The 113,158-nt window shown below is 69.1% G+C and carries 100 protein-coding genes, 1 tRNA gene and 3 pseudogenes (2 of these 104 only partly in view); 64 read left to right on the top strand and 40 right to left on the bottom strand.

The window, feature by feature from the left end; translation table 11 throughout:
• Positions 1-337 (top strand): annotated as a pseudogene (locus MMSR116_RS17135) (SDR family oxidoreductase) (it extends 658 nt beyond the left edge of the window).
• A 106-nt stretch (positions 338-443) separates the two neighbouring features.
• Positions 444-1,229: a sigma-70 family RNA polymerase sigma factor gene (locus MMSR116_RS17130; RefSeq protein ID WP_010686612.1), complete on the top strand. Its 786-nt coding sequence runs from the start codon at positions 444-446 to the stop codon at positions 1,227-1,229.
• A gap of 210 nt (positions 1,230-1,439) precedes the next feature.
• On the opposite strand, the gene MMSR116_RS17125 is transcribed toward MMSR116_RS17130, so the two are convergent.
• The 3 genes from MMSR116_RS17125 to MMSR116_RS17115 form a co-directional block, all read right to left on the bottom strand.
• Complete coding sequence (locus MMSR116_RS17125) at positions 1,440-1,688, bottom strand: hypothetical protein (RefSeq protein WP_039894525.1); 249 nt, start codon at positions 1,686-1,688, stop codon at positions 1,440-1,442.
• Positions 1,689-1,743: 55 nt separating this feature from the next.
• Complete coding sequence (locus MMSR116_RS17120; RefSeq protein WP_010686614.1) at positions 1,744-2,049, bottom strand: hypothetical protein; 306 nt, start codon at positions 2,047-2,049, stop codon at positions 1,744-1,746.
• A gap of 73 nt (positions 2,050-2,122) precedes the next feature.
• Positions 2,123-2,680 (bottom strand): metallophosphoesterase, encoded by a 558-nt coding sequence (locus tag MMSR116_RS17115; protein WP_010686615.1) that lies wholly within the window; start codon positions 2,678-2,680, stop codon positions 2,123-2,125.
• 272 nt (positions 2,681-2,952) lie between these two features.
• Between MMSR116_RS17115 and MMSR116_RS17110 the strand changes: the two genes are divergently transcribed.
• The 7 genes from MMSR116_RS17110 to MMSR116_RS31385 all read left to right on the top strand — a co-directional run bounded on the left by MMSR116_RS17110 (position 2,953) and on the right by MMSR116_RS31385 (position 6,407).
• Positions 2,953-3,612 (top strand): DNA-3-methyladenine glycosylase family protein, encoded by a 660-nt coding sequence (locus MMSR116_RS17110; RefSeq protein ID WP_010686616.1) that lies wholly within the window; start codon positions 2,953-2,955, stop codon positions 3,610-3,612.
• A 37-nt stretch (positions 3,613-3,649) separates the two neighbouring features.
• Positions 3,650-3,725, top strand: a tRNA-Ile gene (locus tag MMSR116_RS17105).
• A gap of 273 nt (positions 3,726-3,998) precedes the next feature.
• The gene (locus MMSR116_RS17100) at positions 3,999-4,691 is read left to right on the top strand and encodes a phosphatase PAP2 family protein (RefSeq protein WP_010686617.1); all 693 of its coding nucleotides are present in this window, start codon (positions 3,999-4,001) and stop codon (positions 4,689-4,691) included.
• Positions 4,692-5,093: 402 nt separating this feature from the next.
• Positions 5,094-5,363, top strand: coding sequence for a DUF6894 family protein (locus MMSR116_RS17095; RefSeq protein WP_010686618.1), 270 nt, complete (start codon positions 5,094-5,096; stop codon positions 5,361-5,363).
• Positions 5,364-5,482: 119 nt separating this feature from the next.
• On the top strand, positions 5,483-5,797 hold the full coding sequence (locus tag MMSR116_RS17090; RefSeq protein WP_010686619.1) for a hypothetical protein: 315 nt from the start codon (positions 5,483-5,485) through the stop codon (positions 5,795-5,797).
• A 116-nt stretch (positions 5,798-5,913) separates the two neighbouring features.
• Complete coding sequence (locus MMSR116_RS17085; RefSeq protein WP_010686620.1) at positions 5,914-6,126, top strand: TOBE domain-containing protein; 213 nt, start codon at positions 5,914-5,916, stop codon at positions 6,124-6,126.
• A 140-nt stretch (positions 6,127-6,266) separates the two neighbouring features.
• Entirely contained in the window at positions 6,267-6,407 is a 141-nt protein-coding gene (locus MMSR116_RS31385) for a hypothetical protein (RefSeq protein ID WP_010686621.1), read from the top strand.
• Between the two features lie 11 nt (positions 6,408-6,418).
• Here the strand turns inward: MMSR116_RS31385 and MMSR116_RS17080 are convergent, their stop codons facing one another.
• The 5 genes from MMSR116_RS17080 to MMSR116_RS17060 form a co-directional block, all read right to left on the bottom strand.
• Positions 6,419-9,664 (bottom strand): efflux RND transporter permease subunit, encoded by a 3,246-nt coding sequence (locus tag MMSR116_RS17080; protein WP_010686622.1) that lies wholly within the window; start codon positions 9,662-9,664, stop codon positions 6,419-6,421.
• Between the two features lie 10 nt (positions 9,665-9,674).
• Entirely contained in the window at positions 9,675-11,015 is a 1,341-nt protein-coding gene (locus tag MMSR116_RS17075) for an efflux RND transporter periplasmic adaptor subunit (RefSeq protein WP_010686623.1), read from the bottom strand.
• 120 nt (positions 11,016-11,135) lie between these two features.
• Positions 11,136-11,456 carry a hypothetical protein gene (locus MMSR116_RS17070; protein WP_244625476.1) on the bottom strand — a complete coding sequence of 107 codons (321 nt, stop codon included), beginning with the start codon at positions 11,454-11,456 and terminating at the stop codon, positions 11,136-11,138.
• 122 nt (positions 11,457-11,578) lie between these two features.
• Positions 11,579-12,613, bottom strand: a complete 1,035-nt coding sequence (locus tag MMSR116_RS17065) for an AraC family transcriptional regulator (protein ID WP_010686625.1) — start codon at positions 12,611-12,613, stop codon at positions 11,579-11,581.
• A 326-nt stretch (positions 12,614-12,939) separates the two neighbouring features.
• Entirely contained in the window at positions 12,940-13,119 is a 180-nt protein-coding gene (locus MMSR116_RS17060; protein ID WP_010686626.1) for a hypothetical protein, read from the bottom strand.
• Between the two features lie 40 nt (positions 13,120-13,159).
• Here MMSR116_RS17060 and MMSR116_RS17055 point away from each other — a divergent pair, with 40 nt between their 5' ends.
• The 6 genes from MMSR116_RS17055 to MMSR116_RS17030 all read left to right on the top strand — a co-directional run bounded on the left by MMSR116_RS17055 (position 13,160) and on the right by MMSR116_RS17030 (position 16,449).
• The gene (locus MMSR116_RS17055; RefSeq protein ID WP_158168902.1) at positions 13,160-13,798 is read left to right on the top strand and encodes a hypothetical protein; all 639 of its coding nucleotides are present in this window, start codon (positions 13,160-13,162) and stop codon (positions 13,796-13,798) included.
• Positions 13,795-14,037, top strand: a complete 243-nt coding sequence (locus MMSR116_RS17050; RefSeq protein WP_010686628.1) for a hypothetical protein — start codon at positions 13,795-13,797, stop codon at positions 14,035-14,037. The genes MMSR116_RS17055 and MMSR116_RS17050 overlap by 4 nt, the downstream gene beginning before the upstream one ends.
• A 95-nt stretch (positions 14,038-14,132) precedes the next feature.
• On the top strand, positions 14,133-14,495 hold the full coding sequence (locus MMSR116_RS17045) for a hypothetical protein (protein WP_010686629.1): 363 nt from the start codon (positions 14,133-14,135) through the stop codon (positions 14,493-14,495).
• An 88-nt stretch (positions 14,496-14,583) separates the two neighbouring features.
• Positions 14,584-14,784, top strand: a complete 201-nt coding sequence (locus MMSR116_RS17040) for a hypothetical protein (RefSeq protein ID WP_010686630.1) — start codon at positions 14,584-14,586, stop codon at positions 14,782-14,784.
• A 322-nt stretch (positions 14,785-15,106) separates the two neighbouring features.
• Positions 15,107-15,370 (top strand): hypothetical protein, encoded by a 264-nt coding sequence (locus tag MMSR116_RS17035; protein ID WP_010686631.1) that lies wholly within the window; start codon positions 15,107-15,109, stop codon positions 15,368-15,370.
• Between the two features lie 665 nt (positions 15,371-16,035).
• Positions 16,036-16,449: a hypothetical protein gene (locus tag MMSR116_RS17030; protein WP_158168900.1), complete on the top strand. Its 414-nt coding sequence runs from the start codon at positions 16,036-16,038 to the stop codon at positions 16,447-16,449.
• 541 nt (positions 16,450-16,990) lie between these two features.
• Here the strand turns inward: MMSR116_RS17030 and MMSR116_RS17025 are convergent.
• The 8 genes from MMSR116_RS17025 to MMSR116_RS16995 all read right to left on the bottom strand — a co-directional run bounded on the left by MMSR116_RS17025 (position 16,991) and on the right by MMSR116_RS16995 (position 21,874).
• Positions 16,991-17,320 (bottom strand): hypothetical protein, encoded by a 330-nt coding sequence (locus MMSR116_RS17025; protein ID WP_010686633.1) that lies wholly within the window; start codon positions 17,318-17,320, stop codon positions 16,991-16,993.
• 248 nt (positions 17,321-17,568) lie between these two features.
• Positions 17,569-17,841 (bottom strand): DUF1488 family protein, encoded by a 273-nt coding sequence (locus MMSR116_RS17020; protein WP_106428331.1) that lies wholly within the window; start codon positions 17,839-17,841, stop codon positions 17,569-17,571.
• A gap of 166 nt (positions 17,842-18,007) precedes the next feature.
• Complete coding sequence (locus MMSR116_RS17015; protein WP_244625475.1) at positions 18,008-18,295, bottom strand: hypothetical protein; 288 nt, start codon at positions 18,293-18,295, stop codon at positions 18,008-18,010.
• A gap of 357 nt (positions 18,296-18,652) precedes the next feature.
• Positions 18,653-18,826 carry a hypothetical protein gene (locus MMSR116_RS31380; protein WP_010686636.1) on the bottom strand — a complete coding sequence of 58 codons (174 nt, stop codon included), beginning with the start codon at positions 18,824-18,826 and terminating at the stop codon, positions 18,653-18,655.
• A gap of 94 nt (positions 18,827-18,920) precedes the next feature.
• Positions 18,921-19,418 (bottom strand): DUF2721 domain-containing protein, encoded by a 498-nt coding sequence (locus MMSR116_RS17010; protein ID WP_010686637.1) that lies wholly within the window; start codon positions 19,416-19,418, stop codon positions 18,921-18,923.
• A 105-nt stretch (positions 19,419-19,523) separates the two neighbouring features.
• The gene (locus MMSR116_RS17005; protein ID WP_010686638.1) at positions 19,524-19,676 is read right to left on the bottom strand and encodes a hypothetical protein; all 153 of its coding nucleotides are present in this window, start codon (positions 19,674-19,676) and stop codon (positions 19,524-19,526) included.
• A gap of 40 nt (positions 19,677-19,716) precedes the next feature.
• The gene (locus MMSR116_RS17000; RefSeq protein ID WP_010686639.1) at positions 19,717-20,055 is read right to left on the bottom strand and encodes a hypothetical protein; all 339 of its coding nucleotides are present in this window, start codon (positions 20,053-20,055) and stop codon (positions 19,717-19,719) included.
• A 184-nt stretch (positions 20,056-20,239) separates the two neighbouring features.
• The gene (locus MMSR116_RS16995) at positions 20,240-21,874 is read right to left on the bottom strand and encodes an adenylate/guanylate cyclase domain-containing protein (protein ID WP_010686640.1); all 1,635 of its coding nucleotides are present in this window, start codon (positions 21,872-21,874) and stop codon (positions 20,240-20,242) included.
• 656 nt (positions 21,875-22,530) lie between these two features.
• Between MMSR116_RS16995 and MMSR116_RS16990 the strand changes: the two genes are divergently transcribed.
• On the top strand, positions 22,531-23,367 hold the full coding sequence (locus tag MMSR116_RS16990; protein ID WP_010687567.1) for an outer membrane protein: 837 nt from the start codon (positions 22,531-22,533) through the stop codon (positions 23,365-23,367).
• A gap of 514 nt (positions 23,368-23,881) precedes the next feature.
• Here the strand turns inward: MMSR116_RS16990 and MMSR116_RS16985 are convergent.
• The gene (locus MMSR116_RS16985) at positions 23,882-26,245 is read right to left on the bottom strand and encodes a caspase family protein (protein WP_010686643.1); all 2,364 of its coding nucleotides are present in this window, start codon (positions 26,243-26,245) and stop codon (positions 23,882-23,884) included.
• A gap of 696 nt (positions 26,246-26,941) precedes the next feature.
• Positions 26,942-27,991, bottom strand: a complete 1,050-nt coding sequence (gene selD / locus MMSR116_RS16980; RefSeq protein WP_010686645.1) for a selenide, water dikinase SelD — start codon at positions 27,989-27,991, stop codon at positions 26,942-26,944.
• Positions 27,992-28,394: 403 nt separating this feature from the next.
• On the opposite strand from selD, the gene MMSR116_RS16975 reads away from it, so the two are divergent.
• From MMSR116_RS16975 to MMSR116_RS16960, 4 genes are all read left to right on the top strand, one after another.
• Positions 28,395-29,282, top strand: coding sequence for a putative selenate ABC transporter substrate-binding protein (locus MMSR116_RS16975; RefSeq protein ID WP_010686646.1), 888 nt, complete (start codon positions 28,395-28,397; stop codon positions 29,280-29,282).
• A gap of 13 nt (positions 29,283-29,295) precedes the next feature.
• Positions 29,296-29,976: an ATP-binding cassette domain-containing protein gene (locus tag MMSR116_RS16970; protein ID WP_010686647.1), complete on the top strand. Its 681-nt coding sequence runs from the start codon at positions 29,296-29,298 to the stop codon at positions 29,974-29,976.
• Positions 29,973-31,544: a PhnE/PtxC family ABC transporter permease gene (locus MMSR116_RS16965; protein WP_010686648.1), complete on the top strand. Its 1,572-nt coding sequence runs from the start codon at positions 29,973-29,975 to the stop codon at positions 31,542-31,544. The genes MMSR116_RS16970 and MMSR116_RS16965 overlap by 4 nt, the downstream gene beginning before the upstream one ends.
• A gap of 234 nt (positions 31,545-31,778) precedes the next feature.
• Positions 31,779-32,024 carry a hypothetical protein gene (locus MMSR116_RS16960; protein WP_010686649.1) on the top strand — a complete coding sequence of 82 codons (246 nt, stop codon included), beginning with the start codon at positions 31,779-31,781 and terminating at the stop codon, positions 32,022-32,024.
• Positions 32,025-32,176: 152 nt separating this feature from the next.
• Here MMSR116_RS16960 and bhcR read toward each other — a convergent pair whose 3' ends face one another.
• Entirely contained in the window at positions 32,177-33,016 is an 840-nt protein-coding gene (gene bhcR / locus MMSR116_RS16955) for an HTH-type transcriptional regulator BhcR (protein ID WP_010686650.1), read from the bottom strand.
• 188 nt (positions 33,017-33,204) lie between these two features.
• Between bhcR and bhcA the strand changes: the two genes are divergently transcribed.
• From bhcA to bhcD, 4 genes are all read left to right on the top strand, one after another.
• Positions 33,205-34,395 carry an L-aspartate--glyoxylate aminotransferase BhcA gene (gene bhcA, locus MMSR116_RS16950; RefSeq protein WP_010686651.1) on the top strand — a complete coding sequence of 397 codons (1,191 nt, stop codon included), beginning with the start codon at positions 33,205-33,207 and terminating at the stop codon, positions 34,393-34,395.
• A 23-nt stretch (positions 34,396-34,418) separates the two neighbouring features.
• Entirely contained in the window at positions 34,419-35,366 is a 948-nt protein-coding gene (gene bhcB, locus MMSR116_RS16945; protein WP_039894556.1) for a beta-hydroxyaspartate dehydratase BhcB, read from the top strand.
• Positions 35,367-35,385: 19 nt separating this feature from the next.
• Positions 35,386-36,543: a 3-hydroxy-D-aspartate aldolase BhcC gene (gene bhcC, locus MMSR116_RS16940; RefSeq protein WP_432419912.1), complete on the top strand. Its 1,158-nt coding sequence runs from the start codon at positions 35,386-35,388 to the stop codon at positions 36,541-36,543.
• A gap of 145 nt (positions 36,544-36,688) precedes the next feature.
• Positions 36,689-37,654, top strand: coding sequence for an iminosuccinate reductase BhcD (gene bhcD, locus MMSR116_RS16935; protein WP_010686654.1), 966 nt, complete (start codon positions 36,689-36,691; stop codon positions 37,652-37,654).
• Positions 37,655-37,943: 289 nt separating this feature from the next.
• On the opposite strand, the gene MMSR116_RS16930 is transcribed toward bhcD, so the two are convergent.
• The gene (locus tag MMSR116_RS16930) at positions 37,944-39,302 is read right to left on the bottom strand and encodes an 8-oxoguanine deaminase (RefSeq protein WP_010686655.1); all 1,359 of its coding nucleotides are present in this window, start codon (positions 39,300-39,302) and stop codon (positions 37,944-37,946) included.
• Between the two features lie 440 nt (positions 39,303-39,742).
• Between MMSR116_RS16930 and MMSR116_RS16925 the strand changes: the two genes are divergently transcribed.
• The 6 genes from MMSR116_RS16925 (at position 39,743) to MMSR116_RS16900 (ending at position 47,934) form a co-directional block, all read left to right on the top strand.
• Complete coding sequence (locus MMSR116_RS16925) at positions 39,743-41,134, top strand: nucleobase:cation symporter-2 family protein (RefSeq protein WP_010686656.1); 1,392 nt, start codon at positions 39,743-39,745, stop codon at positions 41,132-41,134.
• Positions 41,135-41,145: 11 nt separating this feature from the next.
• Complete coding sequence (locus MMSR116_RS16920) at positions 41,146-43,983, top strand: xanthine dehydrogenase family protein molybdopterin-binding subunit (RefSeq protein ID WP_010686657.1); 2,838 nt, start codon at positions 41,146-41,148, stop codon at positions 43,981-43,983.
• Positions 43,980-44,525, top strand: a complete 546-nt coding sequence (locus MMSR116_RS16915) for a (2Fe-2S)-binding protein (protein WP_010686658.1) — start codon at positions 43,980-43,982, stop codon at positions 44,523-44,525. Before MMSR116_RS16920 ends, MMSR116_RS16915 begins: the two co-directional genes overlap by 4 nt.
• A gap of 8 nt (positions 44,526-44,533) precedes the next feature.
• Positions 44,534-45,862 (top strand): c-type cytochrome, encoded by a 1,329-nt coding sequence (locus MMSR116_RS16910; protein WP_010686659.1) that lies wholly within the window; start codon positions 44,534-44,536, stop codon positions 45,860-45,862.
• A gap of 25 nt (positions 45,863-45,887) precedes the next feature.
• Positions 45,888-46,904, top strand: coding sequence for a hypothetical protein (locus MMSR116_RS16905; RefSeq protein ID WP_010686660.1), 1,017 nt, complete (start codon positions 45,888-45,890; stop codon positions 46,902-46,904).
• 100 nt (positions 46,905-47,004) lie between these two features.
• Positions 47,005-47,934 (top strand): LysR family transcriptional regulator, encoded by a 930-nt coding sequence (locus MMSR116_RS16900; protein WP_010686661.1) that lies wholly within the window; start codon positions 47,005-47,007, stop codon positions 47,932-47,934.
• A gap of 10 nt (positions 47,935-47,944) precedes the next feature.
• Here the strand turns inward: MMSR116_RS16900 and uraD are convergent, their stop codons facing one another.
• Positions 47,945-48,454, bottom strand: coding sequence for a 2-oxo-4-hydroxy-4-carboxy-5-ureidoimidazoline decarboxylase (uraD, locus tag MMSR116_RS16895; protein ID WP_010686662.1), 510 nt, complete (start codon positions 48,452-48,454; stop codon positions 47,945-47,947).
• A gap of 82 nt (positions 48,455-48,536) precedes the next feature.
• On the bottom strand, positions 48,537-49,775 hold the full coding sequence (locus MMSR116_RS16890; protein ID WP_010686663.1) for a urate hydroxylase PuuD: 1,239 nt from the start codon (positions 49,773-49,775) through the stop codon (positions 48,537-48,539).
• A 277-nt stretch (positions 49,776-50,052) separates the two neighbouring features.
• Between MMSR116_RS16890 and uraH the strand changes: the two genes are divergently transcribed.
• Positions 50,053-50,406, top strand: coding sequence for a hydroxyisourate hydrolase (gene uraH, locus MMSR116_RS16885; protein WP_010686664.1), 354 nt, complete (start codon positions 50,053-50,055; stop codon positions 50,404-50,406).
• 9 nt (positions 50,407-50,415) lie between these two features.
• Here the strand turns inward: uraH and MMSR116_RS16880 are convergent, their stop codons facing one another.
• The 9 genes from MMSR116_RS16880 to MMSR116_RS16840 all read right to left on the bottom strand — a co-directional run bounded on the left by MMSR116_RS16880 (position 50,416) and on the right by MMSR116_RS16840 (position 61,213).
• Positions 50,416-50,832, bottom strand: coding sequence for a response regulator (locus MMSR116_RS16880; RefSeq protein ID WP_010686665.1), 417 nt, complete (start codon positions 50,830-50,832; stop codon positions 50,416-50,418).
• A gap of 73 nt (positions 50,833-50,905) precedes the next feature.
• Positions 50,906-51,592, bottom strand: a complete 687-nt coding sequence (locus tag MMSR116_RS16875) for a GAF domain-containing protein (protein ID WP_010686666.1) — start codon at positions 51,590-51,592, stop codon at positions 50,906-50,908.
• 36 nt (positions 51,593-51,628) lie between these two features.
• The gene (locus MMSR116_RS16870) at positions 51,629-52,546 is read right to left on the bottom strand and encodes a sensor histidine kinase (RefSeq protein ID WP_244625474.1); all 918 of its coding nucleotides are present in this window, start codon (positions 52,544-52,546) and stop codon (positions 51,629-51,631) included.
• Positions 52,547-52,660: 114 nt separating this feature from the next.
• The gene (locus tag MMSR116_RS16865) at positions 52,661-54,163 is read right to left on the bottom strand and encodes an ATPase domain-containing protein (protein WP_010686668.1); all 1,503 of its coding nucleotides are present in this window, start codon (positions 54,161-54,163) and stop codon (positions 52,661-52,663) included.
• A 360-nt stretch (positions 54,164-54,523) separates the two neighbouring features.
• Entirely contained in the window at positions 54,524-55,492 is a 969-nt protein-coding gene (locus MMSR116_RS16860) for a zinc-binding dehydrogenase (RefSeq protein ID WP_039894560.1), read from the bottom strand.
• A 512-nt stretch (positions 55,493-56,004) separates the two neighbouring features.
• Positions 56,005-56,868, bottom strand: coding sequence for an amidohydrolase family protein (locus tag MMSR116_RS16855; RefSeq protein ID WP_010686670.1), 864 nt, complete (start codon positions 56,866-56,868; stop codon positions 56,005-56,007).
• A 4-nt stretch (positions 56,869-56,872) separates the two neighbouring features.
• Complete coding sequence (locus MMSR116_RS16850; protein WP_010686671.1) at positions 56,873-58,801, bottom strand: TRAP transporter large permease subunit; 1,929 nt, start codon at positions 58,799-58,801, stop codon at positions 56,873-56,875.
• Positions 58,802-58,805: 4 nt separating this feature from the next.
• A complete protein-coding gene (locus MMSR116_RS16845) occupies positions 58,806-59,807 on the bottom strand; it encodes a TRAP transporter substrate-binding protein (RefSeq protein WP_010686672.1) in 1,002 nt (333 codons plus the stop codon).
• A gap of 380 nt (positions 59,808-60,187) precedes the next feature.
• Complete coding sequence (locus MMSR116_RS16840; RefSeq protein ID WP_010686673.1) at positions 60,188-61,213, bottom strand: AraC family transcriptional regulator; 1,026 nt, start codon at positions 61,211-61,213, stop codon at positions 60,188-60,190.
• 373 nt (positions 61,214-61,586) lie between these two features.
• On the opposite strand from MMSR116_RS16840, the gene MMSR116_RS16835 reads away from it, so the two are divergent.
• The 5 genes from MMSR116_RS16835 (at position 61,587) to MMSR116_RS16815 (ending at position 66,205) form a co-directional block, all read left to right on the top strand.
• The gene (locus MMSR116_RS16835; protein WP_010686675.1) at positions 61,587-62,525 is read left to right on the top strand and encodes a 3-keto-5-aminohexanoate cleavage protein; all 939 of its coding nucleotides are present in this window, start codon (positions 61,587-61,589) and stop codon (positions 62,523-62,525) included.
• Between the two features lie 89 nt (positions 62,526-62,614).
• Positions 62,615-63,964 (top strand): MFS transporter, encoded by a 1,350-nt coding sequence (locus tag MMSR116_RS16830; RefSeq protein ID WP_010686676.1) that lies wholly within the window; start codon positions 62,615-62,617, stop codon positions 63,962-63,964.
• Between the two features lie 67 nt (positions 63,965-64,031).
• On the top strand, positions 64,032-64,820 hold the full coding sequence (locus tag MMSR116_RS16825) for an SDR family oxidoreductase (protein ID WP_010686677.1): 789 nt from the start codon (positions 64,032-64,034) through the stop codon (positions 64,818-64,820).
• A gap of 59 nt (positions 64,821-64,879) precedes the next feature.
• Positions 64,880-65,539: a CoA transferase subunit A gene (locus MMSR116_RS16820; RefSeq protein ID WP_010686678.1), complete on the top strand. Its 660-nt coding sequence runs from the start codon at positions 64,880-64,882 to the stop codon at positions 65,537-65,539.
• A gap of 15 nt (positions 65,540-65,554) precedes the next feature.
• Positions 65,555-66,205 carry a 3-oxoacid CoA-transferase subunit B gene (locus MMSR116_RS16815; RefSeq protein ID WP_010686679.1) on the top strand — a complete coding sequence of 217 codons (651 nt, stop codon included), beginning with the start codon at positions 65,555-65,557 and terminating at the stop codon, positions 66,203-66,205.
• A 226-nt stretch (positions 66,206-66,431) separates the two neighbouring features.
• Here MMSR116_RS16815 and MMSR116_RS16810 read toward each other — a convergent pair whose 3' ends face one another.
• A complete protein-coding gene (locus MMSR116_RS16810; protein ID WP_158168898.1) occupies positions 66,432-67,442 on the bottom strand; it encodes an ABC transporter substrate-binding protein in 1,011 nt (336 codons plus the stop codon).
• 798 nt (positions 67,443-68,240) lie between these two features.
• Between MMSR116_RS16810 and MMSR116_RS16805 the strand changes: the two genes are divergently transcribed.
• The 4 genes from MMSR116_RS16805 to MMSR116_RS16790 all read left to right on the top strand — a co-directional run bounded on the left by MMSR116_RS16805 (position 68,241) and on the right by MMSR116_RS16790 (position 75,328).
• Positions 68,241-71,825: a PAS domain S-box protein gene (locus tag MMSR116_RS16805; protein WP_010686681.1), complete on the top strand. Its 3,585-nt coding sequence runs from the start codon at positions 68,241-68,243 to the stop codon at positions 71,823-71,825.
• Positions 71,826-72,072: 247 nt separating this feature from the next.
• Positions 72,073-72,348, top strand: coding sequence for a DUF2934 domain-containing protein (locus MMSR116_RS32400; RefSeq protein ID WP_010686682.1), 276 nt, complete (start codon positions 72,073-72,075; stop codon positions 72,346-72,348).
• A gap of 48 nt (positions 72,349-72,396) precedes the next feature.
• Positions 72,397-72,600 carry a CsbD family protein gene (locus MMSR116_RS16795; protein ID WP_010686683.1) on the top strand — a complete coding sequence of 68 codons (204 nt, stop codon included), beginning with the start codon at positions 72,397-72,399 and terminating at the stop codon, positions 72,598-72,600.
• A 184-nt stretch (positions 72,601-72,784) separates the two neighbouring features.
• Complete coding sequence (locus MMSR116_RS16790; protein WP_010686684.1) at positions 72,785-75,328, top strand: HWE histidine kinase domain-containing protein; 2,544 nt, start codon at positions 72,785-72,787, stop codon at positions 75,326-75,328.
• A 15-nt stretch (positions 75,329-75,343) separates the two neighbouring features.
• On the opposite strand, the gene MMSR116_RS16785 is transcribed toward MMSR116_RS16790, so the two are convergent.
• On the bottom strand, positions 75,344-75,766 hold the full coding sequence (locus MMSR116_RS16785) for a DUF2852 domain-containing protein (protein ID WP_010686685.1): 423 nt from the start codon (positions 75,764-75,766) through the stop codon (positions 75,344-75,346).
• 101 nt (positions 75,767-75,867) lie between these two features.
• Entirely contained in the window at positions 75,868-76,038 is a 171-nt protein-coding gene (locus MMSR116_RS16780; RefSeq protein ID WP_010686686.1) for a hypothetical protein, read from the bottom strand.
• 519 nt (positions 76,039-76,557) lie between these two features.
• Between MMSR116_RS16780 and MMSR116_RS16775 the strand changes: the two genes are divergently transcribed.
• The 9 genes from MMSR116_RS16775 (at position 76,558) to MMSR116_RS16735 (ending at position 85,298) form a co-directional block, all read left to right on the top strand.
• Positions 76,558-77,556 carry a helix-turn-helix domain-containing protein gene (locus MMSR116_RS16775; RefSeq protein WP_039894539.1) on the top strand — a complete coding sequence of 333 codons (999 nt, stop codon included), beginning with the start codon at positions 76,558-76,560 and terminating at the stop codon, positions 77,554-77,556.
• A gap of 790 nt (positions 77,557-78,346) precedes the next feature.
• Entirely contained in the window at positions 78,347-79,285 is a 939-nt protein-coding gene (locus tag MMSR116_RS16770; protein ID WP_010686688.1) for a pirin family protein, read from the top strand.
• Between the two features lie 155 nt (positions 79,286-79,440).
• Complete coding sequence (locus tag MMSR116_RS16765) at positions 79,441-79,581, top strand: hypothetical protein (RefSeq protein ID WP_158168896.1); 141 nt, start codon at positions 79,441-79,443, stop codon at positions 79,579-79,581.
• Complete coding sequence (locus MMSR116_RS16760; protein ID WP_010686689.1) at positions 79,568-80,347, top strand: HpcH/HpaI aldolase family protein; 780 nt, start codon at positions 79,568-79,570, stop codon at positions 80,345-80,347. The genes MMSR116_RS16765 and MMSR116_RS16760 overlap by 14 nt, the downstream gene beginning before the upstream one ends.
• 438 nt (positions 80,348-80,785) lie before the next feature.
• Positions 80,786-81,916 carry an ABC transporter substrate-binding protein gene (locus MMSR116_RS16755; RefSeq protein ID WP_244625473.1) on the top strand — a complete coding sequence of 377 codons (1,131 nt, stop codon included), beginning with the start codon at positions 80,786-80,788 and terminating at the stop codon, positions 81,914-81,916.
• A gap of 5 nt (positions 81,917-81,921) precedes the next feature.
• Positions 81,922-82,791: a branched-chain amino acid ABC transporter permease gene (locus MMSR116_RS16750; RefSeq protein WP_010686691.1), complete on the top strand. Its 870-nt coding sequence runs from the start codon at positions 81,922-81,924 to the stop codon at positions 82,789-82,791.
• The gene (locus tag MMSR116_RS16745) at positions 82,791-83,828 is read left to right on the top strand and encodes a branched-chain amino acid ABC transporter permease (RefSeq protein ID WP_010686692.1); all 1,038 of its coding nucleotides are present in this window, start codon (positions 82,791-82,793) and stop codon (positions 83,826-83,828) included. Before MMSR116_RS16750 ends, MMSR116_RS16745 begins: the two co-directional genes overlap by 1 nt.
• Positions 83,829-83,835: 7 nt before the next feature.
• Positions 83,836-84,597 (top strand): ABC transporter ATP-binding protein, encoded by a 762-nt coding sequence (locus tag MMSR116_RS16740; RefSeq protein WP_010686693.1) that lies wholly within the window; start codon positions 83,836-83,838, stop codon positions 84,595-84,597.
• Positions 84,594-85,298: an ABC transporter ATP-binding protein gene (locus MMSR116_RS16735; protein ID WP_010686694.1), complete on the top strand. Its 705-nt coding sequence runs from the start codon at positions 84,594-84,596 to the stop codon at positions 85,296-85,298. Before MMSR116_RS16740 ends, MMSR116_RS16735 begins: the two co-directional genes overlap by 4 nt.
• Positions 85,299-85,671: 373 nt before the next feature.
• Here the strand turns inward: MMSR116_RS16735 and MMSR116_RS16730 are convergent, their stop codons facing one another.
• Positions 85,672-86,103 (bottom strand): YybH family protein, encoded by a 432-nt coding sequence (locus MMSR116_RS16730; RefSeq protein ID WP_106428332.1) that lies wholly within the window; start codon positions 86,101-86,103, stop codon positions 85,672-85,674.
• A 198-nt stretch (positions 86,104-86,301) separates the two neighbouring features.
• Between MMSR116_RS16730 and MMSR116_RS31925 the strand changes: the two are divergent.
• The 7 genes and pseudogenes from MMSR116_RS31925 to MMSR116_RS16705 all read left to right on the top strand — a co-directional run.
• Positions 86,302-86,595: pseudogene (locus tag MMSR116_RS31925) on the top strand (recombinase family protein); the annotation flags it as partial.
• A gap of 157 nt (positions 86,596-86,752) precedes the next feature.
• Positions 86,753-86,836: pseudogene (locus MMSR116_RS31920) on the top strand (hypothetical protein); the annotation flags it as partial.
• A 45-nt stretch (positions 86,837-86,881) separates the two neighbouring features.
• Positions 86,882-87,517 (top strand): hypothetical protein, encoded by a 636-nt coding sequence (locus tag MMSR116_RS31915; RefSeq protein ID WP_010686697.1) that lies wholly within the window; start codon positions 86,882-86,884, stop codon positions 87,515-87,517.
• Between the two features lie 226 nt (positions 87,518-87,743).
• On the top strand, positions 87,744-91,250 hold the full coding sequence (locus tag MMSR116_RS16720) for a protein NO VEIN domain-containing protein (RefSeq protein WP_010686698.1): 3,507 nt from the start codon (positions 87,744-87,746) through the stop codon (positions 91,248-91,250).
• A gap of 18 nt (positions 91,251-91,268) precedes the next feature.
• Positions 91,269-91,841, top strand: coding sequence for a hypothetical protein (locus MMSR116_RS16715; protein ID WP_051072296.1), 573 nt, complete (start codon positions 91,269-91,271; stop codon positions 91,839-91,841).
• A 22-nt stretch (positions 91,842-91,863) separates the two neighbouring features.
• Positions 91,864-94,758, top strand: a complete 2,895-nt coding sequence (locus tag MMSR116_RS16710; RefSeq protein ID WP_010686700.1) for a DUF1156 domain-containing protein — start codon at positions 91,864-91,866, stop codon at positions 94,756-94,758.
• Positions 94,758-95,696 (top strand): hypothetical protein, encoded by a 939-nt coding sequence (locus tag MMSR116_RS16705; RefSeq protein WP_158168894.1) that lies wholly within the window; start codon positions 94,758-94,760, stop codon positions 95,694-95,696. The genes MMSR116_RS16710 and MMSR116_RS16705 overlap by 1 nt, the downstream gene beginning before the upstream one ends.
• Positions 95,697-95,774: 78 nt before the next feature.
• Here the strand turns inward: MMSR116_RS16705 and MMSR116_RS16700 are convergent, their stop codons facing one another.
• From MMSR116_RS16700 to MMSR116_RS16685, 4 genes are all read right to left on the bottom strand, one after another.
• The gene (locus tag MMSR116_RS16700; RefSeq protein ID WP_010681965.1) at positions 95,775-97,034 is read right to left on the bottom strand and encodes an adenylate/guanylate cyclase domain-containing protein; all 1,260 of its coding nucleotides are present in this window, start codon (positions 97,032-97,034) and stop codon (positions 95,775-95,777) included.
• Positions 97,035-97,114: 80 nt separating this feature from the next.
• Complete coding sequence (gene rpoD / locus MMSR116_RS16695) at positions 97,115-99,094, bottom strand: RNA polymerase sigma factor RpoD (protein ID WP_010681966.1); 1,980 nt, start codon at positions 99,092-99,094, stop codon at positions 97,115-97,117.
• 199 nt (positions 99,095-99,293) lie between these two features.
• Positions 99,294-101,183: a DNA primase gene (gene dnaG / locus MMSR116_RS16690; RefSeq protein ID WP_010681967.1), complete on the bottom strand. Its 1,890-nt coding sequence runs from the start codon at positions 101,181-101,183 to the stop codon at positions 99,294-99,296.
• A gap of 110 nt (positions 101,184-101,293) precedes the next feature.
• Entirely contained in the window at positions 101,294-101,755 is a 462-nt protein-coding gene (locus tag MMSR116_RS16685; RefSeq protein ID WP_010681968.1) for a GatB/YqeY domain-containing protein, read from the bottom strand.
• 192 nt (positions 101,756-101,947) lie between these two features.
• Between MMSR116_RS16685 and carA the strand changes: the two genes are divergently transcribed.
• The 8 genes from carA (at position 101,948) to MMSR116_RS16645 (ending at position 112,062) form a co-directional block, all read left to right on the top strand.
• Positions 101,948-103,180 (top strand): glutamine-hydrolyzing carbamoyl-phosphate synthase small subunit, encoded by a 1,233-nt coding sequence (carA, locus tag MMSR116_RS16680; protein WP_010681969.1) that lies wholly within the window; start codon positions 101,948-101,950, stop codon positions 103,178-103,180.
• Positions 103,181-103,455: 275 nt separating this feature from the next.
• On the top strand, positions 103,456-103,833 hold the full coding sequence (locus MMSR116_RS16675; protein ID WP_010681970.1) for a hypothetical protein: 378 nt from the start codon (positions 103,456-103,458) through the stop codon (positions 103,831-103,833).
• 171 nt (positions 103,834-104,004) lie between these two features.
• Positions 104,005-107,478 (top strand): carbamoyl-phosphate synthase large subunit, encoded by a 3,474-nt coding sequence (gene carB / locus MMSR116_RS16670; protein WP_010681971.1) that lies wholly within the window; start codon positions 104,005-104,007, stop codon positions 107,476-107,478.
• A 90-nt stretch (positions 107,479-107,568) separates the two neighbouring features.
• Positions 107,569-108,045, top strand: coding sequence for a transcription elongation factor GreA (greA, locus tag MMSR116_RS16665; protein WP_170861838.1), 477 nt, complete (start codon positions 107,569-107,571; stop codon positions 108,043-108,045).
• A 3-nt stretch (positions 108,046-108,048) separates the two neighbouring features.
• Positions 108,049-108,549, top strand: a complete 501-nt coding sequence (locus tag MMSR116_RS16660) for a hypothetical protein (RefSeq protein WP_010681973.1) — start codon at positions 108,049-108,051, stop codon at positions 108,547-108,549.
• Positions 108,550-108,870: 321 nt separating this feature from the next.
• A complete protein-coding gene (locus MMSR116_RS16655) occupies positions 108,871-109,920 on the top strand; it encodes a mitochondrial fission ELM1 family protein (RefSeq protein ID WP_010681974.1) in 1,050 nt (349 codons plus the stop codon).
• 14 nt (positions 109,921-109,934) lie between these two features.
• Positions 109,935-110,915, top strand: a complete 981-nt coding sequence (gene trxB / locus MMSR116_RS16650) for a thioredoxin-disulfide reductase (protein ID WP_010681975.1) — start codon at positions 109,935-109,937, stop codon at positions 110,913-110,915.
• A gap of 256 nt (positions 110,916-111,171) precedes the next feature.
• Entirely contained in the window at positions 111,172-112,062 is an 891-nt protein-coding gene (locus tag MMSR116_RS16645; protein ID WP_010681976.1) for a LysR family transcriptional regulator, read from the top strand.
• Positions 112,063-112,230: 168 nt separating this feature from the next.
• Here MMSR116_RS16645 and msrP read toward each other — a convergent pair whose 3' ends face one another.
• Positions 112,231-113,158 carry the 3' portion of a protein-methionine-sulfoxide reductase catalytic subunit MsrP gene (msrP, locus tag MMSR116_RS16640; RefSeq protein ID WP_010681977.1) on the bottom strand. The gene runs 23 nt beyond the window's last position, so the window shows 928 of its 951 coding nt (coding positions 24-951); its start codon lies beyond the right edge, outside the window; it ends in the stop codon at positions 112,231-112,233.

Raw genomic sequence — 113,158 nt, 5'->3', positions numbered from 1 at the left:
CCTATCTCCGCCTCGTGCGGCACCCGCGGGACGAGGTCGCGGTGGGCTGGCCGGCCCGCCTCGCGCAGGTGGGCTACGCGCTGGCCCCGTACCCGACCGAGCATCTCATGGGCCTGGGATTCCGGCTCGCCCTCGACCGGGCCGATCCGGGCCCGCGCACCCACGGCGCNCCCTGCGCGATCCGGTCGCGCGGGGGACGGGGACGGACGGGGGCTGGCGCGCGCGCAAGGGCGTGCCGTCCGCCGGGACCCTGAGTGCGGGCCTCGCCGCCGCCGCGGCCGGCGCGGCCGTGCTCGCGGGGGTCGCGGCGGCGCGGCGATACGGCACCCGGGGCTGAGGCGCCTTCCGCGATAGGGCTAACCCATGTTGCGGCATGGGGGTTCGGGGCGGGCGACAACCGGTGCCATGGGGCCACCGGCCCGCCCGCCGACGACCGGACCTGCATGCCCGCCACAGAAGGCCCATCCCTCCTCGATCCCGCCGAGACCTTGGCCGATGACTTCGCCGAAGACCTCGCGGAGGAGTCCGGCGAGGACGGCCGGCACGGCCTGCCGGAGGCGGTGCGCGCCCATCTCGGGACGCTGCTCGGCCGTGCCTACGAGCAGATCGGCCCGGCGCCCGGGACCGCCGCGGAGCGCTTCGCCGAGCTGCTGGCCCGCCTCGACGTCGCCCTGGTGCAGGCCGAGGGCGAGCGGGACGCGACCTTCCGGGCGGGCCTGCTGGAGGTGGTGCCGGCCCTGCACCGGTTCGCCGTCTCGCTGACCCGCGACCCGGCGGCGGCCGACGACCTCGTGCAGGACACGCTGCTGCGCGGCTGGCGCGGGCGGGGCGGCTTCACCCCCGGGACCAACCTGGAGGCGTGGCTGTTCACGATCCTGCGCAACGTGTTCTACAGCCAGCACCGCAAGCACGGCCGCGAGGTCGCCGACACCGACGGCAACCATGCCGAGCGGCTCACCAGCATCCCCGAGCAGGGCGGCCACCTCGACCTGCAGGACGTGCGCGCCGCCCTCGACCGGCTCGCCCCGGTGATGCGGGAGGCGCTCGTCCTCGTGGCGATCGAGAACCTGAGCTACGAGGAGGCCGCGGCTGTGATGAACTGCCGTATCGGCACCGTGAAGAGCCGCGTCTGGCGCGCCCGCGAGCAGCTCGCCCGCATGCTCGGCTACAGCGGATCCGAGATCGGCAACGACGGCGTCATGCTCTCGGTGACCGGGGCCACGGCCTGAGCAGGAGCGATTTTCCACGTCGGAGAGGCAAAATCGGCATTTCTATACCGGTATTCCGGGCCGAATTTGACTTAGGTGAAAGCGCCCAGGCTGCTCCCGGGCGACATACGGGCGGGTTGGGTCGATCCGTCGGCTCGGCTCGGCTCCCGTCGGTGTGACATCCCCCCGATCCACCGGCGGGAGCCCCTTTCGGAGGCATAGACCGCGGGTTCAGCGCGAGGCGCCGCCCTTCCGGTCGGCGTCGAGCTGGCGCAGCAGTTCCGCCAGCCGCGGGTCCAGAGCCTCGTCGATCACCGGATCGTACAGCGCCCGCAAGGTCTGGCCGAGGCGCAGGCGCGTCGGCCCGTCGAGGACCGGACCGCCCGCGACCGGCACCACCCGCAGGGGCGTCGGTGTGCCGCCGTGATTCGCTCGGGCTGCAGGTCTCGGGGCGGCGCGCTGGTGTTCGGGCTGAGGCATGCCCCTTACATCGGCCGGCGCCCGCGCGACGGCAACCACCCGGACGCGCCGCACGTCACGCGTCGTCCTCGGGGGCGAACACCTCGCCCTCCTCGGCCAGCACGGTGTCGGCCTCGTCGCGGGCCAGTTGATCACCGGGCCCGTCGGCGGGATCGGACCGGCCCGCGGCCCGTGCCACGCCGCGCTCCCAGCCGGGCGACAGGACCTCGCCCCGGGCAGCGAGGATCTGGCCGGCCCGGCGGCAGACCCGGTCCCAGTCCGCCGGCTGCATCGCCGGGAAGGCGGTCCCGAGGCCGAGGTCGGTCCCGGCCTGCGCCGCGGCCTCGGCCCATCCGGGTTGTGGAGAGGAGGGGTCGGTCATGGTCGTGCGGCCTCCGGACATGTGGGCGGTGACATAGGGCGTGCAGCCCTCCCTGCAGCCCTTTCTGTAGCCCTTAGCGCAGCCCGTGCGCGGCGATCTCCTCCGGGACCAGGCCGGCCGCGTCCTGTCGCGCCAGGATGGCGTCGAGCGGGATCGGGCGGCCGCCCCAGGCATCGACGCCGACATCGCAGGAGCGGGTGGTGTCGGGGAGCCGGCCGTGGCTGTGCCCGTAGAGGTGGCGCGTCTCCCGCCACAGGCCCGGCCAGGCGCGATGCGCGTAGTGCGACAGGAACAGGCGGTGCGCCCGCCCCGCGGCATCCGCGACCGAGAGGCGGAGACTCTCCACCGGGGGCTCCGCCCAGGGCAGGTCCAGCACGCGGTTGGAGTCATGATTGCCCCGGACCAGATGCTTCGCGCCGTTCAGCCGGGCGAAGATGGCCGCGCAATGGGCGCGACTCGCATGCGCGGCGAAGTCGCCGAGGTGCCAGACGACGTCTTCCGGGCCGACCACGGCGTTCCAGCCGGCCACCAGCGCCTCGTCGTGGGCCGCGACGTCGCCGTACCGGTCCGCGCGGTGGCGCAGGATGTGCGGGTCGCCGAAATGCGTGTCCGCGGTGAAGAAGGTCGCCATGTCGCCGAGACTCGCCCCCGGGCTTGCATCCGCACGAGACCGCCGCGGCAGGCCGCGCGGTTCCGAACCGAGGTGGTCCCACCCGCGTCCCGAGCAAGGCCGCGCGGCATCCTGACCCCGGACCGCGCCCCGGGGCCCGCGCTATGATCCGTCGCCGACGGGGCTCTGCGGGTCGGGAGTCGCGTCGGGACCGCCCTCGGGGGAACGCCGCTAACCTCCCGGATCCCAGGAACCCCGCCGGACGAATCCCACGTCGGACAGGCTTCACGGCGATGCTCGATCCCGCAATCTACGCGCATCTTCTGGACGCGGCCGGCGCGCACCCGGTCCTGCGGGCCGCCCTCGTCGAGGCCGGCCCGATCGTGATCGCGCCGCCGGCGAGCGGCCCCGTCGCCGACCGGCTGTTCGTCGAGGTGGTCAACCAGCAGTTGTCCACCCGGGCCGCCGCGGCGATCTGGACGCGGATCGAGGCCGCGGCCGCGACGGCCGCCACCACTCCCCGCGGCCTGTTCGAGACCGGCGACGCGGATCTGCTGCGGGCCTGCGGCATCTCGGGAAACAAGATCCGCGCTCTCCAGGCCATCGTCGCCGCGGAGGCGGCGGGCCTGCTCGGGCCTGACCTCGCCGGGCTGCCGCACCGGGAGCGCGCGGCGCGCCTGTGCGGCATCCGCGGCGTCGGTCCCTGGACCGCCGACATGGTCGGCATCTTCCACTTCCACGATCCGGACATCTGGCCGGAGGGGGACGTGGCGGCGGTGGGCTGCCTGCGCCGGCTCACCGGCCGGACGGACACGAACGCCGTGGCGGGCGTCTTCGCGCCGTACCGGTCGATCCTGGCGCGCTACCTCTGGCACATCAAGGACCGGCCCGCGGCGATGGCCGAGCCCGCGCCCCCGAGCCGGAGCCCGGACGGGGCGGCGGAAACCGGGTGACGGGCGGGCGGGGATCGGCTATCGGTCGGCGCCTCCCGGGCCCGTAGCTCAATGGTTAGAGCCGGCCGCTCATAACGGTCTGGTTGCAGGTTCGAGTCCTGCCGGGCCCACCACCCGATCCTGCCGGGACTCGGAACGTGGTCCAGCGCCGATCGCGGCGCCGTCTATCGGATCCGCAGGTACAATTCTAATCAACAGACGGCCACTCGCGTCACGATAAAGTGATGCTCTACAGACGATACCCCGGCCGGAACTCACAACAGAGGTAGTCAGTCAGGACTTGCTGGACGGAAGAGATAGATACGCAATATCCACTGACGGCAGACACGTTGTCGCGGCGCCGCGTTTCGCCTACCGTGCTTTGATCCTGACCTAAGGATCCGTCGATGCACGTCTTTTCGAGTCTTGACGATTATATGCTGCATCTCACGGGCGCCATTGCCGGCCGCCACGCGTTCTTCGACAAGTTCGTCGTCAAGTTCCTCGATCTCGAGAGCATCAGGCTCCTGCCTCTGATCATCGTTTTGATCTATCTCTGGTATCGCGGCGACGAGAAAGTTTCCGCCCGGACGACGGCGTTCGAAGCCGCGGGCGGCATGTTCCTGGCCGTCGTGGTTTCGCGTCTGGTCCAGAATCTCTCCCCGTTGCGGCTCCGCCCCCTGCACGGCGGCGATCCTGCCTTCGTGGCTCCGATCGGAACGAACATGGGGACGCTCGAACACTGGAGTTCCTTCCCGAGCGATCACGCCGCGCTCAGCTTTGCCCTGTCGACGGCGCTCTGGCTTCTCGCCTGGCCGCTCGGGGCGCTCGCCTACGCTTGGTCGGTGCTGGTCGTCTGCCTTCCGCGCATCTACGCGGGCTATCACTACGCGAGCGATGTTTTGGGCGGGGCCCTGATCGGCGTCGTCGTGGCCGTGTGCGTGCGGCGGCTGCTTCCCAGCAAGGCCGCCGCGGCCCGGGCGAGCAACGTGGCCGCCCATTATCCTGGACTCTTCAATGCGGGATTGTTCATCCTGGCCTATTTCTTCGCGACCATGTTCCATGATGTCCGGGCGGCAGCCCACGGCTTGTTCCAATAGGCCCGGGACGCCCTGTTTCCGGAGCGGGCATGCTGAGGCGGGACGTCGGCCCCGCACCCGCGACGCGACATGCCATAGCGACGAACTGGCCCTGCGGTGATGATCGGCAGTCGTCCGAACTCTCGTTCTCGTCGCCGGCAGATCAGCGGGACGCATCCAGATGCCCACGGCAGATCGCGGATGCGTGCGGCGTCGATCTGGTGCCGCCGGTGGTTCGCGTGCGTGCAGAACGCCGGCAGGTCATCTGCTCCCGTCCATCCCCCGATCTTCGGCGCTGCACTGATCGCGGTAGCCTCCGGACCGCGGTCCGGACGGAAAGCCTGTAACGTAGGTTGGAATTGATGGAGAACCGGCGCACCGACCGTGGGTTGGCCTGATGAGAGCACCGCACGGAGGGGTGGATTGCCCCGCTTCTTCTTCGACATCCACGACGGCCAGTTCCTGCCCGACACCGATGGGACCGAGTGCGCGGATCTGGATGCGGCGCGCCGGGAGGCGATGATCAGCCTGCCGGAGATCGCGCGCTGGATCATCCCCCGCGACGGCGACAACCAGGCCTTCACCGTGCTGGTCCGCGACGAGGGTGGAACGGTCGTCTACACCGCGACCCTGACCTTCGCGGGCCTGAGGCTCGACGGCGCGGCCGTCGCCGAACCCAGTCCGGCCGGGTAGCGGCCGCGGAGACCGGCCGCCGCGCGCCTCGACTGAGCGCCTCGAACAGGAAGCCGCCGCCGGGGTTGCCTCGTTGTCGCCCCCGAGAGGCGGCACGAGGAGCACGCGAGGGCACGCAGATGAAGACGTGGATACCGATCTTGGCCGCCGGCCTCCTGGCAACGGGCTCGCTGGCAACTGACTCCGCGGCGCTGGCCGCCGAGGGAACCCGCCCGGCCGGCGGCGATGCCGCGCACGGCGCCCGCATGCAGGGGTCGCCGAACGCGGCCGGCTATACCGGGACGAGCGACACGACCGGCTCGACCAAGGCTGGGGCCCCGGGCCCGGAGATGCCGAACCAGGACGGCCGAATGAAGGGGCCGCCCAACGCGGCCGGGTTCCAGCAGGGCGGCGGCGCCAGCGGCGGAGCGTCCGGCGCCGCGGGCAGCCGCTGATCCCGACGCGAGGCCGGCGCCCGCTTGAACCTGCGCGCCGGCCTTGCCAGAGGCCGAGGCGCTTGAGCCGATAGGCCCATCCGGCAGCCGCGACGGCTGCGCCACGAGGACGATCCATGAAGCACGGTGCCCGCAACGACATCCCCGCCACGGTGACGGCGATCAAGCGTGGGGACGTGATGGCCCAGGTCGAGGTGGAACTCGTCGGCACCACCTATCGCATGGCGTCGGTGATGACGCTCGACTCGCTGGAAGCGCTGCGGCTCAAGGAGGGCGATACCGTCCACGTGCTCGCGAAGGCGGTGAACGTGCTGCTCGTGAAGCCGTAGCGGCGGCACGGGATTCGCACGGGCGGCTCCGCGGGGCCCGCCCTCCGCCTTGGCGGATCGGTCATCCAGCCGTCATCGGGCTGGCCTAGGGCGGCGCCTCCCGCCCGAGCCACCCGATGCACTGACTGGACAGCGCCCCCATGGATTGGTTTGACCCGCCCGAAGACGCCTCCCCGTCGGCGGCCGACGCGAGCCGGATGCGGCTCTACATCGCCGCGAGTCTGTTCGGCATCGGGGCCCTCGGCATGGTCGGGGGCTTCCTGCACATCCTCCCCGCCTGAGGGCGGCCCCGTCAGGCTGCACGATCCGCCACCGGCTCAGGGAATCCGGCGCTCCGGTGGCCGGCCGCCGGACTGGCCCGGCCGAAGCGCGCGTAGAGCGCCGGCAGCACCAGCAGAGTCAGCAGGGTCGCGCTGATCAGGCCGCCGATCACCACGGTGGCGAGCGGCCGCTGGACCTCCGCGCCCGTGCCGGTGGCGAGCGCCATCGGCACGAAGCCCAGGGAGGCGACCAGGGCGGTCATCGCCACGGGCCGCAGCCGGGTGAGGGCGCCCTCCCGGATCGCGTCCCGCAGCGGCCGGCCTTCGGCCACCAGCTGCTTGATGAAGGTCAGCATCACGAGGCCGTTGAGCACCGCCACGCCCGAGAGGGCGATGAAGCCGACCGCTGCCGGCACCGACAGCGGCATCCCGCGCAGCCACAGGGCCGCGATGCCGCCGGTGAGGGCTAGCGGGACCGCGCTGAACACGAGGAGCGCGTCCCGCGCGCCGCCCAGAGCCGAGGAGAGCAGCAGGAAGATCAGGACGAAGCAGATCGGCACCACCACCGCGAGGCGCGCCTGGGCCGAGGCGAGGTTCTCGAACTGCCCGCCCCAGGTCACGGAGGCGCCCGCCGGCAGGGTCACCTGATCGGCGACCTTCCTTTGAGCCTCCGCCACCAGCGAGCCGATGTCGCGGCCCCGGACGTTGGCGGTGACCACCACCCGGCGGCGGCCGTTCTCGCGGCTGATCTGGTTCGGCCCCTCGCTGATCGAGAACTGCGCCACCTGCCGGAGCAGCACGGAGGCTGCCCGGCCGTTCGGCCCCGGGGGGAGGGGGACGGGCAGGTTCTCCAGGGCTTCCCGGTCCTCGCGGACCTGATCGGTCAGGCGCACCACGATCGGCACGCGCCGGTCGCCCTCGAACACGAATCCGGCGTCCCGGCCGCCCATGGCGGCGCCGATCACGTCCTGGATGGCCCCGGTGCTCAGGCCCAGCCGCGCCGCCTCGGCCCGGTCGATCCGGATCTCGAAGACCGGCAGCCCGGCGATCTGCTCGACCTTCACGTCGTCGGCGCCCGGGATCCCGCGCAGGATCGCGGCGATCCGGTTGGCGGTCTCCAGCATCGGCTCGAAGGCCTCGCCGAACACCTTCACGGCGAGATCGCCCCGCGTCCCGGCGAGCAGTTCGTTGAAGCGCAGCTGGATCGGCTGGGAGAACTCGTAGACGTTGCCGGCGAGTTCGCCCAAGGCCGCCTCGATCTGCTCCTGCAGCGCGGCCTTCGACAGGCTCGGGTCGGGCCACTCCGCCTGCGGCTTGAGCATCACGAACGTGTCGGAGGAGTTCGGCGGCATCGGGTCAGTGGCGACCTCGGCGGTGCCGGTCTTCGAGAACACGTAGGCGACCTGCGGGAATTTCGCGATGGCCCGCTCGACCTTGAGCTGCATCGCCTGCGACTGGGTGAGGGAGGTCGACGGGATCCGGGTGGCGTTGAGCGCGATGCTCTTCTCGTCGAGTTGCGGGATGAACTCGGTCCCGAGCCGCCCGGCGAGGACGCCGGCGCCCGCGAGGAGCAGCAGCGCCGCCCCCACGAACGGCGCGGGCGCGCGGATCGCGGCGGCCAGCACCGGCCGGTAGACCGCCTTCAGGCCCCGGATCAGGGGGTTCTCCGCCTCGGTGACCCGGCCGGTGAGGGCGACGGCGATCAGGGCCGGCACGAAGGTCAGCGACAGCACGAAGGCCGCCGCCAGGGCGAGGATGACGGTCAGCGCCATCGGCTGGAACATCTTGCCCTCGACCCCCGTGAAGGTCAGGAGCGGGACGTAGACCAGGATGATGATCGCCTGCCCGTAGAGGGACGGCTTGATCATCTCCTCGGCCGACGCCCGCACCGTCTCCAGGCGCTCCTCCAGGGTAAGCGCCCGCCCGGTCGCGTGCTGCCGCTCGGCGAGGTGGCGGAGCGCATTCTCGGTGATGATCACCGCACCGTCGACGATGAGGCCGAAATCGAGCGCCCCGAGGCTCATCAGGTTGGCCGAGATCTTCCCTTCGACCATGCCGGTCACGGTCATCAGCATGGCGACCGGGATCACCAGCGCGGCGATCAGCGCCGCCCGGATGTTGCCCAGCAGCAGGAACAGGACGACGATGACGAGGCCCGCGCCTTCCGCGAGGTTCCTGGCGACCGTGCGGATCGTGGCCTCGACGAGCTGCCGCCGGTCGAGCACCGTCTGGACCACGATGCCGGGGGGCAGCGCGCGCCGGATCTGGTCCAGCCGGGCATCGACGGCGGCCGCCACCGTGCGGCTGTTCTCCCCGATCCGCATCAGGGCGGTGCCGATGACCGTCTCCTGCCCGTTCTCGCTGGCCGAGCCGGTGCGCAGGTCGCGCCCCACTCGCACCGTAGCGACGTCGCGGATCCGTACCGGCACGCCGCCGCGGCTCGCCACGACGACGTCGGCGATCGCCTCCGGGCTCTCCAGGCGGCCGGCGGCGCGCACCACGTAGCTCTCGCCGTTATCCTCCAGGTAGCGGGCGCCCTGGTTGGCGTTGTTGGCCTGGAGTGCCCGGGCGACGTCCGCGAAGGAGAGGTCCAGGGCGGTGAGCTTCGTCGGGTCGGGCTGGACGTGGTACTGCTTCTCGAAGCCGCCGATCCCGTCGACGCCCGCCACTCCCGGCACCGCCTTGATCTGCGGCCGGATGATCCAGTCCTGAACCGTGCGCAGGTAGGCGACCTGCTCCAGCTCCGACCCGAGATCCTGGCCCTCCGGGGTTCGGTAGCGCCCGTCCGGCTGCCAGCCCGGCTGTCCTGCCGGCACCGTCGTGCGCTCACGCGGCGGCGCGTACTGCACCGACCACATGGTGATCTCGCCGAGCCCCGTGGAGATCGGCCCCATTCGCGGCTCGACCCCGGGGGGCAGGTCCTCCCGCACCTGGGCGAGGCGCTCGGCGACCTGCTGGCGGGCGAAGTAGATGTCGAGGGTCTCGGCGAAGACCGCGGTGACTTGCGAGAAGCCGTTGCGCGAGAGCGAGCGCGTGTAGTCGAGGCCCTTGATGCCGGCGAGCGCGGTCTCGACCGGGTAGGTGACCTGCCGCTCGACGTCGACCGGCGAGAGCGACGGGGCCAGGGTGTTGATCTGCACCTGGTTGTTGGTGATGTCGGGCACCGCGTCGATGGGCAGCTTCGTGAGCGCGACGGCGCCGAAACTGGATGCCAGCAGCACGAGGAGCAGCACCAGCCAGCGCTGGCGGACCGAGACGGCGAGGATACGGCTGATCATGGCGCGATCCTCAATGGTCGTGGTCGGCATCGGCCTTGCCGAGCTCGGCCTTCAGCACAAACGCGTTGGCGACCGCGATCTCGGCGCCCGCCGCGAGGCCCGCGGTGACTTCGTAGGCCTCGTCGTCGGACCGGCCGAGGGTGACCGGCCGCTTCTCGAAGCCGTCCGGATTGCGCACGAAGACGACGCTCCGGCCCGCGATCGTCTGGACGGCCGCCTTGGGGATCCGGACCGGGACCGCGTCCTGAGCGATCTCGACCTCGGCGGTGACGAAGGTGCCGGGCCGCCACGCGAGGTCCGGGTTCGGCAAGGCGACCACCACCCGGGCCGAGCGTGTGTCGGGGTTGAGGAAGGGGCTGACGAAGATCACGCGCCCGTCCGCCCGGCGCTCCGTCTCGCCCGTCCGGCCGGGCGTGACCGTGACGCGGGCGCCCTCCCGCACCTGGGCGAGGTCGAGGGTCGGCACCGACAGCTCGATCCAGACCGTGGAGAGGTCCGCCACCGTGTAGAGGTCCGCCGGGTCGCCCTCCTTGCCGACCGCGGTGCCGACATCGACCTTGCGCTCGACGATCCGGCCGGTGAGCGGCGCCCGCAGGGGGTAGCGGCGCAGGCTCGACTGGTTGGGCGTGGCCTCGTCGCGCTTCTGGGCGGCCGCCACCTCTGCCGCGTCGAGGCCGAGCGCCGACAGCTTCTGGCGGGCGAGGTCGACGCGCAGCCGGTTCTCCAAATAGGCGGCGCGCGCGGTCTCGAAGGCGGCCTCCGAGGCGCTGCGCGAGGCCAGGAGCTTCTGCTGGCGCTCGAAATTGATCGTCTGCAGCTCGGCCTGAACCTGGGCGGTGAGGAATTCGCTCTTCGCGTCGGCGACCTCGCGGCTGTCGAGGACGGCGACGACCTCGTCCTTCTGGACGGCGTCGCCGAGGCGCTTGCGCATCTCGGCCACGGTGCCGACCACCCGGGCGGGGACCCGGGCGATCCGGTCGGTGTCGGGGGTGATGGTGCCGGGCACCAGGAGGTGGCGCGCCAGCGTGCCGCCCGCCACCGTCCGGGTGACGATGTCCTGACCTTCCACCTGATCGGGCCGCATGCGGATCACGCCCGCGTCGCGGGCCTCCCCCGCGCCGTCCGGGTGGTCGTGATCATGGCCACGCTCTTGGTCGTGGCCGGCGCCCGCAGGCCGGTCCGGTCCGGCGGCGTGCTTGTGGTCTAGGCCATCGCGCGGGGCCGGGACGAGACCGGACGCCGCGAGCGCGTGCCGGAGGAGGTCGGGCAGGGCGGGGACTGCAGCGCCGAGGGTGATGCCGGCGGCCAGGAAGGCCACGGACAGGAGGGCCGCGGACAGGAGGATGCGCATGGGGAAGCTGCTCGGCCGGGACGGCGGGCTGCCGCGCGCGGCGGCCTCCGGGGTCCCGTTCAGGTGTCGTGTGCGGGTGGGCCCGGAGCCGATTCCGGCGACCGGGCGGAACGCGCGCCCTCAGGCGGCGTCAGCGCCCGTGCGCGGGGGCCGGGGCAGCCGGTCGGGCGCGACGGAGGGCCGGCCTTGCGCGAGGGCGGCGGGCAGGGGTCGGCCCGGGACGGACGGAGGCGCGACCTCGGCCGCCTCCAGGCGCGCGGCCTGATGGCAGCCGCAATGCAGGTGCTCGCCGAGGCCGGGATCGACGTCCCCGGGCGCGGCCGGCGCACCGAGGGTCGGTCCGTCGGTCCGGGCATGATGGCTGCCGGCGTGAAAGGTCAGATCCGCCGCGAGGCCGGCGCCGGGCGGCGCGACGGCCAGCGCCAGGACGAGCGCGAGCACGCGGGCGGCGATCGCCCACCAGCCCCGCGCACGCGCGGCGCGCCTATGCCGAACCCCGACTGACATCAGGGGCCATATGGGCGATGCGGGGCCGTCGGCACAAGGGCCGCGGCCCGCATCCCTCAGGCTGCCAGCCTGAGAACCCAGTCGTAGAAGTCGGCCCAGGTCTCCGTCCGGGACGGCTGGCCGGGCACCGCCGGGGCCTCGGCCACGGCCTGCCCCCGAACGTCCCGGGGGGCGCAGCCGAACTCGGCGCGGAAGGCCTGGGCGAAATGGGCCGCGCTCTCGAAGCCCCAGCGGTAAGCCACCTCCGACACCCGGACGTGGCGTCCGTCGCCCGCGGCGAGTTCCCGATAGGCGCAGGCCAGCCGGCGCTGCCGGATGTAGCCCGACACGCCTCCGAGCGGGGCGAACAGGCGGTACAGGGCGCTGCGCGAGACGCCGAAGCGGCGCCCGAGCGCGTCGGCATTCAGCTCCGGGGAGGCCAGTTCGATCTCGATGACGCGGCGCAGGACGAGGAGGAGCGGCGCGCTGTCGGAACCCTCGCCGCCGCGCGTCGCGTCGGGCCAGGCGCTCGTCGCGGCGGCGAGCAGCGCCGCCGTGGCCCGCGTCGCCGCCTCGGCCTCGCGCACGGAGAACCCGTCGGCGTGCGTGCTGAGCGCGCGCAGGTGATCGGCGAGCATCCGGCCGAACGGCGTCTCACCCGGGATCACCGCCCCGTGCAGGGCGTCGAGGCGGCTCTGATCGGCGCCGAAGAGGGCCCGCGGCAACACCACCGTGAGGGCCTGGTAATCCGTGGTGCTGGCGGTCAGCGGGCGCGACAGGTCGAACAGGCAGATGTCGCCCGGCGCGCAGTCGCGCTCGTCGCCGCCGGTCCCGATCCGGGAGCGGCCGGAGAGGCGCACATGCGCGAGGATATGATCCACCCCCATACGGGCCACGAGGGCGCGTTCGCGGGCGAAGCGTAGGCCTGAGGCGCTCGCCCGGCAGAGGATCGCGTTACCGAGGTGCCGGACCTGCGACCGCCCGCGGAACTCGGCCACGTCCTCCTCGCGGATCGCGAAGGTCCAGAACGGCGCGACCGCGTCGCGCCACGCGGCAGCCTGTTGGGGACCTGGGCTCTCACTCCTGAGCTGCAGGACAGAGTTCGACCGCATCGCCCGTGTCGTGACCTTTGGCTTCGGAATGATCGTCTAGGTGGTCCCAGTACGACGATTCCGGCTTCCTTGGAAAGGGCGTGGGCCTTCACGGGTCCACGCGTAACCCGGACGGAAAATCCAAGATCCGAGGAGGCATCACCGGCGCGTTTAGTATCCTTCCTAAAGTCAATTCTTGAGGCTCATCCACAGACGGAGCCGATATGGAGCAGTGAGGCCGGTACCTTCGCGCGATACAAAACGTCCCGCGTGCCGGTTGGCCGCGGGACGTGGAAGGTGCACGGTCGTGAAGACCGGTGATGTCATGGCACAGGGTTAACGCCCGGTTACCGCCCGCTGGGCGCCGCGCCGCTGCCGGTGGCGCCGTTGCCGGTGCTGTTGTCGCCGGCCGGGGCGCCGGAGGTGGACGTGTTGCCGTTGGGCGTGCTCTGCGCGGCAGCCATGCCGGCGCTGCCGGCGACGAGGGCGAGGGCGAACAGGGCGGAATAGACGGTTCGGCTGGTCATGGGTCTGCTGATTCCGATCGGGTTCGGGACGTGCTGGACCATGGCGCCGGCCCTGAGGACTGTCTCGGGGCTGACTGAGAACTGCCTCGGGGGCAGACCCGGGGCAGACCATGCCGGCATGGGCTGGATAACCGCGCGCCTCGACGGCGTGTTCCGGCCCCTGCCCAATCGGCCGCAGCGGATGGGCAGGGCGCAATCCGCGCTTGCCGCGCTTGCCGCCCTCGTCCGCCAGCCCCTCCCGGCGCCCGTCGCGGACCCGCGGCGGCGCGCGGCCCGAACCGTCAGCCATGACCGGATCGACCGGGAACACCGAGTCCGCTCGCAAGCTTGTCCGAGCATCGGAGGCCTGGGGCGTCGCGTGAAGGTGTTCCGGATCATGCAAGCGGCGACGGGCATCGTCCTCTGGACCGGCTCGGCGCTGGACGCTCTCGCGGCGCTGGACAGTATGGCGCACGCGGCCGGCTACCACGGCCGCGCGCGCCTTCCGGATCGCCTGCGCGCCGGCGGCCTTCACGTCGCGGAAATCGATGTCGGAGGCGCGCAGGGTCTCGGGGGCTTTGCAGAAGCGTGGGCCGGCCTTGCGGGACCCGCAGCCAACCCAGGACCTGAGCCGATGAAGCGATGGCCTGCCAATGCGGATCGGCTCACGCCGGCCGGAGCCTCGGGAGCCCCGTCATGACCAAGCTGTTCATCGCGCAGCTGCGCCGGCCGGGCGGCCCGGAGCCGCTCGTCACGGTCAGGGCCGAAGCCGAGGGCGAGGCGCGCCTGTTTCTGACCGCCGCCTATCCGGAGGCCGAGATCGCCGGCCTCACCGAGCCCAGCGACTGGACGAGCGATGCCGATACCGGAAGCCGGGCCGGCGACATCCGCGAGCATCCCGGCGTGACTTGGCAGCCGCCGTCGAGCCTGGCCGGCTGAGGACAGCCCGTGTTCGGCTACCGGAATCGGCCGGTTCGGGACAATTGGAACGGTGGAATTTACGCGCCGTCAGCGCGCGGCGCCGAGGCTGCGGCATGACCTCCGGCGATCCGACTCCGCGGCTCTTCGCGGCCGCGGCCTCCCTGACCGGGACCGGGATCCTGATGTGCCGGGCCGAGCCGTCCTGGGACGGGATCCTGATCGGCCTGCTCTGCCTCGGGCTCTGGGCACTCGGGACCTTCGCGGCACGGCCGGACCGCGGCCCGCGGCCGGCACGATCGACCCGGCCGCGTGTGCTGGAGGCCGTCATCCTCGAGACGCCCCGGACCATACCGGAGCTGTTGCCCGCGCCGCGGCCCGTATCCCGTGCCGCCGTCCCGGCGGGCGCATCCCACCTCCCGGAGGCGCCGACGCATCGGCAACGGGTCGTCGAGCGCTACACGCGCCAGCGCCGGTAGACCGCTCCTCCGGGCCGCGTCGCGAACTTCTGCCGCAGCATCGATGCGACGGGTGCCGGGTTTGCCCAGGGCCAACCCAGGAGACAGCATGGCGGACAAGGCTGACGTGACGACCTACACGGTGAAGCAGGCGCTGGCCGCGAAGGTCGCCGATCACATCGAGATCGCGGTCGAGGCCCAGGACGGCACGACGCTCAAGCTCAAGGCGACCGCCGACCAGCTGGACGCCCTGGTGGGCGATCTGGAGACCATTCTGGACGCCGACGACGCGGAGGGTGAGGCGGCCTGAGCCGCCCTCCAGAGCGGCGCCCGATCCGGTCTGATCGGGCGCCGCGCCACCGCGGCTCCGATCCGGGCTGGACCTCGGAAGTGATCGAGGTGCAACGGCACTGCCAGCCCCGTCTCGAACCGTTCATGGCGCGGCCAATTCTGATATCTTCTCGTTGGAGATCTCGATCTGAGGAGGCGCGGGTGTCCCGCTGCGTCTTCGCCATCCGGGATGGCGAATGGTCAGCTGAACCGGGCCCGGCGCACCGGGCCGTCGGGCGCGCCGCGGCGAGACCGGCCGGTCGCGGCCCGGCTGCCAGACCGGCTCCGTGACGGGACTGGCGATGGCCTCGACCGAACCGCTCGCCCCCTATCGGCTGCAATGCGTCATCCATCGCGAGAGCGCCAGCGGCATCATCATCCATGACGAGCAGATCCTCGGCGCCTCCGAGGCTGCGGCCGTCGCCGACGCGAAGACCCGCTTCGCGCAGCTGCTCGCGGGCCGCTCGGGCTCCGCAGCCCTGCGGGACGTGGCGGGTCGTGTCGTCTGGTCCGCGCGGCAGGACGGGCCGCCCAGGGCGGAGGGGCCCGTTCCCGGGCCGCCCTGAGCCCGGACGCCGCAGCTCAGGCGCTCGCTGGATCGACCGTCAAGGTCCCGCCGGGTCGGGGCACGTCGCGGGTTCCCGCAGCGGGCGGCCGCGGCCAAGGTCGCACCGCCGGCCCGACGCACCGGTGCCCTCCGCCGCGTGCGGACTGGAGGACGGGGTTCGCGACGCCTGCGGCAGAGCCGGACAGCGCCTCGCAAACGCACCGGCATGGGACGCACGGCCGAAGGCGACCGGCCAGCGCCCGGGATCCAGGACGAGAACGGGACCTTGCGCCCACGCCCGGCATCCTCAGCCCAGGACGCGCCGACATTTCCGCGGCAACGACAGCCAAGCTTCGCCGTAGCGCCGGCCCGGGCTCAGCCTCGGGCTCAGTAGCCATCAGGTTTCTGCTCTCGGGTCGCAAATAACGATTGACCGCCGCCAACTTCTAAGTACTTTGCCTAAGCTGTCGTATTTACGGGCTAGATTGCGCCATCCGGTTGCAAATAGCATTATTTGGCTACAGCAGCCCGGTCCGGCGTAGTGGAGCGGTCGCGTCGGAGTCGTGGGCGACGATGTCTCATCCAGCATCCAGAATGACGCTTCTGATAGCGCTTCCTCTCGGCTGCGCCTGTGCTGTGACATGCCGTGCAGAACCACAGACTGTCCGGCTTCCGATGCTTGAGGTGCCCGACGATTCTGGTCCCTCGTCCCGGATCCTCCGGCAACAAGATCGGTCGGCGCTGCTCAGAAGCCCGATCGAGCTGTCGGATGCAGCCGACCGGAGCATCGCCGCGCGTGAACAGGCGGCTTGGCGGCGGCTGTCCGGCTCGCTCTGCTCGGGCTGCGGCGGCGCTGGGCGCGCCCGCAGGGTCGATTACGTCGATCCCATCGCTGTACTGAACGCGAAGCCCGCCGCCTGGAAGCCGACGGTCGTGGTGAGCCGCGCGGTGCAGCCCCCACATGCCCACCGGGTTCAGCTCGCACATCGTCATCGGCACAAGTCGAGACTCTACGCCTACTTCAGCAAGGTTCGCTACGCGCTCCTCAAATGGCGCCGGCACCACCGGCATCATCGGGTGCGCCTCGTCCAGCGCTGATCCGACGGCCCCAGGCGAAGTCTGCGGCCCGGTCCACGACCGGCGCCGGGCTCGGCCGTTCGCGTCCGCGCGCGCAACGTCGCGACCGGTGCGCAGACCATCAGGGCCGACGCGCCACAGGCCCTGCAGGGTGTCCGCGTGAACGCATCGGTTGAGGCGCTCCTCCCGTCATCACGGGCGGAGCGACCCAGGGCAGCGTGGCCCGATCGGGCGTGGCGCCACGGGATCGCTTCGCTCCGCTCGCGGAGACAGCCGCGCCGAAGGCATCGACCGGACCCAAGTCTCACACGAAGTGCGGCGGCAGGACCATGAACTGCGCGTGCACGATCAGGCTGAACCCCATGGCCGCCGTCACGACGGCGTCCACGAGGCGGCTGGTCATCGTCGCTGGCCTTGTCATCGCGCGCAGACCCCGTTCGGCCTCCGACGATCGGAGGCCTCGAACGGTCTTATGGCCAAGCTCGATGTCCGGCGTATTGCTTCGCGTGTTGCATCGGCGAACGCCGCGCTCCGCATCGGAGGCGGCCCGCTCCGCGGCGGGTCAGGCTCGGCGGCCCGCGCCGCCCTGCCGTGCCGGTTCCGGACCGGGCCCGCCCGTCACGGCTCCGGATCTACCGCCGGTGACGCGCGGGGTGCCGCGACCGTCCTGCCGGCGCACAATCGGCTCCGCGCTGCCGAGCGACGCCGAACGGGCCGCTCTGATCGGCCGGTCGTCGCGCGGGCACCGACCCGACACGACTTCTTCCAGACTTTCGATGTCGGCCACCGACATCGACAGCCAGGATACGCCGGGGAAGGCATCCTCCGGCTCCGCACGGGCACGCTCGAGCCAAGCAGCCCGGTCGCTTCTGATCTCGTCGATGAAAGACATCGGCCGCTCCCCGCATTGGCGGGAGGTCAACGCCGCCATCCGGCGCAGGTTCAGCGGCGCGCCGCCTTCCCGGCCGTCTGCCCGGAAAGCGGTTTGCAGACGCGCCCACGCCCCGGCACCCGTCGGGCCGGTCCGGGCCGCCGCGCTCTGCGCACGCCGCGCAAAAGCCGCCACCGACCCTGCGACGAGAACCTGTGACGCACCAAGGACCCGAGGGATGAAGCGGCGGCCTGCCGATACGGGTCTGCTCAGATGAAATCGGACTCGTCGAGGTCCAGGATGCCGTCCGGCGCGCCCGAGCGCTCGTACTTCTCGATGGCCGCGTCCTCGATGGCGCGGCGGTGGCTCCGGAAGATGTCGAGCGGGTCGAACGGGCGGTCGCCCGCGTGAAACAGGTCTCTCAGCACGTCGATCGGCACACGGCAGGGGACGACGCGACCGTCCAACATCCCGAATCGCACGTGGGCAAGGGTCTCCTGATCGATGACCGGCTGTCCCGCCTCATAGCCTGCCAGCGGCATGTCGCGCCTCCGCGGTTCATCCACCCGCATCGCGCCCCTCCGTCCGCCGGTCAACCGCCGCCGGCATGTCCGTATCCAATCCGACAGTCGTCCGGGCGACAAACCCGCGGCAGGGCTGCGCGATCGGGTCGGTCGCCCCAGCCCGAGCGGAGCACCACAGACGGGATCACTGAAGGGAGTGAACCTCCGGCACCATCAGGCGCCCCGCATCGAGCAGCGCGCGGACCTTGCGGGTCGCGTGCAGGAGAATGTCCGGTCGCGCGACCTCGTAGGTGTTCTCGGCCGCGAAGCTGATCAGCGCCTCCTCGATCTGACCTTCGATCTCGTCCATCAGGGCGAGCCCTGCCGCTCCCTCGCGCCGCAGGTGCGCCCCCGCGAGCGCCAGATAGGCGGCACTGGCCAGCAGGAAGGCGATGCCGTTCGCCTCCTGCGCGATGTCTGCAGGCTTTTCCATGCCGTCTGTACGGTCGCCCTGTGCCTTGTCCATCAACAACCCGCGTTCTGCAGAAGATCGACAGCTCGCTATGACTGCATCCAGGCGACGTAAAAACCCGAGAGGAGTGCGTACGACGATGATTTATCAATCAAGTGGGTCGGCGACGTGAACCATTTGCGGACATTTTTACTACCGCTAGTTGTATAAAATGGGATGGCGCGAGCCGCAGACTTCGACGTGTCCAGCATTCGGCTCGCGGCCAGCACGAATGCGCGTCGCTGCCGCAGGCAAGGTCGCACAGACTGCGCAAGGTCGCGCCGCCTGCAAACCCCGGCTGGCCCTCGGTCCCGGGCCGCAGCGCGCGGCCCCGGCGCCTCAATGATGCGGTTCCATGTCGATGACCGGACCGCCCATGTCGAAGAACTCGTCCTCGCGCGGAAGGGCTTGCTCCAGATCCTCGTCCTCCCGCCGACCGAACGGAAGGAGCGACGACAGGGCCCCGAGGCAGAGGGCTCCGGCGATGAGGGCAACGAAGATCGCGAGACTCATGACGGAACACTCGAGCGCAGCGTACGGCGGCATCAGGCACCGTTAAGATTAAGGGCCGGTTCCCAATCCGTGCAATCGCAATCCGTGGGCCGGGTCAGCGCCCGGCCGGCACCTTGTCCTGCTGGTGTTCGACCTCGTCGCGCACGCCGCGCCCCGCCATCAGGATCTCGGCCATGAACGCGGCGATCGCCGCGACGGTGCAGATCAGCGCCGCCCCGAAGCACGCGAACAGGATCGACGCCGTGGCGGCGTCGCGCAGCGCCCCGACGAACAGGGTCAGCACGGCCAGCCCGATCAGCCCGCCCGCCAGCGAGGCCAGAACGACCGCCATGTCGAGGACGAAGGAGCGTCGCCGCAGGTAGCTCAGCCGACGGGACAGGCGGACGGCCTCGGCATCCGCCGCCCTCGCCTGCGCCATCCGGGCGGCCTCCGCCGAGAGGGCGTCGACCTTGTCGGAGATCCGGCCGAGGCGGGTGGAGAACACGTTCAGCAGCGTGGCCAGGGCCGAGAGCAGGAAGGCGGGCGCGAGCGCCACCTGGATGATGTGCGCGATGCTGTCTGGCTCGGTGGAACTGAGGGAGAATCCGAACATCGCCGCGCTACCGCGCCGCGCGGGTTGCCACGGGACGCCGTCCGCGCAGCCTGGCCGGCGGCGGCAGCGCCTCGAGGAACGCGCCGGTGGGGGCGGGGGCGTCGGTCACCGGAGCCTCCACACCCGCGGCTGGGTGGCGACGATGGCGAGCACGTAGCAGGCGACGCCGAGCGGCGTCCCGTAGGCCAGGACGGCGACACCGATCCCGATCCACGTCGCGAGCAGGGCCAGCATCGACAGCAGCGCGATCGGGTTCATGCGGGTCTCCCGGTCTCCGGGCCGGCGGCCCGGACCCGCGTCATACGGGCGGGCCGGACTGCGTGACGAAGGCCGACGGCACATAGCGCCGGATGCAGGCCAGGGAAGCCGCGACCCGCGCCCGGCTCAGGAACGGGCCGAACACCACCGGCGCGGCGCCGGGCGGCGTGGCCCCGAAGGCGTCGCGCGCGTCGATCCGGGCCGTCAGGCCGCAATCCCGGCCGGCGCGGGCGATCGCGGCCAGCGCTTCGGTCGCCGCCTCGGGTCCGATGTAGCGCGACAGCAGCGTGCTGCGCACCGCGCCGGCATAGATCCACCAGCCGACCGTGTCCTCCTCCACCGCCCGGGCCGTGCGGGCCGTGACCAGGAGGGACGGCATGACCGTGAGGACCAGGACGAGGCGAGAGCCACGCCCACGGGCGACGGGCGTGCCCCGCGGCCCGGCTCCGGAAGCCCCCGCGCCCGACACCCGCGCCCTCGTGCCTGTCGCCCCCTGACCGCTGCCGTCCATCTTCGCCCCGTCGACAGGTCTTCCCAGGATCTCCAACGCCCGTCCGGCCCCGTCAGCCCGCCGCCGCGGGCTGCAACGCGCCCGGCTGCGGCTCCGGGCTCGGCGCGCCCGAGCCGGTCATCCGGCGGTCGACGGCGGCCAGCGTCTCGAGGAGGCGTTTCCGGAGCCGGGCGGCGCCGTCCGCCTCCAGGGCATCGACGTCGATGTAGAAGTCGATGCCCCGCGCGTGCTCGGAGAAGACCGTCTCCGGCGCCTCCGCGGCGAGGTCGCCCTCGATGGCGTAGGGGACGACCTCGCGGCTGATGCCCTTCATGCGGATCGGCTCCTGCGGGCCCGCCCGGACGATGTCGCTGACCAGCGCGTAGGTCTCGTAGCTCAGGGTGATCCCGCCGGGCGCGGCCACCGATTGCAGGCGGGCGGCGAGGTTCGCCTCCGCGCCGATGATCGTGTAGTCCATCCGATCGTCGCTGCCGAAATTGCCGACGTTGCAGTAGCCGGTGTTGATCCCGATCCGGGCCTGGAACGGGCGCTCGATGCCGGCCCGGCGCCAGCGGGCGTTCAGCTGGCCGAGGCGCTTCTGCATCTCGATGGCCATCCGCACGCAGGCCTGCGCGTCCTCGCGCACGCCCCGTGTCTCGGGATCGCCGAAGAACACCAGCATCGCGTCGCCGATGTATTTGTCGACCGTGCCGCCGTGCTTGAGGGCGATGGCGGTCATCTCGGTCAGGTACTCGTTGAGCAGCGCGGTCAGCTCCTCGGGCTGCAGGCGCTCGGTGGTGGCGGTGAAATCCTTGATGTCGGAGAAGAAGATCGTCAGCTTCTTGCGCTCGGTGGCCACCGACACGTCCCGCTCGCCGCTGAAGATGCTCTTGTAGACCTGGGGCGAGATGTACTTGGCGATCTGCACCGAGATCGCGGCCAGGAAGCCGTTCGACTCCGTCAGCTCGCGGTTCATCCGGTCGATCAGCCGGGACTGGCGCGCCTGCAGGAGCAGGAAGGTGGTGCCGGCGAGCGCCGCCAGGATGAAGTAGCCGAGCAGGTACTTGAAGGCGAGGACGTTGGCGGCGATCGGCTGGCGCAGGACGATCTCCTGGATGCCGCGCACGTCGCCGACCTTCCAGTCGGTCTTGGGGCTCAAGGGATGCGCGTTGTGGCAGCGCACGCAGGCGGATTCCATCCGGATGGGCGCAGCGATGCGGACCTGCCGGTCGAAGATCGAGCCGGTGGTCTCGCTGACGAAGTTGGTCTGGGGGTGGGCGCGCAGGTCGGCCAGGGCGGCGGCCTCGAAGGCGTCGAGCTCGTGGGGCTTGCGGTCCTTGAACGGCAGGTCGGACACGAAGCGGTACTTCACCGCCCCATCTCCGCCGCTGATCCGGTCGCCGAGTTCCAGGGAGAGCGTCGCGGGGATCGGGATCGCGTTCGGCACGCCCTTGTAATCGTGGGTCGTCACCACGCGGCCGGTGGCGCCGTTGACCGCCTGGACCACGTCGCTGGCGTAGAAGCTGCGCATCTGGTCGATGATCCGGCCGGTCTCCACCGCCTGCGTCGCCAGCATGCGCTCGGACAGGCCGCGGAGGTCGAGCCAGACCGCGATCGGCAATCCGGCCAAGCCGAACAGGATCGCGGCGACGAGGAGAGGGCCCATGATCCGCTGATGCCGCGCGGTCCGCTCGCTGACGCTCGACATCCGCCCCTTCTCCACAGGCCGAACGGCGTGGCCGTGCGCGTGGCCGCGTCGGCGGCAGACCGCTCCGGGCCGGACGTCCGGCTGCCCGATTCGCCGCCCGCCCCGGAGATTACAATGCTCGGGACCCGACCTCCAAGAGCATGGACGCCCCGAGACAGCGCCCCGTGGGTCATGCCTGCGGCGAGCACTGGATAGGCGCCGGGCTGAACCGGATCGGTCCCAGGAAGAACCTTGCGTCTAGTCTGTCGCGCCGAAACGGCGCCCTCTGAAAGCTCGGGCGCCAGGCAGCAAGCCGAACCCGCCGCACCACCGCATTAATCTTAACGCCATTCTACCGCTGCGCGCAGGCTTGCAGGCCGCCGAGCGTTAGGATTTAATAAACGGTGAAGCTTCCCGGTTGGTCCTGGGATCGTTCACGAACGAACTTCAGCCCCGTCAGCCTTCGAGCGACGGGGCTTTTTGTTTCCGGAAGCGGCCCGTTACATATCCTGATGCAGATCAACTTCGATCCTGCGCGGGATGTGCTGCAGCGCACCTCCATGTAGCCCTCCCAGGGGCCTCGTTCGGGCTGTTGCATCCGTGCACTATCGCCCGAGGACATCCTGCAGTTCCTGTCGCACCGCACACATCCCGTCCAACGGGAGACAGAGGACCAGATGATCAAGAAGCTTCTTCTCGCCAGCGCCGCGACGGCGCTCCTGACCGGCGCCGCCTCGGCGGCCGACCTTCCGCGCCGTGCCGCGCCGCCGCCGGTGTTCACCCCCGTGCCGGTGTTCACCTGGACCGGCGCCTACTTCGGTATCAACGCCGGCTACGCCTTCGACGCCAGCGACCGCAACACCGGCAACACCTTCGGCGTGCCCTTCCCCTACGCCGCCCCCGGCACGGTGGCCACCTTCCGCAACCGCAGCCAGGACGGCTTCTCCGGCGGTGGCCAGGTCGGCTACAACTACCAGTTCACCCCGGGCTCGGGCGTGGTCATCGGCGTCGAGGCCGACGCCCAGTACCTCGACTTCGGCCGCAACCGGAACAACGCCTTCCTCTCCGGCGCCCTGGCCCCCGGCTACTACGTCACCGACCCGCGCGGCCTCTCCAGCCTCGACTTCTTCGGCACCGTGCGCGGCCGCCTCGGCTACGCCTTCGACCGCACCCTCGTCTACGGCACCGGCGGCTTCGCCTACGGCTCGGGCAGCGCCGACCGCTCCTTCGGCGGCTTTGCCGGCAACGACAGCTTCCGCACCGGATGGGCCGTCGGCGGCGGCATCGAGTACGCCCTGCCCACCGACTCCTTCCTGAACTTCTTCCGCTCCTCGGCCGTCACGCTCAAGGTCGAAGGCCTGTACGTCAACCTCGACCGCAACACCCGCAACCAGGGCGCGTTCGTCATCAACGCCGCCAACAACGTCCCGGCCGTCTACAGCCCGATCGGACGACGCGCCGACGAGTTCGCCGTCGTCCGCGCCGGCCTGAACTACAAGTTCGGCTCGTACTGAGAACGATCGGGCGCCTCCCGGTTCCGCACCGGGGGGCGTGGCGGCGGGCCGAGCCCGTCGCGGGCGCGCAGCCGTAAGGTTGACCTTCGCACCCCCAGCCCGATCAGACTGGCCGCGAGGTCGGCGACATCCCGGGAGCGCCCGCTCCCGGGATGTCCTTCGTTTTGGGCACCGAACGCGTGCGATTGGCGGGGCGGCGCGCTCGACCGGTCGGGCCGCTTCGGCGCGCGGGCCAGGCGCTCCTGTCGCCACGGCGGCCCATCGACCCCGCACCCCCTCGTACGGCTTCCGGCCGATGCCCTCGGCATCGCCTTCCCGGCGCGCGGAGCGAAGCCACCCAGTCGGCGCCACCGTCATCCTGGTCGCGCGGTCCCGAATCACTTCGCGTCGCTGGTGACGCCGGCGCCGGGATCGTCGACCGAGGCGCCCGATCGGGCATCGTCCCACACCCGTCGCGGACAGGTGCCGGACGTGTCCAGACCGGGCAAAGCGGGCCCACCGGCTGCGCGGTCTCCTATCGGCAGGGGTGTCCGGGGGGACAGGCCGGCCGCGGATTGCCGTGGGAGGGCGGCGGTCCGGCATGCGGAGCCGGCCCCGGGTGCGGCGGAGCCGGACGCGCCATCATCTGCTGACGCTGCACCATCATCTGCTGGCGCTGCGCCGCCTGCTGCTGACGGGCGGCGGCCTGTTGCTGCCGCTGGGCCGCCTGCTGCGCGAACTGCGCCTGCATGGCCTGATGCCGCTGGGCGGCCTGTTGCGCCTGCTGCTGGCGAACAGCGGCCTGCTGTTGACGCTGCGCGGCCTGCTGTTGACGCTGCGCAGACTGCTGCTGGCGAGCGGCCTGGACCTGCTGCTGGCGCTGCGCCGCCTGGGCCTGGACACGCCGGGACAGGGCCTCCTGGCGCTGTTGCGCCATCAGCGCGGCGCGGGGATCGACGGAGGGCCGCGCCGCGACGGCTCGATCCGCGGCAGGTCCGCGCGGCGGCTGGCCCGGAGCGCCCGAGCCGTCGCGGAGTTCCTGAGGGCGGACCGGTCCAGCCGACGTCCGCGCCGGAATGTCGGCCGGGCGGAAGGCCTGCCGGGGCGCGGCGGCCGGGGCCGACGCAGCGGGCGGAGCCAGCCGGGCCCCGGGTGCCGGAAGAGGCTGGCCGTTCGCGCCGGGCAGGGCATGCGCGGCTCCCGGCTGTGCGGAGACGGCGGGAAGCGCCGCCTGCGGCGCGGAGGGGGGAGGCCCCGCCTGTGGCCCGCCCGGTCGCGGTCCCGCCGGCCCGCCGATTGCGGCCGGGTTGGTTCCCGGCGGAGGCGCCGCGACGGCGCGCTGCTGCAGGGCGGCGGGCAGAGCGACCCGGGTGGCCGCCGCGCCGAGGGCAGCCCCGGCAAGCGCGCCCGCGCCACCGATCGCGGCCGCGGGAGCAGCCGCGGCGGCGGGCGCCTGCACGCCCGTGTTCTGCCGGTTGATCTGCTCGATGACGGTCGTGTTGTGGATGTTCTGGAACAGCACGTCGTTCGGCGGCGGCGCCACGTAGGCCGGCGCGGACACGTAGGCCGGCACCGGCACGACCGGCGGCGTCGGCAGGGCGTAGAGCCCGTAGACCGGCGGCGGGGGGGCCAGCGCCACGAGGTAGGCCGGCGGCGGCGGGAGGAAGACGAGGGCCGGCGGCGGCGGCGGGGGCAGCGCGAAGACCGGATCGTCGAGGAACAGCACCGGCCGGTCGACATACACGATCTCGTCCGGCGGAGCCGGCAGCACGTCGTAGGCGATCATCGCGAAGCGGGGCGGCGGCTCCAGCGCGGCCGCGAGCGTGGCGAGGCGGCGGCGGGCATCCCAGGCGTGCGGACCGCGCGGGTACCGGGCGAGGTACGACCAGTAGGCGTCCGGCGTGCCGACGATCCAGGTGCGGCGCCAGACCAGGGCCTCGCGCCGGGCGGCGATGAGCGCCCGGACCCGCCGCGCCAGAGCGTCGCCGGGATAATCGGTCACGAATTCCTGGTAGTGGGCGAGGTCGTCGCGTTCCAGACAGACGGCGTAGGCGTCCTGCACGCCGAGGTCGCGCAGCGGCCGGTCGCGGAGCGTGGCGGCCCGCTCCCGGCCGAGGGCAGGGGCGTCGGCGGCCCGGTCGAAGAACACGAAGGCGGACGCGGTGCGGTCGGCGTCCCACGGCACCTCGGCCCCCTTCGTGGCGGCATCGACGCGCAGGCGCACGCGGTCGAACAGCGGCCCCGGCGGGAGGCCGCCCTCGCGGATCATCTCGACCAGCGCCTGGGCGTAGGCGCCGTAGGGGCCTTTCTCGTCCGGTCCCACGGTCCCCGGCGCGGCGTTGAAGGCGATCAGGCTGCCCGGCTCGGCCTCGGTGAGGGCGAGGCCGCCCGCCAGCGGCTTGCCGGGCACGGTGAAGGGCGCGCGCCGCGCCCCGTCCAGGACGAAGAACCGCGCCTTCAACGGCAGGGCCGCCAGGCTCCTCGTGTAGTCCGAGACCCGCAGCGCCCTCAGGGCGACGTCGGCGGCACTGGTCACGCGCAAGTCGATCGGGGCGAAGTAGTTCTCGCCTTCGAGCTGCAGGCCGTAGCCGGCGAGGTAGATGAACGCCACCGCGTCCGGCCCGGCGGCCGCGGCCTTGTCGACGAAGTCCCGCAGCGATTTCCGCAGCGCGTCCTCGTCGAGATCCCGGGCGCCGATCACGTCGAAGCCGGCGCCCTGCAGGGTCTGGGCGATGAGCCCGGCATCATTGGCCGCGGTGGCGAGCGGACCGGCCTGATAGGCGGCGTTGCCGACCACGAGCGCGATGCGCTTCTCCGCCGCCCAGGCCGGGGAGGCGGGCAAGGCCGCGACGAGGAGGAGCGCGGCGAGGAGGAGGCTGACAGCTTTGTGCAGGCGCATCGCGGGATCCCTCGGGAAGAGCAGAGGCTGTCGGGCGTGGGACGCCGCCCGGCAGACCAGTCGTGGTGGAACCGTATCAGCCATCCAGAATGCGGCGGCCGGACGGCCCCGTCGGGGCACGAGGCAGGTCTTGGTGGTCACGATCCTGTGCCAGCCCCACGGGGCGATGGCGACGCCGGGTCACGTGGCAGCCCGGGCCGGAGCCCGCCGGCACGGCCGCGCGGTAGACCGGCTACGGGCATGCGACCACCACGGGCCGGGGCACGCGCCAGACGGGATAGGGCCGCCCACGATGGTCCGGCCGCCGGGCCGGTGCGGGCCGCTCCGACGGCGATGCGCGAGGGACCATTGTCCATCTCCTGTTCCGAACGCGCCGGATCGGCGGTTCGCGGGAGACGGTACGCGCCGTTCCAGGCGCGCTTCCTGAACTGTCGCGTCAGGCCGCGTTCATCGACGTCGCCATTCCGGCCGGTCTGGAGCGGCCGGCGAAGCGGCGGCCCCCGAGGAACGATCGCCGATCGGGCGCAGCGGCGCGCCGCGACCGACGGGACTGTGATGGCCGATGCGCGCTGTCCGCACCGCACCGGAGGGCTGGCGCACATCTCCCGCGTCGTCCTGCGCCGCTGGAGGCGAAGATCTGCCCGGCGCCGAGCCCGCATGGCCGCCCCGCACGCCTCGCGCAGGGTCGGGGCGGCGTCAGGCCTCGACCCGGATGGCGGCCGGGCCGGCCTCGAACCGCCCGACGACGGCGGCCTGCGCGAAGCCGGCGGCGTGGCACTGGGCGAGGATCGCCTCGGCCCGCCCGGGCGTGCAGGTGACGAGCAGGCCTCCGGAGGTCTGGGGATCGGTGAGGATATGCCGGCGCCAGTCCGGCAGGCCCGCGGGCAGCGTCACCTGGCTTCCGAAGCTCGCCCAGTTGCGGTGCGAGGCGCCGGTGACGAAGCCCTCCTGCGCGAGGGCCGCGGCCCGGGGCAGCAGCGGGACCGCGTCGCCCGCGACGACGAAAGTCAGGCCGGCGCCGCGCGCGAGTTCGAGGCCGTGGCCCAGCAGGCCGAAGCCGGTGGTGTCGGTGATGGCGTGAACCTCCGGGTCGCGCGCCAGATCGGCCCCGACCCTGTTGAGGCGCGTCGTGGTGGCGATGAAATCCGCGTAGCCCGCGGAATCGAGAGCCTCCCGCTTGATGGCGGCGGAGTAGATCCCAACCCCGAGGGGCTTGGTCAGGATGGCGACGTCGCCGGCGCGCGCGTCGGCGTTGCGCCGGACATGGGCCCGGTCGCACGATCCGATCACCGCCAGCCCGTAGATCGGCTCCGGCGTGTCGATCGAGTGGCCGCCCGCGACGGGGATGCCCGCCTCCGCGCAGGTGGCCGCGCCGCCCTTCAGGATCTCGGCGACGATCGCGGGGGCGATCTTGCCGACCGGCATGCCCAGGATGGCCAGCGCCAGCATCGGCCTGCCGCCCATGGCGTAGACGTCGGAGATCGCGTTTGTGGCGGCGATCCGGCCGAAATCGTGGGGGTCGTCCACCATCGGCGTGAAGAAGTCCGTGGTGGCGATCAGACAGGTGCCGTCGTCCAGGGCCCAGACCGCCGCGTCGTCGGCGGTCTCGTTGCCGACCAGGAGACGCTCGAACGGGCCCGCGACCGGCTGGTCGGCGAGCAGCGTTCGCAGGATTGCGGGATCGAGCTTGCAGCCGCATCCGCCGCCATGGGCGAGACTGGTGAGACGGACCGGGGGCGTATCCATGGGCAGAACCTCTGGCGTCGTGATCGTGGATGGACCGTGCCGGGCGGCCCGTCATCCGACAAGTGCGGGTCTTCGGCACGGCTGGCCGCGTCGGCCGCCGCAGGTGGCTCAGCGCTGCGATCGCGGCGGATCCGTCGGGCACCGGCGAGCCGCGCCTTCAATGACCGTCGCATCGGCGCTCGCGCGCTTCGGCCGCTGGCGGGCCGACGCCAGTGTGGCCGTCGAGGTGCTCGTCAAGGTGCTCGTCAGCAGGTGGACCTCGCCGGACACGATCGGACGCCGGGGGCGTGGACCATCAACGGGGTTCTCGAAGGCCCGTGCCAAGGCATGGAATATCTGTCAGGTGATGGGTCATCGATGCCGGCAGGGCGTCGTTCACGATCGGAAATCGAGGAGGCGCGCGATGCTGAGACGGACTTTGGGCCAATCGCTGCTTGCCGGCCTGGCTTGCCTCGCGCTGCCGCAGGCCGCCGGCGCGCAGGGCGGCGCGAAGCCCGCCTTCGTCTTCACCGGCATCCCCGACCAGGACGAGAGCCGCCTCGTCGAGCGCTTCGGCAAGGTCGCCACCTACCTTGAGGGCAAGCTCGGCGTGCCGGTGACGTACATCCCGGTGAAGAACTACCCGGCGGCGGTCACCGCTTTCACCAACGGGCAGGTCCAGCTCGCGTGGTTCGGCGGCTTCACCGGCGTACAGGCCCGCAAGGCCTCGCCCGGGTCCCAGGCAATCGCGCAGGGTGCCGAGGATGCAGCCTTCAAGACCTACCTCATCGCCAACACCAAGACGGGCCTGACGCGCACGGCCGACTTCCCGAAGGCGATCGCCGGCAAGACTTTCACGTTCGGCTCCCGGGCCTCGACCTCGGGCCGGCTGATGCCGGAATACTTCATCCGCGAGGCCTTCCCGGGGAAGACACCCGACGCGGTATTCGCCCGCGTCGGTTTCTCCGGGGACCACAGCCGCACGATCCAGCTCGTCCAGTCCGGAGCCTTCGAGGTCGGGGCGGTGGATTACTCGGTCTGGGATCTCGACAGCAAGGCCGGCAAGGTCGACCAGAAGGAGGTCGGCATCATCTGGGAGAGCCCGCCCTTCCCCGATTATCAGTGGACCGTGCGCGGCGATGTCGACGCGATCTACGGTGCCGGGTTCACGGAGCGGTTGAAGGCGGCGCTGATCGGCATCACCGATCCGGCGATCCTCGCGCCCTTCGCCCGCTCGAAGTTCATCCCGGTGACCAACGCTGCCTACGAGCCGGTGGAGCGCGTGGCGAAATCCACGGGCCTGCTGGATTGAACCGCGCGCCGCCGTGAGCCCGCCCCGAGCCGAAGCCGAGATCGTCCTGTCGGACGCGACGGCGGCCTATGACGGCAAGCCCGTCCTGTTCGGCGTGGACCTCACCGTCCGAGCCGGAGAGCGCGTCGCCTTGATGGGCCGGTCGGGTGCGGGAAAGTCCACTCTGCTCGGGCTGATCTACGCCCAGGCCCGCCCGCACGTGGCACTGATCCCGCAGGCGGCCACCCTGGTGCGGACGCTCTCGGTCTTCCACAATGTCTACATGGGCCGCCTCGATCGCCGCTCGACGCTGCACAACCTGCGCACCCTGGCGTTCCCGGCCCGTGCCGACCTCGCGGAGGTGGGCGGGATCCTCGGGGAGGTCGGGCTCGCCGACGCGCTCCGGGCCAAGGCCGGGGCGTTGTCGGGCGGCCAGCAGCAGCGCGTCTCCGTGGCGCGCGCCCTCTACAACGGTCGCCCGATCCTGATCGGTGACGAGCCGGTCTCGGCCCTCGACCGCAGGCAGGGGGGGCTGATCCTCGAACGTCTGGCCGCGCGGCACCGGACACTGGTGCTGGCGCTCCACGACATCGCGCTCGCATTGGCGCATACGGACCGCATCGTCGTCCTCGATGCGGGCCGCATCGTCCTCGACGCCCCCGCCCGCGACCTCGACGAGGCGGCCCTCGCCCCGTTCTACGGGCAGGCCGCGTGAGCGCCGCCCGCCTGTTGGCCGACCGGGTGGCCGGCCGGGGCTACGCCGCGGTGACCCGCTGGTTCGTCGGCGGCGCGGCGGCGGCGCTCCTCGTCGCCGACCTCGCGATCACCAGCCTCCATCCCTGGGCCGACCTCCAGCGCCTGCTCGGCGGCCTGATCCACCCGGACTTTCCGGCGGTGGAGATCTGGAGCGTCGTCTACACCGTCGCCTTCGCGGTCCTCGGGGTGTCGCTCGGAGCCGGGGCCGGCTTCCTGCTCGCCATCCCCTTCGCCAGGGCTCGGAGCGTGCGGCTGGCCTGCGCCGCCCTGCGCTCGGTCCACGAGCTGTTCTGGGCCCTGCTGCTGATGCAGGTGTTCGGCCTGTCGGCGACAACCGGGATCCTGGCCATCGCGCTGCCCTACGCGGGCATCTGCGCCAAGGTCTATTCCGAGATCATCGAGGAGGCAGACCTCGCGGCCCTCCGGGTCCTCCCGGACGGGACCGGTGCGCTCTCGGCCTTCGCGTATGCCCGCCTGCCCGACGTCGCCGCGGCCTTCCGGCACTACACGCTCTACCGGTTCGAATGCGCCATGCGCTCCACCCTGGTGCTCGGCTTCATCGGCCTGCCGACCATGGGCTTCCATCTCGAATCCGCCTTCCGACAGGGCCGCTACGCCGAGGCCGGGGCCCTGCTCCTCGTCTTCTACGTCCTGATCGGCACCCGCCGGCTCTGGATGCGCCTCTCGACCCTGCCGGTCCTGCTTGTGGGCAGCGTCCTCGCCCTGCCCAGGACCATCGGGACGACCGACTGGCTCGCGAGCCTCGGCCGGTTCCTGGGCCACGACATCGTGCCGAGCCCGCTTCGGTCCGGGGCTTTCCTCGACCCGGCGACCTGGGCGCGGTTCGGTCACTGGATCCGGCCGATCCTCGCGGACCAGATCCTGCCCGGCACCCTCCAGACCCTCGTGCTCGCGCAGATCGCGCTGGTGGCGACCGGCCTCGGCACGCTCGTCCTGTTCCCCCTGACCTCGCGCCGCTTCGCCGGCCCGATCGGGCAGCCCTTGGGGCGCATCCTCCTCGTGGTCGTGCGCTCGACGCCGGAATACATGCTCGCCTACGTGCTGCTGCAGCTGCTCGGCCCCTCGATGCTGCCGGCGATCCTCGCCCTGACCATCCACAATGCCGGCATCGTCGGCTATCTCATGGGCCGGCACGCCGACGGCCTCGCCTACCGCGCCGACGCCCCGACCGGCCTGAACCTCTACAGCTACGAGACCGTGCCCCGGCTCTACGGCCAGTTCCTGGCCTACCTGCTCTATCGCTGGGAGCTGATCCTGCGCGAGAGCGCGATCTTCGGCATCCTGGGCGTGGCCACCCTCGGCTTCTACGTCGACGCCGCGATCTCGGAGCTGCGCCTGGACGTCGCCGTGCTGCTGATCGTCGCCACGGCGCTCCTGACCGTGCTGATCGACGCCCTGTCCCGGACCCTCCGGCGGTCCCTGCGCCTGACCGATCTTCCGACCCGGCTCTCCACCCGCCTGCCCGAGCCTGCGGCAGACCCGCCGCCGCGGATCGCCCATTCCTGATCGGGAAGCGGAGCGACCGGGTCCCGCTGGGTTCCGGCCGCGGGACGGCATCGCGGGCTTCGCGTCGCCGGGCCTCGTCCCGCAGGCGGGCGGGGCTATCCCGATGGCGTTCAGGTCGTGCGCGGACGCACAGGACCTCGGGCGGCGCGCTGGAGCGCGGGGCGACCGCTCCCAGATTAAGGTTCGATGCGGCCGGGATGACCCGGGCGACACGGGCTAATCTGGATGTCCGCCATGATCACGCGCCTTCTGGTCAGTACCCTGGTCGGGATCGGCCTGTCGTCGGCCGCCCTGGCGCAGAGCTTGACCGCGCCCGCCGGCATTCCGGCCGTCACGGCCCCCGGGGGCATTCAGGGCCGCCTGGCGGTGCCAGTTCAGCGGCCGACCCCGGAGGGGCGCGTCGCCGTCATCGACGCCGATGGCAGGCCCCAACCGAGGGGCCGGATCGTCCATCCGCCGCATCCGGGTCACGCGCGCTAGCCCTTCCCGATCGTGTTGCAACGGTCTGGACGTCGGGGGGCTTCGGTCGAGACAGCTGCGGCATGCACCCTCGCGTGCGGGCTACGCTATCCACGCATCTCCATCGGAGAGGCGATGAAACGGGGCGCACGCCGTGACCGGGCTCCGCCGCATCAATCCCGATCGCCCGCGTCCGGTGCCTCGGCGGGGGCGCCGAGGGCGCGTGATACGGCCGCCGCCCCCTTTCGCACGCGCTCGCCGATCGCCTGCAGCTGCGCGTCGGACAGCCGGTGCGTCGGCCCCGACACCGAGATCCCCGCGATGGCCTCCCCGTGGAAGTTGAGGATCGGGGCGGCGACGCAGCGCATCCCGATGGTCCGCTCCTCGTCGTCGATCGCGTAGCCCCGGCGGCGGGTCGCCTCGACGTCGTCGCGCAGCTGGTCCAGCGAGGCGATGGTCTTGTCGGTGAAGCGCGCGAAGGTCTTGCCCCGGAACAAGCGCTCGGTCCGGGCCGGCGCGTAGGTGCTCAGCAGCGCCTTCCCGATGCCCGACGCGTGCAGGGGCGACAGGGAGCCCGGCGGGAAGAAGGCGCGGATCGTCTCGTGGGTCTCCACTTGGCTGACGAACAGGACGTTGCCGTCCTTCTCGACGCCGAGATTGGAGGTTTCGCCCGTCTCCTGCATCAGCGTCCACATCATGGACCGGCTGCGCTCGACGACGTTGTGACGGCGCAGGAAGGCCGAGCCGAGCCGGTAGGCATCCGCACCCACATGCCATTCCTGCTTGTCGGCACTGATCTCGACGAGGCCGCGGCGCTCCAGCGTCGCCAGGACCCGGTGCATCGTCGCCACGGACTGCCCGAGCGTCCCGGCGAGTTCCGAGAGCGTCAGCCCGTCGCCGTCCGCCAGAACGTCGAGCACGTCGAGGGCGCGGTCGAGCGCCTGGATCGTCGCTGAGGGCTTGGCGCCTCCGAACCCCTTCGGACGACCGCGACGCCGGCTTCCCGAATCCATGGCATCCCCGCCTCTGCCATCCACCGGCCTCACGTAGGATGGAAAAATTTTTCGTTCAACGGAAAAAGATAACCCGTTGCCGCCACGCCCGTTTTTCTGCGCGCGGATCAGATGAAAAAGTTTTTCAAGAAAATATCAATACCGATGTGCAGGTGCTATCGTTCCCGTATTGGAGGAGAGCGCCGCCGATGTTCGCACAGAATCCCGTCTTCATTCCCGGCCCGACCAATATGCCGGAAGTGCTTCGCCGTGCGGCAGACATGCCGACGCTGGATCACCGGTCGCCGCTCTTCGCGCAGATCCTTCACCCGGCGCTCGCCGGCGTGAAGACGGTGCTGAAGAGCGAGGATGCCGAGGTCTTCATCTTCCCGTCGACGGCGACGGGCGGGTGGGAGACGGCGCTCTCCAACACGCTCAGCGCCGGCGACACGGTGCTGGCCGCGCGCCACGGCATGTTCAGCCACCGCTGGATCGACATGACCCGCCGCCATGGCCTTGACGTCCGGATGATCGAGGCGCCGTGGGGGGAGGGTGTTCCGGCGGACCGCTTCGCCGAGGCCCTCGCGGCCGACACGGCGCACCGCATCCGGGCCGTCCTCGTCACCCACAACGAGACGGCAACCGGGGTCCGCTCGGACGTGGCCGCGGTGCGCCGCGCCCTCGATGCCAGCAACCACCCCGCCTTGCTGCTGGTCGACGGCGTCAGCTCGATCGCCTCCATGGATTTCCGCATGGATGCGTGGGGCGTCGATGTCGCCGTCACCGGCTCGCAGAAGGGCTTCATGCTGCCGGCGGGCCTCGCCATCGTGGCCTTCTCGCCGAAGGCCATGGCCGCCACCGCGACGGCCACCCTGCCGCGGACCTATTTCGACATCCGCGACATGGCGAAGGGCTACCCCAACGGCGCCTATCCCTACACGCCGGCGGTCGGCCTCCTGAACGGCCTGAAGCTGTCGACGGAACTGCTCCTCGCCGAGGGGCTGGAGAACGTCTTCGCCCGGCACCGCCGCATCGCGGACGGGATCCGCGCCGCCGTGGCCGCCTGGGGCCTGGAGCTCTGCGCCGCGCGTCCGGACCTCTACTCGGACACGGTGAGCGCGATCCGGACGCCGGAGGGCTTCGACGCCACGCGGATCGTCACCCACGCGGCGCGCCACTACGACGTCGCCTTCGGGGTGGGGCTCGGCGAGGTGGCCGGGAAGGTCTTCCGCATCGGCCACCTCGGCAGCCTCACGGATGTGATGGCGCTGTCGGGGATCGCCGCGGCCGAGATGGCGATGGCCGATCTCGGCCTGCGCATCGAGCTCGGATCGGGGGTCGCGGCCGCGCAGGCGGTGTACCGTCGCGCCCCGGCCGCCGCCCTGCGCGCGGCCGCCTGAGGGGGAGCGCCATGGACAGCGCCATGATCACCCCCACCCTCGACGACGTCCTGGCCGCGCACGAGCGCATCCGGCCCTACATCCACGAGACGCCGGTCCTGACCTCGCGGATCCTCGACGAAGCGGCCGGCGCGCGGCTGTTCTTCAAGTGCGAGAACCTGCAGAAGGCCGGCGCCTTCAAGGCGCGGGGCGCCTCGAACGCCGTCTTCAGCCTCACCGACGCGCAGGCCGCCCGGGGCGTGGCGACCCACTCCTCGGGCAACCACGGCACCTGCCTGTCCTACGCGGCGGGCCGGCGCGGCATCCCCTGCACGGTGGTGATGCCGCGCACCGCGCCCCAGGCCAAGAAGGACGCCGTGCGCGGCTACGGCGGCCGGGTGGTGGAATGCGAGCCGTCCACCTCCTCCCGGGAGGCCGTCTTCGCGGAGGTCGTCGCGGAGACCGGCGCGGAGTTCGTGCACCCCTACAATGATCCCCGGGTCATCGCCGGGCAGGCGACCTGCGCCCGCGAGCTGATCGCGCAGGTCCCGGATCTCGACGCGGTGATCGCCCCGATCGGCGGCGGCGGCATGGTGTCGGGCACCTGTCTGACGCTGGCCGGGCTCGCCCCGCATATCGCCGTCTACGCGGCGGAGCCCGAGCAGGCGGACGACGCCTATCGCAGCCTGAAGGCCGGGCGGATCATCGCCGACGACGCGCCGGTGACGGTCGCGGACGGCCTGAAGGTGCCGCTGAAGGACCTCACCTGGCACTTCGTCCGCCACCACGTCGCCGACATCCTCACGGTCTCCGAGGCCGAGATCGTCGCGGCGATGCAGCTGATCTGGAAGCGGCTGAAGATCGTCATGGAGCCGTCCAGCGCCGTCGCCCTGGCGGCGGTGCTCAAGAACCGCCCCGTCTTCGCGAACAAGCGGGTGGGCGTGATCATCACGGGCGGGAACGTCGATCTCGACGCGCTGCCCTGGCAATAACGGGAGGCTCACGATGCACATGAACGCCCGCTCCGCCGATCTCGAAGTCGGCTTCGACGTCCCCGCGCTGCCCGGCATGCGCGAGGACGAGATCCAGACGCCCTGCCTGATCGTCGATCTCGACGCGCTGGAAGGCAACATCCGCAAGATGGGCGACTACGCCAAGGCGCACGGGATGCGCCACCGCGCCCACGGCAAGATGCACAAGTCCGTCGACATCCTGAAGCTCCAGCAGAGCCTCGGCGGCGCCTGCGGCGTCTGCTGCCAGAAGGTCTCGGAGGCGGAAGTTTTCGCCCGCGCGGGCATCACCGACATCCTGGTCTCGAACCAGGTGCGCGACCCGGGCAAGATCGACCGGCTGGCGCGGCTGCCGCTGCACGGCGCCCGCATCATCGTCTGCCTCGACGACGTGGCGAACGTCGCCGACCTCTCGGCGGCGGCGCAGCGGCACGGCACGCAGCTCGACTGCTTCGTCGAGATCGATTGCGGCGCCGGCCGCTGCGGCGTGAAGACCGCGCCCGAGGTGGTGGCGATCGCCCAGGCCGTCGCGGCCGCGCCGAACCTGCGCTTCGCGGGGCTCCAGGCCTACCAGGGCGCCATGCAGCACATCGACGGCTACGAGGAGCGGCGGGCCAAGCTCGACGCGGCCATCGCCCAAGTGCGCGAGGCCGTCGCGGCGCTGAACCGGGAGGGCCTGGAGCCGGAACTCGTCAGCGGCGGCGGCACCGGCAGCTACTATTTCGAGGCGGGATCCGGCGTCTACAACGAGCTGCAATGCGGCAGCTACGCGTTCATGGACGCCGATTACGGGCGCATCCGCGACCGGGACGGCAACCGCATCGACGCGGGCGAGTGGCAGAACGCCCTGTTCATCCTCACCAGCGTGATGAGCCACGCCAAGGCCGACAAGGCGATCTGCGACGCGGGCCTGAAGGTGCAGTCGGTCGATTCCGGCCTGCCCTTCGTCTTCGGCCGCGACGACGTGAAATACATCAAGTGCTCGGACGAGCACGGGGTGATCGACGATCCCGAGGGCAAGCTGAAGGTCAACGACCGTCTGCGCCTCGTCCCCGGCCACTGCGATCCGACCTGCAACGTCCACGACTGGTATGTCGGCGTCCGCAACGGCCGGGTCGAGACGCTCTGGCCGGTCTCGGCCCGCGGAAAGGCCTACTGACGCACCCTGCACGCCGTCCGTCATCGCGCGCGCGGCGCAGTTATCCGGGGACGCGCCTCGACGGGGCCCGCTGCCCTGGGTCGCTTCGCGACGCCCGCGATGACGGGGGCGACATGCCGGCTCACGAATTGAGGACACATCCGCGATGATCATCGTTCCCGAGCACGCGATCGACGGGCTGTTGACCGAGGCGGAGTGCTTCGGCGCCGTCGAGCAGGTCTTCGCCTCCATGGCACGGCGGCGGGCCGGCAACTTCCCGGTCGTCCGGGAAGCCATCGGCCACGCCGACGCGCTCTACGGCTTCAAGTCGGGCTTCGACCGGGACAGCCTCGCGCTCGGCCTCAAGGCCGGCGGCTTCTGGCCCGGCAACGCCGCGAAGGGCCTGACCAACCACCAGTCGACGGTGTTCCTGTTCGACGCCGACACCGGCCGCTGCAAGGCGGTCGTCGGGGGCAACCTCCTCACCGCGCTCCGCACCGCCGCGGCCTGCGCCATCTCGGTCCGGCACCTCGCCCGCGAGGACGCGCGCGTGCTCGGCATGATCGGGGCGGGCCATCAGTCGGCGTTCCAGCTGCGGGCGGCGCTGGCGCAGCGGCCGTTCGACCGGGTCCTCGCGTGGAACCTGCATCCCGGCATGTTCGGCCGGATGGAGGCGGTGGCGCGGGAGCACGGCGTGCCGTTCGAGGCGGTGGAGCTCGACCGCCTCGGCGCCGAGGCCGACGTCATCGTGACGATCACGTCCTCCTTCGCGGCGATCCTGAAGGCCGCGCAGGTCCGGCCGGGCACGCACGTCGCCTGCATGGGGACGGACACGCGCGGCAAGCAGGAGGTGGAGGCCGAACTGCTCGCCGCCGCGACGGTCTTCACCGACGAGGTCGCGCAGTCGGTCAGCATCGGCGAGGCGCAGCACGCCGTCGCGCGGGGGCTCCTCGCGGCGGATTCCATCGTGGAGATCGGCGCGGTGATCAACGGCGATCACCCCGGCCGCATCTCGGAGTCCGAGATCACCGTCTTCGACGGCACCGGGGTCGGGCTGCAGGACCTCGCGGTCGCCGCGGTGGCGGTCGACCGCGCGGTGGCCAAGGGGCTGGCCACGGAGGTGGATTTCTGACGGGCGCGACGGGCGCTGCCCGAAGGTGAGAGGGCACTGCTCTCCCTTCCCGATCAGCGGGCGATGATGCTCACACGTCTGTGGCCGAGACGCGCTCTCCTCCCCCTTGTGGGAAGGAGCTGGAGGTGGGGGTGGTGCAGGAGGCACCGGAACGCTCGATCCGGCACCACCCCCACCCCCACCCCTGCCCCTCCCCACAAGGGGGAGGGGAAAGCGCGTACTTTTCTCGACGTCGGTGTTAGACCACGACGTGCGAATCTGGCAGCTTCCGCAGCGGAGGGCGTCCGGCCTATGCCTCGCCCCGCACCAGGGCCGCCGCCAGGGCGTTGTGGCAGCGGGCCAGCGCCCCGGTGTCGAGGGTCGTCAGGCGGCCCTCGCGGACCACGATCTTCCCGTTGATGACGCTCCAGGCCACCGTCTGCGGCGCGCAGAAGGTGAGGGCGGCCACGGGGTCGTGCAGCGCCCCCGCCATGCCGAGGCCCCGCAGGTCGAAGGCGACGATGTCGGCCGCCATGCCGGGGGCCAGCGCGCCGATATCGTCCCGGTTCAGCACCTTCGCGCCGCCGAGCGTCGCGATCTCCAGCGCCTCGCGCGCATTCAGGGCCGCCGGCCCGGAGCCGACGCGGGCGAGCAGCAGGGCCTGCCGCGCCTCGCCCAGCATGTGCGACCCGTCGTTGGAGGCCGAACCGTCGACGCCGAGCCCGACCGGCACGCCCTTGCACCGCATCTGCCGGACGGGCGCGATGCCCGAAGCGAGGCGCATGTTGGAGCAGGGACAGTGGGCCACCCCGGTCCCCGTCCGGCCGAACAGCGCGATGCCGGCATCGTCGAGCTTGACGCAGTGGGCGTGCCACACGTCGGGCCCCGTCCAGCCCAGGTCGGCGGCGTACTCCGCCGGCGTCATCCCGAATTTTTCCAGGCTGTAGCGGACGTCGTCGTCGTTCTCCGCGAGGTGGGTGTGGAGCGAGACGCCGTAGTGCCGGGCCAGGTCGGCGGCATCGCGCATCAGGCCGCGGCTGACCGAGAACGGTGAGCAGGGCGCCACCACGATCCTGCGCATGGCGAAGCGCTCCGGATCGTGCCAGCGCTCGATCACACGGCGCGTGTCGTCGAGGATCGCCGCCTCGTCCTCGACGACCGAATCCGGCGGCAGACCGCCCGCGCTCTCCCCAACGCTCATCGCGCCGCGGGCGGCGTGGAAGCGCATGCCGATCTCCTCGGCGCCCTCGATGGAATCGTCGAGCCGGCAACCGTTCGGGTAGATGTAGAGGTGGTCGCTCGACGTGGTGCAGCCCGAGAGGATCAGCTCCGCCATCGCGGTCTGCGTCGAGACGCGGACCATCTCCGGCGTGAGCCGGGCCCAGATCGGGTAGAGCGCCTTCAGCCAGCCGAACAGCTCGGCGTCCTGCGCGGCCGGCACCGCGCGGGTGAGCGTCTGGTACATGTGGTGGTGGGTGTTCACGAGGCCCGGCATCACCGCGTGGCCGCGCATGTCGAGGACGGTATCGGCCCGCTGCGGCACCTCGGCGGCGGGGCCGACGGCGACGATGCGGTTGTCCTCCACGTAGACCGCGCCGCCGGGAATCTCTCGGCGCTGCGCGTCCATCGTCACCAGAATGTCGGCGTTCGTCAGCAGCAGGGAGGTCATCGCGTCTCTCCGGGTGCGCCCTGGAGGCCGCGCCGGACGGGCCGCGACGCCTCCCCACGGCCAGATGCCGCCCTCTGGCGGCAGGAACGCCGTGCCGGGCGCACCGTCTCGGGGCCGTCAGCGGGCCGCAGCATACGGCAGCCGCCACCGGCCACCTTGGCGATTTTTCGCAAACTGCTTCCGAAATCCCGGCATGGCATTCGTGGCCAGCCATGCAAGGTTTGAGAGCCAGCCAAGTCGGCAGCGCATGACACCGGAGCGGCCGCCGAGAGCCCGCTCCTTCGCACCCGGGAGGGCCTGCACGGCCCGCCCTGCGACTGGCCCCACACCCGCTCCTGGCGGCCCGGACCCGGAAGAGGTCCGGCCACCGCTGCCGGGTCCCCGACGACACCATCACGGGACGACGCCTCGACAGGTCCCGGCTGGCGGAGGACACGCCCATGACGTCTCACGACAGGACAACGCGCGAGGTGGACGCGGTCGACGCGATCCCGCCCCTTCCCAAGCTCCTCGCCTACGGCATGCAGCACGTGCTCGTGATGAGCGCGGGGGCTGTCGCGCCGCCGCTCATCCTCGGCGCGGCGATGAATCTACCGACCGAGACGGTCGCCTACCTGATCAACTGCGACCTGCTGGTGACGGGCATCGCGATCCTGATCCAGTCCCTCGGCCTGGGGGTCTTCGGCATCCGCCTGCCGGTCATCATGGGCGTCAGCTTCGCGGCGGTCGGCCCGATGGTGGCGATGGCGCAGGATCCGACGATCGGCCTGCCGGGCATCTTCGGCGCGACCATCGGGGCGGGTGTGTTCGGCCTGCTGCTCCGGCCGTTCTTCTCCAGGCTCGCGAGCTTCTTCCCGCCGCTGGTCACCGGCACGGTCATCCTGATCATCGGCGTCACGCTGCTGCCGGTCGGGATCAACTGGGCGGGCGGCGGCTTCGGGGCTGCCGATTTCGGCGCCCCGGTCCATCTCGGCGTCGCGGCCTTCGTGCTGGCGGTGATCCTGGTGGTCAGCCGCTTCGCCACCGGCTTCGTCGCCAACGTCGCCGTGCTGATCGGCCTCGTCGCGGGCCTGTGCCTCGCCTGGCCGCTCGGCCTGTTCCGCCTCGACGGGCTGGCCGAGCGCCCGCTCATCGCCCTCGTCACGCCGTTCCACTTCGGCTGGCCGACCTTCCACCTGACGGCCGTGGCGGCGATGTGCATCGTCATGATGGTCACGCTGGTCGAGTCGACCGGCATGTTCCTGGCGGTGGGCGACATCGTCGGGCGCCCGGTGGACAAGCGGACCCTGACCCGCGGCCTGATGGCGGACTCGCTCTCGACGCTGATCGCGGGCTGCCTCAACACCTTCCCGCACACCTCGTTCTCCCAGAACGTCGGCCTCGTGAACATGACGCGGGTGCGCAGCCGCTACGTCACGGTCGCGGCGGGCTTCATCATCCTGGGCGTCAGCCTCCTGCCCAAGGTCGCCTTCGCGGTGGCGTCGATCCCGCCGGCCGTGCTCGGCGGCGCCGGCATCGTGATCTTCGGCATGGTCGCGGCGGCGGGGCTCAAGATCGTGGGCGGCGCCGATCTCGGGGATCGCCGGAACCAGATCGTCGTCGCGGTCAGCATCGGCCTGAGCCTGATCCCGATGGCGGCGCCGAAGCTCTTCGCCGCCACGGCGCCGGACTGGGCCGGGCCGATCCTGCACAGCGGGATCACCCTCGGCGCCATCGGGGCGATCGTCCTCAACCTGCTGCTGAACTCGGACCGTCTCGGTGCCGGGGCCGAGCACCGCGTCGCCGACGCGGAGCCCGCCTTCCCGCACGCGGCCGTCCTGGACCGGGCCTGAGGGGAGAAGCCATGTCGGCCGAGACCATCAAGGCGCTCTCGCGGCGCCACTTCCTGAAGGCCGGCGCGGCGGCGGGCGTCGCCGTGAAGGTCTCCTTCCTGGCGCCCCCGGCCCGGGCGCAGCTCGCCGAGACCGGCCTGTCCGCCGGCTCCCCGTGGGTCGCGCCGGGCCGGCCCCGCTACCGCCTCGACGCCGTCGCCAAGGTCACGGGCGCCAAGACCTTCTCCCGCGACTACCGGGCCCGCGACCTCGCCGGCTGGCCCGACGGCCAAGCCCACGCCTTCCTCGTCGCGGCGACCCGCGCCGACCGCCGCTTCACCGGCCTCGACCTGTCGCGGCTTCCGGCCGCCCTGCAGCCGGACCGGATCGTCCGGCACGAGGACCTGGTGGCGGACGGGGTCTCGGTCCCGCACGCCGACTTCTTCGGCGACTGGTTCCTCGTGCCGCAAGGCGAGACGCCGCGCCTGCTCGGGCAGCCGGTGGCGATCCTGATCTACGCCGACTTCCCGCGCTTCGCCGCGGCCAAGCGCGCCCTGCGCTTCGCCGACGACGTCGTGCAGTACGGCGCCGAGACCGGTCCCAGGCCGCCGGCCCATTACGGCGCCTCGCGCTGGGTGCGGATCGAGGGCGACGCGCCGGACGCGCCCGACCGGTTCTCGCCGTTCGCGCAGTCCCCGATCTTCGCCGGCTTCTCCGGCGACGAGCCCGCCTGGCCGAAGGCCGGCGACGACGGCCCCTTCGCGCGGGGCATGGCGGCGGCGGCCGCCATCGCCGCCGAGATCGACGGCGCCGGCGCGGACGCCCTGGTGATGCGGCGGACCTACCGGTCGCAGTCGACGGACGCCTCGGCCATGGAGGCCGACAACGGCAACGTCTGGTACGATCCGGACACCGGCACGCTGCGCCTGATGATGGCGACGCAGTCGCCCTACGACGTGGCCGAGGCCGCCGCCGCGCTGGTCTCGAAATCCCGGTTCCCGCTCAGGGAGGTCGATCTCAAGGTCGGCTACACGGTCGGGTACGGGACGAAGGACCACCACATCTTCCCGTTCCTCTGCGTCGTGGCCGCGCTCTACGCGGGCGGCCGGCCGGTGCGCCTCGCCAACGACCGGTTCGAGCAGTTCCAGAACGGGCTGAAGCGCCACGCCTTCCGCATGGACAACGTCCTGCTGGTGGACCGGGCCAGCGGCCGGTTCCGGGCCATGACCGGGCGCTTCGTCTGCGACGGCGGCGGGCGCCCCAACTACTCCGTCGCGGTCTCCTTCGTCGGCGCCACCGCGGCGCAGTCGATCTACTACCTGCCGAAGAGCGACTTCCAGGCGATCGCCCTGGCCTCGCGGGCCGTGGAGGCCGGATCGACCCGGGGCTTCGGCACGCTCCAGACCATGTCGGCCACCGAGATGATGGTCGACGAGGCGGCGGCGCTCCTGGACATCGACGCGATCGACCTGCGCCTGCGCAACGTGCTCCGCTCGGGCCAGCGCAACAGCCAGGGCGCGGTCCCGGCCGGGGCGCTGCGCAACGCGGAGATCCTGACGAAGGCCGCCGCGCACCCGCTCTGGCGGGACCGGGCGGCGCGCAAGGCCGCCTACGAGGCCGCCCATCCCGGCCGCCGCTACGGCGTCGGCTTCGCGCAGGTGCACAAGGATTACGGCACGGGCGCCGAGGCGGCGGTCGCGTCGCTGGAGCTCGACCCGCGGGGCCGCCTGAGCCTGCGCCACGTCGCCCACGAGATGGGCCCGGGCGTCACCACCTCGCAGGCGGTCATGGTGGCCGAGATCCTCGGCCGGGTGCCTTCGGAGACCGCGTTCGGCGTGGTGCGCTGGCCCGAGATGCCGCTGGAGACCTCCGACCAGCCCTACACGACGCCCCAGGAAGAGGAGGACCGCCGGGCGCAGAACCCCCGCTGGACGCCGCGCTTCACCTCGCCGATGAGCGCGACCAACTCCGCCTACTACCTCGGCCACGCCACCCGGACGGCCGCGCGGTTCCTCGTCGACCACGCCGTCTGGCCCGCCGCCCGCGCGCTCTGGGCGCGGGGCGGCGGCGGCGGGGCGCTGGCCTCCTACCACGTGGTCGCCCGCGACGAGCTGCGGCTGGTGGACGGCCGGGTGCTGGGCGGCGGCCTGCCGCCGCTGTCCCTGGAGGCGGTGGCCGCCGAGGCGCACCGGCTCGGGCTGCCGGTGGGCGTGACCCTCCACACCTTCAACCGCTGGCAATGGGCCGAGGCCGAGTTCGACCTGCCCGCAACGGGCCGGACGCGCCTGCCGATCGACGCCCTGGCGGTGCGCTACGGCGCCGGGGCCCCGCCCGAGCGCCGCGCCCTGATGGCGGATGCGGGCTGGCACTTCGTGCCCCGGGCGGCGGTCTTCTACCCGCCGACCCAGCGCAACAATGTCGGCACGACCTACTACGCGCCGATGGCCACCCTGGCGGAGGTCGCGGTCGACACCGCCAGCGGCGACGTGACGATCCTGTCCCACCACTCGATCCTCGAGTGCGGCCGCCAGATCGTGCCCGAGCTGGTCTCCGGCCAGGTGCAGGGCGGCCTCGCCATGGGGATCGGCCACGCCCTCAAGGAGGTGCTGCCCCTCTACGAGGACGGCCCCGGCGACGGCACGTGGAACTGGAACCGCTACGAGCTCCCCCGCGCCCGCGACGTGGCCCCGTGGAACCAGACGGTGGAGATCCTGCCGCCGCTCTCCGAGACCGACCCGCCCAAGGGCATCGCCGAGGTCGTGATGATCGCCGTCGTCCCGGCGCTGGCCAACGCCGTCGCGCACGCGATCGGCCACCGCTTCCACGAACTCCCCATCCGGCCCGAGCGCATCCGCGAGGCACTGGCATGAGCGCCGCCATCGAGATCAAGGACCTCTCGCTCCGCGTGAACGGCGCGGCGGTCGGTCCGATCCCCGTCCCCGTCGGCACGAGCCTGCTCGACGTCCTGCACGAGTGGCTGGGCCTCACCGGCAGCCGCATGGGCTGCGGGCAGGGCATCTGCCACGCCTGCACGGTGATGCTGGAGGAGGCGGCCGGCCCGCGGGAGATCCGCGCCTGCATCACCGGCGCGCACTGGTTCGAGGGGCGGAGCATCCGCACCGTCGAGGGCCATGCCCGCACCGCGCCGGACGGCACCGTCGTGCTCTCGCCGGTCCAGCAGGCCTTCATCGAGACCTTCGCCTTCCAGTGCGGCTACTGCACGCCGGGCTTCGTCACCGGGGCGAGCGTGCTGATCGAGCGCCTGCGCCGCGAGCCGATCCGCCGCGACGAGGTCGAGCGGGTCGTCACCGAGGCCCTCGACCGCCACATCTGCCGCTGCACGGGCTACGTCCGCTACCATCAGGCGGTGCGCGACCTCGTGCTGGCGACCCCCGGTCTGGTGACCGCGTGAGGCGCGCCGTGCGGATCCCGTCCCTCACCACCCCCGCGCGGCGCGTCGGCGCCGGGCTCGCCGCGGCCCTCGCGGTGGCCGTCTCGGCGGCCGGCCTCGTCGCCTCCGGCGCCCTGGAGCGCAGCGTCGTCGCGCGCGACGTCGAGACCCCGCTGAGCGCGGAGGCCGTGCGCGGCCTCGCCCCCCGCGGCGCCAAGGTCGCCGCCGCGGCCGACTGCTTCGCCTGCCACACGGCCCGGGGCGGCGCCCCCTGGGCGGGGGGACTGCCCCTGGAGACGCCCTTCGGCACGATCCACGCCACCAACATCTCGCCGAGCCCGCAGGGCATCGGCGGCTGGAGCCGCGCCGACTTCCACCGGGCCCTGCGCGACGGGATCGCGCCGGGCGGCCGCCACCTCTACCCGGCGATGCCCTACACGTCGTATCGCGGTCTGACGCCGGAGGATGTCGACGCCCTCTACGCCTACCTGATGACCCGCGCGCCGGTCGCGGTGGAGAACAGGGCCAATACCCTCGCCTTCCCGTTCGACCAGCGCTGGACCCTGGCGGCCTGGAACCTCCTGAGCCTGCCGGCGACCGTCGCCGCGCCCGATCCGGGCCGCTCACCCCTGTGGAACCGGGGCCGCTACGTCGCCGACGCCCTCGGCCATTGCGGCGAGTGCCACACGCCGCGCAACGCGCTCCAAGCCATGCGCCCGGACGCCGTCTATCACGGCGCCACGATCGAGGGCGTCGAGGCGCCCGACATCACGCCCGCGGGCCTCGCGCGGATGGGCTTCACCCCGCACGGGCTCGTCGGGTTCATGCGCACGGGCCTCTCGGCCCAGGGCGGCGCGACGCACCAGATGTTCGACGTCGTGCATTTCTCGACGCAGCACATGGACGCGGCCGACCTCACGGCGCTCTCCGCCTACCTGTTCGACCGCGACGCCCTGCCGGCCGAGCCCGAGACGCCGGTCGCCGCCACCCCCGCGGCGATCCCGGCGGCGGTCGCGGCCCGGGGTCGGGCCAGCTACGCCGGCCTCTGCGCCGGCTGCCACGGCGGGGCGGGGGAGGGGATCCCCCACGTCTCCGTGCCGCTGCGGACGAACACCGCGATGCGGGTCGCGGGCGCGGGCGGTCTCCTGCGGGCGATCCTCGTCGGGCTCCCGGCGCAGCGCTTCCCGGGCAACGAGCGGATGGAGGCCATGCCGCCCTTCGCCGCCCTGATCGACGACGCGGCGCTCGCCGACCTCGCGACCTGGATGCGGGCCGAATGGGGCGGGCAGGGTCAGGCGGTCACGCCGGACGAGGTCGCGCGCCAGCGCGCGGGTTTGCGGGCCGACGCTTCGCACTGAAGGCGGCCGGGAGGAGGGGGCGGACATGACCATGGCTTGTCGGATCGCGGCCGCGCTGCTGCCGCTCGGGATGACGTGCGCGGCGGGGGCGCAGGACCTCGGGACGGCCTCCTCGGCGCCGGTGGCGCCCGAAGCCACGACGGTGGTGGAGGACGGCCCGTTCTTCCTCTTCGCCGACACCCAGATCAGTTACCGCTACCAGTTCCCCACCGTCTCGCCCGGAATCCAGATCCAGCGCCCCGACGGCAGCTTCGTCTCCCGCGCGGCGCCCAAGCACATCCTGAACATCTCCCACGCCGATGCCTGGGCCTACGGGACGAACTTCTTCTCCCTCGACATCCTCAAGTCCGGGTCCCAGTTCCCGGCCGGCACCACCAACGCGCCGGGCTCCGTCGCCGCCCCGTTCTTCGCCGATTACGGCAACACCGAAGCCTACGGGCTGTATCGCGGCACGCTGAGCCTCAACGCGCTCACGGGCACGAAGGCCTTCACCGTTCCCGGCCTCGTCAAGGAGGTGTCGCTGGCCTTCGGCTTCGACGCCAACGCCCAGAACGACGCCTTCGGCTCGAAGAAGCGCGACATCGTCGGCGGCCTGAACTTCGCCTTCGACGTGCCGGCGGGCTTTCTCAACCTCTCCGTGCAAGCCTACAAGGAGTGGAACCGGAACGGGTTCAATCTCCAGCCGGACCGCGACCAGAGCTTCGACACGGTCCCGGAATTCGAGCTGGTCTACAGCTTTCCCCTGACCTTCACGGGGCTGCCGCTCAGCCTCGTAGGCTTCAACAACATCGTGCTGCCGAAGGGGCGGGGCGTGAGCAATCCGGCCGCCTTCGCCTTCAACCCGCCCCGCGGGCTCGAATTCCTGTCGCGGACCAACCTCGTGCTCGATCTCGGCAAGCTCGTCTACGATCAGCCCAACCGGGTCGATGTCTTCGTCGGCTTCCAGTACTGGCACAACAAGTTCGGAAACGTCGAGACCGCGACCTTCAAGGGCACCGAGGAGAAGAGCTTCCTCGCCGGCGTCGCGTTCCACGTCTTCTGAGGGCCGGCGGCGCCCGCAGCGGGGCGATGCCGGCGCCGTGTTCGATCGCGCGCGGGAAATTCCGTTGACAGCTTCCGAATGGGTCTGAAGATCGCGGCGCATGATCTCGCTCGAGAGCATCCGCATCTTCCTGCGCTCGGCGGAGACGGGGAGCTTCTCGGCCGCCGGCCGCTCGCTGCGGCTGTCACCGTCGGTGGTGAGCTACCGGATCCAGACCCTGGAGGAGCATCTCGGCTGCCTCCTGCTGACCCGGACGACGCGGCGCATGAGCCTCACGGAGGCCGGCCGGATCTTCTACGACCGCTGCCTCGACATCACCGCGGCGGTGGAGCAGGCGGAGAAGAGCGTCGAGACCGCGGGCGCGGTGCCCCGCGGGGTGCTGAAGGTGACGGCGCCGCTCGGCCTCGGCCGCCGGGTCGTCGCGCCGCTCGTGCCGCGCTTCCGCGACCGCCACGGCGAGACCGATGTCCGCCTGCGCCTGTCGGAGCACCTCCTCGACCTCGTGCAGGAGGCGGTCGACGTCGCGATCCGCCTGTCGCAGATGCGCGATTCCACCTTCACCCTGCGCAAGGTCGCGGAGATCGAGCGGGTCCTGTGCGCGGCGCCGGCCTACCTGGCCGAGCACCCCGCGCCCGCCGAGCCGGCGGACCTGCTGCAGCACGATTGCCTGCTGCTGCGCTATCCCGGCGCCGAGCAGTTCCGCTGGACGCTGGTCGACGGCCAGGAGACCGTGACCCTGCCGGTCTCGGGGCACATCGACGCCGACGACGGCGACACGCTCACCGCCTGGGCGCTGGCCGGCGAGGGCATCGTCCTGAAGCCGCTGTTCGAGGTCGCGGCGCACCTCGCCGAGGGCCGGCTCGTCCCGGTCCTGGAGCACACCCCGCCGACCAGCGTGACGCTCGGCCTGCTCTACCCGTCCCGCAAGATGCTGTCGGCCCGGACCAAGACCTTCGTCGACATGACGCACGAGGCCCTGCGCCAGCACGTGAGCGAGCAGCTCGCCCTGGTCGGCGGCCGGGCGGTCTGACGGGCGCGCATCAGTCCGCGACGAGGGCCTCCAGGCGCAGGCCGGCGATCCGTCCGACCTGCAGCAGGGCCTCGTCCCGTTCGGTCTCCGGCGGGTTGCCGAGCCGCTGCTCCAGGCGGGCGAGAATCGCGTCGCGGTCGAGGCCCCGGACGGCGATGATGAACGGAAAGCCGAACCGCTCGGCATAGGCTCGGTTGAGCGCCTGCAGCCGCGCCACCTCCGGGGATGGGCCGCTCAGCAGGCCGCTTCCGGCCTGCTCGCGGGTCGAGTGCGCGGTGAGTTCGCCCTGCTGGGCGGCCCGCCCGGCCAGTTCGGGATGGGCCCGCAGGAGGGCGAGCTGGCGGGGCCGGTCGGCGCCGGCCACCACCGCCTCCATCGCGGCGTGCAGGTCCGCGCGCGCCGCGAAGGGGCCGCGGTCGAAGGCCGCCTCGGGGACCCAGGGGGAATGCTCGTAGACCTCGGCGAGGAGCGTCACGAAGGCGTCGCGCGAGAGGTCGTTGAGCGTGGGCAGCGGGATCACGGGATCGTCCTTTCCGCGGTCGGGCCCGCTGCCGCGGCGCCGGGGGGAGGGTGGGCCGCCCGGTGCGGGGCGAGGTCGAACATCACCGCGCGGCCAGCCAGCGGGCGAGCGTCTCCCGCTCCTCGGGCTGCATGTCCGTGATGTTGTTCGGCGGCATCGCGTGGGTCAGCACGGCCTGCAGGCGGATGGCCGGCGCGAACCGCGCGACGTGCTCGGGGCTGTCGAGGAGCACGCCCTTGGGCGGGCTGGTGAGGTCCGGCCACAGGGGCTCGGCGGCGTGGCACATGGCGCAACGCGTCCCGACCACGGCCATCACGGCGTCGTCGACGGGCGGGACTTTGGCGGCCGCGAGGCTGATCGCCGGGGCCGGGGCCGGCTCCGCGGCGGCCGACAGGCCGACCCGCTCGCGGACCCCCGGGGAGGAGGCGACGCTGATGGCCATCGCCGCCGCCACGCAGGCCGTGGCCACGCCCCAGGTCCACCAGCGGTCGCCTCCGCCGGCGTTGCGCACGTTGAAATAGTGCCGGACCACGCCGCCCGCGATCACCACCAGGCCGACGATGCTCCAGCTGTAGGGCGAGGACCACGCCATCGGATAGTGGCCCGACAGCATGAAGAACAGCACCGGCAGCGTCAGGTAGTTGTTGTGGGACGACCGGTTCTTCGCCTGCTTGCCCCAGGCGGGGTTCGGGACCCGGCCGGCGACCAACTCGGCGATCGCCTTGTGCTGGTTGGGCATGATGACGAAGAAGACGTTGCCGGTCATCCAGGTGGCGATCACCGCGCCGGTGTGCAGCATCGCGGCCCGGCCGGAGAAGACCTGCTGGAAGCCGTACGCGAAGGCGACCACGGTGAGGAACACGGCGGCCGCGAGCAGCGGCGGGCGGTTGGCCAGGGGCGAGCGGTTGAGCCCGTCGTAGATCAGCCAGCCGAGGGCGAGGGCGCCGAGTCCGATGGCCGCCCCGGTCATCGGCGTGATCACGCGGACCGCCGGATCGATCAGGTAGAGGTCGGCCTGGCCGTAATAGACCCAGCACAGCAGCGAGAAGCCCGACAGCCAGGTCGAGTACGACTGCCATTTGTGCCAGATCAGGTGCTCCGGCATCCGGTCGGGTGCGACGAGATACTTGCGCACCTGGTAGAAGCCGCCGCCGTGCACCTCCCAGGCCTCGCCACCCTTGCCGGTCGGGATTGCCGGAATGGCGCGCAAGCTGGCGTCGAGATGCATGAAGTAGAACGACGCGCCGATCCAGGCGATCGCGGCGACGACGTGGGTCCATCGAATGAGGAACCCGCCCCACTCGTGCAGGATCGGATACATGGGACGGATCCTCCGCGCGCTGTCGCCGGGGCCGGGTTCGGCCTCGCCGTCGGCTCATGGTTCGGTCCGAGCCGCGGAGCCGGGTGTGCCCCGAACCGAGGCCGGCAGCGACCCGCCCCGGCGCCAAGGACCTTCAAAATCATTCGGAAAATGCCGGACGCTTTTCGGGTTGTCCGAGCCCGGCTGTCCATGCTCGTCTCGCCCGTCTCCTTCAGCCCGATCGACCTTCGCCCGCACCGGGCGGCAGGCGCGGGCCTCTCCGTCCGGGAGGACGCCGATGGGCCATCTTTCGACACATGTCCTCGACACCGCCGCGGGCAGGCCGGCGGCCGGGGTTGCCGTTGAACTCCGGCGGCTCGCCGGGGACGGCACCGGGGAAACGCTCGCGTCGGCCACGACCAACGCGGACGGGCGAACGGACGCGCCCCTGCTCGCGGGCGATGCGCTGACGCCCGGGACCTACGAACTGGTCTTCGCCGTCGGCGCCTATTTCGCCGGGACGGGCGCGGATGCCGGGCAGCCGTTCCTCGACCGCGTGCCGGTGCGGTTCGGCGTCTCGGACCCGGGAGCCCGGTATCATGTCCCCTTGCTCATCACCCCGTGGAGCTACGCGACCTATCGCGGGAGCTGAGCTTGCCGGTCAGGACGCGGGCGTCGTGGGTGCGACGAGGCTCGTCAGGGCGCGGACCAGCTCGCTCTGCAGGTAGGGCTTCTCCAGCCGCGGCCGGTGGCGGTAGACCGACGTGTCGGCCACGCGCACGTCGCCCGTGGCCAGCAGGTACGGAACTCCCAGCTCGCTCAGCTTGTCGGCGATCGGGTAAGCCGTGCAGCCGTCGCCCAGATTGACGTCGAGCACCGCCGCGTCCGGACGCCGATCCTCGACGAGGTCGAGCGCCTGATCGACGCTCGGCACCGGGCCCAGAACTTCGCATCCCGCCGCCAGGAGCCAGCGCTTCACCTCGACGGCGATGATGTACTCGTCCTCGACCACCAGGATGCGGCGGCCTGCCAGGGGACAAGCCAGGGAACTGGCCAGGGGACTATCTTCGCGAGCCATCCGTCCTCCAGATCCGAAGGGGCCGGGCCATGGTAGCCGCGCCGCGACCGCGCGCGTTGACCTATGTGAGCGGTCAGGAGACCGGCATCGCGATCCGGCAGACCGCAGGCCAGCGATTCGCCCGAGCTGACGAAGCCGTCGACCTGCCGCGCGTAATCGTCCGGCATCCCGACCACGTGCCGGAGCGTTCCGCCGCCCGGATTGGCGGCGGTGAAGGCGCAGCGCCGCTCGCTCTCGGCCTGCGTGACTGCGGTGCGGATGAGGATGCCCAGCGAGAGGCCAGCGGCGCACCGTCCATGGCGGCCTGGAACGCCTCCTGCCCGCCGAGCCAGGCCTCGCTCTCGCGCAGGGCCGTCTTGGCCCAGGCCCGGTCGATCTCGGCCCAAGCCCGTCCCGCGAAGGCCTCGACGGAGGCGACCTCGTCGGGCAGCCAGTGGCGCGGCGCGGCGCCCTGGCCCGTGTTCAGGACGGCGCGCCGCGTGCCGTCGACGAGGACCGGCGCCGCGATGCCGGCCCTGATCCCGCGCTCGGCCATCGCGGCCTTCACCGGGTGCGGAAGGCGCGGGTCGCCGTCTATATCCGCGTCGACGACGGGACGACCGGCGAGGTGCTCGGCGGTGAACGGCTGCTGGGTGTCCAGCGGCCATCGCGAGGGGTCGGCGAAGGTGCCGTTCGCCAGGAACACGCGCTCGATGACGTCTTCGTGCTTCGCCCAGTCGATGACGGCCCAGGCGGTGCGATGCGGGTCGGCCCCGAGCAACGACCTGGACCGGTCGCCGATGCGGTGGAGAGCGCTCTAGTAGGCGGGTACGATCCGCTGATCGGGCAGGGGCGCCCGCATCGTGAAGTGCAGCCCTTGGGGCTGGTAGTCGAACGCGATGTCCGCCTCGCATTGGAGCTTCAGGACGCGCTGGAGCAGGGTCGATCCGAAACCCTTCCGGGTCGGCTTCTCCGTCAGCGGACCGCCCCGTTCCGTCCAGTCGAGGCACAGCACCGGGCGGTCGGCCTCCTGCTCGACCCTCCAGCTGATCCGGATGCGCCCTCCGGGCACCGACAGGGCCCCGTGCTTGGCCGCGTTCGTCGTGAGTTCGTGGATCGCCATCCCGGTCGGGACCGCGAGGTCGCCGACGAGGTCGACCCGCGGTCCGTCCAGAACGATGCGGGCCCCCTCGCTGTCGTTGTAGGGCCCGAGTTCGGCCTCCAGCATGTCGCGCAACGGCGCCTGCTGCCAGTAATCCTCGGTGAGCAGGTTGTGCGTCTTCGCGAGCGAGATCACCCGTGCGGAGAACGCGGTGTAGAAGGCGTCGACGGAGGTCGCCGATCGGGCGGAGGCCCCGAGCAGGGCCTGCACGGTCGCGAGCGTGTTCTTCACCCGGTGATGCAGTTCGCGGATCAGGAGCGTCTGGCGCTCGGCCGTGCGCTCGCGCTCTTCGAGGAAGAGCCGCGCCTGATGCTGCCGCCGCATCGCCCGGAGGGCCGACCGCGCCGCGGTGACCAGCGTCGCCGGATGGAACGGCCGCTCCAGCACGCTGACATTGCCCAGCATCCCGGTGAGATGGGCGGGCGCCTCCGAACGCCGCTGCGTCAGCAGGATGAACGGGAAATCGGACCAGGGCGGCTGATCGGCGATCCAGTCCGCGAGGCGCTGACGGTTCGAGGCCAGCAGCGCCTCCTCGGTCAGGATCGCGCAGCCCGCCGTGTCGAGCCGGGACACCAGTTCCCGAAGGGACGCGCAGGTCTGCGCCTCGATCCCCTCCTCGGCCAGGATGGTCGTGGCGATCGCGGCGTCGCGGCCGAGGGGGCGAAGACCAGCGTCGGCCGTGCAGCCTCAGGCATCGGGATTGCTGGCAGGCAGCAGCGACGAGGGCTGCCCTTCGAAGGTCGGGACGCCGGTCATGACCCCTCGGAACTCGCGAAGCGGCTCGCCAACGTGGATCCCGGAGGATTCGATCCGCAATTCCCGGATCGTGTCCTCATGGCCGCCGGTCCGCTTCTTCACCACCGAGATGGCCCGACGCAAACGGCCATTCGCCTCGAAGGCGCGGAACAGGAGGACGGTGTCGCTGAGATAGGTCAGATCGACGGTCGAGCCCATCGGCCCGATCACGCCGTGCTGGGCCAGGATCAGGAGGCTGATGACGCCCTGCTGGTTCAGGTAGGTCAGAAGCTCGTGCATCTGCAGGAGCAGGTAATTCTCCTCCGGCATGGCGTTGTGATAGCCGGTCAGGCTGTCGATCACGACGGTCTTCACGCCCGCGTGCTCGACGGCGTTCTGCACGATGTCGGCGAGTTCGCCGGGCGAGACCTCCGCCGGGTCGATCTGCTCGACCCGAAGATGACCGGACGCGATCGCATCGTCCAACGGCATGCCGAGGCCGCGGGCCCGGCGGAGCAGGACGTTCGCGGTCTCGTCGAAGCTCAGGATGAGCACCCGCTCGCCCCGCGCCACCGAGGCGGTCACGCCCGTCAACGCGACCGTGGACTTGCCGACCCCGGACGGCCCGATGAGCATCGTGCTGGTCCCCCGGTCGAAACCGCCCCCGAGCAGGCGATCGAGTCCGGCATTCCCGGTCCCGCATTGCGCGTCGTCCGACGTGCCGCCGTGATCCGCCGCGACCAGCCGGGGGAACACCGTCAGGCCGCCGCGCCGGATGACGTAGTCGTGGAAGCCGCCCCGGAACGCCGTGCCGCGCATCTTGATGACGCGCAGCCGCCGCCGCTCGCCCCCGTAGAGCGGCGCGAGCTGCTCGAGCCGGACCACGGCATGACTGAGGCTGTGCAGGTTGAGGTCGTCCGCCTCGGCGGTCAGGTCGTCGAGGAACAGCGCGGTCGTGTTCTGGATCAGGAGGAAGCTGCGGAGCGCGTGCACCTGCCGCCGGTAGCGCAGCGACCCCTCCGACAGGAGCCGGATCTCGGACAGGCTGTCGAACACGACCCGCTGGGGCTTGGTCCGTTCGATCTCGGCGATCGCCAGGCGGACGGTCTCGCCGAGTTCGAGGTCGGAGGCGTGGACGAGGCTCTGCTGCTGCTTCGGGTCGAGGCTCAGTTCGGGCGGGACGAGTTCGAAGATCTCGATGCCGTCGAGCACCCAGCCGTGGCGCTCCGCGACGTTGAGGAGTTCGCGCTTGCTCTCGGACAGCGTGATGTAGAGGCAGCGCTCGCCGCGCTTCACGCCGTCGAGCAGGAACTGCATCGCCAGCGTCGTCTTTCCGGAGCCGGGCCGGCCCTCGATGAGGTGCGAGCGCTGCGAGGCGTAACCCCCGTCGAGGATGTGGTCGAGCCCTGTGACGCCGGTCGAGACCGGGGCGGCGTCCTGATCGATCGAGGCCATCAGGCACTCCTTGCCACCGTCGGCGCGAAATCGCTCTCCTGGATTGCCTTAGCGCAGCGGTGTCGCCGCGTACACGACGTGCCGGCGCGACGAGTACGGTGCCCGCGCGGTCGCCGCCCACCGGAGCGCGTGCCGCCGCGATCGTCGATGGCGGGTAATCGGGACCGTTTCGAGCCTGGGTTAGTCCTCGAAGCCGACAGTGTGACCGATTGCGCGTCAGCCTTCCAGGACGACCGGACGGTCGAGCGCCCGCGGGCCCCGGCCTCGCCCGCTCTCAGAGAGGCAATGCGACGCTCGTGACGCGGACCGCCCATGCCCCGCAGGATCGACCTGTGCAGCGTCGCCACTGCGAGTGGGGCGTCAGACGCTCAGGACGATCTTCCCGAAATGCTCATTCGACTTCATGCGGGCGAGCGCGGCGGGCGCCTCGGCCAGCGTATAGCGGCTGTCGATCGGCAGGCTGAAGCCCCCGGCCGCGATAGCCGGCCACAAGTCGGCCCGGACGCGCGCGGTGATCGCCCGCTGCTCCTCGATCGACCGGGTCCGATTGGTCACGCCGATATAGCTGATCCGCTTCGTCGCGTGCAGGTCGAAGTCGAACTCGCCGCGGCTTCCCCCGAGCCGGCCGACGTTGACGATGCGTCCCAGGACCGCCGCGGCCTGCAGGTTACCGTTGGCCACCGGCCCGGAGACCTGGTCGATGATCACGTCGACGCCCCGGCCGCCGGTCGCCGCCCGAACCTGCTCGGGCCAAGTCGGATCCCTGGTGTCGATCGCCAGGGTTGCGCCGAACTCGGGCAGGCGCGCGCGGTGCTCGGGGCTTCGCGACGTGCCGATCACCACCGAGGCCTTGCGCCACCGGGCGATCTGAAGTCCCATCAGCCCGACGCCGGAACTCGCCCCCTGGATCAGCACGGTCTCGCCCGGCTTCAGGTGCGCCTGCGTGATCAGGGCGTCGTGCATCGTCTGCAGGGCGACTGGTAGCGTCGCGGCAACCTCGAACGGCAGGTCCGCGGGGAGCGGGACGGTCCGCCCATAATCCGCGACGGCATACGCGGCGTAGCCACCGGCGCCGGAGCACATGACGCGGTCTCCGGGATGAAGGTCTGTCACGCCCGAGCCGACCGCCACGACCTCCCCGGCCCATTCCAGGCCGGGGATCGCGCCGGGCCCGCCGGTCGGGCCGTGCGGCTGCCCCGCGGCGACGGCGAGATCAGCGCGATTGAGGGCGGCGGCCCGGACCCTGACGAGCACCTCCATGGACTTCGGCGTTGGAGTGTCGACCTCGGCGAGGCTCGCCCCGTCCGGTCCGACCACGATGGCCCTCATCCGCGTTTCGGCCGGTGCAATAGGGCGATCCTCGGCCCTGGCGGCGCGGGCAGGCAGGAATTGCGCGGCCGCGCCGGCCAAGAGGACGCGTCGATCGATATCCATGGCTCTCTCCTGACCGCCGCCTCGGATCGCTGTCGCGACCTCCGGCGGTGACGATCCGCGCGCGTGGGATCCGGTTTGGGCGCGTCGGGAGCCGGGCGGCGCTCGCCGCACGCGGGTCGCGACCGGCGAGTATATAGGCGCCAGCGGTCACAGACCCATCGCGCCCACTCGCCCGCACGCCGGATCGAAGCGCGCGCGCGCCTCGTCCGCTGGCGATCAATCGATCGTGGGGCCGTCCTGGGCACGCCCCGCGGCACCCGCCGCCGCCTCCGGCCGTTCGTGGCAGCGGGCAAGTCGGCCGTCGTGCTCGACTGCGGCGCGCACCCCGACCAGGTGATCGGTCCCCGTCTTCGCAGCCCATTCAGCGCCAGCACAGAACCTCTCGATCGATGCCCTCGTCTGCATGCTCAAAAGCCGAAAAGAGCGTCCGGATTCTCGACGAGAATGCGCCGACGGTCCGCGTCGTCGGGAACCCAGGCGCCGAACAGCTCCAAGAGATCGCCCGTGTTGGGCATCCCGCTTCTCAACCCGACATGCGGCCAGTCGCTCCCCCACAGGATACGATCGGGTCGCAGCGCGAGGAGAGCCTCCGCGAACGGGCGAAGCTCCGGATAGTGCGGGGCGCCCCGGGACAGGCGATAGGCGCCCGACAGCTTCACCCACCCCGTCCCGGCTTCGACGAGGCGACGCAGGGCCTGAAACCCCGGCTGCTCGAGCCCCTGCTCGGGCGCGAGGAACCCCATGTGGTCGATGACCACCGGGCAGGGAAGCCGCCGCAGGCGCGGCTCCAGCTCCACGAGGTGCGCGGGCTTCAAGAGGAACTGGAGGTGCCAGCCCATCTCGGAGGCCCGGGCCGCGGCCCGCTCGATCCCGGACGGATCGAGGCCGCCCGGATGGGCCATGATGAAGCGGATGCCGCGCGCGCCTTGGTCGTGCAGGGTGCGCATCTCCGGCTCGGTGGCATCCGGGCCGACCACCACGATCGCGCGCATCGGTAGCCCGATTGCGGCGCCTTCCTCGAGCTGATCACGGTTGTCGAAGCCGAAGATGCTCGCCTGGATGACGACGATCCGCTCGATGCCGAGTGCGTCGAACAGCCGGCGCGCGCTCGCGGCGGCGGCCTCCGGTGGCGTGTAGTCGCGCTGCGGCACGAGCCGCTCGAGACGGCTCGGACCGAAGACGTGGAAATGCGTGTCGGTCGCGCCGGCCGGCATCCGGAAGGTCGGGGGGCGCACGTCCGGATCGGGTGCGAGGCAGGTATCGTCCGTCATGGGGCTAGCGCGATCCGACGAGATTGGGCAGGGCGTGCGTGAACCAGGGTATGAACGCCACGGCGAGGACGCCGAGGACGAGCACGATGAGGTAGGGGATCATCGCCCGGCTGGCCGCCTCGATGCGGCTCTCGGCGACGGCGCACGCGATGTAGAAGCCGATGCCGATCGGGGGGATGAAGATGCCGATCCCCATCGCGAGGATGATGACCATCGCGTAGTGGATGCTGTCGATCCCGTACTGGCCCGCGATGGGGATCAGCAGCGGCCCGAGGATGATCAGCGCCGGCAGCCCTTCGAGCAGCGATCCGACCACGACGAGCAGCGCGAGCGAGCCGATCAGGAACGCCGCCCGGCTGTCGCCCAGCGCGTGCAGGAGCGCGATCAGGGCGACCGGCAGGTTCGCCGCGGTCAGCGTCCAGGCGAACGAGCCCGCCGCGGCGATGATGAACAGCACCATCCCGGACAGCACCCCGCAATCGACCACGATCCGGACGAGATCGCGCAGCCCGAAGGCGCGGTACACGCCGCAGGCCAGGATGAGGCCGTAGAGCACGGCGACGGCCGAAACTTCCGTCGGGGTGGCGAAACCGAAGCGGATGCCGACGACCATGAGGACCGGCATGACGAGCGGCAGCGTGGCCGCCCCGGCCGCCAGGGCGAGTTCGGGTCCGGTCGCGCGCGGCATGCGCGGTGCTCCCTCGCGCACGGCCAGGACCCAGTTCAGGAACATCAGGAGGACGGCGATCACGGCCGCCGGCAGGAGGCCGGCGATGAACAGCGTCCCGATGGAGATCGGCGCGACGGAGCCGAGCACCAGCATCGCCAGACTCGGCGGGATCGTCTCCGACATCGCCGCAGAGGCCGCCAGGACAGCCGCGCTCCGCTCGGGTCCGTAGCCCTGCTTCTTCAGCTCGCCCCGCAGCACCGACCCGACCGCGACGACGTCGGCGACCTTCGATCCGGAGATGCCGGACACGAGGTAGATCGTCAGCACGACGACTTGGAGCAGGCCGCCGCGCAGATGGCCGACGAGCGCCATCGCGAAGCGGACCAGCCGGAGGCTGATGCCGCCGCGCTCCATGATGAGGCCCGTCCAGATGAAGAACGGCAGGGTCAACAGGATGAAGTTGCCCGTCCCGTCGACGGTGTTCTGCGCTGCCGCGATCAGCGGCGCCGTGCCGGTCAGCAGCAGGTAGAACAGCGATCCGAGCAGCATCGCGAAGCTGACCGGCAGACCGAGCAGCACGGCCGCGAAGAACAGGACCAGCATCAGGCTGAGCGCGGCCTGTGGGCCGGGGCGCGGGATGGCCGGCAGCGCGGTGACGGCGAGCACGACCGAAACTGTGACGGCGAGGCCGGCCAGCGTGCGCCAGGCGAGGGCAGGGCGGTAATCGGTCGCGAACCGCTCGATCGCGAACAGGACGACGAGTCCCATCCCGACGCTGAGCGGGACGACGAACCAAGCGGCGCTGATCTGCAGGATCGGCGTCGTGGACAGCCCGGCGATCGCCAGGAGGTCGAGGGAGATGTAGCCGACCGTGGCCGCGGTCACGAGGACGAGACCGTCGATCGCGATCGCGACGGGTTCCCGCCAGCCGACCGGCAGCAGCTGGCGCACGAATTCGACGGTGGTGTGATGCTTGGCGCGGTAGGCGAGGGCGCCCCCGATGAAGGCGAGCGTCGTGAGGCAGAGCTTGGCGGCCTCGTCCGCCCACAACAGCGACAGATCGACCGTCGAGCGGGCGGTGATGTCCCAGAGGATGATGCCGAGTTCGCCGACGAGCGCCGCGACGAGGAGGGCGCGGCAGAGCCATTCGACGAGATCGAGCCCTCGGCCGTACAGGCGGAGCGCGGCGTAGGGTGACAGGGCGAGCGTTGTCGATGTCCGCTCGATCGCACCGTGCGCGAGCGTGGGCTCTCCGGCGGACACGGGGCTAACCCTTCCCGACCTCCTTCATCACGGCATCGACCAGATCCGGCCCGATGATGTCGCGGAACTGCTTGTACACGGGCTCGACCTGCCTGCGGTACGCGTCCTGGTCCACCGGCAGGATCGCCAGGCCCTTCGCCTTGAAGCGCGCGGCGGTCTCGTCGGTTGCGGCCGCGATCGTGGTGCGCCAGTCGCCCGTCATATCCTGCGCCGCCGCTCTGATCGCGCTCCGCGCCTGCTCGGGCAGGGCGTCGAACTTGGCTTTGCTCGCCATGAGGACGCCGACGTTGTAGACGTGATTGGTCGTATTGATCGTTCGCACGACCTCGTCGTGCTTGCCGGCCGCGACCGAGATCATCGGCGTCTCGATGGCTTCGATCGTGCGCTGGGACAGCGCGAGATAGACTTCGGTCAGGTCGATCGCGATCGGGTTCGCGCTGAGCGTGCGGAACATCGCCGCGAAGATCGCACCGGGCTGGACGCGGATCTTGAGCCCCTTGATGTCGGCCGGCTCCGGCACCTTTCGCTCGACGGTCGATACGACGCGCCAACCCCAGTGACCGTACGAAAGGCCGTAGATGCCCTTGGCGGGCATGAGGTCGAGGAGTTGACCGCCGACCGGCCCGTCCAAAACCCGTTCGGCGGTCTTGGCATCGGGGAAGAGGAAGGGCAGATCCACCACTTGAAACCGCGGGAAGAGCGGGCCGATGAAGCCGGAGGTGTGCGCGCACAGATCGATGATGCCGGTCTGCATGCCGGTGATGATGTTGGTGCCGCTGCCGAGCTGGCCGATGCTGAACACCTGGATGTCAACGGCGCCGTCGGTCCGCTTGTTCACGTTCTCTGCGAAACGCTTCAGCACGGCGTAGAGCGGATGCGCCTGCGTATCGGCGAAGGTGAGCTTCAGCGTGTGCGTCGGTGTGGCGGCGAAGCCCGATCGCGCGAGGAACGGCAGGGCGACCGGCGCGCCGAGGACGGCACCGGCGAACGTGCGGCGACTGATCAAAGGCGTTTCCTCGTTCCCCCGGCAGCCTATTGGCTGGCCAAACACTTATTCGGCGGTCTGTTTGTTCTAGGCCGCGGATTGATCCCGAGGATGTCCCCGGCGACGGCGCCCGTCAATGCTGCGTCAGGCGGCAGTGCGTGCGCGCCGTGGAACGGGCACGCTGCGGCCGTCTGCTCAAGACCGGGTTGGCGATGAAGGCGGTGGGCGACGTGGACGGCTCTGATGCGATGTCCGGCAGACCGTCTGCCGTAGCGGCCCTCATCGCGAGTTCGAATTCGCCGTCGAGAAGCCACCGGTCGGTGTGGCGGCGAAGCCGCGACAGGCCGCTAGTTTGACTGTCCGCGAGCAACGACGAGCAGATTTCGCGCCATCGTAAAAAGTTACGCGCGGAGTTCGCCAGGGTTCTTGCCGGTCCATCTCTTGAAGGCTCTTCTGAAGTTGGCGACATCTGAAAAGCCGACGAGCACGGCGATATCGTCGTAGCTCAGCTTTGTCTTGGCAACGTACTCCATGGCGACTGCGCGATGGAAATCATCGACGATCGCCGTGAAGGAGACGGCTTCATCGTTCAGACGACGCCGAAGCGTCCGGGACGTCATATGCATCGCACGCGCCACGTCTTCCATATCTGGGAAGACACCCGGAGACCGCATCAGGATCTGGTAGACTTCACCGGCCACACCTGCCGAGGCCTTCGCTTTTCCGATGAGATTGTCGCACGCGTCCTGGAACATGAATGAAGTCAGCCGGTGCGCGAGTTGAGGCTTCTGATCGAGAATGTCGCTGTCGTAGCGCAATTCGCAGTTTTCCTGGTCGAACAGGCAAGGACAGTGAAGGTACTCCTCGTAGATCGAGGCATGATCGGGTTTCGGATAGGAGAACCGCGCCAGCGTCGGCGGACAGGGCCGCCCGGCGACGTCTTGGAGGTGGGTGACCTGCTGGGTGAATTGCTGCTCGATCAGGAACTGGCGCACGTCTCCCGATGGCGCGAACACGAACTCGTCCGGAAAGGTCCACACGGCGGCATCCGGATATTCCTGCCACGCGATCGTCAGGGTCGGGGTCGCCAGGAGATGGTATTTGACGCCGAGGTTGAAGTAGTCTCTCAGCGACAGGCACGACATCAGGGCGTAGCCGTACATTCCGTAGGCCGACAGGTGAAGCCGCGCGCCGACCTGGAACGGCGTGCTCGGATCCTGCGTGAGGCGGAGCGCATTCCGGCAGACGGCCACGTATTGCCGGACGGAGGTGAGGGCCGAGGCGTCGTGGATCTTGTCGGCGTCGACGCCGGTGTCGCGAAGGCAGGCTTCGGGCAGAATGCCCTGCTCGCCCAGCACTTCGACGAGGGCGGCGATCTTGTAGGGAGCGTAGATCCGCTCGCTCGGCAGCGGGACTTTCTTCAACACGGGCGCCTCCCGCGTGTCCTCTAAAGACCTTACTATGTCCGATAAGGACCTTGGCGGCTACACGGCTCGCATTTAGCCTTCCTGAAAACTGAGGGAGGACAGACCCATGCTCGCCGCCATCGCTCCGAGGCCGGGCGTACGGACGAGCGAGGCGAGAACGTCTCGTGCTCGCTGGACACGCGCGGAGCGCCCTGTCGCGCCGCTGCATCAGACCGGGGGGCACTGAGCCTCCTCCACCTGAACAGAAGAATGTCCGTTCCGGGACGGAAGCCGGAGCCTGCGGGAGCGGGCTCCGTGGGGCGAACCTGTGCGCGCGGCCCGGCCCGGCGGAGCCACATCGCGCAAAACAACACGAAGCACGGAGGAAGCAACGATGAAGCAATCGAGCCGCAAAGTCATCATCTCCTGCGCGATCACCGGATCGACCCATACGCCGTCGATGTCGGAATATCTGCCGCTGACGCCCGAGCAGATCGCTCGCCACTCGATCGAGGCTGCGGAGGCTGGGGCTGCGATCATCCACCTGCACGCCAGGAACCCGGAGGATGGCCGGCCGACACCCGATCCGGCGGTCTACCGGCAGTTCGTCCCTGTCATCGCCGCCGCCACCGACGCCGTCGTCAACATCACGACGGGCGGCAGCACTCGGATGACCCTGGCCGAGCGCCTCGCCTACCCGCTCCGGGCAGGGCCGGAAATGTGCTCGCTGAACATGGGCTCCATGAACTTCTCGATCCATGGCGTCGCCGGCAAGATCACGGACTGGCGCTACGATTGGGAGAAGCCCTACCTTGAAGGCATGGAGGATCAGGTCTTCCGCAACACCTTCAAGGATATCCGGCACATCCTGGAAGAACTCGGCGCCAAGGGCACCCGGTTCGAGTTCGAGTGCTACGACGTCGGCCACCTCTACAACCTTGCCTACTTCGCCGAGCAGGGCTTGGTGAAGGCGCCCTTCTTCATCCAGTCGATCTTCGGCGTCCTGGGCGGTCTCGGACCGGACCCGGAGAACCTCATGCTCATGCGCATGACGGCGGACCGGCTCTTCGGCCGCGAGAACTATCAGTTCTCCGTCCTCGGCGCCGGGCGCCACCAGATGCCCTCCGTGACGCTCGGCGCGCTCATGGGCGGGAACGTCCGCGTCGGACTCGAGGACAGCATCTACATCGCCAAAGGCGTCCCGCCGACATCGAGCGCCGAGCAGGTGAGGAAGATCCGCCGCATCCTGGAGGAACTGTCGCTCGAGGTGGCGACCCCGGCGGAAGCCCGTGCGCTGCTTCAGCTGAAGGGTCCGCAGACCGTCGAATTCTGACGTTTCCCGCACGACACGACGAAGCCGGACCGGCCCGATCGATGAGGCGGGGAGCCACGGTGCGACAAGAGCAGGGAGGAAGACAGACCATGAGCCAAGTCCAGACACCCGCAGCCAGGGATGCGACGCTCGCCACCGCGACGTGGAAGGTGAAGCGACACCTTCTGCCGATGATGGTGTTCATCTACTTCCTGTCGTTCATCGACCGCACGAACGTCGCCCTCGCGAAGGGTGCGTTCCAGGCCGACCTCGGCATCACCGCGGCGATGTACGGGTTCGGCGCCGGGATCTTCTTCTGGGGCTACGCGCTCCTCGAAGTGCCGAGCAATCTCCTGGCCCATCGCATCGGGCCGCGCCGCTGGATCGCGCGAATCGCAGTCACCTGGGGTGCGATCTCCGCGCTGATGATGTTCGTGCAGGGCGAGTGGTCGTTCTACGGCTTTCGCCTGCTCCTCGGGATCGCCGAGGCGGGCCTGTTCCCGGCGCTGATGTACGTCACCACCCTGTGGTTCGCGCAGCGCGACCGGGCCGTCGCGGTCGGCTGGATCTACACCGCTCCGGCGCTGGGCCTGACCATCGGCAATCCGCTCGGCGGCGCGTTGATGCAGCTCGACGGCCTCGGCGGCCTGCATGGATGGCAGTGGATGTTCCTGCTGGAGGGCGTGCCGACCGTCCTCTTCGGCATCGTCCTGTGGTTCGTCTTCCCCGACCGCCCGCAGGACGCCAAGTGGCTCACGGCCGCCGAGGCCGATGCCATCGCGGCCAATGCGGCCGGACAGGGCGGGTCTCATGCCTCAGCCCACGCGCCGTCGAAGGAATGGGTCTCCGTGCTCAAGCGCCCGAGCACGATCCTGATCGCGCTGATCTACTTCTTCAACCAGATCGGCTTCGTCGGGCTGTACTTCTTCATCCCCTCGATGGTGCAGCAGATGCAGGCGAGCTCGCCGTTCATGGTGGGTCTGCTGTCCAGCTCGGTCGGTATTGGGTTCCTGCTCGGCGTCCTGATCCTGCCGCGCATCAAGCGGTTCTTCGAGAGCGACATGGTATTCCTGGGCGTCGTCACGGCCGGGCTATTGGCCAGCGCGACCGTGTTCCTGGCGACCTCGCTGCCGGTGATCCAGCTCGTGATCTTCACGACTACGGCCTTCTTCGCGGGCGGCATCCTACCGATCTTCTGGTCGGTGGCGATGAAGCGTCTGCAGGGGATCCAGGCTGCCGCGGGCCTCGCCTTCATCAACACCATCGGCCTGATCGGCGGATTCGTCGGCCCCTCCGTCTTCGGTCTCGTCGAGCGGGAGACGGGCCGCAGCGCCTCGGGCTTCATCGTCATCGCCGACACGGCTCTGCTCGGCCTCATCCTGATCCCGATCCTGGCCCGGGCGCTCCGCAGCGAAGCGGGCATCCACGACACCGGGCTCCTCCGCGCGAGCCACCCGTAGGCGGACTGCGCTCCGAACCCACGCGTTCGGAGCGCCGCCGACACACCGTCATCTGAGAGGGGACATCATGGCCATTTTCGATCTGTTGAAGCCCGTGCCCGGCCTGCGGGTGATGGTGACGGGTGGGGCGGCCGGGATCGGCCTGGGCATCGCCAAGGCGTTCGATGAGGTCGGAGCGCGCGTCTACGTCTGCGACGTCGATCCCGCCGCGGTGGCGGCCGTGAAGGCGGCCCACCCGTCGATCGGCGCAGGCGTCGCCAACGTGGCCGAGCGGACGAGCGTCGACCGGTTCGTCGACGATGCCGCCACGGCGCTGGGTGGCCTGGACGTCCTCGTCAACAACGCCGGCATCGCGGGCCCTACCGGGCCGATCGAGGATCTCGAGCCCGACGAATGGGACCGGACGATCTCGACGAATCTCAACAGCCAGTTCTACGTGCTGCGGCGCGCGGTCCCGGTGCTGAAGGCCTCCCCGGCGGCCAGCATCGTCGCGATGTCCTCCGTGGCAGGACGGCTCGGCTATCCGTTCCGGACACCCTATGCCTCGACGAAGTGGGCGATCGCGGGCCTCGTGAAATCCCTGGCGATCGAGCTCGGAAAGGATGGAGTGCGTGTCAACGCGGTCCTTCCGGGCCTTGTCGCCGGGCCGCGGATCGACCGTGTCATCGCGGCCCGGGCTCAAACCCTCGGGCTCGGCTTCGATGAGATGAAGGCCGAGTACCTCTCGAAGATCTCCCTCGGCCGGATGGTCACCGAGAGCGACATCGCGGCGGTGGCCCTGTTCCTGTGCTCCCCGGCCGCCAGCAACATCACCGGCCAGTCCATCAGTGTCGATGGAAACGTCGAGCACCTGTAGCCCGCCGCGCCCTTTCGAACCGGTCCCCCTCCTTCGCCCATGCCAGCCGATGGGTCCCTATGAGAACCAGCCTGACACCACACGCGGCCGCTGCGCTCGTCCCCGACGGTGCCACGATCATGATCGGCGGCTTCATGGGCGTGGGAACGCCGAACCGCGTGATCGACGCCCTCGTGGCGCGCGGGGCTCGCAACCTCACGGTCATCGCGAACGACACCGCGCGGCCGGGCGTCGGCATCGGCAAGTTGATCGGCGCCGGCGCCGTGTCACGGGCGATCGTCTCGCATATCGGCACTAACCCGGAGACGCAGCGCGCCATGCTGGCGGGCGAGATCGCCGTCGACCTCGTACCCCAGGGAACATTGGCGGAGCGCGTCCGCGCCGGTGGCTCCGGGTTGGGCGGCGTGCTGACCACAACTGGCCTGGGCACCGTGGTCGCCGAGGGCAAGACTGTCGTGCGGGTTGGCGGTCGTGAGTTTCTGGTCGAGGAGGCGTTGAGAGCGGCCGTCGCCCTGGTGGCGGCCCGAAGCGCCGATTACGCGGGCAACCTCGTCTACACGCTGACGGCCCGAAACTTCAATCCGCTGATGGCCATGGCCGCCGAGACCGTCATCGCCGAGCCGAACGAGATCGTTCCGGTCGGCGTCCTGGCGCCGGACGTCATCCATACACCCGGCGTGCTGGTCGATCACTTGGTCGAACGACCGTTGCCGCTGTGAGGATCGGGGGACATCATGGATTTCCGTGAACTGATCGCACGTCGCGTCGCCCGAGAGTTGCACGACAACACCCTGGTCAACCTCGGCATCGGCCTTCCGACCCTCGTCGCGCGCTTCGTGCCCGCGGGCCTGCGCGTCTACTTCCAGTCTGAGAACGGCATCATCGGCTTCGGCGCCCGGCCGCCCGAGGGAATGGAGGACGTCCATCTCACCGATGCGGGCGGCGCCTTCGTGTCGGCGCTGCCGGGGGCGGTGGCGTTTGACTCGGCGATGTCCTTCGCGCTCATCCGCGGCGGTCATCTCGATACCACCGTCCTGGGCGGATTGCAGGTCGACCAGTCCGGCCGTCTCGCGAACTGGATGATCCCGGGCCAGCTCGTTCCCGGGATGGGCGGTGCGATGGACCTCGTCGGTGGAGCCCGCCGCGTCATCGTGGCCATGAGCCATACCCAGAAGACGGTGCCGAAGATCGTTCCGGAGCTGACGCTTCCCGCCACGTCGCTCCGACCCGCGAACCTGATCGTGACGGAGATGGCGGTGATCGCGCCCAGTCCGGAGGGATTGGTCCTCCGGGAACGGGCGCCCGGTATCTCCATCGACGCCATTCTTCGAGCGACCGCTGCGGAATTGCGAATTACCGGAGACATTCCTGAGATGGAGATATGACCCGGTCCACGACCTCAGTGAGGTTCGCGAAAGCAGATATGCCGCTCTCGGCCAGCAGATGCCTCAAAGCGGACGGTAGTTTTCCACCCCAAGCTGTCATTCGGCTTCCGACCCAACGCAGTCGCCAGAAGCGCTGTCGGCGCTCCTTCGAAGCGGCCGTTCGTCAGCCATCCAGCAATTTTGCCTCGGGTAAGGAAGGAAGTTCTGCGAACCGCGAAGCGCCCACCTAATCAATGATCTCGTCGGCACGAGCAAGAAGTGTCGCGGGCGGGGTGATGCCGATGGCCAGTGCAGCCTTCGTATTTATCACAAGTTCAAATTTGCTCGGCTGATCTACAGGCAGATCAGCAGGCTTGTCACCCTTCAAGATCTTATCGACATAGCGGGCAGCACGCCGGTACAGGACCGAAAGGCTCGGTCCGTAAGAGATCAGACCGGCAACCTCAATGTACTCGCGAGTAGGATACACTGCGGCAATTCGTCGATCTGCAGCAAATGCAGCAATTGCGTGGCGATTGGAATAGTTCCATGGATTGCGCCCCACAAACAATCCTTGCACCTTCTCCTTTAAAATGAAATCGAACGCTCTACTGTAGTCCAAAGACGCATGCTCAGCATGTATGACCATTGCATCGAACCGCTCCGCAGCGCTCCGGACAGCAATTCCGACCGGACTTTCCCAGTCGATTTTCAATCCTAAGTAGGCAATTTTGCTCACATAAGGCGCAATTTCCCTCAATATTTCAAGCCTTTTTACTTCAAAATCTGGTCCAGTATTCCCAGAAAATCCAGTAATATTGCCGCCGGGGCGCGCCAAACTCAACACGAGACCTTGCATTACAGGGTCGGAACTATTGGCCATAACAATCGGAACTGTCCGCGTCAGTCGTTTAAAAGCATGAGCAACCTCATTGGCGCCCCCTCCACCCGCCACAACCACGTCCGGCGGATCTTCAAGAATGCGAGCGGCTATTTCATCAACTTGACTAGGCTTTCCCTCCGCGGAGTAAAATTCGAACTTCATAGTAGTGCCATCTATGTATCCGAAATCTCGAAGTCCCTGTAAAAAGGCCGTGACAAGGCCATTCCAGCTATCACCGTCGGTGGCGCCGCCAGACCGACCAATTGGCGTGACGAACACGATCCGGGGCAACTTGCCAGCCGACATTGCTCGATGTGACCGCAGCGTGCAGAGGGCCTCGATGATTATCAAGCAGGTGAGGTCACGCCGTCGCATGTCAAGCATTCCTTGCTCACAGATTGACAATCCATCCTGTTTTCGCCGGTCCGACCGAATGAACGTGATCGGCGATCATGGTTTCCCAACGGCGGATTAAAGCACGAAGTGACAAGATCGCATAATTCGTGACACGGAAGATGATCCATAAGTGCTACGGGAGCGCTATCTCTGCATTGAGAGGCGCATACGGTGGAGAAGCGAAGCAGCTTGATCAATAATCGCTTTCGCGCCGTCATTTCACTGCAGTCGAGCAAGGCTCATTTGAGTCGAACGAGAGCGGCTGCGACGTCTGCTTTCTCCCTTCGCCATCCCAGAAGCGGACCGACCGCAAACCACTCACCTGAGACGTCCGCTCAGCTTCTTCGCAGCGACTGATGGGGGCCGGAAGCGGTCAGCCTCCTTCGGCCCTCAATCTGCAGAGAGCGGCCGTTCCCTACGGATGAAGCAGGTCCCCGAAAACATCGTCTGGGCCTTTTGTACCGTAGCCTTGAGCGTTTGCTCAGAAGCAAACTGCACACCTTCAGCAACCTCGTCTTCCCGACTGTGACGACGCTGGCCTTGCCGTGAACCGAACGATCATTATCAATGAGAGGATCGCCCAGCTGCTCTGCGCGGTGCCGGTGGATCGCCTTTCCGAGTTCCAGTCCATCGCATAGCGGTACGATGCGCTGTCACCGCGGCCCTGGAAGTGCGCGAACGTGAGTGCGCACGGGCGGAACCGGCCGACCCCCGGTGGCTTGCCCCCGGGATAGACGAGGTCGAGGCGAGTCCTCGTTCAAGCGAGAGAAGTGGGTTTTGGTCGAGTTCGACGTCAAGGCGTTGTCGCGGGAGGAACTTGAGGCGGAAGTCTTACGCCTGCGATCGCGGCTGCCGGAGGCGGAAGGCGAGGCGTTCGGCCGAAAGGCGCGCTCGACGCCCACGGGTTGGGACGGGCTGTTCGCCGCGGTCGAGAAGACCCGCCTGCCGATGATCCTGACCGACCCGAACCTGTCTGACGACCCCATCGTCTTCGCCAACCGGGCCTTTCAGGAATTGTCGGGCTACGGCGCTGACCAACTGGTCGGCCGCAATTGCCGCTTCCTGCAGGGACCGGACACCGACCCGGCCTCCGTCCAGGCCATCCGCGACGCCATTGCGGCCAAGCGCGACATCGCCGTCGACATCCTGAACTACAGGCGGGACGGCACGCCCTTCCTCAACGAGCTGTTCATCAGCCCGATCATGGACCGGGACGGGCGGGTCCTCTTCCATTTCGGCAGCCAGGTCGACGTCACCGGATACCGGGACGCCCGTCGGCGGCTCGCCGCGAACGAACGGCGCCAGCGGGCCGTCTTCGACAGCGCCGTGGACTTCGCCATCGTCGTCACCGATTGCGACGGCCTGGTCACCGACTGGAACTCCGGCGCCGAGCGGATCTTCGGCTGGACGGCAGAGGAGATGCGCGGGCAACCCGCCGACCGGCTCTTTACGCCGGAAGACCGCGCGAAAGGACGGCCGCAGGCCGAGATGCGGCTCGCACGGGACGCGGAGGGCGCCTCGGACGAGCGCTGGCACGTCCGCAAGGACGGCGACCGGTTCTGGGCTTCGGGCAAGCTGATGCCGCTGTTCGACGAGGTCGGGGAGCACTTCGGGTTCACTAGGATCGTCCGCGACCGCACGGCCGAGCACGAGGCCGGAAGAGCGCTGAGGGAGAACGAGGCGCAGCTCCGCGAGAGCGAGGACCATCTCCGGCATACGGTCGAACTCAACCCCCAGGTGCCGTGGACCTGCGACCCGGCCGGCAACATCACCTCGTATTCCAACCGCTGGCTGGAACTGACGGGCCAAGCACCGGGCGAACCCGATGGCGCGGGTTGGATGAAGGCGCTGCATCCGGACGACGTCCCGCACACAGTCGCGCTATTCTCCCGGTGCCTGGCCTCGGGCGATCCCGTGGACGTGGACTACCGCATCAACATCGCTGCGACCGGCGCGTACCGCTGGATGCGGGCCAGGGCGCGTCCCCGCCGCGACGCGGATGGCGGCATCGTCGCCTGGTATGGGGTCGTCGAGGACATCCACGACCGCCGGCTGGTTGAGGAAGCGCTGCAGGAGAGCGAGACCCGCTACCGGACGCTGTTCGAGACCGTCGAGGTCGGGTTCTGCATCATCAGGATGCGGTTCGACGCGGACGGGCGGGCGGTCGACTACCTGATCGAGGAGGCCAATCCGGCCTTCGCCAAGCAGACCGGCGCCGATGTCGCCGGCCGGTGGGTCAGCACGTTCGCGCCCGACCTCGAACGACACTGGTTCGACAGCTACGGCCACGTCGCCCTGACGGGGGAACCCGCCCACTTCGAGAACTACGCCGCCGTGTTCGCGCGCTGGTTCGACGTGCGTGCGCACCGGGTCGGGGACCCGCGCGACCACCGTGTCGCGGTCTTCTTCAGCGACATCACCGCACGCAGGAACGCCGAGTTGCTGGCGGAGGCCAACGCGCGCGAGCTCCGGCTCATCACCGACGCGCTGCCGGTGCTGATCGCGTTCATCGACGCCGGCCACGTCTACCGCTTCGCCAACGATGCCTACCGGGACTGGTTCTCCGCCCCACCCGACGAGGTCGTCGGACGCGATGTCCGCGAGCTCCTGGGTCCGGCCGCCTATGCCGTGCGGCGGCCCTTCATCGACCGGGCGCTCGGAGGCGAGCCCGTCACCTTCGAGACGGACTGGCCGCACCGCGACGGGCGCCACCGCGTCGCCGAGATCCGCTACCTGCCCCGCTGGGACGACGGCGGCGCGGTCGACGGCTTCCACGTCTTCGTGCAGGACGTGACCGTCCGGGTGCAGACGGAGGCCGACCTCGCCCGCCAAGTCGCCGCCCGCACCGCCGAGCGCGACCAGATCTGGCAGGCCTCGTCCGACCTGCTCTGCGTGGCCAACCTCGACGGCTACTTCGTCGGTCTTAACCCGGCCTGGTCGCAAACCCTCGGGTGGACCGACGCCGAGATGAAGGCGCGGCCGTTCCTCGATTTCGTCCACCCCGACGACGTCACGTCGACCATGGCGGCGGCGGGTGGGCTGTCGCGCGGGGAGGCCCAGCTCACGTTTGAGAACCGCTACCGCCGCAAGGACGGCAGCTACGTCTGGCTGTCCTGGAACGCCGTGCCGCGCGACGGGCTGATCTACTCGTCCGTGCGCGACGTGACCGAGACGAAGCAGCAGGCCGAGGCCCTCGCGAAGACCGAGGAGGCCCTGCGGCAGTCGCAGAAGATGGAGGCGGTGGGGCAACTCACCGGCGGCCTCGCGCATGATTTCAACAACCTGCTCGCTGGCATCTCGGGCTCGCTGGAGCTGATGCAGACCCGGATGAGCCAAGGGCGGATGGGCGACCTCGACCGCTACATGACGGTCGCTCAGGGCGCGGCCAAGCGTGCCGCCGCACTGACCCACCGCCTGCTCGCCTTCTCCCGCCGCCAGACCCTCGACCCCAAGCCCACCAACGTGAACAGGCTCGTGCACGACATGGAGGAGTTGGTCCGGCGCACCGTCGGTCCCGCCGTCCAGCTGGAGGTCGTCGGCCTCGCGGGCCTGTGGCCGGCGCTGATCGACCCGGGACAGCTTGAGAACGCGCTGCTCAACCTGTGCATCAACGCCCGCGACGCAATGCCGGACGGCGGCCGCATCACCATCGAGACCGCCAACAGGTGGATCGATGAGGCCGGCGCCCGCCGGCATGATCTCGCCCCCGGCCAGTACCTCAGCGTCTGCGTGTCCGACACCGGCACCGGCATGGCCCCGGACCTGATCGAGAAGGTGTTCGAGCCCTTCTTCACGACGAAGCCGACCGGAGAGGGCACCGGCCTCGGGCTGTCCATGGTCTACGGCTTCGCCAGGCAATCCGGCGGTCAGGTGCGGATCTATTCCGAGGTCGGCGAGGGCACGATGGTCTGCCTCTACCTGCCGCGCCACTACGGCGACGCCGACGAGGACGAAGTCGCGCGAAAGCTCGCCGAGGTCGAGCAGGCGGGCCAGGGCGAGACGGTCCTGATCGTCGACGACGAGCCCTCGGTGCGGATGCTGGTCACCGAGGTGCTGGAAGACCTCGGCTACACGGCCATCGAGGCCGCCGACAGCGTCGCCGGCCTGAAAGTGCTGCAGTCGGACGTGCGCATCGACCTGCTGGTCACCGACGTCGGCCTGCCGGGGGGCATGAACGGGCGCCAGATGGCCGATGCCGGCCGCGAGCGGCGCCCCGACCTCAAGGTATTGTTCATCACCGGCTATGCCGAGAACGCGGTGCTCGGGAACGGCTATCTGCGCCCCGGCATGCAGGTCCTGACGAAACCGTTCGTGCTGGAGACGCTGGCCACGCGCATCAAGGACCTCATCGCCGAGGCTTGAACTCCGCCGCCGGTAGGCCGTGCACCCTTGGACGCGACCGGTCGGCGAGCGGCCATGGGCGGTGCCGTCACGGTCGAGGATCCCCCGTCAAGCACGCTGCCTCGACCTCTCGGCGCGTCCGGGCCAGAGCCAAGTCAGGGAAGCCGAGCTTGTTCGCGGCGGGGTCAGAGCGTGGCTGTCCGGGGGTGAACGGGCGGGATCGGGCTCCGGTCATACCTGCACCCCGTCCACACCGCGGCGAACAAGAATGACGAACCGGGAAACCTCGTCTTCCCATCGTGCGGACGCCCCCGCGGCCTCCGATGCGGAGATCCGCGAGCGGGCCTACGACATCTGGGAGAGGCATCATCGTCCCGAGGGCTTCGGGTTGAGATCCTGGCTCCTGGCCAGGCGCGAGTTGCTGGCCGGGCGCGCGGCGGCGAAGCAAGCCGAGACCAGCCCGGCGTGCGGGCCAGAGGCAGGCATCATCACGGACGGCTCTCCCGAGAGCGTGACCGGACATACGGAACGAGGCCCGGGATAGGGCCGTTCCTGATCCCCGCGGCCGCCCTGGTCGCGAAGGAGAACCGCCATGAGCAGCACCACCGACAAGATCAAGGGCCTCGCCAACGAGGCCGTCGGCAACGTGAAGCAGGGCATCGGCAACGCGACCGGCAACGACAAGCTCAAGGCCGAGGGCAAGACCCAGGAACTCAAGGGCGACGCCCAGAAGACCACCGGCGACGTCAAGGACGGCGCCAAGCACGTCGCCGACAAGGTCACCGGCAAGGTTTGATCCGGCCGCCCGGGGCATTTCCGCGCCCCGGGCATCCAGGGGATACGGTGGCACGTCGAAGGAAAGCATCGTGGGCCCAGGCTCAAGCCGGTCCTGCAACGCCTGCGCGCCGTGACGAGTTAACCTGCGACGACAACATCCGAACCGCAGCCGGACCCTTGACTGCGAGCAGCATCGCGGGCCCATGGACCAGTTGAGCGCGTCACAACCGACGCCCGAGATCGACCTCACGTCGTGTGACCGCGAGCCCATCCACATCCTGGGCGCGGTTCAAGGCTTCGGCTTCCTCCTCGGCGTCTCCCCGGACTGGATCGTCACCCGCGCCTCGGACAACGTGGCGGCCTGGCTGGGCCAGGGCGCCGATGCGCTTCTCGGCCTACCGCTCGACGCCGTCCTCGACCGCGAAGCCATTCACACCCTGCGCGGGCATCTTCAGACCCTGCGCGGCCCGGACGCGGTCGACCGTGTTTTCGGCCTCCGACTGGTGCCGGGCGGCGAACCGTTCGACGTGGCCCTCCACCGATCCGGCGACACCATCGTCATCGAAGCCGAGCCGAGCGCCACCGAGCACCTCAGCGCCGGCAACCTCGTGCGCAGCATGGTCACCCGCCTCCAGCAGACCGTGGGTTTCGACCCGCTATGCCGCGAGGCCGCGCGCCAGATGCGGGCGCTGACCGGGTTCGACCGGGTGATGGTCTACCGGTTCGCCGAGGACCATTCCGGCGAGGTTGTCGCCGAAGCGGTTCGGTCCGGCCTCGACCCGTACCTCGGGCTGCACTACCCGGCCTCCGACATTCCCAGGCAGGCCCGCGCGCTTTACGAGCGCAACTGGCTGCGCATCATCGCCGACGTCGACGACCCAGGAGCCGCCGTGGTGCCGTCGCGGGATCCGGATGGCCGGCCCCTCGACCTGTCGCTTTCGACCCTCCGGACGGTCTCGCCGATCCACCTCGAATACCTGCGCAACATGGGAGTGGCAGCCTCGCTGTCCGTGTCCATCCTGCGCAACGGCCGCCTGTGGGGCCTGTTCGCCTGCCACCACACCGAGCCGCGCCACATCTCCCTCGAACGCCGGACCGGCGCCGAGCTCTTCGGGCAGATGTTCTCCTGGCTGCTGGAGGCCCGGGAGCGCGAGGCCGGCGCGGAGCGCGAGGTCCGCTCCCGCGAGCTGCACAACCGGCTGCTCGGCGCCCTGGCCTCCGGCGGCACCAACCTGGAAAGCCTATCCGACTTTCTGGACGACCTCTCGGGCATCCTGCCCTGCGACGGCATCGGACTGTGGGTGAACGGCGAGATCACCCTGCAGGGCTCGACCCCGACCGCGGAGGAATTCGCCGGCTTGGTGCGTTTCCTCAACCGCACGGCCGCGAGCAAGGCCTACGCGACCGACGAGATCGGGCGAGTCCACGAGCCCGGCCGGGACTTCACCGAGCGGGCGGCGGGCATGCTCGCCATCCCGGTGTCGCGCACGCCCCGTGACTTCCTGGTCTACTTCCGGCGCGAAGTTTCGCGGTCCGTGACCTGGGCCGGCAACCCGGTGAAGCCCGCGACCCTTGGGCCGAACGGCATCCGCCTGTCGCCGCGGAAGAGTTTCGAGGCGTGGCGCGAGACCGTGCACGGTCGCTCCCTGCCGTGGTCGGACGTCGAGATGCGGACCGCCGAGGCCCTGCGCATCACCTTGCTGGAGGTGATCCTGCGCCTCACCGATTCCGCCGAGAAGGAGCGCAAGGTCGCCCAGGAGCGCCAGGAACTCCTCATCGCCGAGCTCAACCACCGGGTCCGCAATATCCTGAACCTGATCCGCGGGGTGGTGACGCAGAGCCGGCCTGCGGACGGTGCGGACAGCGCCTTCGCGACGACGGTCGGCGACCGCATCCAGGCGTTGGCCCGGGCCCACGACCAGATCACCTTGACCAAATGGGGGCCCGGGTCGCTGCGGGACCTCGTCACGCTGGAGGCCGGGGCCTACCTCGGCACTAAGGCCGGCCGGGTTGTCCTCGACGGCGCCGACGTCCTGCTGGAGCCGCAAGCGTTCTCGACCGTCGCCCTGGTCGTGCACGAGATGATGACGAACTCGGCCAAGTACGGCGCACTCTGCGACAGCCTGGGCCGGGTCGACGTCCGCTGGGAGCGCGACGCCCTCGACCATCTCGTGATCCGCTGGCGCGAGACCGGCGGACCGGCGGTGCGGGCGCCCACCCGGAGGGGTTTCGGCACGACCATCATCGAGCGGTCGATACCCTACGAGCTCAAGGGCGAGGCGGAGGTGCGCTACGAGTTGGCCGGCGTCGAAGCGCGCTTCACCATCCCCCCGGCGTTCGTCCGGGACGCACCGCCCGCCGCGCCGAAGGCAGTCCCGGCGGCCAGCGCCGAGCCTTCGCGCAGGCTCACGGGGTCGGTGCTCGTCGTCGAGGACAACATGATCATCGCCCTGGAAGCCGAGGAGCTGCTCACGTCGCTCGGCGCCACGACGGTCGACATGGCCTCGTCGACGCGAGAGGCGCTCCGCCTGATCGACGCGGCGCCGCCGGCCCGTGCCTTGCTCGACGTCAACCTCGGTTCCGAGACCAGCATCGCGGTCGCGCGCAAGCTGTTCGAGCTCGGCATCCCCTATGCTTTCGCCACCGGCTACGGCGACGGCTTCCGCATCCCGGAAGACCTCGCCGACGTGCCGCTGGTGAAGAAGCCGTACGAGGCCGACGACCTCCTGCGCGCCTTCCCGGCTTGAGCCCGGTATCCGGTGCTAACCGGGTCGGTGATCGGCCCGACCGTCGGTCGGGACGATGTCGACGACCGACCCTGCTCCATGGGGATGTTCGGCCACGAAGCGTTCGAAGGTCTCGCGATCCCTGGCGCGCTTCAGCTTGTCGACGAAGCCCAGGAATTCCCGGAGACGGGTCTCGAGGGCGCGGCGCTCAGCCTCGATGCGGCTGATCTCGCCGTCGCGCCACGCGTCGAAAGCGGTGTTGCCGCTGGTCCGGGCCGATGGGAACCACGGCCGTTCGCGGGACACGGCGCCGGGTCCGAATGGTCGGCGGAGGCGTTCGAGGCCCGGCAGGCCGGATAGCTTGAGTTCGCGCCCTGCGAGCGCCTGCCGCGCCACGAGGACGAGCCCGGCGAAACCGCCGACATAGAGGGCATCATGGATCCAGGGCATGATGGGCATGGCAAAGCTCCTGCGCCCGACGGCGCCGTTGACGAGGACCGGAGCATGCCGACGTGCCGCTGCTGCAGGCTGAACCGGTCGGTTCAGGCCTGATTAAGCCTTCAGGCCCTGCCGACCGGCCGCACGTGGGTGGCGGCAACGAACGCGGTGAACGGGTCTGGGCCGTCGAGGGGCGCGTCGAGGCTGCAGCGCAGGCCACCGGGGGCGAGTTCCAGGCTGACCGTTCCGCCGAGCTCACGGCTGACCCCGCTCGTGATCAGGCGTGTGCCCAACCCGCGCCTGCCCCCTCCCGAACCGGCGGGCCGTCCGCACGGGTCATACCGTAACCGGGATGAGCAAGACCGTCGTCGAGGATCTCCGCCGTGCCCAGTCCCGCCTCGATGAGACCGCCGTTCGTTGCGCCGAGCGGACGGCTACCATCGACCAGCTGGAGGCAGAGCGATCAGCCACGACCCCTTCCAGGGCCGTAACCATCCGGGTGGGCCCGACGGCCTGCGCAGGATCGATGCGCCGCAGGGCATGGTTCCCGCTGCGTGGCGCCCCGGACGGAACGGAACATGGTCCATAGCGGCGCCGCCAACGGCCAATCCCAGTCACCGGTCAGCGCCCACATGTGCGTCTCAAATGGGTGGATTTCCGCCGGTCCGCGTCCGGGCGGCAGTGCTTGGGAAGCGGACATTACCTCCGCGAAGAACCCGGCACCGTGACATTGGAATGATAGATTATATACAATAGGCCCTCAGATCCGCAGTCTGCGCTTTGGGATGGCGAGCTGCGTGCCGAGGCTACGCATGCAACCGTTCTTCTCGACAGACGGAATTCACCCCAAGAACGCGTTCCGGCGATGGCGGGAGACGATCTGCGAGCGCTTGATCCCGATCGACCAGCAACCCCTCCACGAGGTTCCGTTCCAAGGCAGGCTGGACGTCACCAGCATCGGGCCCGTGCCGATCTCCAGAATGGCCCACACAGCCATGCGGACTGAGGCGACCCCCGACGCGATCCGGCGCCATGGGCAGCCCGACCGCCTCTACGCGTCCATGAAGCTCTCCGGCCATGACACCCTCCAGCAAGGCGATCGGGAGGCTGTGATCCGGACGGGCGACTTCGTCCTCATCGACGCACGCCCGGCCGTCTGCGAGGCAAACACGGGTATCTCCCTCGTCGTCGATCTGCCGCGCGAGCGCTTCGAGGCCATGCTGGGCCCGTCCCGGCTGTTCTGTGCACTCACGGTCGGAGCGGACCTCGCCTCCACGGCCCTGGCAAACACCTTCTTCCAAGAGCTGGGGCGCGTGGGCGATCAGCTCACTCCCGACGCGGCCGCGCGCATGGCGTTGATCGGAACAGACCTGATCATAGCGAGCCTCGCCGAACGGATGGCGCAGGAGATGCCGGGTTCCATCCACGGCAACGTCACAGTCCAGCGCGCCAAGGCTTATGTCGAGGCCAATCTAGAAGACCCGAACTTGGACCCACCTCAGCTCGCCGCCGCGATGGGCGTGTCGCTTCGCCGACTGCAGGAGCTGTTCCACGAGCGCGGTCGGCACATCTCCGATTACATCTGGGAACGCCGGCTGGAGGCGGCAGCCAGGCGCCTGAGCGACCCGGCCTGCACCCACCTGACGATCGGCATGCTGGCCTATGGCTGCGGCTTTACGAGCCAAGCGCATTTCGCGCGCCGCTTCAAGGATCGCTACGGCACGAGCCCGCGTGAGTACCGGCGGGCGAACGGGCGGGACGTGCAGCCGGTCGCGTCCACTGACAGGCTGTCATCCCGCTCAGCTGAGTGACCGAAGTGGGTCGATAGGGGACCGCCCGCCTTTCCGGCCGACCTACTCCGAAGCGGACCAACTGCTTCCGGCCAGATCCGGTCCTGTGGACGGGCGCCCCTCGACAACTGCTCGGAGCGGTTCATGGCTGGTTCGATTCCAAGCGGCTCACGCATCGCATAGCACGACGCAGCGCCCTCCCGTGACGACATCCTGCGGACATCGACTGACTCTACCTTCGCGAAGAAAAAACGAACAAGCATCGCATGAAATTACCTCATCCCTTGCGTTCAATCTCAGCTCCGCTACCGCGCATTGTTGACCGCATCGGCAATCGATGCGAAATGATAACGGTCAATCTCGCGCTGAACGCGCATGATGATCTGCAAATATTGCGAAGCGACGGCAGCGTTATTTGATAAAATGTTTTATTATGAGCAAAAACCGCTGAGCGGATCGAACAATCCGAACGCTGCACAGATTCGCTCTCGCATCCTTCAAGATTGAACCGCAATTTTCAATAAATTAAATGCTATTCATATGAATTATTTGATAAAAACATAAGCTATATCAATATTATTGTGATATCATGCCCGTTGAGCAGCTTCCCAGACGCATCCGGCATACCAGAGTGTCGAGGTTTGGTTACGGATCCCCTCAATTCGCTTGTTTGGGTTCTGAAGTAGAAACTTTGCGTTTCGGTAGTTTCCGTTTTCAAGCGGTTGGTAAGCGTGCAGGTTGCCCTCAGTGACGCGCCAGCCGGGCGTCCCCGTCTCACCCGGCTGGGCTCGGTCGAACAAGAGGAAGAGCGATGAGCTGGCACAGTGCGGATGATCCGGTCCCGGGCGACCATTTCAGCTGCGACGCGATCCAGACCCTGATCGTCCCGCGCTCGCGGGACCTCGGCTCCTTCGCGGTGCGCCGCGCTCTGCCCTCGACCGAGTGTCGCATGGTCGGGCCGTTCATCTTCTTCGACCAGATGGGCCCCTCCGAGTTCCTCCTTGGCACCGGGATGGACGTGCGGCCCCACCCGCATATCGGTCTCTCGACCGTCACCTACCTGTTCGACGGCGAGATCATGCACCGCGACAGCCTTGGCACCGAACTGCCGATCCGGCCGGGCGAGCTCAACTGGATGACCGCCGGACGCGGCATCACCCACTCCGAGCGCACCGCGCCGACCCTCCGGCAGACCGGCTCGAAACTGTTCGGGATCCAGAGCTGGGTTGCCCTGAGCTCCGAGGACGAGGAGACGGCGCCGGCCTTCGAGCACTATGACGCCCAGTCGCTGCCGGTCCTGACCGGCGAGGGCAAGACTGTCCGGCTGATCGCGGGCGAGGCCTTCGGGGCGCGCTCGCCGGTGCGGACCTCAAGCCCGATGGTCTACGCCGACGTGGCGCTGGAGGCGGGCGCTGTGCTCCCCCTCGATCCGACCTACGACGAGCGGGCGATCTACACGGTCTCTGGCGCCATCGAGATCGCCGGCGACGGCTTCGGGCCGGGGCAATTGCTGGTGTTCCGCCCCGGCGACCGCATCAGCATCCGCGCGTCGGAGGCCGCCCGGTTCATGGTGCTCGGCGGCGAGCCGATGGACGGGCCGCGCCACCTCTGGTGGAATTTCGTCTCCTCGCGGCCCGAGCGGATCGCACAGGCCAAGGAGGATTGGCGCCAGGGCCGGTTCGATACTGTGCCGAACGATGCCGAGTTCATCCCGCTGCCCGAAGATCCGCCTCCGGTCCGCTATCCGTGAAGGCGCGGCCGTAGGGGCACGGTTCCACGATCGGACCTGCGCGCAGGTTCCGCGCGTTCCCGGCTGCCTCGTATCGCCACCTGCCCGGCGGCCACATGTCCCGTTCGGAGAGCCTGACACGCTCGAGTACGAGTCCCTGGACCTGTCGAGCGCGAGTGGCGCTGATTGACGAGCCCCTGGTCGCGATGGGCGTGATGGTGGCGCGAAACGCGTTGCCCGGGCTCGGCGCAACGCTCGACCCGAAGCTCGTGGTCAGTTCTGAAGTGCTGAAGGAGCGTCAACATGCGCGCCAATAGGGTGAGACAATGCTGGGAGGCCGGAGAACCCGCGGTCTCGGCATGGCTGTCGATCGGCAATTCCTACTCGGCCGAGATCGTCGGCTGGACCGGCGTCGACTGCGTCGTGGTCGACCTTCAGCACGGTATGACCGGTGTGCAGGCGATGATCGGCATGCTGCAGGCGATCTCGTCGACGCCGGCCACCCCGTTCGTCCGCGTGCCCGCGCTCGATTTGCCCCTCCTGATGAAGGTGCTCGACGCTGGGGCCTACGGCGTCATCTGCCCGATGGTGGACAGCGCCGAGCAGGCGCAGCTGTTTGTCCGGGCGACGTCCTACCCGCCCAGGGGCCTGCGTAGCTTCGGACCGACGCGCGGGCTGCTCTACGGCGGCCCGGACTATGTCGCCCACGCCGACGCCACCCTCGTGCGCCTCGCGATGATCGAGACCGCCGCGGGTCTGGCAGAAGTCGAGGCGATCTGCGCGACGGAGGGGCTGGATGGCATTTTCATCGGGCCGAATGATCTCGGCCTCGCGCTGAATGCGGGCGCGTCCGCCGATCCGTCCGATTCCCGGGTCACCGCGGCCATCGCCCGATGCGCGGCCGCCGCCAAGGCGTACGGGAAGCAGGTCGGGATCTTCTGCCCCTCGGGGGCCGTCGCGGCACGCAGGGCCGCGGAGGGATTCGGCTTCGTCGTGCCGGGCAGCGACGCCAATCTCTTGAAGGCCGCCGTCAGCGCGGAGGTCCGTCTCATCAAGGCCGATAGGCCCGTCGGCGCCGGCTGATCTGGCGCTGCGGGTTCGGCGATCAGAAGACGCGACCGCAATGAAGCTTCCGAGCCTGGACTGGGCCGGCACCTCTGTCGGCCCTGCGCGTGAACTGGCTGATCGGGCTGATCGAAGCAGCCGTTAGGAAGCGAATACCGGAGATTTGCCGCGCGTCCTCACAGATAACGACACAAAAAATGCCTATCGATCACGATCCGACTGAATTTGTTTCCGAGCCAAGGATCAAATTCAGATTGCACGGCCGTCTGCGATCGTCATAATGAATGCAATCGGTCGCGGATGCGCCCGAACAATAAGGCGACCGATGGTCGAGCCGCGACCGGGCGCCGTGGGAGGATGCCGATGGCCGACGGCCCAGCACGGGTGGGGTGTGCCTCACAGCGTCGTCGTGACGTGCTCAGGCTCGGGGGAGGGCTCGCTGCGGCCAGCCTCGCGATGCCGCCGATTATCGCCCGCGCCGCCGCGGAGACCGTCAATATCGGCGCCCTGTACCCGGTCACCGGGAACTTGGCGCAGATCGGGCAAGGCTGCGTCGCCGCCGCCAAGCTCGCGGCCGACATGGTCAACGAGGCCGGCGGCATCAAGGCGCTCGGAGGCGCCAAGCTCAACATCCTCGTCTCCGACCTGCAGAGCGACACCACCGTCACCCGGACCGAGACCGACCGCCTCATCACCGGCAACAAGCTGTCCGCGATCACGGGCTGCTACGCCAGCGCGCTGACCCTGATCGCCGCGGAGGTGTGCGAGCGCGCCCGGGTCCCGCTCGTCACGGGGTCGAGCTCGGACCAGCTGAACAAGGGCCGGCGCTTCACGTTCACGCCGTTCGCCCGCGCCTCGCAGTTCGCGCAGACGCAGTTGCAGATGTGCAAGCTCGTGAGCGACCGTCCGAAGGTGGCGGTGATCTTCGAGAACACCGCGTTCGGCACCTCGACGTCGAACGGCCTGCGCGAACTCGCCCCCTCTGAGGGCGCCGAGATCGTGATGTTCGAACCCTATTCCGCGGGGTTCGCCGACGCCGGTCCGCTGATCAACAAGATCAAGGCATCGGGCGCGAATGCGTTGATCACGGTCTCCTATCTGAACGACCTGATCCTGATCGTGCGCACGCTCAAGCAGGTCGGGCTGAACATTCCCGTCAACGGCGGATCGGGCGGATTCGTCATCCCGGACTTCTACACCAACGTCGGGAAGCTTGCCGACGGCCTGCAGGGCGTGGCGCACTGGAACCACGACGTCGACGACAACGCGCAGCGGGTCAATGCCGAGTTCAAGAAGCGCACCGGCGCGTTCATCTTCGAGTATGCGGGCGGGCTCGTCGCCTCGACCTTCATGATCGCGGACGCCCTGGAGAGGGCGGGCACGACCGACCCGAAGGCGGTGCGCGAGGCCCTGTCCGCCCTGGACGTCTCGTCCGGCTACGCCGCGATGGGACCGGGGGGCAAGGTGAAGTTCGGCCCCGACGGCAAGAACGTGTTCGCCCATCCCGTCGGCGTCCAGTGGCAGAACGGCGATCTCGCGAGCGTCTTCCCGCAGGCGGACGCGCGTGCACCTCTGATCAAGTCCTGACGCGCATGATCGAGACCCTCGCGCAAGCCGTCATCAACGGCCTGCTGATCGGCGGCATCTACGCCCTCGTCTCGATCGGCGTCACGCTCATCTTCGGCGTCGTGAAGATCGTGAACTTCGCCCAGGGCGAGTTCGTGATGATCGGCATGTATATCAGCTTCTTCGCGGCGACCCAGCTCGGGCTCGATCCGCTCGTGTCGCTGGTGATCTCGATGCCGACCCTGTTCGTCGTCGGCGTCCTGATCCAGCACCTGCTGATCCGGCGAGTCCTCGGCGAGAACGACATGCCGCAGATCTTCCTGACCTTCGCGCTGTCGCTCCTCGTGCTGAACGTGTCCCTGATGCTGTTCACGGCCAATTACCGCACGGTGCACACCGCGTACTCGGACGCGGTGCTGGCCCTGGGCCCGCTCACCGTACCGGTCGCCAAGCTCATCGCGTTCTGCGTGGCGATGGTGCTCACCGCCGCGCTGTGGCTGTTCCTGCGAATGACGGATCTCGGCAAGGCGATGCGCGCCGCCTCCCAGAACCGCGAGGTGGCGATGCTGATGGGCATCAATCCCAACCGGGTGTTCGCGGTGGCGCTCGGCATCGCGCTGGCGCTCGCGGGTGCCGCGGGCTCGCTCCTGATGCCGTTCTACCCGGCCTACCCGATGGTGGGGCAGGTGTTCGTGTTGATGGCCTTCGTGGCGGTGGTGCTGGGCACGCTCGGCAACGTCGTCGGTGCCTTGGTGGCGAGCCTGCTCATGGGCGTGGCGGAATCCCTCGGCGTCCAGTTCGTCGGCGCCGATTCGGGCCTGATCGTCGTCTTCGTGCTGCTGCTGCTCACGCTCGCCTTCCGGCCCAGCGGGCTCGGCGCCCGGATCACGCGCTGATGGTCGCGTCGCCCGCCCGCCCGGCCGTTGGTACGATATCCGCCTGGATCGCCGTCGGTCTGCTCGCCCTGGCCGCCGGCGCCGTGCCGCTCGTCGTCACGAGCTCGTTCGCCATCGACGTGGCGATCCGCATCCTTCTGTTCTCGTTCATCGGCGTCGCCTGGAACCTCATGGGCGGCTATGCCAAGCAGCTCTCCCTCGGCCACGCGGCCTATTTCGGCCTGGGCGCCTACACCTCGACACTGCTGCAGATCGACTTCGACGTCTCGCCCTGGCTCGGCATGATCGCCGGGGGAATCGTCGCCATGGCGGCGAGCCTGCCGATCGGCTGGCTCTGCTTTCGCCTCCGCGGTCCCTACTTCACCATCGCGACGATCGCGACCGCGCAGGTCCTCATGCTGGTCTTCCTCAAGTTCCGCGACTTTGCCTGGGGCGCGGAGGGGACCACGATCCCCAATCTCGGCCACGCGCCGCTGATGATGCAGTTCGAGGAGAAGCAGGGCTATTACTACGTCGCCCTCGGCCTGCTCGCGGTCGGCCTTGCCGTCACGTGGGCTATCGAGCGCTCGTGGATGGGCTACTACCTGCGGGCGATCGGCGAGGATGAGGACGCAGCCGAGGCGATCGGCGTGAACGCGCCGCGGGTGAAGCGCTACATCTACCTGATCAGCGCCTTCCTCACGGCGCTCGCCGGCACCTTCTACACGCAGTACATCTACTTCATCGACCCGCAGACCGCCTTCAGCTTCAACATCTCGATCGAGGCGGCCCTGGTCTCGATCGTCGGCGGGATCGGCACGCTGTGGGGGCCGGTGATCGGGACGGTGCTACTGGAGGCCACGTCCGCGTTGCTCCAGAGCTGGCTGGGCGCCTCCATCTCGGGCATCCAGCTGACGGTCTACAGCCTCATCCTGATGGCGGTGATCCTGTGGCGGCCGACTGGCATCCTCGGCTACGTCGCGGAGCTTCGCGGGCGTCGTGCCGTCCGGGCGGTCGAGGCCGAGGCCCCGCCGACAGCACACCCATCGCGAACCTGAGGCGGACATGGCCGACGCTCTGGTGGTGCGCAACCTGAGCCGCAGCTTCGGCGGCCTCAAGGCCGTGCAGGACGTGAGCTTCTCCGTGGCCGAAGGTGAGACGCTCGCCCTCATCGGCCCCAACGGAGCGGGGAAGACCACGACCTTCAATCTGATCAGCGGAGTGTTCCAGCCGGACCGCGGATCGGTCGTCGCGTTCGGGCGCGAACTCGTGGGCCGGCGGCCGCACCAGATCTGTGCGAGCGGCCTCGCCCGCACCTTCCAGGTCGCCAAGCCGTTCGGAGCGATGACGGTGCTCCAGAACGTGACCACCGGCGCGCTCCTGTGCGATCGCCGCGTCGCCGCCGCGCAGGAGCGGGCGCGCGCGGTGATCGATTACGTCGGTCTGTCCGCGCGCGAGAACACGCCGGCGCGCGACCTGACCACGATCGACCAACGCCGCCTGGAGATGGCGCGCGCGCTCGCCACCGAACCGCGCATCCTGCTGCTGGACGAGGTGATGGCCGGCCTCAATCCCTCCGAGATCAACGTCGCCGTGGCGCTCGTGCGCAAGCTTGCCGAACGGGGGCTGACCATCATCGTCGTGGAGCACGTGATGCGGGCGATCCTGGCGGTCGCGCGCCGCATCGTGGTGCTCGACCACGGGCAGAAGATCGCCGAGGGAAGGCCCGATGCGGTGATGGACGACCCCGAGGTCGTGCGCGCCTATCTCGGATCGGCCCATGCGGAAATCACGGCGGGGCGGGCAGCCCGCGAGGTTCGGGCATGATCGAGCTCTCCGGCGTCGGGGCGAGCTACGGCGCCGTACCGGCTATCGTCGACCTCGACTTGTTCGTGGGGGCGGGTGAGGCCGTCGGATTGCTCGGTGCCAACGGTGCCGGCAAGTCGAGCACGCTACGCGCGATCTCCGGCCTGCTGCGACCGAACGCCGGCACGGTGAGGTTCGCCGGACACGACCTCGCCCGACTGCCGCCCTACAAGATTACGGAACTCGGGATCGCCCATGTGCCTGAAGGCCGGCGCGTCTTCCCCGAGATGACGGTGCACGAGAATCTCGAGGTCGGCGCCTACGTGCCGGCCGCCAAGGCCGATCGTCGTCGCACGCTCGATCTCGTCTACGGCATCTTCCCGCGACTGGCCGATCGGCGAGGTCAGCTTGCCGGGACGATGAGTGGAGGGGAGCAGCAGATGTTGGCCGTCGGTCGAGGCCTGATGCTGAAACCGAAACTGCTCATGCTGGACGAGCCCTCGCTCGGCTTGGCGCCCGTGATGGCCGACGTCACCTTCGACAAGATCCAGGAGATCCACAAACTCGGCACGGCGATTCTCTTGGTCGAGCAGAACGTCGCGCGCGCGCTGACCATCGTGCAGCGGGCCTATGTGCTGGAGAGCGGCCGGGTGACCCTGCACGGGACCAGCGCTGAACTCGCCGGCAACAAGAATGTCCAGGCGGCGTATCTCGGCCTCTGAGGATGCCGCCACGCGGCACTTCCTACGCAGACAATCGTTAGCGGGAGCGAACACAGGACATCAACGACCGCGTGGTTGGCCTGGATGGACCGCGTCGGCAAACTCCGACACCCGTCGTGAGCGTCAGGAAGTCGTCCGCTTTTAAGGCGAAGCTTCTCAGACGCGGACCTGCCGCTTCCAGCCACCTGCCGACACGAAACGCTCACCTGAGCGTCTCAGATGGGTGGGATGCGGAAGTTGACCGACGGCTCGCAAGCGGACATTCCACCTGCGACCCAAGTAAGACATAGCGGCAGTCCCCGGCGCCACTGAAAAGCAGCCGCCCGGCAATAGAGCGATCAGGCGAAGTCCCGCATCTCTCATGCGACGTCAATCAGTTCCATGTGTGCAAGACCGTGCGCCAACCGCCCTCGCGCTTCTCCAGCACATTCACCCAATTACCCTCGAACTTCTTTTTCGCGCCGCCTTCTACCGGGCCAGTCATCTCCCAGCGGCCTGACACGATGAGGAGGTTGTCCTTCGGCAGAGCACTTTTTACAGTCGTTTTGTGATCGTCCCACCCTTTTGATTTCAGGCCTGAGAAAAAGTTCTGTATTCCGTCACCTGACTGAGGCATGCCTTTTGTCACGACAATAGCATCGGGAGCATATAGCTTGCCGAGGGTATTCATATCGCCGCTGTTGTAAGCCTCGTCCCACTTGGTAGCAGCACTTTGTGCGTCAGATTGGAGAGTATCCGGCATGGCTGGGCTTGAAATTCCCAATATCGTGCCAGCCAACATTGGAATGAACAAAGATCGATGCATCGAATCCTCCATAATCTGTCAGATTATAGATCGGACTCCGAATGCGCCGCAAGTGTTTCGTCCGGATATCATATATCTCGAAAACGAATTCAATATTCGCGTCCGTGCACTGCCCAGAACGTTTTCACTTCGAATTTAATCCCGCTTCGAATGCACGAATGAGGCGCCAGGGAGGCTGCCTCTGCCCTCGACGATAGGATGGAAGAGGTCGAGAAGCGCGGAGCGCGGATCAAGAAGCGGCTCGCCGTCGATCCGGTCGAGGAGGAGACCATCTGGCTGATCTTCCGCCCGTATCGCTACGGCGACGGGTCGAGCGGGCCGCTCGGGGTCAAGGCGATCATCTGCTACCTGAGAGAGCGCGGCTATCGCACCCGGTCCGGGGCCCGGTTCGGGGTCGCCACCGTCCACGGCCTGCTGACCAACCGGGTGTACGGGGAGAGGTCCCTCAACAAGCGCTGCTCGAAGACGCTGCGGGTGAAGCCGCAAGCCGAGCACATCCCGATCAGCGTGCCGGCGATCATCGACCTGGCCAAGTTCGAGGCGGTGCAGGCGACTCCATGGCGCACGGCCCCGCACCACACCGGCCCGGGCCGTCACCGGCCCGATCCTCCTGACGAGCCTGGTCACCTGCACGACCTGCCGGGGGCCGATGACGCTACGTACCGGCACGTCGAAGCCTGGAAAGGCTCATCGCCACGACAGTTGCTCGACGCACGGGCGGCAGGGCCAGACCGGCTGCATCGGCCGCAGCATCCCGGTGGACACTTTGGATACCCTTGTGACCGATCATCTCCTGGCCGAGTTGCTGCAACCGGACCGACTGCGAGCGACGCTCTCCTCGCTTTGGACGCTGCGGGCCGAGAAGGCGGTGCAGGTCGACGGGCGCGAGGCGGCTCTGCGTGGGGAGCTAGCCCGGACGGAGGAGAAGCTGAAGCGGCTCTACCGGATGGTCGAGAAGGGCGCGACCGATCTCGACGACATCCCGAAGGGGCGGCTCCAGGCGCTCAAGCAGGAGCGGGATCGCGCGCGGGCGGCGCTGGCGGCCGAGATCGCCCCGAAGCTCATCGAGAGGTTCGGACCGCTCATGCGGACGACCGTGACGCGCGGCGAGATCCCGTTCCGGAAGGCGTGGCTGCAGGCGATCGTCGATCGGGCAGAGGTCGAGGCCGACGCGATCCTCGGTCACCGCGATCCCAAGACCACGCAGCGGTATGCGCACCTCGCCCGCGACCCCGTGCGCGCAGCCGCCGATCAGGTCTCGGGCATCATCGCGTCCGCACTCGCCACCCCAGCGCTCGCGTCGTCCGGGGCTGCTGCGCGGGACGTAGTCTCTCCGCCCGTAGCTCGCCAGAAGCGCATGGGACGGCAAGCAATGGAGCCCGTCGCAGGACGGCGGGGCACGCGATCTGGCTAACGTGCAATCGCAAGCGCGGCGGCCCCCGAAAGGCCTTCTCGAGGGATATCGACGCGCTGGGCAGCACGCAGACAATCGTTGCAGGACAGGCGATCTCGGTGTCCGGGCCAAGCGTGGTGGCCCGCGTGCCACAGCGTCTCAACGACGTCACGCTCAACCCAAGGTTTAGCGCTAGTCGACGTTGCGTTCTCTGTCGCGATCGGGAAGGTGTGACGGTGGAGAGCGCATGATCCTGTTCGACGACCTGAAACCTGGATCGCGCCTGCGCGGCCTCGATCCAAGCGGCATCGCAGAGATCGTCCAAGTCACCCGCTTCGGCACAGACGCGGCGAACCTCGTTTTCCGTGTCAACGGCAAAATCGGGGAACGGCTGCTCTACCGGGGTGAGGAGGCGGGCTTAGAGTCGATCGAGGTAGGGCGCTCCTTCGCGTTCGACGCAGACGGCGGCCTGCTGCGACTCGCGTCGGAGGCCTACCGCATCCGGCTCGCGCATCTGTTCGATCCCTACCTCGCCGTCAGCGCCTCGCAGATCGAGGCGTTGCCGCACCAGATTACCGCCGTCTATGGCGAGATGCTGCCGCGCCAGCCGTTGCGCTTCCTGCTGGCCGACGATCCGGGCGCGGGCAAGACCGTGATGGCCGGCCTCCTCATCAAGGAACTCCTCATTCGCGGCGATCTCGAGCGCTGCCTGATTGTAGCACCGGGCAGCCTCGTCGAGCAGTGGCAGGAGGAGATGGCCGAGAAGTTCGATCTCGGCTTCGATCTCTTGACCCGCGATCAGATCGAGGCGTCGGTCACCGGCAACCCGTTCGTCGAGGCCTCGCGCCTCATCGTGCGCCTCGACATGGCGGCGCGCTCGGACACGCTCAAGGCGAAGCTCGAAGCCGCGCCCGACTGGGATCTCGTCATCTGCGACGAGGCACACCGGATGGCCGCCTCGTACTTCGGGGGAGAGGTCAAGGAAACGCAGCGTCACAAGCTCGGCAAGCTGCTCGGACAACGCACGCGCAACCTGCTCCTGATGTCGGCAACGCCACACAACGGGAAAGAAGCGGACTTCCAGCTTTTCATGGGCCTGCTCGACGCCGATCGGTTCGAGGGCCGCTTTCGCGAAGGCGTACACAGGGTCGACGTGTCCGACATGATGCGTCGGCTGACGAAGGAAGAACTCTACCGATTCGATGGCACGCCCTTGTTCCCCGAGCGGCGCGCCTACACCGCGAACTACGCCCTCTCTCCAACTGAGACCGAACTCTACCAGGCCGTGACGACCTACGTGCGCGAGGAGATGAACCGCGCCGACCGCACCGGCGATGACAAGCGACGCTCGAGCGTCGGGTTCGCCCTTCAGATTCTGCAGCGTCGACTGGCCTCCTCACCGGCCGCGATCCACCGCTCCCTCGAGCGCCGCCGCAAGCGTCTCGAGGAGCGCCTCCGGGAAGAGCGCCTGCTACGACAGGGAGCCTCGGCCGCCCTCACGCGGCCGCCTGTCCTGCCCGTCTTCGATCCCGACGATGTTGATGAGATCCCAGGTGGTGAGGCCGAGGAAGCCGAGGATCAGATCGCCGTCCAGGCGACGGCGGCGGCGACCCTCGCGGAACTCGAGGCCGAGATCGTGATCCTCGCCGATCTTGAGGAGCGTGCCTTGCGGATCAAGCTCTCCGGCCAGGACACGAAGTGGCGACAGCTCGAAGCGATCCTCGATGAGCCCATGATGCTCGATGCAGCGACGGGGATGCGGCGCAAGGTCCTGATCTTCACGGAGCCAAAGGACACGCTCGAGTACCTCCAGCAGAAGATTGCCGCGCGGGTCGGCGACCCGGCCGCGGTGGTGGTGATCCACGGCGGTGTGGCGCGGGAAGCGCGGCGGGCAGCCATCGCCGCGTTCAACTCCGATCCGCTCGTGCGCGTCATGATCGCCAACGACGCCGCTGGCGAAGGCGTAAACCTGCAGCGCGGCGCCCACCTTATGGTCAACTACGACCTACCGTGGAATCCGAACCGGCTTGAGCAGCGCTTCGGCCGCATCCACCGCATCGGCCAGACCGAGGTCTGCCACCTATGGAACCTGTGCGCCGCCAACACGCGCGAGGGCGAGGTCTACCGCCGGCTGCTCGAGAAGCTGGAGGAGGCGCGCGCGGCGCTCGGCGGCAAGGTCTACGACGTGCTGGGCGAACTGTTCGAGGGCCAATCCCTACGAGACCTGCTCGTCGAGGCCATCCGGTACGGCGACCGCCCCGAGAAAAAGGCCGAGCTGTTCCACAAGGTCGACGGCGCGGTCGATGTCGGCGCCATTGAGCGGCTCGTGGCCGAGCGCAAGCTTACCACCGAGGGGATGAACCCCCACGCGGTCGCAGCTGTCCGCGAGGCCATGGAGCGCGCCCAGGCGCGCCGGCTGCAGCCGCATTTCATTGGCGCGTTCTTCCGAGAGGGTTTCGCGATGCTTGGCGGTCGCCTTGCTGAGCGCGAGAAGGGCCGATTCGAAATTCTGCGAGTGCCCGCCATTCTGAAGGAGCGGGATCGTCAGATCGGGCGGTCCGATCCGGTACTCGATCGCTACGCGCGTATCACGTTCGAGAAGGCGCTGATCGTCGGCACGCCCCAGGCCGAGTTGGTCGCGCCCGGACATCCGCTGCTCGACGCCCTTGTCGATGTCGTGCTCGAGCGCTTCCAGCCCTTGCTCGGCCAGGGCAGTGTGCTGATCGACGAGGCAGATGACGGCGTTGCGCCGCGCCTCCTCGTCTACCTGGAACACGCGGTACAGGATGCGCGCTCAGTCCGTACCGGCGAGCCCCGTGTGATCTCGCAGCGGTTTCAGTTCATCTTGCTCGCGGAGGACGGAACGGCTCACGACGGTGGTCCAGCGCCCTATCTCGATTACCGGCCCAGCACATCGGAGGAGCAGACCGCGCTTCGAAGCGTCGTGACCGCTCCGTGGTTGTCGGAGGGCGTAGAAGCCCGCGCGCTCAGCTATGCCATCGCGCATCTCGTCCCAGACCACCTGAACACCGTGAGGGCGCGCCGGGTGGCCGAACTCGACAAGATCGAGCGGGAGGTCCGATCGCGCCTGACCCGCGAGATCAATTACTGGGACGCCCGCGCCGCGCGCCTGCGCGAGGAGGAGAGGGCCGGCAAGGAGCAGCGCGTCAACGCCCAGAACGCGGAGGCCACGGCGGCGCGCCTCGTCGAGCGGCTACACCGGCGTCAGAGCGAACTCGATCGCGAGCGGCAGATCTCCGCGATGCCACCGGTTCTGAAGGGGGCCGCCCTCGTGATCCCGGCTGGGCTTCTGCGCAGCCGGGAGGTGAAGGCGCCCGCCCCAGTGGCGGACGGGTTCAGCGAAGATCCGCTCGCGCGGACTGAAATCGAGCGCCTCGCAATGGAGGCCGTGATGGCGGCTGAGCGCAGCCTCGGCCATGAACCGCGCGACGTCTCGGCCGAGAAAAAAGGTTGGGACGTCGAGAGCCGCGACCGCGAAGGAGGTCCCCTGCGCTTCATCGAGGTGAAGGGCCGGCAGGCCGAGGGCCGCGACGTAATCATCACCAAGAACGAGATCCTCGCCGCGTTGAACGCCGCCGACGCCTTCATCCTAGCCATCGTCCGCGTCGAGGCCGGCTTCGCGCGGGAGCCCGTCTACGTGCGGCGCTTCGTCAACAGGGAGCCGGGCTTCGCCGAAACGGCCGTGGTGTTCGACATTGCTGATCTGCTATCGCTGGGCGGCAGGCCGCAGTGAGCGACATGGGGCGGGTGATTGAAGGCGCTGATCATCGATGAGCCCTGGATCGGGCTGATACTTCGCGGCGAGAAGACATGGGAGATGCGCAGGACGGCCTGCCACCAAAAGGGGCAGATCGCCCTAATCAGGAAGGGAAACGGACAGGTCGTCGGCGTCGCGGGCTGCGCGGGGTCGCTGCCTGCCCTCGCCGACGCGAACGCGTATCGTGCCGCGGAGCCGAGACACCGCATTCCGGTAGACCGGCAGGCGCAGGCTTACGCCGACGGATGGCGAACGCCTTGGGTCATCACGAACGCGCGGCCGCTGGATCGGCCGGTCGCCTACGCCCATCGATCCGGTGCGGTGATCTGGGTCAATCTCGATCCAATGATGGCCGAGGCCGTCGCGGCCCAGGCCAGCGCGCTCTACGCCTCCGTGCTGGAGATGCAGGCTCACTCGCGTTCAACCGCCTCTGATGAGCTACGCACGCCGGCGGCATCGTCTGTTCCTGGCAAGCCCACACTGATCCGAGATTGGATCGACGGGAACGTGGCCCACCTGCCGCTTTCCGAAGCCAACATCGCGACCCTCGGAACATTTACACCGTAACGCTTGAGAAGCTGTCAGCTACATGAGTGTCGTCCGCAAGAAGCTTATTGAAGTCTCGATCCCGCTGGAGGCGATTAACGCCGCCTCCGCGCGAGAGAAGTCGATCCGGCACGGGCATCCCTCAACCCTGCACCTGTGGTGGGCACGACGGCCGCTAGCAGCGTGCCGGGCGGTGCTGTTCGCGCAGCTGGTCGACGACCCCTCGTCCTGGCCGGAGCGCTTTCCGGGCGCGGAGGCGCAGGAGACCGAGCGCAAACGCCTGCACAAGGTCATCGAACGGTTGGTGCCCTGGGAGGCCTCAAATGACGAGCGCATCCTGAATGAAGCCCGGTGGGAGATCGCGCGCTCGGTCGCCTGGGGGCTCGGCGAGGAGCCGCCAGCGCCGGGTGAGGGTGCAGCCATCCTTGAGTACCTGCAAACCAAGGCGCCGCCGGTCTACGATCCGTTCTCCGGCGGCGGCTCGATCCCGCTGGAGGCGCAGCGGCTAGGACTACGGGCCTACGGCTCGGACTTGAACCCGGTAGCAGTACTGATCGGCAAGGCGCTAGTGGAGATTCCGCCGAAATTCGCCGGTCGGCCGCCGGTGAACCCGAAAGCACGCGCGGAGGCGGCCAATGGACAGCTCCGAGCCTGGAAGGGCCCACAGGGCCTCGCGGAGGACGTGCGCTATTACGGCCAGTGGATGCGCGACGAGGCAGAGCGCCGCATCGGGCATCTCTACCCGAAGGTGACGCTGCCGGATGGCTCGCAGGCAACGGTCATCGCCTGGCTATGGGCGCGCACTGTCCGCTCCCCCGACCCGGCCGCCAAAGGCGCCATGGTGCCGCTGGTCTCGTCTTTCATGCTCTCGACCAAGGAGGGCAAGAAGGCCTGGGTCGAGCTGGTGATCGATCCGGACGCGCAGGATGGGTGGCGGTTCGAGATGAGGAAGGGACCGCTTTCTAAGGTGGATGAGGCGAAGCTGAAGGAAGGCACGAGGGGTGGGAGAACGGGCTTTATTTGCTCTCTGACCGGTAGTTCAATTCCGTTTGCATTTATCAGACAAGAAGCATGCTCGTCGGGTCTCAAGCCACGTCTCATGGCTATAGTCGCGGAGGGTGCCCGTGGTCGCACGTATCTTTCGCCCAACGATGAACATATGGATGCAGCCATTCAGGCTGAACCCTCGTGGGGGCCGGAGGGCTTGGTCACGACGCCGAGTCACGACGTTGATCGCCTACCGATGTACGGTATGCCGAGATGGCGAGATGCATTCTCAGACCGTCAACTTGTCGCGCTATCGACATTTGCTGATCTGGTTGATGACGTCCACAACGAGGCGCTGATGGCTGCGAAATTGTCAGGCGTCGAGGAGGGAGAGACGTTATCAGGTGACGGCGTGGGCGCCAGGGCCTACGCAGACGCAATCGCAACTTACTTAGCCCTAATCGTTGGCAGATGTACTGACGCGTGGAGCACAGTGACTTCATGGGCATCGACCGGAGAATTCATAAGAAATACATTCGCTCGACAAGCCATTCCAATGGTTTGGGACTTTACGGAATGCAATCCGTTCAGCGCATCGACCGGAAATTTTAACAATAATGTTGAATGGACGAGCAGTGCGTTAGCAGCTGCATCAGCGTCAGGTCTTGGCGTCATTCAGCAAGTGACCGCTCAGACTAACAATTTTCCGATCCGACCGGCGATCATATCTACCGACCCGCCTTACTACGACAACATCGGCTATGCAGATTTGTCAGACTATTTTTATGTTTGGCATCGAGAAATGCTCTCAAAGATCTGGCCAGAGCTATATAGGCGTCTTTCAGTCCCGAAAGATAGCGAACTTGTCGCGACGCCATACAGACATGGAAATCGCGAGAAGGCGGAAGCGTTTTTTATGGCGGGTATGGCAGAAGCGCTAACCGCCATACAGAATGCTGCGACACAGGACGAACCCATAGCCGTTTACTATGCTTTTAAGCAGTCAGAAGCTGCACAAGATGGCATAACGTCGGCGGGCTGGGCCTCGTTTCTGCAGGCCATAGTCAAGGCTGATCTAACAATTGACGGCACGTGGCCGGTTCGCACGGAGCGAGGCGCACGTACGATCAGCGTGGGGACCAACGTCCTCGCTTCATCGATTGTTCTCGTTTGTCGCAAACGCGCTGCCGACGCGGAGATCATCACTCGTGCTGATTTCATCCGGGCGCTGAAGCGCGAGATGCCGGCCGCGATCGATGCAATCCGGAAGGCCGGAGTCGGGCCGGTCGACATGCAGCAATCAGTAATCGGCCCTGGCATGGGCGTGTTCTCACGCCAAGCTAAGGTGCTGGAGGACGACGACAGCGCCATGAGCGTGAAGACCGCTCTGGCACTGATCAACCGAGTCTGGGAGGAGATTGAGAATGAACTCGATCAGGCCTTCGACTCCGCGACGCAAGTGGCGCTTGCCTGGTTCGCGACCTACGGCTTCGAGCCGCGCGCCTCGGGCGAACTGATCACGCTCACGACCGCCAAAAACACATCCGATCGTGCGCTTTTCGCCTCCGGCGTATTCGACGACTTGCGCGGCAAGACCCGCCTAACACCACGGGACGCGTTGCCAACTAATTGGTCGCCCGCTAGCGACAAGACTCTGACAGTCTGGGAATGCGTTCAGCACACCGCTCGCGTGCTGAACGCCCCGGACGGCGGCGGCGAGGCGGCGGCGGCTTTGGTGGCCCAGATGGGCCCGAAGGCGGAGGAGGCTCGCGCCCTCGCTTACCGCCTGTTCGAGATCGCCACCCAGAAGAGCTGGGCCGCCGAGGCGCTGGTCTACAATGAGCTGGCGCAGGAGTGGACCAAGCTGGAGGACCGGGCGTCGTCGCTGGCGACCGCCGGCCCGACCCCCGGCCCGAGCCAATCCGCCTTCGCGTTCGGGGGGGCGGCCTGATGTCGACCGAGAAGGAAACGCTGCAGCGAGTCCAGGCCGGCCTCTATCACCTGCGCCGCGGCCTGACGCCTTTTGTAGAGAGCCGCATGAAGGGCCGGCACGGTGCGAACTGGCTGCACTTCGCCAGCCGCGCGGCCGGCGGCTCGCCCAAGGCCGGGCTCGACGAGTACGGCCTGCTCAAGACCATGATCGACAGTTGGCGCGACGTGTTCGACGACGCCTTCGGCCGAGGGCGAGGCCGCCATCCGCACCGTCGTCGACACCGCGCGCCTCACAGGCAGCAGTTCCTTCGACGCCATCCTCAAAACCATCGGCGCTTGAACCCTGCCATCAAACGCGTGGGTAATTACCCATTCATGATCGCGCGCTACAATTTTTACCTCGCAAACGGCTATTTTGAAACGTCCGAATATTGCAAGGCTATCGATTTGTATTTGAAGCGTGCAGATCAAGGTTTTTGGGATGAAGAAGTTTTCCTCGCGCTGCTGTCGGCTGCCGATGCGATGGAGCGCCTGGACGAACCGGCGGCTGCGATCTTGATGCTTTATGAGAGGATGATCGCCATCAGGCCGGAGCGTGCGGAGGCATGGCTCGGAGCCAGCCGATATTGCCGGCGCAAAGGAAACCACGCCGCAAGCTATCGCTACGCGGAGGGGGGCGTTGGCCTGGACCTGCCGAGCAAAGGCCTCAGTTTGCACCCTTGGGTCTATGCCTATGGCCTGCGGGAGGAACTTGCCCTCAATGCGTTCCACTTAGGGCAGTCTGCCGTCTGCCTGTATAATTGCACCGAGATACTGGTGCAGTCGAACATACCCGACGAGGTGCGTGCGCGCGTTCGCGCGCTGGCGCGCCAGGCGCTCACCCAGATTGTGGAACCCATATGGGGCTGCCGGCCACTGCCCTACAGTTCGCAATACGATCCTCAGTGGCGAGCTTAGCGCGGTCCGAAGCGTCCACATCGGGATTCGCGGCGCCAGTCATCGACTCTGTTCGGCGAGCGCGCCCGGGGCGCGCGTTCAGCTCGCCTTGCGCGGCCGCAGAAACTTCGGTCGGAATACCGCCATCGGCTCCCGGAAGCCGTCGAGCTGATGCTCGCCGAGGGGAATCGGATCGCCCCACAAGAAATCCACGAACGGCTTCGACATCAGCAGCGGCTCGCCCAGGATCCGATTCATCTGCGCGAGGCGGCTCGCGAGGTTCACGTCCCGGCCGATGACGGTGAAGTCGAGGCGCGAACCCGATCCGACATTCCCATAAGCGGCCTCACCGTGGTGAAGCGCAATACCGGCGGCCACCGGCACGGGAAACTGGTGCAGCGCGTTCGCCTCATCGAGAGCCGCCAAGGCGTGCTGCGCCGCCGTCAGCGCCCCCTTGGCGGCGCCGCCGAGATCGTCGCCGGACTCGCGGAAGATCGCCAGCAGGCCATCGCCGAGATACTTCAGCACCTCGCCGCCCTCGCGCTCGATCGGCGGCACGAGGCAGTCGAAGAACACGTTCAGCAGGCCAACCACCTCCTCGGGCGTCATGTCGGCGGAGGTGCGGGTGTAATCGCGCATGTCGGCGAACAGGATTGCCGAACGGATCCGCGTCACCTGCCCGCGGCGGATATCGCCCGCAAGGATCGCCCGGTGCGGTTCGTCGCCGACGTAGAGCCGCAGCACATGGTCGAGCTGCTTGTTGAGCACGCGCATCTCAGCGACCGCGGCGAGCGCCGGCATGACGAAGCGCAGGATCGCGATGTCGTCCTCGCCGAATCCCTCCGGTGCGCGGGTGGCGAAGGTGATGCCGTTCTTGGTGCCGTTGGTGAAGAACAGCGGCGCCACGACGTAGTGGGTGTAGCCGCCGGCCTTCAGGTCCGGGACGATCGCGTAGGCATCGTCCGGTGTCTCGGACAAATCGAGGATCAGCCACTCCCCGGTCTCGTGGACCGTGTGGAAGGGAGAGTTGAGGTAGGCGTCGGTCGAGCGGGCGCCGTGCGGGAACAGCCGGACGGTGGTGCCGCCGTCCCGCGTCCAGATGCGGCCGACGCCGGCATATTCCGAGTGCAGGGTGTCGATCGCCGTGGAAGCCCGGTCCACCGGCACCCCGATGGCAATCAGCCGCTCGGCGAGTCCGGCGAGCATCTCTTCGGCGTTCGGCATCCGCGCGCCTTCCCCGAGCAGCCAGTCGCGGATGCCCACGGAAGGCTGGAGGGCGCCGAAGGGGACGTCGTCGGCTTCGGAGCCGTCCGCGAAGGCCGTCGGCGCTCCGGTGTTTGGCGGGCGGCGTTCGAGCATGGCGCCAGACTGGATGCCGCGAAACACCTTGGCAACGCGGTCGACGAGAAAAGCGCCGCGACGGCCGCCGCGGCGTGGGCTCAGTTGTCCAGGAAGCTCCGGAGCTTCCGGCTGCGCGACGGGTGCTTCAGCTTGCGCAGGGCCTTCGCCTCGATCTGGCGGATGCGCTCGCGGGTCACCGAGAACTGCTGGCCGACCTCCTCGAGGGTGTGGTCGGTGTTCATGCCGATGCCGAAGCGCATGCGCAGCACGCGCTCCTCGCGCGGCGTGAGCGAGGCGAGCACCCGCGTGGTCGTCTCGCGCAGGTTCGACTGGATCGCCGCGTCGATCGGCAGGACCACATTCTTGTCCTCGATGAAGTCGCCGAGATGGCTGTCCTCCTCGTCGCCGATCGGCGTCTCGAGGGAGATCGGCTCCTTGGCGATCTTCAGGACCTTACGGACCTTCTCCAGCGGCATGGCCAGCTTCTCGGCCAGCTCCTCCGGGGTCGGCTCGCGGCCGATCTCATGCAGCATCTGGCGCGAGGTGCGGACGATCTTGTTGATCGTCTCGATCATGTGCACCGGAATGCGGATGGTGCGGGCCTGATCGGCGATCGAGCGGGTAATGGCCTGCCGGATCCACCACGTGGCGTAGGTCGAGAACTTGTAGCCGCGGCGGTACTCGAACTTGTCCACCGCCTTCATCAGGCCGATGTTGCCCTCCTGGATCAGGTCCAGGAACTGCAGGCCGCGGTTCGTGTACTTCTTGGCGATCGAGATCACGAGGCGCAGGTTCGCCTCGATCATCTCCTTCTTGGCCTGCCGGGCCTCGCGCTCGCCCTTCTGGACCATGTTGACGATCCGGCGGTACTCGCCGATCTCGAGGCCCGTCTCGGAGGCGAGATCGAGAATCTGCGCGCGCAGCTCCGCTACCTGCTTCGAGCCGCGCTCGACCAGGTTCTTCCAGCCCTTGCCGCCGAGCGTGCCGACGCGCTCCATCCAGTTCGGATCGAGCTCGTAGCCCTGGTAGTGGCGCAGGAACTCGTCGCGGGCGACCCCGTGGCTCTCGGCGTAGCGCATCAGCCGGCCCTCATGGCCGATGAGCTGCTTGTTGATCGAGTAGAGCTGCCCGACCAGAGCCTCGATGCGGTTGTTGTTGAGCGACAGGGACTTCACGTCGGCGACGACGATGTCCTTGAGCTCGACCTGCTTCTGGTTCTGGGCGGGCGTGTTCTGCTCGCCAGCGGCCTTGCGCTCGGTGCCTTCCGTCTGGAACTTGCGCAGCTTGCGGTAGTTCGCCGCGATCGCGTCGAAGGTCTCCAGGACCCGCGGCTTGATCTCGGCCTCCATGGCGGCGAGCGACACGTTGTTCTCGAGGTCGTCCTCGTCGTCGCCGCCCTCCGGGGGCGCCGGCGGCTCGCCATCCTCCGATTCCTCGCCCTCGGCGATCTGCGGCGCGTTCTTCCCGTCCGGCCCGGCGTAGGTCGCCTCCAGATCGATGATGTCGCGCAGAAGGACCTTCCCCTCCACCAACTCGTCGCGCCAGATGATGATCGCCTGGAAGGTCAGCGGGCTCTCGCAGAGACCCGCGATCATCGCCTCGCGGCCGGCCTCGATGCGCTTGGCGATGGCGATCTCGCCCTCGCGGGACAGAAGCTCCACGGAGCCCATCTCGCGCAGGTACATGCGCACCGGGTCGTCGGTGCGATCCGTGGGCTCCTTGGTTGTGGTAGCGACCGCGACCGCGCGCGCCGGCGCGACCTCGGCGACCTCGCCGCCCTCGGCCTCCTCCTCCTCGCCATCGGCGGATTTCTCGCCAGCGGCCTCGTCGGTCTCCTCGGCCTCGACGACGTTGATGCCCATCTCGGAGAGCTGGGAGAGCACGTCCTCGAGCTGGTCCGGGTCGGACTGGCCCTCGGGCAGAACCTCGTTCACCTCCTCGTAGGTCACGTAGCCGCGCTTCTTGGCGAGCTTGACCATCCGCTTGACCGAAGCATCCGTCAGGTCGAGGAGCGGCCCGTCGGTCGGCTGCTCGGGGGCAGCGTCCGTCTCGTCCCGTTCCGTTGCCTTCGTTGCCATGATCAGCCTATTGTTTCGCACGCGGCGCGCGGCGGAGGCCGTGGTGAGGCCGGTCCAAGCCTGCGACGCCGCTTTCTGAGAACCGCGCCGGATCGCTCCGGTCGCGTTGAGTCGTCGGTTTCCGTATGCAAGCCTGAGGCTTGACCGATTATTAACTATGGCGGGGCGTTCCCCCTCCGCCACCGCCATGGCACAGCCATCACGCGGCCGTCGAGTCGTTCGACACCGGCACGTCGGCCTCAGCCTCGGCGGCGATGACGGTTTCCAGCCTCGCCTTCACCTCGCAGAGCCATGCCCACCCGGCATCGGTCGGATCGTTCTCAAACGCCTGCCGTGCTTCGCGAAGTTCGCTATGTAGCGCGCCTGCCTGCCGGTGCAAGATCATCGCCTGTCTGAGGGCGTCCGCGCGGTGTGCCGGGTCCGCGTGCGGAGCCAGGGTTGTACGGTCGCGCGAGCGGGCCAGGGTCAGGATCCGGTCGGACGCCGCAGCGAGTCCGGCGCGTGTGATGCGATTTTGCAACACGTCCGGGTCCGTACGTTGCTCCTCGGCCGCGCTGGCGAGCAGGACCGACAGCAGCGCCTGCGCGTCCGGATCCTCGAAATCGAATTCGGCGATCTCCTCGGCGAAGTCCGCGAGCATCTCGGGATGCGCGAGGAGCGTGCCGATGATCACCGCCTCGCGCACCGCGGCGGCGCCGGTGAAGCCCGCGGAGGCGGTCACCGACGGGCTCGGGCCGCCGGTGATACGGGGCGAGACCGGCTCGCCGGGACGGGTGAAGCGGGTGCGTCCGCGGGTGGCCGGCCCGGCGGCACGCGCCCCCCGGGGTGACAGGCCGCGCAGCCGCTCCTCGATCTCGTCGCGGTAGTAGCGCCGCACGGTCTCATCGCGGATCGTCGCGACGGTGGTGCGCAGGGTCTGGGTCAATCCGGCCCGCCGCTCAGGCGTATCGACCGGCCCAGCCTCGACGGCGCGCCGCCATAGCAGCTCGGAGAGGGGCAGCGCGGCCTTGAGCACCTGATCGATCGCCGCCGGTCCGCCCGAGCGCAACAGGTCGTCGGGGTCCTGTCCGCCGGGGAGCAGCGCGATCCGCAGCGACCGCCCCGGTTCGAGGAGTGGCAGCGCGAGGTCCAGCGCCCGGAACGCCGCCCTCTGGCCGGCCTTGTCACCGTCGAAACACAGGATCGGCTCGTCGGCATGGCGCCAGAGCAGGCCGAGCTGGTCCTCGGTCAGCGCGGTGCCGAGCGGCGCCACCGTCTCGGGATGGCCCGCGAGCGTCATCGCGATCACGTCGACATAACCCTCGACCGCGATGATCGAGCTCCGATCATGCGCGGCCTTCCGGGCGCCGTGGAGATTGTAGAGCGTCCGGCCCTTGTGGAAGAGCGGCGTCTCCGGGGAGTTCAGGTACTTGGCGCGCACCTCCTTGGCGAGCGCCCGGCCGCCGAAGGCCACCACCCGGCCCCGGGTATCGGTGATCGGAAACATCACCCGGTCACGGAAATAGTCGTACGGGACCGACACACCCTCTCCGGCGGCCAGCAGGCCCATCTCGACCATCAGCGCCTTGTCGACGCCCTGTCCGGCCAGATGATCGCGCAGGGCGTAGCGCTCGTTCGGCGCGTAGCCGAGCCGGAATCTTTCCTGGACCTCCGGCGCAAGCGCCCTTCGCTCGAGATAAGTGCGGGCCTCGCTGCCCTGGCCGGAGCGCAGCCGCTCCTCGAACCAGCGGGCGGCCATCTCCATGACCTCGATGGCACCCGCGCGCTTGGTCTCGGCGGCGCGGTTGTCCTCGGTGGGCGCGGGGAGGCTGACGCCGGCTTCCCCCGCCAGCCGCTCGACCGCCTCGGGAAAGCTCAAGCCCTCCGTCTCCATCAGGAAGGTGAAGATGTCGCCGTGCTTGGAGGACGAGAAGCAGTGGTAGAACTGCTTCTGGTCATTCACGTAGAAGGAGGGGGTCTTCTCGGCGTTGAACGGCGACAGGCCACGCCACTCCCGGCCGGCCTTCTTCAGCTGCACGCGGCGGCCGACCACCGACGAGGCCGGCAGCCGGGCGCGAATCTCTTCCAAGATATGGGGCGGGTAGCGCACGGGGCCTGGGATGGGTTGCGTGAACCCATCCTTATAGCGCGTGACACGTAAGCGAGTCCTTCGCGCCCCCGAAATCCGGTGGAGGATAGCGGGGAGAGGCTCAGCTCCCGTCAGCCCTTGGCCGCCAGCGCGGCCTTCACCAGCCCGCTCGCCTTGCCGAAATCCATTCGGCCCGCGAAGGTGCCCTTCAGGGCGCTGATCACCTTACCCATGTCCTTCGGGCCGGCGGCGCCGGTCTCGAGGATCGCCGCCTCGACGGCCGCCTTGATCTCGGTCTCGTCCATCTGCTTCGGAAGGAAGCCTTCGATGATGCCGATCTCGGCCCGCTCGGTGGCGGCAAGTTCGGGGCGTCCACCCTGATCGTAGACGCCGGCCGATTCGGTGCGCTGCTTGATCATCTTCTGAAGCAGCGACAGGATCTCCTCGTCGGAGATGGGTTCCTTGCCGAGGCCCCGCGCCTCGATGTCCTTGTCCTTGAGGGCGGCCTGGATCATCCGGATGGTCGCGAGCCGCTCCTTGTCGCCGGCCTTCATGGCCTCCTTCATCTCGGTCGTGAAGCGCGCGCGCAGCATGTTGGTGAGCCTTCCAAAGGTCGAAACGGGGGGCTGGCCTGCGATTTGCGGGTGTTGAGCCCGGCGAAAAGCGGGGCCACATTGACCCCATCGCGGGCCGCTCGCTAAGAGCGCCACACACGATCATGCTGCAAGCCGAGAGCGCCACAAGCCGGCGCCCGCCTTCGGCCGGACATAAGCGAGACTCGACCCATGCTGCAAGACGCCGCCGCGCCCGCTCCCGAGGCTCGGGCCCCCGAGCCCTGGGCCGAGCCCGTGGCGACGGCGCTGCTGGTCCTGGCGGACGGCACCATTCTCGAGGGCTTCGGAATCGGGCAGACCGGCATCGCCGACGGCGAGGTCTGCTTCAACACAGCGATGACAGGCTATCAGGAGATCCTGACCGATCCGTCCTATGCCGGCCAAATCGTCACGTTCACATTCCCGCATATCGGCAATGTTGGCACCAACGACGAGGATCTGGAGAGCCTGGAGGCGGCGCCGGCCTCGGGCGTGCGCGGCACCGTGATCGCCTCCGCGGTGACGAAGCCGTCGAACTGGCGCTCCTCGTCGCACCTCGACGGCTGGCTGAAGGCCCGCGGCATCGTCGGCATCACCGGCGTCGATACGCGGGCGCTCACTGCCCGCATCCGCGATCAGGGTATGCCGAACGCGGTCATCGCGAACGATCCCGAAGGCAGATTCGATCGGGAGGCCTTGAAGGCCCGCGCGGCCGCGCTCGCGCCCATGGAGGGACTGGACCTCGTGCCCCCGGTGACGAGCCGGGCGCCGTCCGAATGGTCGGAGACCGTCTGGGCGCTGGGCGACGGCTACGGCAAGCGCGCCCCCGGCGAGGGCCTCAAGGTCGTGGCCATCGATTACGGCGTGAAGCGGAACATCCTGCGTCTCCTCGCTCAAGCCGGCTGCGACGTCACTGTGGTGCCGGCCACCACGCCCGCCGAGGAGATCCTGGCGATGAAGCCGGACGGCGTGTTCCTATCGAACGGCCCCGGCGATCCTGCGGCAACCGGCGCCTACGCGGTTCCGGTAATCCGTAAGCTGCTCGACGAGAAGGTGCCGACCTTCGGCATCTGCTTGGGCCACCAGCTCATGGGCCTCGCCCTGGGCGGCCGGACCGTGAAGATGAACCAGGGCCATCACGGGGCGAATCATCCGGTGAAGGACAAGACCACCGGCAAGGTCGAGATCGTCTCGATGAACCACGGATTCGCGGTGGATCCGAACAGCCTGCCGAACACGGCGGTCGAGACCCACGTCTCGCTGTTCGACGGCTCGAATTGCGGGCTGACGCTGACCGATCGTCCAGCCTTCTCGGTGCAGCACCACCCGGAAGCGTCGCCCGGTCCCCGCGACAGCCACTATCTCTTCGAGCGCTTCGTGACGCTGATGCGCTCCGGCGAGCCGGAGGCGGCGAAGAACAGCTGAAACGGCGTTTGCCGCGCCCGAGCGCGGCGGCCGCGGCGAAGCAGGTCTGACAGCCAAGTTCGCGCTCGGTGCGTCCCGTCCCTAAATCGTGGCGCTGCATTCGCCAAAACGGTCAGGCTGGAGTGATTCGCCTCGGGCGTCGTCGATCACGCGATCCCAAACGAGCCCTGCCGGGGCCATAAAATCCGCCAGATCGCCTGGCTTATGCACACCCACGACGACCCGCGAGCGGCGGCGCCCCCGCCACCGCCGCCACCGTCGCAGGGGAATGCCGGATGACCATCGACGAGGCGCGCGACGACTTCTCCCGCCTGCACCGCACGTTCACGTTCCATCTGGGCGTGGCGGTGAGCCTGTCCTGGTTGACCGCTCTCACCGCCGCCTTCTACGCACCCTGGGTGCGCAACATCCGGGCCCTGATCGATCCGGTGGCCGGGCTCGACCGCGTCGAGAGCACGGTGTCGTATCTCTTCGCCCTTCCCGCGGTCCTCGCCCTGGCCTGGGTTTCCCTCTATTTCGGCCGCGAGACCCTGCGCCGCGCACAGACGCTCTCGAACGTGGCGGTCGAATTCGCGGCGGCCGCCGTGGTGGCCTTCGGGGTTTTCTATCTCTCGATCGACCGGGCCGTCGCCGCCCTTCTCGCGGGCTTCTGAGATCGGCCATGCACGGCGCGCGCAGCGAGGCTGCGCGGTTGCAGCGGCCTTCCAATGCGCCCGTGGCCCGTGTAAACGCGGGGCTCAACGACAATCCCGCCACGCGCGTCCGGGAGCAGGGCTGAACCCAGCCGTGCCCGATCGGGCGCGCTTGGCCTGAGAAGGCCTCCGATGCCCAAGCGCACCGACATCTCCTCGATCCTGATCATCGGTGCGGGTCCGATCATCATCGGACAGGCCTGCGAATTCGATTACTCCGGCACACAGGCCTGCAAGGCGCTTCGCGAGGAGGGCTACCGCATCGTCCTGGTGAACTCGAACCCCGCGACCATCATGACCGATCCGGACATGGCGGACGCGACCTATGTCGAGCCGATCACGCCCGAGATCGTCGCCAAGATCATCGAGAAGGAGCGCCCCGACGCGATCCTCCCGACCATGGGCGGGCAGACTGCGCTGAACTGCGCGCTCTCGCTGCAGAGGATGGGCGTGCTCGCCAAGTTCGGCGTGCAGATGATCGGCGCCACCGCGGAGGCGATCGACAAGGCCGAGGACCGGAGTTTGTTCCGCGACGCCATGACCAAGATCGGGCTCGACACCCCGAAATCGGCGCTGGCCAACGCCTCGGCGGCTAAGAAAGCCGACCGCGAGAAATACCTCGCGGAGGTTGCGCGGATCGAGTCCGCCAACGCCGATCCGGAGGCCCGCCGGGTTGCCCTTGCGGCTTTCGAGAAGGGCTGGATGGCCGGCGAGAGCGATCGGCGCAAGCGTTACGGCGAGCACGCCATCGGGCAGGCCCTGATCGCGCTGGCCGAGGTCGGTCTGCCGGCGATCATCCGGCCCTCCTTCACGATGGGCGGCACCGGCGGCGGCATCGCCTACAACCGCGAGGAATTCCTCGACATCGTCGAGCGCGGCATCGACGCCTCGCCGACCAACGAGGTGCTGATCGAGGAGAGCGTGCTCGGCTGGAAAGAGTACGAGATGGAGGTCGTTCGCGACCGGAACGACAACTGCATCATCGTCTGCTCCATCGAGAACATCGATCCGATGGGCGTCCATACCGGCGACTCGATCACCGTCGCCCCCGCGCTGACGCTCACCGACAAGGAATACCAAGTGATGCGCGACGCCTCCCTCGCGGTGCTCCGCGAGATCGGCGTCGAGACCGGCGGCTCGAACGTGCAGTTCGCGATCAATCCCGAGAACGGGCGCATGATCGTGATCGAGATGAACCCGCGCGTCTCGCGCTCCTCGGCGCTCGCCTCGAAGGCGACGGGTTTCCCGATCGCCAAGGTCGCGGCCAAGCTCGCGGTCGGCTACACGCTCGACGAGATCGCCAACGACATCACCGGCGGCGCGACTCCGGCCTCGTTCGAGCCGACGATCGACTACGTCGTCACCAAGATCCCGCGGTTCGCGTTCGAGAAGTTCCCGGGCGCCGAGCCGACGCTGACCACCGCCATGAAGTCGGTGGGCGAGGCCATGGCGATCGGGCGCTGCTTCGCCGAATCGCTGCAGAAGGCCCTGCGCTCCCTCGAGACTGGCTTGACCGGCCTCGACGACATCGAGATCGAGGGACTGGGCAAGGGCGACGACCACAACGCCATCAAGGCGGCGATCGGCACGCCGACGCCGGACCGGCTCCTGAAAGTCGCGCAGGCCCTGCGGCTCGGCGTCAGCCACGAGCAGATCTATGCCTCCTGCAAGATCGACCCGTGGTTCCTGGAGCAACTCCAGGCGATCATCGATCTGGAGAAGCGCGTGAAGGCCTACGGCCTGCCGACCACGGCCGGCGCCTTCCGCCAGCTCAAGGCGGCGGGTTTTTCCGACGCGCGCCTCGCGGTGCTGGCGGGCCTGGAGGAGGCCGAGGTGCGGGCCAAGCGCCGGGCGCTCGCGGTGCGTCCGGTGTTCAAACGGATCGACACCTGCGCGGCCGAGTTCAAGTCGCCCACCGCCTACATGTACTCGACCTACGTGGCGCCTTTCGCGGGCGCGGTCGTGGACGAGGCCCAGCCCTCGAACGCCAAGAAGGTCGTGATCCTCGGCGGCGGCCCGAACCGGATCGGTCAGGGCATCGAGTTCGACTATTGCTGCTGCCACGCCTGTTTCGCGCTGTCGGATGCGGGCTACGAGACCATCATGGTCAACTGCAACCCGGAGACGGTCTCGACCGACTACGACACGTCGGACCGGCTCTACTTCGAGCCGCTCACCGCCGAGGACGTGCTGGAGATCATCGAGACCGAGCGGCAGGCCGGCACCCTGCACGGGGTGATCGTGCAGTTCGGCGGCCAGACCCCGCTGAAGCTCGCCCGCGCCCTCGAATCCGCCGGTGTGCCGATCCTCGGCACCTCGCCGGACGCGATCGACCTCGCGGAGGACCGTGACCAGTTCAAGCGGCTCCTCGACAAGCTCGCGATGAAGCAGCCGAAGAACGGCATCGCCTACTCGGTGGAGCAGAGCCGGCTCGTCGCGGCCGATCTCGGCCTGCCCTTCGTGGTGCGCCCGAGCTACGTCCTGGGTGGCCGCGCCATGGCGATCATCCGCGACGAGACGCAGTTCGCCGACTACCTGCTCGACACGCTGCCGAGCCTGATCCCCTCCGAGGTGAAAGCCCGCTACCCCAACGACAAGACCGGCCAGATCAACACGGTGCTGGGCAAGAACCCACTCCTGTTCGACCGCTACCTGTCGGACGCGGTCGAGGTCGACGTCGACGCGGTCTGCGACGGCAAGGACGTGTTCATCGCCGGCATCATGGAGCACATCGAGGAGGCCGGCATCCATTCCGGCGACTCGGCCTGCTCCCTCCCGCCGCGCTCGCTCTCGTCCGAGATCGTGGACGAGCTTGAGCGGCAGACCAAGGCCATGGCGCTGGCGCTCAACGTCGTCGGCCTGATGAACGTGCAGTACGCCATCAAGGACGGCACGATCTACGTGCTGGAGGTGAACCCCCGCGCCTCACGCACGGTGCCGTTCGTCGCCAAGGTCATCGGCGAGCCGATCGCCAAGATCGCCGCGCGGGTCATGGCGGGCGAGGCGCTCGCCGCCTTCGGCCTGAAGCCCAAGACCCTGCCGCACATCGCCGTGAAGGAGGCGGTCTTCCCCTTCGCGCGGTTCCCTGGCGTCGACGTGCTGCTCGGTCCGGAGATGCGCTCCACCGGCGAGGTCATCGGGCTCGACGCGAGCTTCGGCGTGGCCTTCGCCAAGAGCCAGCTCGGCTCGGGGACGCAGGTGCCGAAGGCGGGCTCGGTATTCGTCTCCGTGCGGGACGCCGACAAGGCCCGCATCCTGCCGACCATGAAGCTCCTGTTCGATCTCGGCTTCACGATCCTGGCAACCGGCGGGACGCAGCGATTCCTGGTCGACAGCGGCGTCCCGGCGGAGCAAATCAACAAGGTTCTCGAGGGCCGGCCGCATGTGGTCGACGCCATCAAGAACGGCGGCATCCACCTCGTCCTAAACACCACGGAAGGTGCGGGCGCACTCTCGGACTCGCGCTCGCTCCGGCGCGCGGCCCTCTTGCATAAGGTGCCGTATTACACCACTCTAGCCGGCGCGGTGGCCGCGGCCGAGGGGATCAAGGCCTATCTAGAAGGCGATCTCAAGGTCCGTGCCTTGCAGGAATACTTTGCGGCCTGAACCTCAGGGTCCCGCTGACTTTATCTCGTGGCCCGGGGAGAGTGCTGCACTCTCGGCCGGGCCTCTTCATTGTGGCGCGAGACGATGACGATAGACAAGGTTCCGATCACGGTGCGCGGCTTCGCAGCCCTCGAAGAGGAGCTGAAGCATCGCCAGCAGGTGGAGCGCCAGCGCATCATCCAGGCGATCGCGGAGGCCCGCGCCCTCGGCGACCTGTCGGAGAACGCCGAGTATCACGCCGCCAAGGAGGCGCAGTCCCACAACGAGGGCCGCGTCATGGAGCTGGAGAGCATGATCGCGCGCGCCGAGATCATCGACGTCACGAAGCTCTCGGGCAACAAGATCAAGTTCGGCGCCACCGTGAAGCTCGTCGACGAGGACACGGAGGAGGAGAAGACCTACCAGATCGTCGGTGAGCCCGAGGCCGACGTACGCTCAGGTCGCGTGTCCATCACCTCGCCCATCGCCCGCGCCCTGATCGGAAAGGGCGTCGGCGACACCGTCGAGGTCACCACGCCGGGTGGCGGCAAGTCCTACGAGGTCGTCGCAGTCCAATACGGCGGCTGAGTGATGCGCCTGCGGATCATGGGCCGGTTCGCCGGCCTGCTGTTCGGTGTCGCCGCGGGATCCGCGGGGGCGAGCGACTTCCCCCCGACGCCGGTCTTCTCCGACGTCCGGGTCGACGTGCGACCGCTCCTCGACAAGGGCGCGGGTCTGCAGGCCGACGCGCTGGCCGGCGACCTGACCGAGGCCCTGCGGAAGAGCTTCGCCGGTCGGATCGGCGGCCGCGGGCCACAGCTCGTGGTCGTGGTGACGAGCCTGTCGCTGCGGCCCTATGCCGGCGGCGGCGCCGTGCGGGGCTTCGGCGGCAATCTCCAGACCGATTACCTGGAGGGCGAGGCGCTGCTCGTCGGACCCAAGGGGCAGGTGCTCGGACGCCATCCGCAGATGACCGCGACGCCGTCGAGCTACGGGGGCGCGTGGTACGATCCGCAGTTCGAGGGCCGGCGGCTCGCCGCCATCGCCGACATCTACGCACAGTGGCTCGCCCGGGATCTGCCGCGCGAATAGAAGTGCGTCGCCGCCGGAGATCCTCTAGGTCGAAGGAAACGCGACGGTCCGGCGGCGCGGGAAGCTTCCGAAGGAGGGTTCCATCCCAACACCCTCATCCCGAGGTGCCGGAGCGCAGCCGAGGTCTCGAAGGAGCCCTTCAGGAATCGCAGGTACCTTCGGAGAGCGCGTTGGAGGCCCGCTGGCGCGGGCACCTCAGGATGAGGAAAAGGGATTGGGATCGGCCGTCCTGTTCACGTGCCTAACATCGGCCGATCGAGCGTCAGAGGACGGTCGCGGCTGCCTGGTCCGGCACGGCAGCGGGTTTCTTGAGCGAGGCGCATGGCAAGCATCGACGTGACGGACGCGAAAACAGGTGCGCGCACTCGCCCGGACGCGCGATCCGAACTCCTTCCCGAACTCTCTCGCGCCCGTACCTGGATCGTCACCGACGGCAAGGCGGGCGATGAGAACCAATGCGTCGGCATCGCCGAGACGCTCGGCCTCGCCTTCGAGATCCGGCAGGTGCCCCCGTCCGGCCCCTTCGGCTGGATGGCCCCCTGGGGCCCGATCGACCCGCGCGAGGGTCCGCGCCGCCGCGATGGCGCCCTGGCCGGCCCCTATCCGGACATCCTGATCGCTTCGGGTCGCCGGGCCGTGCCCTATCTTCGGGCCGTCCGGCGCGCCACCGGCGGCCGGACCTTCACGGCGTTCCTGAAGGATCCGCGGACCGGCGAAGACAGCGCCGACTTCATCTGGGTGCCGGACTACGACGATCTGCGCGGCACCAACGTGTTCACGACGCTGACGGCGCCGCATCTCGTCACGGCGGCCCGCCTCGCCGAAGCCCGGGCCCGTCCCGACCCGCGACTCGCGCGACTCGATGGGCCGCGGGTGGCGGTGCTGGTCGGCGGCGACAGCCGGCATCTGAGCTACCGCAAGACCGACATGATCCGCCTCGTCGAGGATCTGCGCGGCCTGGTCGATCAGGGCTGCCGGCTCATGGTGACGATCTCTCGCCGGACGCCCAACCCCCTCCGCGACGCCGTGAAGGCTCTCGCCGCGGAGACCGGCGGCTTCCTCTGGGACGGCACCGGCGAGAACCCCTACGTCGCCATGCTGGCGCTCGCCGAGGCGATCGTCGTGACTTCCGATTCGGCCAACATGGTCAGCGAGGCGGTCGCGACCGGCGCGCCTGTGCTGCTGTTCGACCTGCCGCGTACCTATATCCGGCATCGGCGGATGTTCGCCGGACTGGCGATCGCCGGGGCCCTGCGGCCGTTCACCGGTCAGTTGGTGGATCTGACGTACAAGCCGATCGACGCCACGCCGGTGATCGCGCAGGCGCTCGCGGATGCCTATGATGCGCGCCGCGCCGCCGGACCGGCCTGAGGAGACCGAGACAGATGGCCCATACCCACGCCAAGCTCGTGATCGTCGGCTCGGGGCCCGCGGGCTACACGGCGGCGATCTACGCGGCCCGCGCCATGGTCGAGCCGCTATTGATCTCCGGATTCCAGCCGGGCGGTCAGTTGATGATCACCACCGACGTGGAAAATTATCCGGGCTTCGCCGAGGCGATCCAGGGCCCGTGGCTGATGGAGCAGATGCGTCTTCAGGCCGAGCATGTCGGCACCCGCATCGTGTCCGAGTACATCACCGAAGTCGATCTCAAGCAGCGCCCGTTCCGTCTTGAGGCCGATTCCGGCGAGACCTATTCCTGCGACGCGCTGATCATCGCCACCGGTGCCCAGGCGAAGTGGCTTGGCATTCCCTCCGAGGCGGCGTTCCAGGGCGGCGGCGTCTCGGCCTGCGCGACCTGCGACGGATTCTTCTTCCGCGGCAAGGAGGTGGTCGTGGTCGGCGGCGGCAACACCGCCGTCGAGGAGGCTTTGTATCTCGCCAACATCGCCAGCAAGGTCACGGTGGTCCACCGCCGCGACAGCTTCCGCGCCGAGCGGATCCTGCAGGAGCGCCTGTTCAAGCACCCCGACGTCGAAGTGCTGTGGCACCGCGAGATCGCCGAGATCTGCGGCGTGCAGAAGCCGGCGCCGAACGTCACCCACGTTCGCCTCAAGGACCCTCGCTCGGGCGAAATCAGCGAAGTGAAGGCAGACGGCGTGTTCGTGGCGATTGGCCATCAGCCGGCGACTGCGATCTTCGAGGGGCAGCTGCCCATGCGCCATGGCGGCTACCTCACCGTCAAGCCCGGCACCACTGAGACCGAGATTCCCGGCGTCTTCGCGGCCGGCGACGTGACCGACGACGTCTACCGGCAGGCAATCACCGCCGCCGGCATGGGCTGCATGGCAGCTCTGGAAGCCGAGAAGTTCCTGGCCAACTTGGAGATCGGCGAGGATCCGGTTCAAGCCGCCGCCGCTGAGTAGAGGCTGGCGCGCCCGACACAACCGGTACTGGTGCACCGGTATTTCAAGAAATTCCCAACTCGCGCTTGCGCCGGACCATGCGCCGTGTGCATAGGGGTGCCGACTGTGCCGGGATGCAGTACCTGCATACCCGCACGGTGCCGCGAGCGGTCATCCCGCGTCGGCGCCGTGCCGTTTGCCCGGTGATCCGCCCGATGCACCGCCTGCCCGTGTCCCGGGTGCGGGTGTCGGGCTCGCGCTGGAAGGGGTTCTGGCCTTGGATTGGGATAAGATCCGGATCTTCCTGAACGTCGCCGAGGCGGGCAGCTTCACGAAGGCCGGCGACGATATCGGCCTTAGCCAGTCCGCCGTGAGCCGTCAGATCAGCGCCCTCGAGCGCGAGCTGAAGGCCCCGCTGTTCCACCGTCACGCCCGCGGCCTGCTCCTCACCGAGCAGGGCGATCTGCTATTCCGGGCGGCGCGGGACATGAAGCTGCGCCTCGAGAATACCCGGGCCCGGTTGGTTGAGACCTCCGAGCGCCCGACCGGCGACCTCAAGGTCACGACGACCGTCGGGCTCGGCACGTCCTGGCTTTCGCAGCGGGTGGGCGAGTTCCTCGATCTCTATCCGGACGTGCGCATCGAACTGATCCTCACCAACGAGGAGCTTGACCTCGCCATGCGCGAGGCCGACGTGGCGATCCGCATGCGCCGGCCGGCCCAGCCGGACCTGATCCAGCGCCGGCTGTTCACCGTGCATTATCACGCCTTCGCCAGCCAGGATTACGTCAAGCGCTTCGGCGAGCCCAAGACCATCGAGGATCTTGACGACCACCGCCTCGTGTCCTTCGGCGGCAACGAGCCGTCCTACCTGCTGGCTGCCCACTGGCTGGCCGATGCGGGCCGGGATGGCCGGGAGCGGCGCCACGTCCACCTGACGGTGAACAACATCGGCGCGCTGCAGCGGGCCATGGAGGCGGGCGCCGGGATCGGCATTCTGCCCGACTATGCGGTCGATGGAGACCAGCAGCTCGTTCAGGTCCTGCGCGAGACCGAGATGCCGAGCCTGGAGAGCTACCTCGTCTACGCCGAGGAGATGCGCTCCGTCGCCCGGGTCCAGGCGTTCCGCGACTTCCTCGTCTCCAAGGCGCAACGCTGGACCTACTGAAACCCCGCCGCGCCGCTCCTCTCTATTCCCGGTGATTCCGGGGCGTCGCCGTTCTCGCGAGCGGCCCGAACCAGTCCAGCGTCGCGCCACACCTGCAGGTGTGGCGCGACGCTGGGTTATTTGGCTGCCCGCGCGATGATACCGAGGGATGCCCCGACCGAGGCCTGATCAAACGAACAGCCGCTCGCCCTCCAGGCCCTTATAGAGCCCGGCGACCTGCTCACCGTAGCCGTTGTAGATCAGCGTCGGCACGCGCTGGTCGGTGCCGAGGACGCGCTCGGTCGCCTGGCTCCAGCGCGGATGCGGCACGGCCGGGTTCACGTTGGCCCAGAAGCCGTACTCGGACGCCTGCAGCCCTTCCCAGAAGGTCTTCGGGCGGTCAGCCGTGAACGACAGCTTGACGATGGATTTCGCGGACTTGAAGCCGTACTTCCACGGCACCGCGATGCGAATCGGCGCGCCGAACTGGTTGGGCAGCGGCTTGCCGTACACGCCCGTGACCACGAACGCGAGATCGTTGCCGGCCTCGGCGAGCGTCAGACCCTCCGTGTAGGGCCAGGGATAGAAGAAGGCCCGCTGACCCGGAGCCATGGCCTTGTCCATGAAGGTCTCGAAGCGGATGTACTTCGCGCCGGAGGCAGGCTTCGCCAGCGCCACGAGCTTGGCCAGCGGGAAGCCGGTCCACGGCACCGCCATGGACCACGCCTCGACGCAGCGATGGCGGTAGAGCCGCTCCTCCAGGCCGACCTTCCGGATCAGGTCGTCGACGCCGATCTCGAACGGCTTCTCCACGAGGCCGTCGATCTTCAGGGTCCAGGGCTGTGTCTTCAGCGCGTTCGCCGCGGGCAGGACGGTCTTCGACGTGCCAAACTCGTAGAAGTTGTTGTAGTCGGCGCTGAACCGTTCGGGCGTGACCGGACGGTCCAGAGTGTAGGCGGGGTTCTGCGGAGCCGGATAGAGGCCCGGCTCACCGGCAGCCAGCGCGGTCCGTCCGCCCAGCAAGGAGCCGGCCGCCAGCCCGGCGGCGCCCCCGATCAGGGCGCGGCGGTTCAGGAACAGGGCCTCCGGCGTGGCGAGATGCTCGGCCATCTCCCAT

The organism is Methylobacterium mesophilicum SR1.6/6 (assembly GCF_000364445.2).
Taxonomy (GTDB): Bacteria; Pseudomonadota; Alphaproteobacteria; order Rhizobiales; family Beijerinckiaceae; genus Methylobacterium; species Methylobacterium mesophilicum_A.
The sequence above is the reverse complement of the archived record's forward strand: the minus strand, read 5'-3'. Positions and strand labels throughout refer to the sequence as shown.

What these genes read in the sequence shown, in the direction of transcription:
- MMSR116_RS17130 (WP_010686612.1), top strand. Translation starts at nt 444, where the DNA reads ATGCCCGCCACAGAAGGCCCATCCCTCCTCGATCCCGCCGAGACCTTG.
- MMSR116_RS17125 (WP_039894525.1), bottom strand. Translation starts at nt 1,688, where the DNA reads ATGCCTCAGCCCGAACACCAGCGCGCCGCCCCGAGACCTGCAGCCCGA.
- MMSR116_RS17120 (WP_010686614.1), bottom strand. Translation starts at nt 2,049, where the DNA reads ATGACCGACCCCTCCTCTCCACAACCCGGATGGGCCGAGGCCGCGGCG.
- MMSR116_RS17115 (WP_010686615.1), bottom strand. Translation starts at nt 2,680, where the DNA reads ATGGCGACCTTCTTCACCGCGGACACGCATTTCGGCGACCCGCACATC.
- MMSR116_RS17110 (WP_010686616.1), top strand. Translation starts at nt 2,953, where the DNA reads ATGCTCGATCCCGCAATCTACGCGCATCTTCTGGACGCGGCCGGCGCG.
- MMSR116_RS17100 (WP_010686617.1), top strand. Translation starts at nt 3,999, where the DNA reads ATGCACGTCTTTTCGAGTCTTGACGATTATATGCTGCATCTCACGGGC.
- MMSR116_RS17090 (WP_010686619.1), top strand. Translation starts at nt 5,483, where the DNA reads ATGAAGACGTGGATACCGATCTTGGCCGCCGGCCTCCTGGCAACGGGC.
- MMSR116_RS17085 (WP_010686620.1), top strand. Translation starts at nt 5,914, where the DNA reads ATGAAGCACGGTGCCCGCAACGACATCCCCGCCACGGTGACGGCGATC.
- MMSR116_RS31385 (WP_010686621.1), top strand. Translation starts at nt 6,267, where the DNA reads ATGGATTGGTTTGACCCGCCCGAAGACGCCTCCCCGTCGGCGGCCGAC.
- MMSR116_RS17080 (WP_010686622.1), bottom strand. Translation starts at nt 9,664, where the DNA reads ATGATCAGCCGTATCCTCGCCGTCTCGGTCCGCCAGCGCTGGCTGGTG.
- MMSR116_RS17075 (WP_010686623.1), bottom strand. Translation starts at nt 11,015, where the DNA reads ATGCGCATCCTCCTGTCCGCGGCCCTCCTGTCCGTGGCCTTCCTGGCC.
- MMSR116_RS17065 (WP_010686625.1), bottom strand. Translation starts at nt 12,613, where the DNA reads ATGCGGTCGAACTCTGTCCTGCAGCTCAGGAGTGAGAGCCCAGGTCCC.
- MMSR116_RS17060 (WP_010686626.1), bottom strand. Translation starts at nt 13,119, where the DNA reads ATGACCAGCCGAACCGTCTATTCCGCCCTGTTCGCCCTCGCCCTCGTC.
- MMSR116_RS17055 (WP_158168902.1), top strand. Translation starts at nt 13,160, where the DNA reads ATGGCGCCGGCCCTGAGGACTGTCTCGGGGCTGACTGAGAACTGCCTC.
- MMSR116_RS17050 (WP_010686628.1), top strand. Translation starts at nt 13,795, where the DNA reads ATGACCAAGCTGTTCATCGCGCAGCTGCGCCGGCCGGGCGGCCCGGAG.
- MMSR116_RS17045 (WP_010686629.1), top strand. Translation starts at nt 14,133, where the DNA reads ATGACCTCCGGCGATCCGACTCCGCGGCTCTTCGCGGCCGCGGCCTCC.
- MMSR116_RS17040 (WP_010686630.1), top strand. Translation starts at nt 14,584, where the DNA reads ATGGCGGACAAGGCTGACGTGACGACCTACACGGTGAAGCAGGCGCTG.
- MMSR116_RS17035 (WP_010686631.1), top strand. Translation starts at nt 15,107, where the DNA reads ATGGCCTCGACCGAACCGCTCGCCCCCTATCGGCTGCAATGCGTCATC.
- MMSR116_RS17025 (WP_010686633.1), bottom strand. Translation starts at nt 17,320, where the DNA reads ATGTCTTTCATCGACGAGATCAGAAGCGACCGGGCTGCTTGGCTCGAG.
- MMSR116_RS17020 (WP_106428331.1), bottom strand. Translation starts at nt 17,841, where the DNA reads ATGCCGCTGGCAGGCTATGAGGCGGGACAGCCGGTCATCGATCAGGAG.
- MMSR116_RS17015 (WP_244625475.1), bottom strand. Translation starts at nt 18,295, where the DNA reads ATGGAAAAGCCTGCAGACATCGCGCAGGAGGCGAACGGCATCGCCTTC.
- MMSR116_RS31380 (WP_010686636.1), bottom strand. Translation starts at nt 18,826, where the DNA reads ATGAGTCTCGCGATCTTCGTTGCCCTCATCGCCGGAGCCCTCTGCCTC.
- MMSR116_RS17010 (WP_010686637.1), bottom strand. Translation starts at nt 19,418, where the DNA reads ATGTTCGGATTCTCCCTCAGTTCCACCGAGCCAGACAGCATCGCGCAC.
- MMSR116_RS17005 (WP_010686638.1), bottom strand. Translation starts at nt 19,676, where the DNA reads ATGAACCCGATCGCGCTGCTGTCGATGCTGGCCCTGCTCGCGACGTGG.
- MMSR116_RS17000 (WP_010686639.1), bottom strand. Translation starts at nt 20,055, where the DNA reads ATGCCGTCCCTCCTGGTCACGGCCCGCACGGCCCGGGCGGTGGAGGAG.
- MMSR116_RS16995 (WP_010686640.1), bottom strand. Translation starts at nt 21,874, where the DNA reads ATGTCGAGCGTCAGCGAGCGGACCGCGCGGCATCAGCGGATCATGGGC.
- MMSR116_RS16990 (WP_010687567.1), top strand. Translation starts at nt 22,531, where the DNA reads ATGATCAAGAAGCTTCTTCTCGCCAGCGCCGCGACGGCGCTCCTGACC.
- MMSR116_RS16985 (WP_010686643.1), bottom strand. Translation starts at nt 26,245, where the DNA reads ATGCGCCTGCACAAAGCTGTCAGCCTCCTCCTCGCCGCGCTCCTCCTC.
- selD (WP_010686645.1), bottom strand. Translation starts at nt 27,991, where the DNA reads ATGGATACGCCCCCGGTCCGTCTCACCAGTCTCGCCCATGGCGGCGGA.
- MMSR116_RS16975 (WP_010686646.1), top strand. Translation starts at nt 28,395, where the DNA reads ATGCTGAGACGGACTTTGGGCCAATCGCTGCTTGCCGGCCTGGCTTGC.
- MMSR116_RS16960 (WP_010686649.1), top strand. Translation starts at nt 31,779, where the DNA reads ATGATCACGCGCCTTCTGGTCAGTACCCTGGTCGGGATCGGCCTGTCG.
- bhcR (WP_010686650.1), bottom strand. Translation starts at nt 33,016, where the DNA reads ATGGATTCGGGAAGCCGGCGTCGCGGTCGTCCGAAGGGGTTCGGAGGC.
- bhcA (WP_010686651.1), top strand. Translation starts at nt 33,205, where the DNA reads ATGTTCGCACAGAATCCCGTCTTCATTCCCGGCCCGACCAATATGCCG.
- bhcB (WP_039894556.1), top strand. Translation starts at nt 34,419, where the DNA reads ATGATCACCCCCACCCTCGACGACGTCCTGGCCGCGCACGAGCGCATC.
- bhcC (WP_432419912.1), top strand. Translation starts at nt 35,386, where the DNA reads ATGAACGCCCGCTCCGCCGATCTCGAAGTCGGCTTCGACGTCCCCGCG.
- bhcD (WP_010686654.1), top strand. Translation starts at nt 36,689, where the DNA reads ATGATCATCGTTCCCGAGCACGCGATCGACGGGCTGTTGACCGAGGCG.
- MMSR116_RS16930 (WP_010686655.1), bottom strand. Translation starts at nt 39,302, where the DNA reads ATGACCTCCCTGCTGCTGACGAACGCCGACATTCTGGTGACGATGGAC.
- MMSR116_RS16925 (WP_010686656.1), top strand. Translation starts at nt 39,743, where the DNA reads ATGACGTCTCACGACAGGACAACGCGCGAGGTGGACGCGGTCGACGCG.
- MMSR116_RS16920 (WP_010686657.1), top strand. Translation starts at nt 41,146, where the DNA reads ATGTCGGCCGAGACCATCAAGGCGCTCTCGCGGCGCCACTTCCTGAAG.
- MMSR116_RS16915 (WP_010686658.1), top strand. Translation starts at nt 43,980, where the DNA reads ATGAGCGCCGCCATCGAGATCAAGGACCTCTCGCTCCGCGTGAACGGC.
- MMSR116_RS16905 (WP_010686660.1), top strand. Translation starts at nt 45,888, where the DNA reads ATGACCATGGCTTGTCGGATCGCGGCCGCGCTGCTGCCGCTCGGGATG.
- MMSR116_RS16900 (WP_010686661.1), top strand. Translation starts at nt 47,005, where the DNA reads ATGATCTCGCTCGAGAGCATCCGCATCTTCCTGCGCTCGGCGGAGACG.
- MMSR116_RS16890 (WP_010686663.1), bottom strand. Translation starts at nt 49,775, where the DNA reads ATGTATCCGATCCTGCACGAGTGGGGCGGGTTCCTCATTCGATGGACC.
- uraH (WP_010686664.1), top strand. Translation starts at nt 50,053, where the DNA reads ATGGGCCATCTTTCGACACATGTCCTCGACACCGCCGCGGGCAGGCCG.
- MMSR116_RS16880 (WP_010686665.1), bottom strand. Translation starts at nt 50,832, where the DNA reads ATGGCTCGCGAAGATAGTCCCCTGGCCAGTTCCCTGGCTTGTCCCCTG.
- MMSR116_RS16865 (WP_010686668.1), bottom strand. Translation starts at nt 54,163, where the DNA reads ATGGCCTCGATCGATCAGGACGCCGCCCCGGTCTCGACCGGCGTCACA.
- MMSR116_RS16860 (WP_039894560.1), bottom strand. Translation starts at nt 55,492, where the DNA reads ATGAGGGCCATCGTGGTCGGACCGGACGGGGCGAGCCTCGCCGAGGTC.
- MMSR116_RS16855 (WP_010686670.1), bottom strand. Translation starts at nt 56,868, where the DNA reads ATGACGGACGATACCTGCCTCGCACCCGATCCGGACGTGCGCCCCCCG.
- MMSR116_RS16835 (WP_010686675.1), top strand. Translation starts at nt 61,587, where the DNA reads ATGAAGCAATCGAGCCGCAAAGTCATCATCTCCTGCGCGATCACCGGA.
- MMSR116_RS16830 (WP_010686676.1), top strand. Translation starts at nt 62,615, where the DNA reads ATGAGCCAAGTCCAGACACCCGCAGCCAGGGATGCGACGCTCGCCACC.
- MMSR116_RS16825 (WP_010686677.1), top strand. Translation starts at nt 64,032, where the DNA reads ATGGCCATTTTCGATCTGTTGAAGCCCGTGCCCGGCCTGCGGGTGATG.
- MMSR116_RS16820 (WP_010686678.1), top strand. Translation starts at nt 64,880, where the DNA reads ATGAGAACCAGCCTGACACCACACGCGGCCGCTGCGCTCGTCCCCGAC.
- MMSR116_RS16815 (WP_010686679.1), top strand. Translation starts at nt 65,555, where the DNA reads ATGGATTTCCGTGAACTGATCGCACGTCGCGTCGCCCGAGAGTTGCAC.
- MMSR116_RS16810 (WP_158168898.1), bottom strand. Translation starts at nt 67,442, where the DNA reads ATGCGACGGCGTGACCTCACCTGCTTGATAATCATCGAGGCCCTCTGC.
- MMSR116_RS32400 (WP_010686682.1), top strand. Translation starts at nt 72,073, where the DNA reads ATGACGAACCGGGAAACCTCGTCTTCCCATCGTGCGGACGCCCCCGCG.
- MMSR116_RS16795 (WP_010686683.1), top strand. Translation starts at nt 72,397, where the DNA reads ATGAGCAGCACCACCGACAAGATCAAGGGCCTCGCCAACGAGGCCGTC.
- MMSR116_RS16790 (WP_010686684.1), top strand. Translation starts at nt 72,785, where the DNA reads ATGGACCAGTTGAGCGCGTCACAACCGACGCCCGAGATCGACCTCACG.
- MMSR116_RS16785 (WP_010686685.1), bottom strand. Translation starts at nt 75,766, where the DNA reads ATGCCCATCATGCCCTGGATCCATGATGCCCTCTATGTCGGCGGTTTC.
- MMSR116_RS16775 (WP_039894539.1), top strand. Translation starts at nt 76,558, where the DNA reads ATGCAACCGTTCTTCTCGACAGACGGAATTCACCCCAAGAACGCGTTC.
- MMSR116_RS16770 (WP_010686688.1), top strand. Translation starts at nt 78,347, where the DNA reads ATGAGCTGGCACAGTGCGGATGATCCGGTCCCGGGCGACCATTTCAGC.
- MMSR116_RS16760 (WP_010686689.1), top strand. Translation starts at nt 79,568, where the DNA reads ATGCGCGCCAATAGGGTGAGACAATGCTGGGAGGCCGGAGAACCCGCG.
- MMSR116_RS16755 (WP_244625473.1), top strand. Translation starts at nt 80,786, where the DNA reads ATGCCGCCGATTATCGCCCGCGCCGCCGCGGAGACCGTCAATATCGGC.
- MMSR116_RS16750 (WP_010686691.1), top strand. Translation starts at nt 81,922, where the DNA reads ATGATCGAGACCCTCGCGCAAGCCGTCATCAACGGCCTGCTGATCGGC.
- MMSR116_RS16745 (WP_010686692.1), top strand. Translation starts at nt 82,791, where the DNA reads ATGGTCGCGTCGCCCGCCCGCCCGGCCGTTGGTACGATATCCGCCTGG.
- MMSR116_RS16740 (WP_010686693.1), top strand. Translation starts at nt 83,836, where the DNA reads ATGGCCGACGCTCTGGTGGTGCGCAACCTGAGCCGCAGCTTCGGCGGC.
- MMSR116_RS16735 (WP_010686694.1), top strand. Translation starts at nt 84,594, where the DNA reads ATGATCGAGCTCTCCGGCGTCGGGGCGAGCTACGGCGCCGTACCGGCT.
- MMSR116_RS16730 (WP_106428332.1), bottom strand. Translation starts at nt 86,103, where the DNA reads ATGCATCGATCTTTGTTCATTCCAATGTTGGCTGGCACGATATTGGGA.
- MMSR116_RS16720 (WP_010686698.1), top strand. Translation starts at nt 87,744, where the DNA reads ATGATCCTGTTCGACGACCTGAAACCTGGATCGCGCCTGCGCGGCCTC.
- MMSR116_RS16710 (WP_010686700.1), top strand. Translation starts at nt 91,864, where the DNA reads ATGAGTGTCGTCCGCAAGAAGCTTATTGAAGTCTCGATCCCGCTGGAG.
- MMSR116_RS16705 (WP_158168894.1), top strand. Translation starts at nt 94,758, where the DNA reads ATGTCGACCGAGAAGGAAACGCTGCAGCGAGTCCAGGCCGGCCTCTAT.
- MMSR116_RS16700 (WP_010681965.1), bottom strand. Translation starts at nt 97,034, where the DNA reads ATGCTCGAACGCCGCCCGCCAAACACCGGAGCGCCGACGGCCTTCGCG.
- rpoD (WP_010681966.1), bottom strand. Translation starts at nt 99,094, where the DNA reads ATGGCAACGAAGGCAACGGAACGGGACGAGACGGACGCTGCCCCCGAG.
- MMSR116_RS16685 (WP_010681968.1), bottom strand. Translation starts at nt 101,755, where the DNA reads ATGCTGCGCGCGCGCTTCACGACCGAGATGAAGGAGGCCATGAAGGCC.
- carA (WP_010681969.1), top strand. Translation starts at nt 101,948, where the DNA reads ATGCTGCAAGACGCCGCCGCGCCCGCTCCCGAGGCTCGGGCCCCCGAG.
- MMSR116_RS16675 (WP_010681970.1), top strand. Translation starts at nt 103,456, where the DNA reads ATGACCATCGACGAGGCGCGCGACGACTTCTCCCGCCTGCACCGCACG.
- carB (WP_010681971.1), top strand. Translation starts at nt 104,005, where the DNA reads ATGCCCAAGCGCACCGACATCTCCTCGATCCTGATCATCGGTGCGGGT.
- MMSR116_RS16660 (WP_010681973.1), top strand. Translation starts at nt 108,049, where the DNA reads ATGCGCCTGCGGATCATGGGCCGGTTCGCCGGCCTGCTGTTCGGTGTC.
- MMSR116_RS16655 (WP_010681974.1), top strand. Translation starts at nt 108,871, where the DNA reads ATGGCAAGCATCGACGTGACGGACGCGAAAACAGGTGCGCGCACTCGC.
- trxB (WP_010681975.1), top strand. Translation starts at nt 109,935, where the DNA reads ATGGCCCATACCCACGCCAAGCTCGTGATCGTCGGCTCGGGGCCCGCG.